The following is a 97,595-nucleotide window of genomic DNA, read 5'->3' on the forward strand; positions in this document are numbered from 1 at the left end:
TTTGCCTTCGGCTTCCTCCAGATTCGCAGTTACCCGCGACACCCTTGCCGTTCGGCTAACTCTTCCCCTTGCCGGGCGAGTAGAGGACTTCCACCTCCAAGTGAGTGCGCCCTGCCGGGCGCACCAAAAAAAAACGCAGTCCTCGCGGGACTGCGTTAAATCCACACCAAAGGAGGAGGGTGGAGGAGACACCGGTTTGGATCACGAAGCTAAATCGATCCGACTGAGTGCCATTATCCAGAGCCGAATCCGACGTGGCAAGCACTTTTTGTGCATCGCACTATAAATGTTTTGATCGACAGATAAGCATTGCTTATTAAATTATAAATAATTGATGCATATCAAGTTCTCCTCCTCCCCCGACATATGCTGCGGATGGCATCTGCCATGTGGAGCTCGCTTTCGCGGACACATTGCTGCAACGCATCAGTAACTCCAGACTGCGCACCGGGCGCGGGCGGCCTTCCGGTAGAATCGCCCTCCGGTCGACCGATGGCGACCCCAATCCAGCCGACAACGGAGTCAATGATGGAATGCACGATCAAATGGGTCGACGGGATGACCTTTCTTGCCGAGACCGGCACCGGTCACGTCGTGGCGATGGACGGCGCACCCGAAGCGGGCGGGCGCAACCTGGCGCCGCGGCCGATGGAGATGATGCTGGCGGGTGCCGGCGGCTGCACGGCGTTCGATGTGGTGCTGATCCTGCAGCGCGGTCGCCACGATGTGCGCAACTGCGAAGTGAAGCTCGTGGCGGAACGGGCCGAGACCGATCCCAAGGTGTTTACGCGCATTACCTTCCACTTCACCGTGACCGGCAAGGGGCTGAAGCGTGAAATCGTGGAACGTGCGGTGCACCTGTCGGCGGAGAAGTATTGCTCCGCGTCGATCATGCTCGCCAAGACGGCGGAGATGGTCCACGAAGTGAGGATCGTCGACGTGGAATAAGCGCCTCGGGGGATGCGCCGGACAGGGGGGGGCCGGCCGCCCCCTGCCTTTGTCGGGTCAGACGCGGTACGCGGTGGTCGTCATGACCCGCGACATGAGCTTCATCGCGGCCTTGATGGGCGCAGGCAGTTCGTGGGCGCCCAGACCGATGGCGGTGTCGGCGTGGCGCGCTTCGTCGGTCTTCATCTGCGCGATGATTTCGCGGGACTTCTGATCTTCGGCGGGCAGGCGCTCGAGGTGCCCGCTCAGGTGCGCTTCGACCTGGCGCTCGGTTTCCGCGAGGAAGCCCAGGTTCCAGCGGTCTCCCAGTTTCCCCGCCAGCAGGCCGAGCGCGAAGGATCCGCCGTACCAGAGGGGATTCAGCAGACTCTTGCGCCCGCCCAGTTCGGCGATGCGCTGCTCGGTCCAGGCGAGATGTTCGGTTTCTTCGTTGGAGGCCTGCTGGAGTTCGCGCCGCACGCTGGCGTCCTGCGACATGATCGCCTGCCCCTGGTACAGGGCCTGGGCACAGATCTCGCCGCAGTGATTGACCCGCATCAGGCCTGCGACGTGTTCGCGCTGGCTGTCGCTCAGCGGGGCATCGGGCAGGTCGCCGCCGGGCACCGGCCGGACGGAACGTGCCGGGGCGAAGATCGTGCGCAGGGCCTTGTCGAATTCGACGATGAGCTGATCCATGGTGGTTTCCTCGGTCGCCTGGCTTATTTGCCCGATTTCATGAAGGTGCTGGCTTCGCCGCGCAGGCGCCGCAGGACTTCGTCGCGATCGCGCGGGGGCACGGGGCCGTCGCAGAAATGGTCTTCGGAGAGCGCCGCGCGGGGACGATTGTAGGTGTTGTCGACGATCGGCTTCCAGTCAGCGTCGCGCGCCGGCGACCAGTCGCCGCCGGAACGGCCGGTCGCGTACAGGCGCCAGGTGCCGCCAGCGCAGCGGATGCCCTCGTGTGTCACGTTCTTCGCGCCGCCCGGCGTGCGGATCACGAGCGTGTAGCGGACGACGCCGTCCTCGCCGACGACGATGCTGTCCTCGTCGATGAAGAAGTGGTTGGGCGACGCGCTGCTGACGAAGAATTCGCGCAAGGCGCCGTCGCGCGGGGCCGCCGGGAGCGTGTGGCCGCCCTCCTTCCAGTCCGGATCGGCATCGGTAAACAGGCCGGCAAACGCCGGGGCGGAAAAACACACGAGGGCCAGGAGGCCCCCGCGCAGGATGGGTTGCAGCGGCGTCAAGCTCGCAAGTCTCCACACAAGGATTGCCGGATCGCGTCCGGGACGGGCTCCACAACCGCCGTCATGGCAGGGTGATCGACTCCGATCGCGAGCGCGGCGCCTGCATGGAGGGCGCGGATCGCCGGGGGCGGAAGTTCGAAGCGGAGGAAGTGTACCGCGGACGTCTTTTCGTCATTGTCGCGTTCCAGGTCCTCGTCCGCAATCGCGAAGATCGGCTCGCAGCCCGCGACGCGAACCCAGACGTGCTTCTCGATGCCGATCAGGCGGGTGAGCCAGAGCCGTCGTTCGGCCTCCACCGGGAATTCGAGCATCATCGTCGCCTTCCAGTTGCTGCCGTCGGGCACGAGCGGGCTGTACGCGTCGAGCTCGTCCTGGATGCCCTCCTCCTCGAAGGTGCGTTCGATGCGCAGCATCTCCTGGATCTGGTAGCGGATCGTCAATTCGTCCTCGAACACCAGCATGATGTGCTCGCCCAGATGCAGCGTGCGCTCCTTCTTGTGCGCGATGACACGGCTGCGGAAGGCCGCGCGCTGGCGGGCGTAGGCTTCGAGGCTCAGGAGGCTGTCGCGGGAGATGGCGTTCATCGTGTCTTCACCTCACAGTCCGTATGCCCTGCGCAGCAGGGTCAGGGGATGCGCCTTTTCGGCCTTCAGATCGGTGCCGCCGTCACGGATGCCCTGCTGGATGTGGCGGCCGGCGATGGGGCAGTCGGAGCTGATGAAATCCGGCCCGGCCTGCGCCATCTGGCGGAACACGGGGCGCCCGATCTTCATCGACTGTTCGAAGAATTCCTCCTTGACGCCCCAGGTGCCGTCGTGGCCCGCGCAACGCTCGACCGTGGTGACCTCGGTGCCGGGCACCAGCTGGAGGGTCTCGCGCGTCTTCTGGCCGATGTTCTGGACGCGGCCGTGGCAGGGGATGTGATACGCGACCTTGCCCAGCGCCTGCTTGAAGTCGGTTTTCAGCAGGCCGTCGCGATGGCGCAGCATGAAGTATTCGAAGGGGTCGAACATCGCCTCCGCCACGGCGAGGACGTCCGCATCGTCCGGGAACATGAGGGGCAGCTCCTGCTTGAACATCAGGGCGCAGGATGGCACGGCGGCGAGGAGCGCGTAGCCGTCGCGGGCGAGCTTGGCGAGCGGCGGGATGTTCACGTCCTTCAGGCGGCGCACGCCCTCGAGGTCGCCCAGCTCGAGCTTGGGCATGCCGCAACAGGCTTCCCGGTGCGCGAGGACGACGGGGATCTCGTTGTGCGCGAGCACCGCGACGAGATCGTGGCCGATGCCCGGTTCGTTGTAGTTGATGTAGCAGGTCGAGAAGATCGCGACCTTGCCCGGCGCGCGCTCGCCGTCGCGCACCGGCCAGTCGGCGCGGGCGTCGGCCGAGCCGCGGAATTTGGCCGGGGCGTAGGGCGGGAGTTCGCGCCGCTTGTCGACGCCGAGCACGGACTGCAGCACGGTTCGGGCTGCGGGGTTGCGATTCGCGGCGTTGACGGTCTGGGCGACGACGGGAATCGCGGCTAGCTTGCCGAGCGCGTCCGTGCTCGTCAGCACCTTGTCACGCAGGCGCACCTCCCCCTTGCGGAACTTGACGGCCTTGGCGCGCAGCATCAGGTGCGGAAAGTCGACGTTCCACGGGTGGGGCGGCACATAGGGACACTTCGTCATGAAGCACAGGTCGCACAGGTAGCACTGGTCGACGACCTTGACGAAATCTTTCCTGGCGACGCCGTCGAGCTCGCCCGTGCTGCCTTCGTCGACGAGATCGAACAGCGTCGGGAAGGCGTTGCACAGGTTCACGCAGCGCCGGCAGCCGTGACAGATGTCGAAGACGCGTTCGAGTTCGTGCTCGAGCGCCGCTTCGTCATAGTAATCGGCCTTCTGCCACGCGATCGGGTGACGCGTGGGGGCTTCGAGGCTGCCTTCACGCTTGGACATGCGACCTCCCGTTTCGCGCGCACCAGCCGGCGCGCGCGATACCCAGTGCAGCGTTCCGGGCGGCCGCTACGGCCGCCCACGGCCGAGAGAGGCGAAGCCCGTTCAGTCCTGCAGGGCGTCCAGGGCCTTCTGGAAGCGATTGGCGTGCGAGCGCTCGGCCTTCGCGAGCGTCTGGAACCAGTCGGCGATTTCGTCGAAACCTTCTTCGCGCGCGACTTTCGACATCCCCGGGTACATGTCGGTGTACTCGTGCGTCTCACCGGCGATGGCGGCGCCGAGGTTGGCCCGCGTGGCACCGAACGGCAGGCCGGTGGCGGGGTCGCCACAGGCTTCGAGATATTCCAGGTGGCCGTGCGCGTGGCCGGTTTCGCCTTCCGCAGTCGAGCGGAACACGGCGGCGACGTCGTTCTGCCCTTCCACGTCGGCCTTCGCGGCGAAGTAGAGATAACGGCGGTTGGCTTGCGATTCGCCGGCAAATGCGGCTTTCAGGTTCGCTTCGGTCTTGGATCCTTTCAGTTCCATTGTCGTCTCCTCGTTCAGGGTGGCGAAGATACGCCCCGGTCGTCAGCCGGGGATGTCCTAAGCCTAGAAGCCGCGGACAGCGAGCGAAAATTGAATGCGCCTATGTTTTCGATCGCCCCCGGCTATCGGCTGGCGCGGCGCTTCACGCGGCGATCGCGGCTTCGATCTCGGCGAAGGTGCGTGCGATCTCGGTGGTCATCGGCTGCGGCTCGCCGAGCTGGCGCGCAATCTGCGAGGCGGAGAAGATGCCCCGGATCAGGCCGCGCCCGCCCTCCTCGCGCTCCAGCACCAGCGCATGCTGCCGGCCGGAACGGCGCAGTGTCGCGACGATATGGCCGACATCCGCGCGCATCACTTCGCCCAACTCCACGGCCTCGGTCTTGTCGAGCGGCGTCATGACGTTGTCGACAACCAGTTCACCGAGGGGCACGCCACGTTCGCGCGCGGTATGCACCGGGCGCTCACCAAGCAGGTCGGCGACGCTGAGGACGCCGCGCACGAGGTGGCGTGCATCCGTCACCAGGAGCAGCCGGACCCCGCGCAGCAACATCGCGCGATTCGCGTCGGCGAGCAGTGTTTCGCCGGAAATCGTCGCCGCCGGCACACGGGTGAAATCCGTCATGACCTCGACGGCCGGTGAGGCCGGCGACACCCTGCGGCTCTCGTCGGTTCTGGCGACTTCGCAATGCAGGCCGGCGAGCCGGGCTTGCGGGAGCGGTTCGAATTCCCGGTTCATGGGCACCTCCCAGTGGAGACAATCGCGTGGAGGGGCGCGTGTCCGGCTTGCGGACTTCGCGTCGGCACCCGTGCCGCGCCCCGCATGCGGCGCAGTCGTGCACCGCAGCCGGCCTATAGCCGGCATAGGGCTTTTGACCTCCTGCCCTGGCAGCGGTTCAGTGGCCACCGCGAGTCCGATTCGACGTGCACAAAAAAACACCGCCGCAACGTAGCCGAACTTTGCGGATACGTTGCGGCGGCGTCGGTGCCACGGTCAGGATTCGCGCTCCTGCGCCGCGGCCCGGTAGGCTTCGGGCAGGTCGCCGGGGCGGACCCGGAACAGATTTTTCGACAGCTCCAGCAGTGCCTGCTGATACACCTGCCGCTTGAACTCTATGACAGCGTCCAGCGGCACCCAATACTCACTCCAGCGCCAGGCATCGAACTCCGGATGATTGCTGGCTCGCAGGCAGACGTCGGAATCACGCCCCACCAGCCGCAGGAGAAACCAGATCTGTTTCTGACCGCGATAGGTGTTGCGCCATTCCCTCCTTATCCAGTGTTTCGGAACGTCATACCTCAACCAGCCGCGCGTGCGGCCAAGAATCTTCACATGCTCGGGGCGCAGACCCACCTCTTCGAAGAGTTCCCGGAACATCGCCTGCTCGGGGGATTCCCCGTGCTTGATGCCCCCCTGCGGAAACTGCCAGGAATGTTCGCGAATCCGTTTGCCCCAGAACACCTCGTTGCGCGCGTTGACCAGAACGATGCCGACGTTCGGGCGATAGCCTTCACGGTCGAGCATGATCAAACCTTCAATAATTCATGAGAGTTGTCACGATTTTTTCACACTTACCCTGCATTGGAAAGGAGCGGCCTGTGCCATGTTCCCGCACCGGCGGCGCTTTTTTCCGCGTTGACGCCCGGGAATGCACGGGTACTGCAGCGACCGCAAGGCGAATACCCGACCGGCACGCGACCGGATAGAATTTGTGGTTTGCCCAACCGACCATCCCGGACTCAAGAATGCGTGCCAGCCAGTATTTCATCTCCACCCTGAAGGAAGCCCCCTCGGACGCCGAAATCGTCAGCCAGAAGCTGATGCTGCGCGCCGGCTTCATCCGCAAGGTCGCCGCCGGCATCTACAGCTACCTGCCGATCGGCCTGCGGGTGATCCGCAAGGTCGAGAACATCGTGCGCGAGGAAATGAACCGCGCCGGCGCGCTCGAGCTGACGATGCCGATGGTGCAGCCCGCCGAGCTGTGGGCCGAAACCGGCCGCTGGGAGAAGATGGGCGAGGAGATGCTGCGCTTCAAGGATCGCCACGAGCGCGACTTTGCGCTGCAGCCGACCTCGGAAGAAGTCGTCACCGACATCGCGCGCCAGGAGCTGAAGAGCTACCGCCAGCTGCCGAAGAACTTCTACCAGATCCAGACCAAGTTCCGCGACGAGCGCCGGCCGCGCTTCGGCGTGATGCGCGGGCGCGAGTTCACGATGAAGGACGCGTATTCCTTCGACCGTGACGTCGACGCCGCCGGCCGCAGCTACGACGCGATGTACGCCGCCTACTGCCGCATCTTCGACCGCCTGGGCCTGACCTACCGCGCGGTGGCCGCGGACACCGGCGCGATCGGCGGCGACCGCTCGCACGAGTTCCAGGTGATCGCCGACACCGGCGAGGACGCGATCGTGTATTGCCCGGATTCCGATTACGCCGCGAACATCGAACTCGCCGAGGCGCTGCCGCTGCTCGCGTCGCGCGCGGCACCCACCAAGGCGCTCGAAAAGACCTCGACGCCGGGCAAGGAGACCTGCAAGGCCGTCGCCGAACTGCTCGGCGTGCCGCTCGAGACGAACGTCAAGTCGCTGGTGCTTGCGACTGATGACGTCGATGAAAAGGGCCAGCCCGCAGGTGTCACCGTGTGGCTGCTGCTCGTGCGCGCCGATCACGAACTGAACGAAGTGAAGGCGAGCAAGATCGACGGCCTGAAGGCGGGCTTCCGCTTCGCGACCGAAGCCGAGATCGACGAGCATTTCGGCTGCAAGCCGGGCTACCTCGGCCCGATCGGCCTGAAGAAGCCGGTGAAGATCATCGCGGACCGCACCGTCGCCAATATGGCGGACTTCATCTGCGGCGCGAACGAAGAGGATTATCACTTCACCGGCGCGAACTGGGGCCGTGACCTGCCCGAGCCGGATCTCGTCGCGGACCTGCGCAACGTCATCGAAGGCGATGCGAGCCCGGACGGCAAGGGGCGGCTCGCAATCCAGCGCGGCATCGAGGTCGGCCACGTGTTCTACCTCGGCACGAAGTACTCGAAGTCGATGAACGCGACCTTCCTCGATGTCGATGGCAAGCCCAAGCACTTCGAGATGGGCTGCTACGGCATCGGCGTGACCCGCATCCTCGGCGCCGCGATCGAGCAGAACAACGACGCGCGCGGCATCATCTGGCCGGATGCGCTCGCGCCCTTCCGCATCGTCGTGTGCCCGGTGGGCTGGGGCAAGTCGGAGGCAGTGCGCAACGAGGCGCTGAAGCTCTACGAGGGCCTGATCGCCGCCGGCGTCGATACGATCCTCGACGACCGCGACGAGCGCCCCGGCGTGATGCTCGCCGACTGGGAGCTGATCGGCGTGCCGCATCGCGTCGTGATCGGCGACCGCGGCCTGAAGGAAGGCGTGGCCGAATACCAGGGCCGGCGCGACGCCGAGGCGACGAAGGTCGCGATCGCCGATCTCGCCGGTTTCGTTGCCGCGAAGATGCGGGGCGAATGACTTTCAGCTATAACGTGCGCATGGAGCGCACGCGCCTTTCATTGCTTTTCGCCGCCCTGATGGCCATGTCGGCCTTCGGCGGCGAGGCATTGGCCGGCAATCAGATCTATGAGCCGATGGCAGCGAGCGTGCGCGCGGCCCTGCATGCGGCGGTCAGCGACGCGGGAGCGCCCGAGGTGCTGATCGCCGACGTGGAGGAACGCCACCGCTGGCTGCAGGAGATGTCGCGCCGCCTCGAGAAACGGATTCCGGATCGCGCCTACCGCGAGGATCTGCTGACCTCCGTGCATTACGAGGCGACGCGGGCAGGACTGGACGCGCAGCTCGTGCTCGGGCTGATCCAGGTCGAGAGCGGCTTCCGCAAGTACGCGGTGTCGGGCGCCGGCGCGCGCGGCTACATGCAGGTGATGCCGTTCTGGGTCAGGACGATCGGCGGCCCCGAGGACAACCTCTTCCATCTGCGCACGAACCTGCGCTACGGCTGCACGATCCTGCGCCATTACCTGGACGTCGAGAAGGGCGACCTGTTCCGCGCCTTGGGGCGTTACAACGGCAGCCTCGGCCGCCCGGAATATCCGAACATGGTACGCGCGGCCTGGGAGCGGCACTGGAGCTATCAGCCGCTGAAACTGGCCGTGTCGGACGCGCGCGGCCAGACCAACTGAGCAGCCTGCCTTTCGGGCTCTGGAGCCGACATGGAACATCGCCTGTTTCGCCGCCGATCGATCTCGATCTCGTTTCGCGTGCATGACGCGGAAACGGGCAAATTCATCGGGCGCATCGGCGATATCAGCAAGGCCGGCCTGCTGGTGTACGGCCCGAGCAAGATGTTGCCGGGCCTCATGTACCGCCTGCGGATCGACCTGCCCGACGACCACGGCAAGCCGCGCAGCGTGGTGCTGCCGGCCAAGGCGATGTGGTCGGGCCACGACACCAATCCGGCGTTCTGCAGCACGGGCTTTCGCCTGTTCGAACTCGACCGGCCGGAAAACCAGGCCGCACTGAACGCCATGCTGTCGCGCTTTACCGTCGGCTTCGAGGACGAAGACGCGGATGCCTGAAACGGCAAGGCCGGCAGCCGCCTCCCGCTGAGGCTGAAGCCGGCTCCCGGCCTGCGAAGGTCGGTCAGGCGGCGGCGCCGGCGACCTTCACGTTACTGGATTCATCACGGCCGACGGCGCGCACCGGCTCCCGGCCCGCATCCTTCGCCGTCGCGAGCGATTGCACGTCGCCGGAGATCTCGCCCCCTTCCTCGATCAGGATCTTGCCGTAGCGGATCTTGCCGCTGACACGGCCGGTCGCGTGGATGATCAGCTGGCTGCGCGCGGTGAGTTCGCCCTCGAAGCGGCCGCGCACCTCGGCGACGTCGATGCCGACAGTGCCCGAGAAGGAGCCGTTCTCGGCGATGCGGATGACGCGGCTGTCCATCGTGGCTTCGACACGGCCTTCGACGACCAGGGTATCGCAGTCGAGGATCTCGGCGCCCTTGAGCTTGACGTCGGGTCCGACGATCAGGCGGCTGCCGGTTTCCTGCACGCTGTCTTCGCCCGGGGTGGCCGCGATGTTCGCCGCTGCCGTCGCTTTCTCGTCAGCGGCCGGAGAGGAGTCGCTGGTCGAGGCCGGCAGTTCGGACGCACTGCGCGACAGGCTCGCGGAAGAAGACGCCGCCCCCGCGGTCAGACTGCCCGGTGCCGGCCGCGACGTGCCGTTGGTGCGCGATGCCGGGGAGTCTGGCGCTTTGGGGAACATGGCGGGTTTGTTGAACATGGTCTCTCCTTGAATCCGTAAACGTTTCCGGGCCGACGGTCATCGCCCCCGTGCGCATAAGCATTTGCCATGCCAAACCATCAAGCATTTGAATTTTAAGTATTTATTCAGCTTACACGCCGGAACGCGGCATTTCGGACCCGAAAACCGTCGCCATTCGGCGACACCTGAATCGCTCGTTGGCGTCATACCCCTGTTTTTATTCGATTTTTCACTGTCGCCTGGAAGCGACGGCAAACGCATTCTGAAACACGGCCTTGCACTTCCTTACGACGCGGTCCGCTGAACGCCACCTACACTTCCGCGCTGGTTTACGAAGATCCTCCAGCCATGTCGCGCCTTTCATTCAGCTATTCGCTGCTTGCCAGCTTTCTGCTCATTGCGGCGATCCTGGGTGCCACGGCGCTGGGGGGGCTGATCACGCTCGAGGAATTTGCGAGCCGGCACCGCGAAAGCGTCGATGACGCGCTGAAGTATTCGACGGCGGTGCAGCAGCTGGGGGAGCGCAGCGTCGATATGGAGCGCAGCGCACGCCAGTTCCTCGTGCTGAAGGATCCGCTCCTGCGCGAACGCTTCGAGCAGGCGCGCGGCGAGTCGCTCGCGGCCTTGGGCACGATTTCCGCATTGCGTGCGCCGAGCGTGACCCTTCTCGTGGACGAGTGGCGCATGGCGGCCGAGGCTGCGGGCGCGGCCCTGACCGGGAACGGCGGGGCGGAACCGGCGACGGCCGCGCTGGGCCGCGTGCCGCCGCTGAACGAGCGGCTCGCGGGCGAAGTGCGGGCGCAGCTCGATCGCCAGAGCCACGTGCTGTTCGCGGAACTGGACGCCAACCGCGGCCGCCTCGCGTGGCACGTGCTCGCCGCGATCATCGCCGCCTGCACCTTCGCGGCACTGACCGGCTGGTGGCTGCTGCGGCCGATCAACCGGCTGGAGGCGGCGATCGAGGCGCTGGGCGAGAGCCGCTTCGACGAACCGGTCGCGATTCCCGGCCCCGCGGACCTGCGCCGCGTCGGCCGCCGCCTCGACTGGCTGCGTCTGCGGCTCGCAGACCTCGAAGCGAACCGCAACCGGGTGCTGCGCCACGTGTCGCACGAGCTGAAGACGCCGCTCGCTTCGCTGCGCGAAGGCATCGCGCTGCTGGAAGACGGGGTGGTCGGCGAGCTCTCCGGGGAGCAACGCGAGGTGGTCGCGATCCTGCAGCACAACACCTACGCGCTGCAGGGGCGCATCGAGGACCTGCTGGGCTACAACGCGGCGGTATTCCACGCGCGCAACCTGCGTCGTCGCCCGGTGCTGCTGCGCGCACTCGCGGAGTCGGTCATCGCCGAACAGCAGCTGCCGATCCAGACGCGCAACCTGAAGGTGGCCTTGCGCGGCGATCCACCCGCGTTCAGCGCGGATCCCGACAAGCTGCGCATCGTGCTGGCGAATCTGCTGGCGAACGCCGTGTCGTTCAGTCCGCGCGACGGCGAGATCCGCCTCACGCTGAGCAACGAGCCCGGCTGGGTCCGCATCGATTGCATCGACCAGGGGCCGGGGGCCGCGGCCGAGGAAGCCGAGCGCATCTTCGACCCCTTCTTCCAGGGCAGCCGGCAGCCGGAAGAGCCGCGTCACGGCAGCGGACTCGGCCTTTCCATCGTCCGCGAGTTCATCGTCGCCCATGGCGGGCGCGTCGGGCTCCAGCCTTCGGCAAAAGGCGCCTATTTCAGGATCGAACTTCCCAATGAGATCTGACTTTCAACACGAACTGCGCCTCGCGGCCCGCGACGCCCTCGGGCACCGCGGCGCGGCCGCCCTGCTCTGCGTGCTGGCACTCGCCGGGAGCCTCGCGGGCTGCGCCAGCGTGCGCAGCGCAAGCGCCGAGTTGCCGGCGCTGCCGCCCATCCCGCCGATGCCGCAGATCCTCACCAACCGCAGCACTCCGCTCCAGACGGCGCTGGCCTACCACGAGACGCTTCGCGGCATGAATGCATCGGAACTCGCACGCGAACGCTCGGCGCAGTCCGGTGCGGGCAATGCGCCGCTGGCGCAGATCAAGCAGGCGATGCTCCTGAGCCATCCGCCGCAGGGGGCGACCAGTCTACAGCGCGCACAGTCCTTGCTAGAAGCGCTGAATGCGTCCGAGAAGGCCGATGCGGTGGCGCTGCAGCCGCTCGCCCGCGTGCTGGCCGAGCAGGTGCAGGAGCGCCTGCGGCTCGAGAGCACCGCGGAACGGCTGACCCAGCAGCTCGAGCGGACGGGGCAGCAGCTCAAGGACGCGCAGAAACAGGGCGAAGAGCTTCAGGCGAAGCTCGACGCCTTGACCGAAATCGAACGCACCCTGCCGGCCAGGCCGTCCGCATCGACGCCGACGCAATCGACGCCACGGGAAAGGAGAACCGAGAAATGAGGACGAGCCAGACCGCCGCCGGCGAGGCCATGACGACGCAGGGCGGTGCCCACCTGTTGCTCGTTGACGACGACGCCGATCTGCTGCGGCTGCTGTCGATGCGACTGGGCGCGAGCGGCTATCGCGTCAGTACCGCGGAAAGCGCTGAAGCCGCGCTGGCCTGCCTGGCGGTGGAGCGCTTCGGGCTGGTGGTCAGCGACGTGCGCCTGCCCGACCGCGACGGGCTGCAGCTCTTCGAGGAGATCCGCCAGATCTGGCCGGCGCTGCCAGTGATCCTGCTGACCGCGCACGGCACCATCCCGGATGCGGCGGAGGCGACCTCGCGCGGGGTGTTCGGCTATCTGACCAAACCGTTCGACAGCAAGGCCTTGCTCGACAAGATCGCGCAGGCGCTGCAGATCGCCGGCACCGCCCATGCCTGCGAGGAGCGCGTGGCCGCCGGCTGGCGCGACAACATCATCAGCCACAGCGCCCGCATGGCGACGGTGCTGGACGAGGCGCTGCTCGTGGCCGCCTCCGACGCCAGCATCCTGATCCGCGGCGACAGCGGCACCGGCAAGGAGCTGCTCGCACACGCCATCCACAACGCCAGCCCGCGCGCCGACAAGCCCTTCATCGCGATCAACTGCGGCGCGATTCCGGAGCAGCTGCTCGAGTCCGAGCTCTTCGGCCACATGAAGGGCGCGTTCACGGGGGCCGCGACATCGCACACGGGCCTGTTCCAGGCCGCGGACGGCGGCACGATCTTCCTCGACGAGATCGGCGACATGCCGCTCGCGCTGCAGGTGAAGCTGCTGCGGGTGCTGCAGGAGCGCGCGGTGCGGCCGGTCGGCGCGAGCCGCGCGCTGGAGATCGACGTGCGCATCCTGTCCGCGACGCACCGGGATCTCGAATCGGCCCTGACGGAAGGAGCGTTCCGCGAGGATCTCTTCTACCGCCTCAACGTCGTCAGCCTGACCCTGCCGACGCTGGACGAGCGGCGCGAGGACATCCCGCTGCTGGCGAATCATTTCCTGCACGGCCTGGCGCGCAAATATCAGAAGCGCCTGCGCGGCTTCGCGCCGGACGCGCTGGAGGCGCTGACGACCGCCGCCTGGCCGGGCAACATCCGTCAGCTGCAGAACGTGGTGGAACAGGCGTGCGCGCTGGCGACGACGCCGCTCATCCCCGTGACGCTGGTCGAGCGCGCCCTGCGCGGCCCCAGCATCGAGGCCCTGAGCTACGCCGAGGCGAAACTGCGCTTCGAGCGCAACTACCTGATCCAGCTGCTCAAGCTCACCGACGGCAACGTCTCCGACGCTGCGCGCCTTGCGGACCGCAACCGCACCGAGTTCTACCGCCTGCTGCAGCGGCATTCGCTCACGCCCAGCCTGTTTCGGGCCGAGACGGCCGACGTCGCCCGTGAGCGACAGCAGGAATACCACTAAATCAGCGACTTACCACAGAACCGAAAGGAGTGTCGGGATAACACGACACTTTCGCGTCGAAGTGAGCCTGGGGCGAGGGGGCATCGAGAGGACGCCCCGCCACAACGCACCGCAATACCGCGGTTTACATGCGCCGGATCACACCTGGCACGCCATCTGCTGAACGAGGGTCACGGCACGGACGCCCGGCGCCCGCGCACAAAATCAACAACCCGCAGAAGGTACCCCCGACATGATCACGCGCAAGAACATCGTCTCCGTCCTCACCACCAGCGCCCTCGCCTTCGGCATCAGCGTTCCGGCCCGCGCGGAAGGCCTGCTGGCCGTCGCGCAGGGCAACCGCGGCTGTGGCGCGCGACGAACACGATCACAACCTGCAGCGCGAGATCAAGTCGGCAATCGGCGCCGATCCGGAGCTGCGCGCGACGCACATCGCGGTATCGGCGCATGCGGGTCGCGTGACCCTGGCCGGTGTCGTCGTCAATGACGAGCAGCGCACCCGCGCCCAGCGCACCGTGCAGGGCGTGCGCGGCGTGCGGACCGTCGAGAACGTGCTGGAAGTGGCGGAACGCTGAGCGGTCGGCGCGCCGCCTGTGCCGGAGCCCCCCCGATCCGGTCAGGCGGTGCCGCCGACGGTCAGCCCGTCGAGCCGCAGCGTGGGCTGGCCGACGCCGACCGGCACGCTCTGGCCGTCCTTGCCGCAGGTGCCAACGCCCGGGTCGAGCGCCATGTCGTTGCCGATCATCGACACGCGCGTGAGCGCGTCCGGACCGTTGCCGATCAGCGTCGCCCCCTTCACCGGTCGGGTGACCTTGCCGTTCTCGATGAGATAGGCCTCGGCGGTCGAGAACACGAACTTGCCCGAAGTGATGTCGACCTGCCCGCCGCCGAAGTTCACCGCGTACAGGCCCTTCTTCACCGACTTGATGATCTCTTCGGGTGCCTTGTCGCCGTTCAGCATGTAGGTGTTGGTCATGCGCGGCAGCGGCAGGTGGGCGAAGGATTCGCGCCGGCCGTTGCCGGTGGGCTTCACGCCCATGAGCCGCGCGTTCATCGTGTCCTGCATGTAGCCGGTGAGGATGCCGTCCTCGATCAGCACGGTGCGCTCGGTCGGATTGCCCTCGTCGTCGATCGTCAGCGAGCCGCGGCGGTCGGGCAGCGTGCCGTCATCGACGACGGTGACGCCCTTCGCCGCGACCTGCTGGCCCATGCGGCCGGAGAAGGCGGAACTGCCCTTGCGGTTGAAATCGCCTTCGAGGCCGTGGCCGATCGCCTCGTGCAGCAGGATGCCGGGCCAGCCGGGACCGAGCACGACGCTCATCGTGCCGGCCGGCGCGGGGCCGGCGGCGAGATTCGTGCGCGCCTGATGGACGGCCGCACGCGCATATTCCTGCAGGCGCTCGTCGTCGAAGTAGCCGTAGTCGAAGCGTCCGCCGCCGCCCGCGCTGCCCTGCTCGCGGTGCCCCTTGTCTTCCATGATCACGGTGACGGACACGCGCACGAGCGGGCGCACGTCGGCCGCCATGTGGCCGTCGCTGCGCGCGACGAGCACCACTTCCCACGAGCCGGCGATGTGCGCCATGACCTGCGTGACGCGCGGGTCCTCGCCGCGCGCGAAGCCTTCGAGGCGTTCGAGGAGCTTCACCTTGGCGGTGTCGTCGAGCGAGGCGAGCGGGTCTTCGCCGCGGTACAGGCGCGACTTGCCGCCGTGCGGCGCGATCGCGACGGTGCGCCGCCCGCCCGCCTCGGCGATCGCGCGCGTGGCTTCGGCGGCCGACGTCAGGGCCGGCAGGGAAATGTCGTCCGAATAGGCGAAGGCGGTCTTCTCGCCGCTGATGGCGCGCACGCCGACGCCCTGCTCGATGTTGAAGCTGCCCGACTTGACGATGCCTTCCTCGAGGCTCCAGCCCTCGGAGCGGTGGTACTGGAAGTACAGGTCGGCGTAGTCGAGGCGATGGCGCATCAGCTTGCGGAACACCTTCTCGAGTTCCGCCTCGCCCAGATCGTAGGGGTTGAGGAGGTAACGGTCGGCGACCTTGAGGGGGTTCTGTGCTCGGCTCATTGTTCGTCCAGGTTGGGGCGGTCTGTCCGTTTCGACACGGACAAGGCGAATAAGGTCAAAAGGGCTGACGCAGGCGTCAGGCTTCGGCGATGCCGAGGCAGCGGTGGCGCAGGGCGGGCAGGCTTTCGCGCACGGCCGCGATGCGCGCGGGGTCGACATCGGCCCACACGACGCCCGGCCCTTCGTCGCGGCACGCGAGGACTTCGCCCCACGGATCGGCGATCAGCGTGTGCCCCCAGGTGACGCGCCCGCTCGGGTGGCGTCCGCCCTGCGCCGGCGCCATCACGTAGCACTGGTTCTCGATCGCACGGGCGCGCAGCAGCACTTCCCAGTGGTCGCGGCCGGTAGTGTAGGTGAAGGCCGCGGGCAGGACGATGAGATCGACCGCACCCATCGCACGGAAGAGTTCGGGAAAGCGCAGGTCGTAGCACACCGACAGACCCACGCGGCCGCAGGGGGCGTCGAAGGCGACCACCTCGCGACCCGCCTCGATCGTGGCGGCCTCGTCGTAGCGCTCGGCGCCCTTCTGGAAGCCGAAGAGGTGGATCTTGTCGTAGCGCGCGACGCGCTCGCCGCGGTCATCGAACACCAGCGTCGAATTGCGCACCCTGGCGTCCGACTCGGCCACCAGCGGGATCGTGCCGCCGACGAGCCACACGCCGTGGCGTGCGGCGGTCTCGCGCATGAAGTTCTGGATCGGACCGCGGCCGTCCGCTTCGCGGATCGCGACCTTCACGGTCTCGTCGGCGGTGATGAGCGGGAAGTACTCGGGCAGGGCGACGAGCTTCGCCCCCGCGGCGGCGGCTTCGGCGACCAGTTCCCCGGCAATGCGGAGATTGTCGCCGACGTCGGGGCCGGAAACGGTCTGGATCGCGGCGATGCGCACGGGGGAACGGTTCAAGCTCTTCACTCCTGCTTCGATGAAGCCGCCGTGCCGGGCGCGGCGGTGAGTTTCTCGACTTTCGGATCGGCCCAGTTGCCGGTGACCGCGTAGCTGAACGCGAACATCTTCTCGATCGGATCGCTCAGCGCCTTCTGCGCGACGTAGGCCACCACCCCCGCGACCGGATTGATGAGCCCGGCCGCCGTGCCGATCGCCACCGATTCGGACAGCGTCGGCTGCACCGTCACGCGCAGGTCCTGCGTCTCGTCCTCGATATCGACCGACCCGCTCATCCGCACCCTTGCCGCCGGTCCGCGGATGCGCAGGTCGTCGGTGCGCAGCTGGCCTGCCGCTGCCTTGATGCTACCGGAAATGCTGTCGAAGGCGAATCCTTCGCTGAACACGTCGCGGAAGTCGAGCGTGAGGCGCCGCGGCAGCGCCTGCAGGCTGAGCACACCGAGCAGGCGCCCCACTCCGGGGTCGAGCCTGCGGAACTGCCCGTTCTCGGCCTCGATCGTCATCGTGCCGGTCAGCGAGGGATAGTGGATGCGCGTCGGCGCCCCACGCCAGGCGACTTTGCCGGTCAGCACCGCCTTGCCGCCGCGCACGGCCTCGCCATACCCGAGCCGCTTCGCCAGCAGCCCGATGTCGCGCGCCTCGAGGCGGAAATCGAGATCGGTCTGCGGTCGCACGCCCGGACGCCACAAGCCGGAGCCGCCCAGCCTGCCGTCGGCGTTCGCCAGCGACACCGCATCGAGATGCCACATCCCGCCCTGATTCTGCGCCTGCAGTTCGAGGCGGCCGAACTCCATGCCGCGCAGCGAAAAGCGATCGACGACGACGTCGAGCGCAGGCAGGCGCCGCGGCGCTTCATCCGTTTCCGCCGCAGCGTCGGCGCTCGCGGCGGCCTCGGTGGCAGCATCGTGGCTGCCGCCGAGCACGAGGCGTTTCAGGCGCGCACGCAGGGTGCCGTCGCCGCTGTCCCGCCACTCGAAATCCCCTTCCACCTCACGGCTCTCGATCCGCCCTCGCCAGCCCCCGTCGTCCGCGCGCGCGCTCAGGTGGGCATCGGCGAGCTCGTGGCCGAACCCGCTCAGGCGCTGCGCGCGCAGGTCGACCGCCGCAACCGCGATCGGCCCGCGCCGGTCCGCCCCCCCACTGCTCTTCGCGGCGTCGAACACCTTGCGCCAGGCATCCACGTCGAGCTCGTCGAGTTTCGCCGCGATCGCCACGCCGGCATCGGAGTTCGGCGCAGCAGCCTGCAAGCCCATGCCGCCGCGCGCCGCCCCCCAGCCGTCGCCGGCACGCCGGCGCTCCAGCTGCAGCTCGCCCCGACCGTCGAGCGCGACACGTACGCTCTCGGACTTTCCGCCGGCGGGGAAATCCAGCGTCACGCGCAGCGGCCAGGTCGCCGTGGCGCTCTTGTTCATCGGCTGGGGCAGGCTCGACGCCACGCCGATCAGGTTCGAGTCGACCACCACCCTGGTGCCCTGCGCACGCGTGTCGATGTTCGCCTTCCACTCCGCCCCGCCCGAAAGGTGGTCCAGCCCCGGCAGATCGTGGGCCTCCCGCAGGGCCTGCACTTTCATGCCGCCGGAGGCGTCGAACACGACGCCGCCGTCCTTCGCCGTGCTCGCCACCAGCTGCATCGGCTCGCCGTACAGGCGGGCACGCGCTTCCGGGATCGCCAGATCGTTCTCGGTGAAGCGCACGACGCCGCTCGCCTCGGTCAGCGGCGGCAGGCCATCGACCACGTTCACGCGATTCGCGGTGAAGCGGTACTCGCCCTTCACGGTGCTGGTGTCCATCCGGCGCAGCGGCAGCACCAGCTTCAGGTCGAGCGCGCCCGTGCCTTCCGCACGCATCGCGTCGGTGAAGCCGTTGATGCGGCGCGACACCGGGCTTTCCGACACGAAGCGCAGGAAATCGGCCGTCGGCCCCGCCGCCCGGCCGTGGATGCTCATGATCTCGCCGCCCGGAGCGTCGAGATCCGGCACGTCGGCCACGACGTTCGCGAGCGCGACCCCGAAAATGCGCGCGCGATCGGCCGTGATGCGCATCCCCGGCCCTTCGAAGCGCACTTCGCCGTCGATGTTCGTGATCGACGGCCAGCCTTCCGCGTAATCCAGGCGCGCACCGAAGACGCGGGTCGTCACGAGGAACTGGCCCGACTTGCCGTTGCGGAACGGGAAGTCGTCGAGCTTGCCCTTCAGGCGCAGGCGCGCGTCGGGCACCCGGCCGCCGACGATGCCGTGCCGCAGCCACGTGCGCGTGTCGTCATTCACGACATGGGGCAGATAGCGCCACACGGCACCGCTTTCGGCGCGCGTCAGGCGCGCGCTGAGGTCGATCTCCCCGGCGCTGCCCGCGGCTGGCCAGTAACGCCCGGACGCGGTCCCGGCCGCATCCGGGTTGTCGAAGTTCGCACTGTCGAGCGCGATCTCGAGCCGGCCATCGGCGCCATGCGTCCAGCGCCCGTCGGCACGCAGATTCGAGAAACCGATCCGTGACTCGGGGAAGACCGCGGGCAGCTCCAGCGCGGCGTCCTGTCCGGCGATACGGAAGCGGCCGGCGCGCTCGTCGCCTTCGATTTCGCCCGACATGCCCGCGAGGCCCGGCACGGCGCCCTGCGGATTGAGTCCGATGCCGGCGAAGCGCGTGCGGATCTTCCACGCCTCCAGCTTGTCAAGGGCGCCGCGCCATTCGAGGCGCAGCTCATCGAGCGTGCCCTGCGGCGCGAACGCGCCGATGCGTTGCCGCACCGCGGGGTCGAAAGGCAGGTGGGCGGCAAGGCTGCTCAAGACCCTGAAATCGAGTCGGCCGCTCGTAAACTTTCCCGCGTCCGGCGGACCGCCGTCGGCACCGTGCAAGCTCAGGTCCAGGTCCGTCGGCGCGATCGCGAGGCCGTCCATCGTTGCGAGTTCGAGCCCGCGGGCGGAAAACGCCATGCCCTCGGCCGTGCGCCGCCCCACGAGCCGGCCACGCACGCTCGCGAGCTCGAGCACCGGCAGATCGTCGCCCAGGCGCGCGTTCACGTCCGCCAACGCGAGATTGACCGCCAGCGAATCGAGGCGCCCCTCGTCCAGTCCCATCCACGCCCGCACACCGCCCCGCCCCGCCAGCGCCACCGGATAATCGATCCAGGTCCGCCAGCCGCCCAGGCTCGCCTCGTCCGCGGCGACATACACCTGCCCCATCCACGACGACGGATCGGCCGGCGCACGGCTCGCAAGGTCGCCGCGCACTTCGATCATCGGCGCCAGCTCCGCTGGCGCCTGCGCCCGGAACGCGAAGCGATAGCGCGGACCGCTGCGCAGCAGGCGGAACTGCACGCCGGCAAGATTCAGTTCCGGCGCGCCGCGCATCGCATCGGTCCAGCCCAGGCTCGCGTCGCGGATGACGATCTCGCGTTGCGCGAACAGCCAGTCGGCAAAACTGCGGTCGGCGGTCTGCTCCGGATCGATGCGGATGCCGGCGATGTAGATCGCGCCGTCCACGTCGCGCCGCAGGGCCAGGACGGGGCTCTTCACCTCGATGCGATGGAAATGCGGCTCGGCACGCAGCAGCGACCACCACGACAGCGTCGCATCGATGCTGTCCAGGTGCAGGGCCGGGCGTCCCTCGCGGTCCTTCAGCTCGAAGCCGGCCAGATGCAGGCGCGGACGCAGCCCCCGCAGGTCGGCCGACAAGCCCTCGATCGATACCGGCAGGCCCGCCGCCACCGAGATCGCATCGGCCAGCTCCTGGCGGAACTCCCCGACACGCGGCACCAGCACTTCGCGCACGAGCAGGAAACCCGTGCCGAGGACGAACCATGCCGCCAGCAAGGCGACCGACAGCACGCGCCACACCCGCCCGCGGCGCGCGGAGGAGATCATGACAGCGAGGTCGGGAAGGGGGGTGTGAGGGGCGTTCATCGGCAATAAGGCGGAAGCTGCGCTGCGACCCGACTGAATGCGGACCGGCTTCGATACAATCCAGTGTGCATCCTGAGCGTCGGCACCAGCTCATGCGTCCGGGGAACCGCGCATTCTATCAATGATCCCGAGTCCGTCTCCCATGTCAGACACACCCGAACAGCCCTCCGAAGCAATTTGTTACGCGGCGACGCTGTCGCGCTACCTCCAGCGCATGCTCGACAGCCGCGCCTGGCTCGCCGAACGGCTCGCCGCCTCGCTCGACCGCCCGCTCGACGCCGACGCGATGCAGGCCTTCATGGCCGGCTCCGGGCTCGACGAAGCACGCCTGCGCGGCACGCTGCGCAATCTGCGCACCTGGGTCATGTGCCACCTCATCGTGCGCGACCTCAACGGCATCGCCGACCTCACCGAAGTCACCGAAACGATGACCGTGCTCGCCGAGGTCACGATCCGCGCCGCCCACGACGTGCTGCGCGAGGCCCTCGTGCAACGCTACGGCGCCCCGGTCTCGCAGAGCGGCTGGGAGCAGGAGCTGCTCGTCATCGGCATGGGCAAGCTCGGCGGGCGAGAGCTCAACGTTTCTTCAGACATCGACTTGATCTTTATCTATCCCGAAGACGGCGACACGGGCGGCGCGAAGGTCATCAGCAACTTCGAGTTCTTCGAGCGCCTCGGCAAGCAGCTGATCCAGGCGCTCGCCGACATCACCGAGCACGGGCAGGTCTTCCGCGTCGACATGCGGCTGCGGCCGAACGGCGACTCCGGCCCGCTGGTGTGCTCCTTCGACATGCTGGAGAACTACTTCATCACGCAGGGGCGCGAATGGGAGCGCTACGCGTGGATCAAGGCACGCGTGCTCGCGGGCGAGCGTTTCGAGGAACTGGAAAAGATCGCCCGCCCCTTCATCTTCCGCAAATACCTCGATTTCGGCGCCATCAACGCGATGCGCGACCTGCACGCGCAGATCCGCCGCGAAGTCGCGCGCCGCGACCGCGCCAACAACATCAAGCTGGGCCCGGGCGGCATCCGCGAGATCGAGTTCATCGCCCAGGTGTTCCAGATCATCCGCGGCGGACGCGAGACGCAGTTGCAGATCCGCCCGACGCTGAAAGTGCTCGCGCGCCTCGCCGAACGCGGCTTCCTCGCGCCCGAGGCGGTCGCCGAGCTCAGCGAGGCCTACGAATTCCTGCGCCGCCTCGAGCATCGCCTGCAATACCTCGACGACGCGCAGACGCACGACCTGCCCGGCAACGACGAGGACCGTGCGCGCATTGCCCGCGGCATGGGCTTCCCCGACTTCGCCGCCTTGCTCGAAGTCATCGACCGCCACCGTGCCGCGGTGAGCCGCCACTTCGAGCATGTGTTCGGCGACCCGGCCGAAGAAGGCCACACCCTCGACAGCATGTGGGCCGCCGCCGGCGACAGCAGCCAGGCCGAAGGCACACTCGCCAGGCTCGGCTACCGCGATCCGCCCTCCGCGGCACGCCGCCTCGCCGCGATCCGCACCGGCAACCGCTACCAGCAGCTTCCCAACCACATCCGCAGCCGCCTCGACGCGCTGATCCCGCGCGTCGTCGAAGCCGCGGCCAGCACGCCGGACGCCGACGAGACGCTCGGGCGCTGTCTCGACCTCCTCGAATCCATCAGCCGCCGCGGCGCCTACCTCGCACTGCTGCAGCAATACCCGCAGGCGCTGCGTCGCGTGGCCGACCTGATGAGCGCATCGCGCTGGGCGGCGCAGTTCCTCATCCGCCACCCCATCCTGCTCGACGAACTGCTCGATGCGCGCGTGCTGCAGACGGCCCCGGACTGGCCCGCCCTGCGCGAGCAGATCGCCGGCGCGCTGGACCTTGCGGAACCCGACATGGAGCGGCAGATGGACATGATGCGCGAACAGCATCACGCGCTCGTGTTCCGACTGCTGATGCAGGACATCGCCGGCATGCTCACGGTCGAAAAGCTCGCCGACCACCTCTCGGCGCTGGCCGACATGATGCTCGACCTCAGCCTCCCGACGATCTGGCGCAAGATCAAGATCCGCCACCGCGACGAACCCAAGTTCGCCGTGATCGCCTACGGCAAGCTTGGCGGCAAGGAGCTCGGCTACGCCAGCGATCTCGACCTCGTGTACCTGCACGACGACGACGCGCCGGAAGCGCCCGAGGTGTACACCCGTCTCGGCCAGCGCCTCAATTCATGGCTTTCCAGCCAGACCGCCGCCGGCATCATGTTTGAGACCGACCTGCGCCTGCGCCCGAACGGCGAGGCGGGCATGCTCGTGTGCTCGCTCGACTCCTTCCGCCAGTACCAGCTCGAATCGGCGTGGGTGTGGGAACACCAGGCACTGACGCGTGCGCGCTTCGCCGCCGGCGATGCCGCGCTCGGCGAAGCCTTCGAACGCATCCGCTGCGAAGTCCTGCGCCAGCCGCGCGACCTCGAGAAGCTGCGCGCGGACGTGCTCGAGATGCGCCACAAGATGCGCGACGCCCACGCGGGCAAGAGCGAGCTCTTCGACCTCAAGCACGACCACGGCGGCCTCATCGACGTCGAGTTCCTCGTCCAGTACCTTGTGCTCGGCCACGCCCACCAGTACCCCGAACTCACCGGCAACCTCGGCAACATCGCCCTGCTGCGCATCGCCGGCGATCTCGGCCTCATCCCGGCGGGCCACGCCGGCCGCTGCGGCGACAGCTACCGCATGTTCCGCCACCTGCAGCACCGCCAGCGCCTCAACGACCTGCCCTCGCGCGTCCAGCCGCTGGAAGTGGCGTTCGCGCGGGAATCGGTGCGCCGGCTGTGGCAACTGGTGTTCGGTGAGGACTGACGCAGGTCGCCGCCAGGCGGGGCGACATGGTCCGCTGAAATATTTCAGTTCATCTTTCCGCGCATGACGCAAACGTAATACGCGACTAGAATCAGAACCTGATCAACGGGCGATCGCGCTTCATGGGCCAGGAAATCGAACTCAAACTCACCCTGCCCCCCAAGGCCCTCCCGGCACTGCGGCGCCACCCGCTGGTGGCCGGCGCCGCCCGCCAGGGCAGGACGGCAACGCTCGACAACACCTATTTCGACACGCCCGACCTGCAGCTCGCGGCGCGCCGCATCGGGCTGCGCATCCGCAGGAAGGGCCGCGTCGAACTGCAGACGGTGAAGTGCGCGGCGGAATCGACCGCCGGACTCAGCGCCCGCCCCGAGTGGGAACACCCCTACGCCGGCAGCTTCGACTTCACGCCGGTCGACGACGCCAAGGTGCGCAAGCTCCTCACCCGCCGCGCGCCCGGGTTCGTCCCCGTGTTCACGACCCGCTTCCGGCGCGAAACCCGCCTGTATGCCCCCGACGACACGGTGCGCATCCTGATGATGATCGACCACGGCGAAGTCATTGCCGGCGAGCAGCGCGCCCCGATCAGCGAACTGGAGCTGGAACTCGTCGCCGGCGAACCGCTCGACCTGCTCGTGCTCGCCTGCCGCCTCGCCGGGGACATTCCGCTGATGCCCAGCGATCTCAGCAAGGCCGAACGCGGCTACGCCCTCCACCTCGGCACGCGGCTCGCGCCGGCACGCGCCGAACCGTCGGCCATCACGGCCGACGCCTGCCCGCTCGACGCCTTCCGCAGCCTCGCCGGTTCCTGCCTGCGCCAGTGGCAAGCCAACGCGGTCGGTGCCGCCGAAGACGGCGCCCCCGAATTCATCCACCAGCTGCGGGTCGCGCTGCGGCGCCTGCGCACGCTGCTGAGCCTCTTCGCACCGGTGCTGCCGCCCGAATTCGTCGGGGACTGGCGGGCGCGCCTCGGCGACAACGCGCGCACCTTCGCCGCGGCGCGCGACCTCGACGTCCTCCACGCAGAGATCCTCGCTCCCGTCGCCACGGACGAAGCGGATCACAGCGGCAGCGAAGCCGACGCGGTCGTCGCGCTCGCCGCCCGCGTCGGAGCGGAACGGGAGCGCGCGCGCCGCGACGCCCTGAACGGCCTCGATCCCGCCGCCCAGGGCCGCCTGATGATCGGCCTCACCGCCGCCCTGCACGCCCTGCCGCCCGACGGCGCCCACGCGGACGCAACGCTCACGGACTTCGCGCACCGTCAGCTCGACCGCCTGCGCAAGAAAGTCCGGCGCCGCCATGCCGCGGCCACGGATGGCAGCCGCGCCCACCTCCACGCACTGCGCATCGCGCTCAAGCGTCTGCGCTACGCGCTCGAATTCTTCACCCCCCTGCTGCCGGCAAAGCGGACACGCAAGTACCTCGCGGCCATCGTCCGCACCCAGAACACGCTCGGTTTCGTGCACGACGTCGACGTGGCCCGCCTCCGCCTTGCGCACTTTGCCGGCGATGACGCGCAACTGCGCGCCGCGGCGGCCTTCGTCTGCGGCTGGCACGGCCCCGCCTACGCCCGCGCCGGCCGCCGCGCCCTGCGCGATGTCGCCCGGCTGCTCGGCGACGAGGCGCCCTGGGCCGGGGCGCGCCGATGAGCCCGTCATTGCGTGGCAACAATCCCCCCATAGGCTGTCGCACCTTGGACGAGGAGGACACGATGGACCTGTTGCTGTGGCGCCACGCGGAAGCCGTCGACGGCAGCCCCGACCACACCCGCGAACTCACCGAGCGCGGCCTGCGCCAGGCACAGCGGGTCGCCGCCTGGCTCGAGGAACGCCGTCCCAAGCGGCTGCGCGTGCTCGTCAGCCCGACCGTGCGCACCCGCCAGACCGCCACCGCGTTCACCGATCGCTTCGAGATCGTCCCGGCGCTGGCGCCCGAAGGCGGCGTCGCCGACCTGCTGGCGGCCACCGGCTGGCCCGATTCCGCGGGCCCCTGCCTCGTCATCGGCCATCAGCCCGCACTCGGCCGCCTGGCCGCCCTGCTGCTCTCGGGCGCCGAATCCGACTGGACGATCAAGAAAGGCGCGCTGTGGTGGTTCACCAACCGCGTGCGCGACGGGGAAACCCAGACCGTGCTGCGCGCCGTGGTGCCGCCGGATCTCGCCTGACGCCGCCTGGTCCGCCCCGCCCGCCGCAGCGGACTTTTCGCGGTGGAAAAAATTGTCTGTGCCCGACATCGTGCCAGCACGCTTGCCGTAAGATTCGCCCTGCGACCAGGGCACGGCCCGCCCGCGCCTTCCGCTCAACCCGACCGGGCATTCCAGAGATGAATACTTCCATCACTGCCAACGGCACCAAGCGCACGATCGACGGCGTGGAACGCGTGTTCTACGACGGCTACTGGATCAAGGCCTACGAACCGCCGGCCGACTCCCTGCGCATGAAGCGACAGCTCATCGAAGGCCTCACGCGGCGCCTCTTCAACCACGTCGAGCACGGCATCAACATCCCCGGCAAACGCCTCGCCGAGACGCGCGCCTCCTACAACGCCGAGCCGGATCCGGACCGCAAGCGCGTCAAGGGCGCGATGCTCGCCGGCGCGCTGTTCAACCGCGCGACGGACATCTTCACGAAACTGATGGAGATGCAGGAACTCGGCATCGAGATCCAGACCGACAACGCGCTGATGCGCGAGTGCGGCTTCTGTCTGCAGGAAGCCCTCAACCTCGGCAAGCTCGTGCGCCACCGCAGCGGCGAGGAAGGCATCGACGAGCTGTGGGGCGAGCCCTTCCGCGCGTTCTCGATCCCGATCGAAGCCTTCTACGACAGCCGCTACATCAAGATCTCCCAGACCCTGCGCGACATCGACCGCATCAGCGGCGTGATGGTCGAGACCTTCGCCGGATCGCGTTTCTTCCAAGGCATCGAGGATCCGACGCTGCGCTTCGCCGAAGCCGCCAAGGTGAAATGCGAGACGCTGCGCACCGATCCCGCGATCTTCGACGTGTGGTCCGACTTCGCCGTCGCCGCCGAGCGGCTCGCGAGCGTCTCGCCGCGGCTCGCCGGCGCCACCACGCCCGAAGACCTGCAACTCGCCGTCGATGGCGTGAATCTGATCGTGCAGGGGCGCGATCTCGTCAGCTACATCACGCGTGCGCGCGTGACGATGCCCAAGAGCACGCGCGAATACATCGAACGCTGCGAGCACTGGCGCCGCGGCCTCTGCCTGCGCCTGCACCCCTCGCCGGTCGCCCCCTGAGCGCCCCGTCCCTCACCACGCCGCAAAATTGACCTGCTATGAAGAAGACCGACCTCGAGAAACTCAACGGCCTCAAGATCCGCGGCCGCATGAAGAACAGCGACACCCCCGACCGCTTCGCGAAAGCGTCGAGCGGAGCGCATGCCGACGCCGCGGTCAATCCGCTGGTCGCGAAGCTCCTGAAGAAGGGCCTCGCCGGCAAGCAGTCGTAAACGACGACGCCCGGCCGGCACACACCGCCGGCCGGGCGTCCGAACTGCCCGCGCTCAGACGATCACGCCGCCGCCCAGGCACACCTTCGATTCATACACGACCACGCTCTGGCCCGGCGTCAGCGCCCACTGCGGCTGGGCGAACGCGATCTCGGCACGGCCGTCGGCCAGCGCATCGATCTCGCACGGCATGTCGGGCGTGCGGTAGCGCGGCTTGGCCGTATACACCCAGTGCGTGTGCGGCTCACGCCCCGCGATCCAGTTGAGCTCGGCCGCCGTCAGGCTGCCCTTCAGCAGCGCGGGATGGTCGTGGCCCTGCACGACGTAGAGCACGTTCGCCTTCACGTCCTTCGCGGCGACATACCAGGCGTCATGTTCGCCGGCCTCGTCCTGCTTGCCCTTGATGCCGCCGATGTGCAGGCCCTTGCGCTGGCCGATCGTGTGGTACATCAGGCCCTGGTGCTCGCCGAGCACGCGGCCGTCGTCGAGGTTGCAGATCTCGCCCGGCTTGGTCGGCAGGTAGCGCATCAGGAACTCGCGGAACGGCCGCTCGCCGATGAAGCAGATGCCCGTCGAATCCTTCTTCTCCGCCACGTGCAGGCCCGCCTCGGCGGCGATCCGGCGCACCTCGCGCTTGTACAGCCCGCCCAGCGGGAACAGCGTCTTCGCGAGCTGCGCCTGCGTCAGGCGATAGAGGAAGTAGCTCTGGTCCTTCGTGCCGTCCTCGGCCTTCAGCAGCTGGAATTCGGTACGCCCGTCGTTCACCCACTCGCGCACGCCCGCGTAATGCCCGGTCGCGATCTTGTCCGCGCCGAGCTGCATCGCGTGGTCGAGGAAGCAGCGGAACTTGATCTCCGAATTGCACAGGATGTCGGGGTTCGGCGTGCGCCCGGCCTCGTACTCGCGCAGGAAATCGGCGAACACGCGGTCCTTGTACTCCGCCGAGAAATTCACGACCTCGAGGTCGATGCCGATCACATCGCACACCGACGCGACGTCGACCAGATCCTGACGCGTCGAGCAGTACTCGTCGTCGTCATCGTCCTCCCAGTTCTTCATGAACAGGCCGGTCACCTGGTAGCCCTGCTGCTTCAGCAACAGCGCGGTCACCGAGGAATCCACGCCGCCGGACATGCCGACGACCACCTTCATCCCGTTCGGATCCTTCTTACTGGACATTCGGTCCTTCTCCATTCAGCCAATCCGCCAGCGGCAGCACCACCGCAGGCTCGCCATGATCCACGAACCAGCTGTCGACCGCAAAGCGCGCGCCGGGATTCTGCGACACTTCGCGTTCCGGCTCCAGCCTGGCGGGCACGACCGGCGCGACATCCGCGAGCACTTCGCCGCAATCGCACAGCGCCAGCATCGGCGCGACGTAGTCGGGCACCACCACGGCGGGCGCGGCGGCGACGGGCGCCCGGAGAGGCGGAGCATCCGTTTCCTCGATCACGGCGGAGAAATGCTGCAGCACCAGCCAGGGCGCCCGCCGCTCGGCCGGCAGCACGCGGTGAAACCGCAGCCAGCCGCGCGCCGCCATGAGTTCGAGAAAGTGCGTCGTCGTCGTCGAGTGATCGATGCAGTCCATCCGCCCCGCGACGTCGTCATCGAGAAAGTTGCCGCCACGATCCGCCGCGATCGGCGTCTCGCGGGCGGCCAGACGCTGCATCATGCCCACCGCGCGGGCGATCGCCCCGCGCTCGGCCTCGGCGTCGGCCGCCGCTGCCAGCACGGCGGCCACCCCGGCGAGGCCGTCGTCGGCCAGCTCGACCTGCACCCGGCTGGCACAGCCGTAGTTGAAGCACACCTCGACGGCTTCGGCCGCATGTGCGCCCGGCAGAGCGCACAACAGGCAGGCGATCAGCGCAGCGCGCATCGCCGCACGACTCAACCCGGATAATGCCGGATCAGGTCGAGCGCATGGCGGCGCCCTGCGATCCAGTCGTCCACACACTGCAGCACCAGCGGATTGCGATGGCGCTCGCGGCAGTCGAGCAGTTCATCGCGCGTCAGCCACAGCGCGCGCACGATGCCCGCGTCGAGCGCGCGGCCCGCCTCCTCGGCACCGACCGTGCCGCCGAACGCGAAGCGCAGGTAGGTGATGCCGCCCTTCGGCACCGGCCACTGGTAGATGCCGATGAGGTACTCGGGGACGAAGCGGTGCGCCGTCTCCTCCAGCGTCTCGCGCGCGGCGGCGTCGACCAGGGACTCCCCCGCCTCCAGGTGACCGGCCGGCTGGTTGAACCGCAGACCATCGGCCGTCTCCTCCTCCACCATGAGAAAACGCCCCTGACGCTCGATCACCGATGCCACCGTCACGTTCGGTTTCCAGACTCGTTCCATCGCCATCGTCATGCAAAAACGAGCATTTTACCCTGTGCGCCCTGATCTTCCCGGATCGGACTCGTAAGCGACCGTATCCCCCATGACACCCGCAGAGCAGGGATACGCATTATCATTCACCGTCCCGCGACGTCAGACCAAGAAGACATGACACCCACGCTCGTCGGCATTCCCGTCGACTTCATCCTCTTCGCGCTGACGCTGCTCGGCGTCGCGCTGCTGCACCACTACACGTTGTACGTCGCGCTGACCGGCTTCGCCGTCATCAGCCTCTACAAGATCGTCTTCACCGGCTTCGCGGCCGGCCCCGGCGTGGCGGGCTGGATCGGCCACCTCGGCCACGAATGGGTCACGTTCGCCAACCTGTTCTGCCTACTGATGGGCTTTGCGATCCTCGCGCGGCACTTCGAGAAGAGCCATGTCCCGGTGATCCTGCCGAAGTTCCTGCCGAAGGACTGGAAAGGCCCCTTCGCGCTGCTCGTGATGATCTTCTTCATCTCGTCCATCCTCGACAACATCGCCGCCGCCCTCATCGGTGGCGCGATGGCGCACCAGCTGTTCCGCGCGAGGGTGCATATCGGCTATCTTGCGGCCATCGTCGCGGCCTCCAACGCCGGCGGCGCCGGTTCCGTCGTCGGCGACACCACGACGACGATGATGTGGATCGCCGGCATCTCGCCGCTCGCCGTGCTCAAAGCCGCCCTCGGCGCCGGCATCGCGCTGTGCATCTTCGGCACGATCGCCGCGAAGCAGCAGCACGCCTGGTCGCCAATCAACAAGCACACCCACGAGCACACGCACATCGACTGGGGCCGGCTCTTCATCGTCATGCTCATGCTGGGCCTCGCGATCGGCACCAACATCACCGTGAACATCGCCGCCCCGAGCGTCGCCAGCGCCTTCCCCTTCATCGGCGTCGCCGTGTGGGTGGCGATCCTGCTCACCGCGCAACTGCGCCGCCACGACTGGGAAATCCTGCCGGAAACCGCCAGGGGCTCGGTCTTCCTGCTCTCGCTGGTCGCCTGCGCGTCGATGATGCCGGTGAACGAACTGCCGCCCGCGTCATGGACCAGCGCGCTCGTGCTGGGCTTCGTCTCCGCGGTGTTCGACAACATCCCGCTCACGGCGCTGGCGATCCGCCAAGGCGGCTACGACTGGGGCTTCCTCGCGTATGCGGTCGGTTTCGGCGGCTCGATGCTGTGGTTCGGCTCCTCGGCCGGCGTCGCGCTGTCCAGCATGTACCCCGAGGCGCGCTCGGCGGTCCAGTGGCTGCGCAAGGGCTGGCACATCCCCCTTGCCTACGTCGTCGGCTTCGCCGTGATGCTGGCCGTGCTCGGGTGGCACCCGCAGTGAGCCGCTGCCGCGCGCACCCCGCAAAGTCGCCGGGTTTGCGCTAAAATTGCGAATTCGCTCCGCGCTGCGGAGCGCCCCCCTGAACACAATTCCGCTGGAGAATCCCATCATGTCCATGGCTGACCGCGACGGTTTCATCTGGCAGGACGGCAAGCTCGTGCCTTGGCGCGAAGCCACGACCCACGTCCTGACCCACTCCCTGCATTACGGCGTAGCCGTGTTCGAGGGCGTGCGCGCGTACAACACAGCCAAGGGCACCGCGATTTTCCGTCTCGCCGAGCACACCCAGCGCCTGATCAACTCGGCCAAGATCTACCGCATGGAGATCCCCTTCTCCAAGGACGAGCTGATGGAAGCGCAGAAGGAAGTCGTGCGCGCCAACAAGCTCGAATCCTGCTACCTGCGCCCGCTGGCGTTCTACGGCTCGGAGAAGATGGGCATCTCGACGCGCGGGGCGCGCGTCCATGTCGCCATCGCCGCCTGGCCGTGGGGCGCCTACCTCGGCGAGGAAGGCCTCGAGAAAGGCATCCGCATCCGCACCTCGTCCTATGCGCGCCACCACGTGAACGTGACGATGCCGCGCGCGAAGCTGTCGGGCAGCTACGCGAACTCCATCCTCGCCAACCTCGAAGCAACCGACGACGGCTACGACGAAGCGCTGCTGCTCGACACCCAGGGTTTCGTCGCCGAAGGCTCCGGCGAGAACTTCTTCATGATCAAGGACGGCAAGATCTACGAACCCGAGATCGCCTCGGCGCTGACCGGCATCACCCGTGACTCGGTCATCCAGATCGCGCGCGAGCTCGGCTACACGGTCGAATCCCGCCGCCTCACGCGCGACGACATCTACATCGCCGACGAGGCCTTCTTCACCGGTACCGCCGCCGAAGTCACGCCGATCCGCGAGCTCGACAACCGCACCATCGGCGCCGGCAAACGCGGCCCGATCACCGAAAAGCTTCAGGCGCGCTTCTTCGACGTCGTCAATGGCCGCGCCCCCGAATACGAGCGCTGGCTCTCCTACGTCTGAGGAAACGCACACCATGGCCGAAAACCAGGACAAGACCCAAACGATCGCCGTCACCGCCCACGACCTGCCGCTGCATTGCCCGCGGCCGGACGCGCCGCTGTGGGCCCGCCACCCGCGCGTCTTCCTCGACGTGCTGGCCGAAGGCGAAGCAGTCTGCCCGTACTGCAGCACGAAATACGTCTTCACCGGCGAGCGTCCGAAGGGTCATCACTGATCCACGGCGCATGATCGACATGGGGGCAGCAATGCCCCCATGGCATTTCCGGACCAGTTTCTTCGCTTAAAGCCAGCCCAAGTGAACAAACCCGTCTTCACCACGGCCCTCGAGGCCGAGGCCGCCTTCTACGACGCGCTCGCACGCTCCGACCTCGATGCGATGATGCAGGTGTGGTCGGAAGACGACGAAGTCGTATGCATCCATCCCGACGGCGCCCGCCTCGTCGGCCTGCACGCGGTGCGCGAATCGTGGCGCCAGCTGTTCGCCAGCGGCGTCCGCCTCGCGGTCAGCGTCTCGCAACGCGTCGCGTCGGGCAATTCATTGCTCGCAACGCACAACGTCATCGAACACGTCGCGCTCGCCCGCGACGAGCGCGCGCCGCCGCCGATGGTCGCGACCAACGCCTATGCCAGCGGCCCGCATGGCTGGAAGATGATCATGCACCACGCGTCACCGGCGCCCGCATCCCTCCCTGCCGGCACACACGACGGCCCCCGCATCGTACATTGATGCGGCGCTGCAACATGCCCTGATACTTTTCCTGCGCCGGCGACGCGCTTCGCTTACACAACTGCGTTAATCTGCGCCCGTCGGCCGGCCCGACCGCAGCGCAGGCCATCCCGGCCTCCGATCCACTACCCTGGACAAACACGCTTTGAACATGACCCCGACTTCCTACGCCGCACCGGCGGCAGAAATCTTCAAGGCCTATGACATCCGCGGCATCGTCGACCGCAGCCTGACTGTCGACGCCGTGCGCGCCATCGGCCACGCCCTCGGCTCCGAAGCCGTCGCACGCGGCCAGCGCGCCATCGCGGTCGGCCGCGACGGCCGTCTGTCCGGCCCCGAGCTCGCCGGCGCGCTCTCCGACGGCATCCGCGCCGCAGGCGTCGACGTCGTCGACATCGGCTGCGTGCCGACCCCGCTCACCTACTTCGCCGCCTACCAGCTCGGCACCGACTCCTGCGTCAGCGTCACCGGCAGCCACAACCCGCCCGACTACAACGGCCTCAAGATGGTGCTCGGCGGCCAGACGCTGTACGGCCCCCTCATCCAGGACCTGCGCCGCCGCATCGTCGAGAACGACCTCGTGCACGGCGAGGGCAGCCTGCGCAAGGAAGAAGTGGTGGACGCCTACCTCGAGCGCATCGTCTCCGACGTCAAGCTCGCACGCCCGATGAAGATCGTCATCGACTGCGGCAACGGCGTCGCCGGCGCCGTCGCCCCCGCACTCTTCCGCCGCCTCGGCTGCGAGATCGTCGAACTCTTCTGCGAAGTCGACGGCAAGTTCCCGAACCACCACCCCGACCCGTCCAAGCCCGAGAACCTGCAGGACGTGATCCGCGCCCTGAAGGAAACCGACGCCGAACTCGGCCTCGCCTTCGACGGCGACGGCGACCGCCTCGGCGTCGTCACCAAGGACGGCGAGATCATCTTCCCCGACCGCCAGCTGATGCTGTTCGCGGCCGACGTGCTGTCGCGCGTGCCGGGCGGCGAGATCATCTACGACGTCAAATGCACGCGCAACCTCGCCGGCTGGGTGCGCCAGCACGGCGGCAAGCCGACGATGTGGAACACCGGCCACGCGCTCGTGAAGGCCAAGCTCAAGGAAACCGGCGCCCCGCTCGCCGGCGAAATGAGCGGCCACGTGTTCTTCAAGGAGCGCTGGTTCGGCTTCGACGACGGCCTCTACGCCGGCGCACGCCTGCTGGAGATCCTGTCGCGCCACGCCGACCCCAGCGCGGTCCTCAAGGACCTGCCGGACGCCGTCAGCACGCCGGAACTCAACATCAAGATGGCCGAGGGCGAGCCCTTCGAACTCGTGCGCCGCCTGAAGGAAACCGCGCGCTTCGACGGCGCGAGCGAAGTCATCACCCTCGACGGCGTGCGCGTCGAATACGCCGACGGCTTCGGCCTCGCACGTCCTTCCAACACGACGCCCGTGGTCGTGCTACGATTCGAAGCTGACAACGAGGCCGCGATCGCCCGCATCCAGAACGCCTTCCGCGCCGCGATCGAGCAAGTCTGGCCCGGCCTCAAGCTGCCGTTCTAAGATCATCCGATAACAAGAACAACAACAAACACAAGGCCCCGATCCGCAAGGATCGGGGCCTTTTTCTTGCCAACGCCCCAGCACCACGCAAGGCGTCGTCGCCTTCCCCCGCAGGGCTGTCGAGAGCGCCGCCGGCCGGGCCGTTGCGGGGGGAAAACGGCGGCGCATGTCTGAGGGCGCGCAGCGCCCGAGTTTGCGCCGACGCCCCCGCAACGGTCTGGCCGGCGGGAAGCCGAAGGCCGCGAACGCCTGCCCGGAGGGGGAAGGCGACGACGCCGACCACGGAGTCTGGCCCTCCATCAACCCGCCCCCTGAAAGCACAAGAGCCCCGTCAGCCAAAGACCGACGGGGCTCCCGATTTCAACGCGGCCGAAAGAGGCAGCGGCTTACAGCTTCCCGGCCACCCAGTCCGCAACCCCCGCCAGCGCCGCCGGCAGCTTCGACGGCTCGGTGCCGCCCGCCTGCGCCATGTCCGGCCGACCACCGCCCTTGCCGCCCACCTGCTGCGCGACGAAGTTCACCAGCTCGCCGGCCTTCACCTTCGCCGTCTGGTCGGCCGTGACGCCCGCGATCAGGCTCACCTTGCCGTCGGCCGTCGACGCCAGCACGATCGCCGCCGACTTCAGCTTGTCCTTCAACTTGTCCATCGTCTCGCGCAGCGTCGGCACGTCGGCACCATCCAGCATCGCCGCCAGCACCTTCACGCCCTTCACGTCGGCCGCCTGCGCCACCAGATCGTCGCCCTGGCTCGCCGCCAGCTTCGACTTCAGGCGCGCCAGCTCCTTCTCCAGCGCACGCACGTTCTCCAGCATGGCGGCGACGCGTTCCGCAACCTCGTCCGGCTGAGTCTTCAACAGCGCCGCCACACCCTGAACGCGCCGTTCCTGCTCCTGCACGTACTGCAGCGCCAGCTCGCCCGTCACCGCCTCGATCCGGCGCACGCCGGCCGCAACGCCGCCTTCCGACAGGATCTTGAACAGACCGATGTCGCCGGTGCGCGCCACGTGCGTGCCACCGCACAGTTCCCGCGTCGAGCCGATCGACATCACGCGCACCTCGTCGCCGTACTTCTCGCCGAAGAGCATCATCGCGCCCGTCTTCTGCGCCTCCTCGATCGGCATCACGCGCGCATCGGTCGCCGCGTTGGCGAGGATCTCGGCATTGACGATCTCCTCCACCTCGCGGATCTCCTCCGGCGTCATCGGCGCGGTGTGCGCGAAGTCGAAACGCGTCTTGTCCGGATCGACCTGCGAACCCTTCTGCAGCACGTGCGCACCCAATACCTCGCGCAGCGCCTTGTGCATCAGGTGCGTGACCGAATGATTGCGCTGGGTGCGCGCGCGCGCCGCCGCATCGACCTTCGCCGTCACGCCCTGTCCCACCGACAGGCGGCCGGTCTTGACGACGCCGTGGTGGCCGAACACCGTTGCCTGGATCTTCTGCGTGTCCTCGACCGCGAAGATCCCCGCGGCACCGCGCAGCTCGCCGCGGTCGCCGACCTGGCCGCCCGACTCGGCGTAGAAGGGCGTGTTGTCCAGCACCACGACCCCCATTTCGCCTTCGGCCAGCTCGTTGACCGGGGCCCCGTCCTTGTACAGCGCCAGTACGTTGCCGCGCTCCTCCAGCCGCTCGTAGCCGTGGAAGGTCGTCGCCGGCCCCTCGTACTCGAGGTTCGCGGCCATCTTGAACTTGCCGGCCGCGCGCGCCTGCTCCTTCTGGCGCGTCATCGCCGCATCGAACGCAATCGCATCGACGGTCACTTCGCGCTCGCGGCACACGTCTGCCGTCAGGTCGAGCGGGAAGCCGTAGGTGTCGTGCAGCTTGAACGCCGTCTCGCCGTTGAACACGCGGTTGCCGGCCGCGGACATCTCCGCGAGCTCGGCTTCGAGGATCGTCATGCCGTTCTCGATCGTCGCGAAGAAACGGTCCTCTTCCTGCTTCAGGATCTCGACGACACGCGATTGGGCCGCCTTCAGATCGGGATAGGCGTCGCCCATCTCGACGACCAGATCCGCCACCAAGCGATGGAAGAACGCTGCCCGCGCCCCCAGCTTGTAACCGTGGCGGATCGCGCGGCGAATGATCCGGCGCAGCACGTAGCCGCGCCCCTCGTTGCCGGGGATCACGCCGTCGGCGATCAGGAAGGAACAGGCGCGGATGTGGTCGGCGAGCACCTTCAGGCTCGGGCTGTCGAGGTCCGCGGTCTTCGTCTCGCGCGCCGCAGCCCGGATCAGGTTCTGGAACAGGTCGATCTCGTAGTTGCTATGCACATGCTGCAGCACCGCCGAGATGCGCTCGAGGCCCATGCCGGTATCGACGCTGGGCTTGGGCAACGGATGCATCACGCCCGCCTCGTCGCGGTTGAACTGCATGAACACGTTGTTCCAGATCTCGATGTAGCGGTCGCCGTCCTCCTCGGGCGATCCCGGGGGGCCGCCCCAGATCTCGGGGCCGTGATCGTAGAAGATCTCCGTGCACGGGCCGCAGGGGCCGGTGTCGCCCATCATCCAGAAATTGTCGGAGGCGTAGCGCGCGCCCTTGTTGTCGCCGATGCGGATCACGCGCTCGGCGGGCACGCCCACCTCCCTGGTCCAGATGTCGTAGGCCTCGTCGTCCTCGGCATAGACGGTGACCCACAGCTTGTCCTTGGGCAGCTTGAACTCGTCGGTCAGCAGCGCCCACGCATACGTGATCGCGTCGCGCTTGAAGTAGTCGCCGAAGCTGAAGTTGCCCAGCATCTCGAAGAAGGTATGATGCCGCGCGGTGTAGCCGACGTTCTCGAGGTCGTTATGCTTGCCGCCGGCACGCACGCATTTCTGCGAGGTGGTTGCGCGCGAATACGGGCGCTTGTCGAAGCCGAGGAACACGTCCTTGAACTGGTTCATCCCCGCGTTGGTGAACAGCAGGGTGGGATCCTCGTGCGGCACCAGCGAGCTGGAGGAGACGATCTGGTGGCCTTTCGACTCGAAGAACTTGAGGAATTTCTCGCGGATTTCGGCGCTTTTCATGGCAGGAATTCGGTTGTCCGGCGCCCGGTCGGCGCCTCGTCGTTCAGAAACGACAATTCTAACCGAAGCCCACCCGTTTCACCCGCGACGCCTGGCGTCGCGGGGAGTGTAGGGTGTCATGCCAGTTGCGTCGCCACGCTGTGGGATTGAAGGCCGGCCACCGACGCGTTGAGCGTCAGCGGGATTTCGATGAACGCGTAGGTCATCACCAGAAGGAAGGTTCCGGCTACGACCGAAGTGAATTGCTTGAAGAACTCGGTTTGTCGCAACTTCATAAGACTCTCCTTGGGGTCATCGGGGACCGCATTTGTGATTAAAGGCCGGCGCATTCTGTGGTGCGGATGCGACGGATGCGGTAACACGATGAAATCTTTGGTAAGTCAATGAAACAACGGTAACCTTCCCGGTGTCCTCGACCGGGGCGCCCTTCGCCTATAATCAGGTGCTTCCCTGCAAAAAATACGGAAATTCCCGATGGGCCACCGACTCTCGAAGATTTACACACGCACCGGCGATGCCGGCACCACCGGACTGGGCGACGGCAAGCGCGTCTCCAAGAACAGCCTGCGCATCCACGCGCTCGGCGAAGTCGATGAACTCAACGCGGCCGTGGGCGTGCTGCTGTGCGAGGAGCTGCCGGAAGACGTCCGCGAGCTGCTGACCGACGCCCAGCACGATCTCTTCGACCTGGGCGGCGAAGTATGCATCCCGGGCATGAGCATGATCACGGCGAAGCAGGTCGAGAAGCTCGAGCAGGAACTCGACCGCCTCAACGAGCCGCTCGAGCCGCTCAAGGACTTCATCCTGCCCGGCGGCACCCGCCCCGCCGCGCTGGCGCACCACGCGCGCACGGTATGCCGCCGCGCCGAACGCTCGCTCGTCGCGCTGGCGCTCGAGGAGGCCGTCAATGACGGTCCGCGCCAGTACCTGAACCGCCTCTCGGACCTGCTGTTCGTGCTCGGGCGCGTGCTCAACCGCGCCGGCGGCCGCGGCGACGTGCTGTGGCAGAAGCGCAAGAACGCCTGACGGTCTGATCTTTCCGCGCCGTCGCAGCGGCCGGAACGACAGGGACGGCGCCCCGACCGGATCGCTCCGGCGACAGGAAGCGGGGCGCCGCGATCACGCCGCGCGCAATGCGGCCTGCCTTACTCGAGCTCGGCCCCGTGGCTGATCCGGCGCTGCCGCACCGCCTCGGCAAGGATTTCGAGGACCGTCACGCTGTCCTCCCACCCGATGCAGGCATCGGTGATGCTCTTGCCGTATTCGAGCTCCTTGCCCGGCACGAGGTCCTGACGCCCTTCCTTGAGGTGCGACTCGACCATCACGCCAACGATGCGGTCCTCGCCCGCCGCCATCTGTGCCCCCACGTCGCGCGCGACATCGATCTGCAGGCGGTGCTGCTTGCGGCTGTTGGCGTGCGAGAAGTCGATCATGACCTTGCCCGGCACGCCCGAAGCGGCCAGTTCCGTGCAGGCCGCATCGACGCTCGCGGCGTCGTAGTTCGGCGTCTTGCCGCCGCGCAGGATCGCGTGGCAGTCCTCGTTGCCGAGCGTCGACACGATGGCCGAATGACCGGCCTTCGTCACCGACAGGAAATGGTGCGGCGACTGCGCCGCCTTGATCGCGTCGACGGCAATCCTGACGTTGCCGTCGGTGCCGTTCTTGAAACCGACCGGGCACGACAGCCCCGACGCCAGCTCGCGATGCACCTGACTTTCCGTCGTGCGCGCGCCGATCGCCCCCCACGAGATCAGGTCGCCGATGTACTGCGGCGTGATCATGTCGAGGAACTCGGTGCCCGCGGGCAGCCCCAGCTCGTTGATCTCCCACAGCAGCTTGCGCGCGAGCCGCACGCCCTCGTTGATGCGGAAGCTGTTGTCGAGGTAAGGGTCGTTGATCAGGCCCTTCCAGCCGACGGTCGTGCGCGGCTTCTCGAAATACACGCGCATCACGACGAGGAGTTCGTCCTTGAAGCGGGCCGCCTCGGCCTTCAGCTTACGTCCATATTCGAGCGCCGCGTCGATGTCGTGGATCGAACAGGGCCCGATCACGACCAGCAGACGGTCGTCGGCACCGTACAGGATGCGGTGGATCGCCTGCCTCGCCTCAAACGCGACTTCCGCGGCCTTGGGCGTCGCCGGAAACTCGCGCAGCACGTGAACGGGCGGCACGAGCTCCTTGATCTCCTTGATGCGGACGTCATCGATATGGATCTTGACTGAAGCAGGCATGGCTAAAACTCTGTCGGGTGGCATTGGCGAACGTTCGATTCTAGCCCAAGATCGGCGCCGGGCGCTGTGCCTCGGCGCCGACACGCCGCACAAGGCATGGCTGTGGCAGTATCGCCATCACCGCACCCCGGATGGAATAAACGGGACACCCCGGATGTTCATGACGTAACGAACACGCAAGGAGCGCCTGGCATGAGCACGCGACACCGCCCGAATCCCGCCTGCCCGGCTCCGGGCACACGTCCGGAACCGGCCTGACGCAGGCGCCGCAGCATGTTCTCCGACGACGCACTGCTCGCCGAGATCCCGCGCCTGCGCCGCTATGCACGCGGCCTGACGGGTGACGCCACGCGCGCCGACGACCTGGTGCAGGACACGCTGGAACGCGCGCTGCTCAAGGGACGCCTGTGGCGCCCCGGCAACCTGCGCGCCTGGCTGCTGACGATGATGCACAACGTATTCGTAAATCAGTACCGCGCCTCGGGCACCATGGACTTTCGCCCCCCCGAAGACCTGCCCGAGGTCGCCGTACGACCGCAGCAGACGGATGCCATCGAACTGCGCGAACTGGAACGCGCATTGCAGCAACTGTCGCCCGAGCAGCGCGAAGTGCTGCTGCTGGTGACACTGGAAGACATGAGTTACGAGGACACGGCCCACATTCTCGGCATCCCCATCGGCACCGTGATGTCGCGCCTGTCGCGCGCACGGGATCGCCTGCGCCAGGTGCTCGCCGGGCAATCCGCGGCACCCGACTACCTGAAGGTTGTGAAATAGCCATGCGACACCCTATCTGCGAAGACGATCTCCACGCCTGGGTCGACGGACGACTGGGTGCCGCCCGCCGCGGCGAGGTCAACACCTGGCTCGCCGAGGATCCGTCGCGCATCGAACGCGTCGAGGCATGGCGCTCGAACGCCGAAGCGCTGCGCAGTGGCTATGCTGCGCTCCTCGAGGAACCGATCCCGGCACGCCTGCGCGCCGCCGTCGTACGCCGCAAGCCCCTGCCCGCCCTGAGATTTGCCGCCATGGTCGCATGGACCACGCTCGGGACGCTCACCGGCGCCGGCCTGGGCTACCACTTGGGCCAGTCCGGCTCGTCCGACGTCGATACCCTCGCCTCCCTGCCGCATCGCGCCGCCGTCGCGCACGCCGTCTATGCGCCGGAGATCCGCCACCCCGTCGAGGTCAGCGCCGACCAGGAGCAGCACCTCGTCGCCTGGCTGACCAAGCGCCTCGGCGCGCCGGTGAAGCTGCCCGACCTGCACGACCAGGGGTTCGCGCTGCTCGGCGGGCGCCTGCTGCCCACCCCCGACGGCCCCGGCGCACAGTTCATGTACGAGAACGACGGCGGGCGCCGCCTCACGCTGTATCTCAGCGTGCGCGACGACGGCGCCGCGACGACCGCCTTCCGCTACGCGCAGCAGGGCGACGTCGGCGTGTTCTACTGGGTGGACGGCCGCTTCGCCTACGCGCTCTCGGGCCAGTTCGGACGTGACACGCTGCTGCCGCTCGCAAACAGCGTCTATCACCAGATTTCGCCGTAGCACGCGCGCCCGGGCAAACGGGTGAAATTCCCCGCTCACACGGAACTTCGGCATCATGCGGGTGCCGAATCAGCAGCTTTCACTCCTTGCAACGACGCGATGCAGATCCTCAAGCCCAGCGACATTCCGCCGTCCGAAATCACCCCGCGCGCCCTGTTCGAAGACCGCCGGCGCTTTCTCGGCGCTGCCGGCGCGACCCTCGCCGCGGGCGCGGCACTGTGGGCCGGCCTCCTCCCCGACGCGCGCGCGGCGGCTGCGAAGCTCGGCCCGCTGGCACGCTCGCCGCTCAGCACCGACGATACCCAGACCGGCTACAAGTCGGTCACGACCTACAACAACTTCTACGAATTCGGCACCAACAAGGAGGATCCGGCGGCGAATGCCGGGAGCCTGGTGGTCCGCCCGTGGACCGTGCGCGTCGAAGGTCTCGCCGGCAAGCCCCGCACGTTCGACATCGACGATCTGCTCAAGCTCGCCCCGCTGGAGGAACGGATCTACCGCCTGCGCTGCGTCGAGGGCTGGTCGATGGTCATCCCGTGGGCCGGTTTTCCGCTATCGGCCCTGCTCAGGCAGGTCGAACCGCAGGGCAGCGCGAAGTATGTCGAGTTCGTGACCCAGTACGACCCTAAAATCATGATGCGCCGCCCGGTGCTCGACTGGCCCTACACCGAGGGCCTGCGTCTGGACGAGGCGCTGCATCCGCTGACGCTGCTCACGCTCGGGCTGTACGGCGAAGTGCTGCCGAACCAGAACGGCGCACCGGTGCGCATCGTGGTGCCGTGGAAATACGGCTTCAAGAGCGCGAAATCCATCGTCGCGATCCGCCTCGTCGAGAAGGAGCCCCGTACCGCATGGAACAAGGCCGCCCCGAACGAGTACGGCTTCTATTCGAACGTGAACCCCACGGTCGACCATCCCCGCTGGAGCCAGGCCACCGAGCGCCGCCTCGGCGAATTCCGCAAGCGCCCGACGCTGATGTTCAACGGCTATGCCGAACAGGTCGCGAGCCTGTACCAGGGCATGGACCTGCGCAGGTTCTTCTGACCTTCCTCCGACCTTCCTTCCCGCGCCCATGACCAAGACCCCGACCGCCGCTCAGCTCGCCGCGATCAAGGCCGCCCTCTTCGCACTGTGCCTCGTGCCGCTGGCGCTCAACCTGCAGCGCTGGTTCGCCGACGCACTCGGCGCCAACCCCATCGAAGCGATCACGCACGCGAGCGGCGACTGGACGCTGCGCTTCCTGCTGATCACGCTCGCGGTGACGCCGCTGCGCAAGCTCACCGGACTCAACTGGCTGCTGCGCCTGCGCCGCATGCTGGGCCTGTTCGCGTTCTTCTACGCCAGCCTGCACTTCACGACGTATTTCTGGCTCGACCAGTTCTTCGACCTGAACTCGATCGCGCACGACATCATGAAGCGCCCCTTCATCACCGTCGGCTTCGCCGCCTTCGTGCTGCTGACCCCGCTCGCCGTCACGTCGAACAACTACGCCATCCGGCGCCTCGGCGGACGCCGCTGGCAATCGCTGCACCGCTCGGTGTACGGGATCGGCATCCTCGCGATCGTGCATTACTGGTGGCTGGTGAAGGCCGACATCCTCGAACCGATGATCTACGGCCTGATCCTCGCGACCCTGCTGGGCATGCGCGGGTGGTGGCGCGAACTCGAACGCCGCCGCCAGATCGCCGCGAACATGCCGCGGCCGATGCCAGGCGGGAAAGTCATCCCGCTCGTCGTCAAGTCACCGCAGTAGTGAATCGACGGGGGCGCCACCGCAACGCAGCCCCCGTCGCGGCGTGTTTCGTGCTGAGGCGTCCGCCACGCGCCAACGAAGCGCGGAACATGCCGCGGCGGGGGCGGTTCGAAGCCGAGGGCGTCCGCGAGCAGCTCAGCCCAGCTTCGGCCGGATCGCGTGTTTCGGCCGGAAAGCCTTGATCACGGCCTCGTCGGTCTCGACGTAAGGCCCGCCGATCAGGTCGATGCAGTAGGGAATCGCGGCGAAGATGCCGACATGCGCGACCGACCCGTCCGGGGCGCGCAGCCCTTCGAGCGTCTCGCGGATCGACTTCGGCTGCCCCGGCAGGTTCACGATCAGCGACTTGCCGCGGATCACCGCCACCTGGCGCGACAGGATCGCGGTCGGCACGAAGTTCAGGCTGATGCGGCGCATCTCCTCGCCGAAGCCCGGCATCTCCTTCTCGCCCACCGCCAGCGTCGCCTCGGGTGTCACGTCGCGCACCGCCGGCCCCGTGCCGCCGGTCGTGAGGATCAGCGAGCAGCCGACCGTGTCGGCGAGATCGGTCAGCGTGCGCTCGATCATCGGCCGCTCGTCCGGGATCAGCCGCGTCTCGACGCGCCACGGCGAAGTCAGCGCCTTCGACAGCCACTCCTTCAGCGCCGGAATGCCCTGGTCCTCGTAGGTGCCGTCGGAAGCCCGGTCGCTGATCGAGACCAGGCCGATGGTGATTTCGTCGCTCATGATGCCTCCCATTGTGCGTCTTCCCCCGCTCATTCTTCGGCCGCGTCGTCGGCCGCCGGGGTCTCGCCTTCGCCCGCCGCCCCCGCATCGAGGTCGCGCAGGATGCGGAAAATCTCGCGGAACGCCCGCGGCGGCTTGTTCTGCTCGCGCTCCTTGAGCGCATTGCGGCGCAGCGTGCGCAGTTGCTGGAAATCGGCCTCAGGCCACAGCTCGGCGATCGCGTGCAGCGTCTTCTCGTCCTCCAGCAGGTCCGCACGCAGGCGCTCGAGGCGGTGCTGGCGCGCGATCTCCGCCTTCGAGATGCCATTGAACACGTCGAGCTGCGCCTGGATCGGCGCCGGATCGACGTTGCGCATCAGCTTGCCGACATACTGCATCTGGCGCCGGCGCCCCTCGTGGCTCGTGATGCGCTTGGCCTCGCGCACGGCATCCGCGAGCGAATCCGGCATCGGCACCTTCTTCAGCTGATCCAGCGACAAGGCCACCAGCTGCTCGCCCAGATCCTGCAACGCGTGCATGTCGCGCTTGCGCTGGCTCTTGCTCGGCCGCTCCGCAAACCCCGAATCGTCGTCCGGCAGCATTTCGTCGTGGTGGGCGTGGCTCATGAAAAGTACAGTCGGTGGGAACGGGGTAAGATTATAGCCTTTGCTCAACGGTCTCCCGCCCATGTCCGATCAAGGCTTCTCCTTCACCTCCGACCGCCTGCAGGAAATCGCCAGCGACATCCTCAAGTTCGCCAGGAAGCGCGGTGCGTCGGCCTGCGAAACCGATGTCTCGGAAGGCTTCGGCCAGTCCGCGACGGTGCGCAAGGGCGAAGTCGACACGATCGAGTACAACCGCGACAAGGGCATCGGCGTCACGGTCTATCTCGGGCAGCAGCGCGGCCACGCGAGCACGTCGGATTTCTCGAAGGCGGCGTTGAAGGCGACCGTTGACGCAGCGGTGTCGATCGCGCGCTTCACCGCCCCCGACCCCTGCGCCGGGCTCGCCGACGCGTCCCTCATGGCGAAGGACTGCCCCGATCTCGACCTGCACCACCCGTGGCGCCCCGGCGTCGACGACGCGATCGCCGCCGCGCGCCGCTGCGAGGATGCCGCCTTCGCCGCCAGCCCGAAGATCACCAACTCGGAAGGCGCGAGCGTCTCGACGCAGGAGTCGCACTTCATCTCCGCCAACAGCAACGGCTTCATGGGCGGCTACGCCAGCTCGCGCCACAGCGTCTCGTGCTCGGTCATCGCCGGCGAAGGCGACGGCATGCAGCGCGAATACTGGTACGACACGCGCCGCGACGCCGCGGAGCTGATGTCGGCCGAATCGGTCGGCCAGCGCGCCGCCGAACGCGCGCTGGCCCGCCTCGGCGCGAAGAAGATCAAAACCTGCGAAGTGCCGGTGCTGTTCGAATCGTCGCTCGCCGTCGCGCTGATCGGCAACTTCGTCTACGCGGTGAGCGGCGGCTCGCTGTACCGCAAGTCCTCCTTCCTGCTCGACAGCCTCGGCCAGCCGGTCTTCTCGCCGCTCGTGAATATCTCCGAACGCCCGCACCTGCCCAAGGCCTTCGGCTCCAGCCCCTTCGACAGCGACGGCGTCGTCACGCGCGACCGCGAAGTCGTCACCGACGGCGTGCTGCAAGGCTACTTCCTGTCGACCTATTCCGCGCGCAAGCTCGGGCTGCAGACCACCGGCAACGCCGGCGGCTCGCACAACCTCATCGTCAAGCCGGGCGACATGGACTTCGCCGCGCTGGTCAAGCACATGGACCGCGGCCTCGTCGTCACCGAGCTCCTCGGCCAGGGTGTCAATTACGTCACCGGCGACTACTCGCGCGGCGCCGCCGGCTTCTGGGTCGAGAAGGGCAAGATCAAGCACGCCGTCGAAGAGATCACCATCGCCGGCAACCTGCGCGACATGTTCCGCAGCATCGTCGCCATCGGCAACGACGCCCTGCCGCGCGGAGCGAAACTCTGCGGCTCGGTCCTCATCGAGCGCATGAAGATTGCCGGCAGTTGAGCGGACCCCGCGGGCGGCGGATACGCGCACCAGGCATCCCTGCGCTTCACCCAGGAACATCGGACAATGAAAACTCGCCTCTGCCTCGTCAGGCACGGAGAAACCTCCTGGAATGCCGAACAGCGGCTTCAGGGACATCTCGACATCCCCCTGAATCCCGTCGGCGAGGCACAGGCCGCGGCCACCGCCGCCAGCCTCGCGACCGTGCATTTCGCCGCCGTCTACAGCAGCGACCTGCAACGGGCGCGCCAGACCGCGACCGCCATCACGCGCAACCGCGCCGCCGCCGTCGAATTCCACGATCGCCTGCGCGAGCGCAACTACGGCGCCTTCCAGGGTCTGACCTACTCCGAAGCCGAAACGCGTTTTCCCGACGACTATCGCCGCTTCAAGCAGCGCGACCCGCTCTTCACCTTTCCCGGGGGCGGCGAGAGCCTCGCCGAGTTCTCCGCCCGGGTCGCTGAAGCCCTCACCGAACTCGCGAACAACCACGCTGGCGAACAGGTGCTCGTCGTCACGCATGGCGGCGTGCTCGACATCGTGCATCGCCTTGCCGCCGGCAAGGCACTCGACGCCCCGCGCGACTTCACCATCCCGAACGCCGCCCTCAACTGGATCGAATACGACGGCGACACCTGGCACCTCGTGTCATGGGCCGAGCGCGGGCACCTCGAGGGCACCCGGGACGAACTTCCGAACGCCTGACGCAGCACACCTGATCCGCGCCTGCACTGTTTGCGCGTGCTAATATTTCTTTTTAATCACCCCCTCGAGACCGTTTCATGTTCTCTGCGCAAGACACTCTCGCCAAGGTCGATTCCGAACTGTGGGCGGCCATTCAGGCCGAAAACCGTCGCCAGGAAGACCACATCGAACTCATCGCCTCGGAAAACTATGTTTCCCATGCCGTGATGGAAGCGCAGGGTTCCCAGCTCACGAACAAGTACGCCGAAGGCTATCCGGGCAAGCGCTACTACGGCGGCTGCGAGCACGTCGACGTCGTCGAGCAGGTCGCCATCGACCGCCTCAAGAAACTCTTCGGCGCCGATGCCGCGAACGTCCAGCCGAACTCCGGCTCGCAGGCCAACCAAGCGGTGCTGATGGCCTTCGCCAAGCCCGGCGACACCATCATGGGCATGAGCCTCGCCGAAGGCGGCCACCTCACCCACGGCATGCCGCTGAACATGTCGGGCAAGTGGTTCAACGTCGTCGCCTACGGCCTGAACGACAAGGAAGAGATCGACTACGATCAGATGGAGCGTCTGGCGCGCGAGCACAAGCCGCGCATCATCATCGCCGGCGCCTCCGCCTACTCGCTGCGCATCGACTTCGAACGCTTCGCGAAGATCGCGAAGGAGATCGGCGCGATCTTCTGGGTCGACATGGCCCACTACGCCGGCCTGATCGCCGCGGGCTACTACCCCAACCCGGTTCCGCACGCCGACGTCGTCACCTCGACCACGCACAAGACGCTGCGCGGCCCGCGCGGCGGCATCATCCTGATGAAGGCCGAGCATGAAAAGGCCATCAACTCCGCGATCTTCCCCGGCCTGCAGGGCGGCCCGCTCATGCACGTCATCGCCGGCAAGGCGGTCGCCTTCAAGGAAGCGCTGGGCCCGCAGTTCCGCAACTACCAGGAACAGGTCATCGCCAACGCCCGCGTCATGGCGCGCGTGCTCGGCGAGGAGCGCGGCCTGCGCATCGTCTCGGGCCGCACCGAAAGCCACGTATTCCTCGTCGACCTGCGCGCCAAGAACATCACCGGCAAGGCCGCCGAGGCCGCGCTGGGTGCCGCGCACATCACCGTGAACAAGAACGCGATCCCGAAGGACCCGGAAAAGCCCTTCGTCACCTCGGGCATCCGCATCGGTTCGCCGGCGATGACCACCCGCGGCTTCACCGAGATCGAAGCCGAGCAGATCGCGCACCTGATCGCCGACGTCCTCGACGCCCCGCAAGACGAAGCGGTCCTCACGCGCGTTCGCGGCAAGGTCGCGGAACTGTGCGCCAGGCACCCGGTGTATGGGAAGTAATCCGCGGGCAGACAGGCCTGCGTGAACAATCGGGGTGTGCCGTCCGCGAGCGGCACGCCCCGTTTTTTTGTGTGAGTTGAAAAAGGGCCGACACACACCATGAAGTGTCCGTTCTGTGGCGACCCGAACACCCAGGTCACCGACACGCGCGAGAACGAGGACGGCGAGGTCGTCCGCCGCCGGCGCCGCTGTGCGCACTGCGACAAGCGCTTCACGACCTATGAGCGCATCGACCTCAAGATGCCGCACATCATCAAGCGCAACGGCATGCGCACGGAGTTCGACCACGACAAGCTCACGAGCAGCCTGAAGCTCGCGCTGCGCAAGCGCCCCGTCACCCTCGATGCGCTCGAGGCCTCGGTCGACCGCATCGAGGCGAAGCTGCTGTCGATGGGCGAGACCGAAGTCCCCAGCGAGAAGATCGGCGAACTCGTGATGAAGGAGCTCAAGAAGCTCGACAAGGTCGCCTACATCCGCTTCGCATCGGTCTATCGCAATTTCGCCGACGTCGATGAGTTTTCCGAAGTGATCCGCGAGGTGCAGGCGCGCCCCAAGCGCGGACGCAAGGCCAACCCGGACGACACCGAGAATGACCTTTTCGGCAACTGATCACCGCGCGATGGCGCGTGCGCTGCAGCTCGCGGCACGCGGACTGGAAACCACCACGCCCAACCCGCGCGTCGGCTGCGTGCTGCTGCGCGAGGGAGAAATCGTCGGCGAAGGCTGGCACCGTCGCGCCGGCGAAGCGCATGCCGAAATCGAGGCATTGAAGATGGCCGGCGATGCCGCCCGCGGCGCGACCGCCTACGTGACGCTGGAACCCTGCGCCCATCACGGCCGCACCCCGCCCTGCGCCGAAGCGCTGATCCGCGCCGGCATCGCGCGCGTGGTCGCGGCCATGGAGGACCCCAACCCGCTCGTCGCCGGCCGCGGCATGGCGCTGCTGCGCGAAGCCGGCATCCCGGCGGCAAGCGGGCTGATGGCCGCCGAAGCGCACGAACTCAACATCGGCTTCGTCTCGCGCATGACGCGCGGCCGGCCGTGGCTGCGCCTGAAGGCGGCGAGCACCCTCGATGGCAAGACCGCGCTGAACAACGGCGTGAGCCAGTGGATCACCGGCGAAGCGGCACGCCGCGACGGCCACCGCTGGCGCGCGCGCGCCTGCGCGGTGCTCACCGGCATCGGCACCGTGCGCGCCGACGACCCGCAACTCAACGTGCGGGCCGTACCCTGCGAACGCCAGCCGCAACGCATCCTCATCGACGCGCAGCTCGACGTATCCCTCTCGGCGAAGATATTGCAGGACGGGAAATGCCTCGTCGCCGCGGCGGTCGCCGACGAAGCGAAGGTGGCAGCCCTGGCCGCGCGCGGCGTCGAGGTCGTGGTGCTGCCCGACGCCGCCGGCAAGGTCGACCTGCCGGCGCTGATGCGCGAACTCGGGCGCCGCGGTTTCAACGAGATCCACGCCGAAGCCGGCTTCAGGCTCAACGGCGCGCTGCTGCGCGAAGGCTGCGTCGACGAGATCGTGCTCTACATGGCGCCGATGCTGACCGGGGATGCCGCGCAGGGCCTCTTCAACCTCCCCGAACTGAGCGCCCTCGACAAGGCCATACGCCTCGACCTGCGCGACGTGCAGCGCATCGGCGGCGACCTGCGGCTGATCGCGCGCCCCCTGCCGGCCTGAGCGGCTGGGCTCAGGCTTCGCCCCGACTGCCGCACACCTCGCAGCCCGGATCGCGCCCGAGCGAGACGCTGCGCCATTCCATGCTCAGCCCGTCGAGCAGCAGCAGACGCCCGTCCAGCGTCGTTCCGCAGCCGACCAGCAGCTTCAGGGCTTCGGCCGCCTGCGTTGCACCGATGATGCCGGTCAGCGGCGCGAACACCCCCATCACCGCGCAGCGGATCTCCTCGATCTCCTGCCCTTCGGGGAACAGGCAGTGGTAGCACGGGCTTTCCGCCTGACGCAGATCGAAAACCGACACCTGGCCATCAAAACGGATCGCGGCACCGGACACCAGCGGCTTGCGATACCGCGCGCAAGCGCGGTTGATCGCGTGGCGAGTGGCAAAATTGTCGGAGCAGTCGAGCACCACGTCCGCCGCCGCCACCTGCGCATCGAGCGCCTCGCCCTCGAGCCGCCGGGCGAGCGTCTCCACGCGCGCAAACGGGTTCAGGCGCAACAGCGTGTCGCGACCCGATTCGACCTTCAGGCGCCCGACGCCTTCCGCGCTGTGCAGGATCTGGCGCTGCAGGTTGGTGAGATCGACGGTGTCGTTGTCGCACAGGACCAGCGTGCCGACTCCCGCTGCGGCGAGGTACATCGCCGCGGGCGACCCCAGCCCGCCGGCGCCGACGACCAGAACACGCGCCGCCAGGATCGCCTCCTGGCCTTCGACGCCGATTTCGGGCAGCAGGATATGGCGGCTGTAGCGGAGCAGCTGATCGTCGTTCATCGGCACAAAGATCCACACGATGCCGGGAACGGCGCCGGCATTTCACCGCCCGGTCGAACCGGGCTTACCTGTATTCACGGAATTCCGGCGGCGTGTCGTCGTGGTCGCCGTGGAGGTGGTACTCATACACCTTCACGTAGACCTCGTTCGACTGCTTGATCAGCCGCTCGGGCGACGCCACGTTGTGGCGCTGCGTTTCCTCGCAGAAGTAGACGACGGCGCGCACGAGCCTGGCGTACAGCGAGTTCTCGAGGTGGAAACCGGCGTCACGCAGCGCGTCTTCCAGCACCTCGAGCGAGAATTCGAGCACCGAATAGGAAACGACGATGGAATGTTCGCGCTCGCCATGCGGTGCCGCAGTCAGCCCCTTCAGCAGGCGCAGCGATTGCAGCGCCTGCTGGACCTGTCGGGGGGGATACCCGGCGAAGCGGATTTCCCGCTCCTTGAGGAGACCCGCCGCCGCCACGGGGTGCTCATGATGGCGGCCGGCCAGTTTGTACGCGGTTTCACGGCGCATCCCGGCCACCTCCCGTTTCTGTATTATCGACTCATTATTTTTTATTCTGGACGATCTGCAGGCCCTTGAGAAGATTCAGCGCCTGGCCAAGCTGGTAGTCGTCCTTGCCGGCGAATTCGAAACGATGGGGCGACGCGGCCTCGTCGTCGCCGGCCGGCGCCTTGCTGCCTTCGCCCGCGGGTTGCTGCTGGGTCGCCGCCTTGGTCTTGCGCTCGGCATCCGGATCCTTGTCGTTGCCCAGATGCCCGTCGAGGTCGGCCTCGCGCAGGCGACGCGAGGAACCGTTCGCGCTCTCCTCTACGACGATATCCGGCTCGATGCCCTTGGCCTGGATCGAACGACCGCTCGGCGTGTAGTAACGCGCCGTCGTCAGCTTGATGGCGGTGTTGCTGTTGAGCGGCAGGATGGTCTGGACCGAGCCCTTGCCAAAGGTCTGCGTCCCCATCACCACCGCACGCTTGTGATCCTGCAGCGCACCGGCAACGATCTCGGAGGCCGACGCGGAACCGCCATTGACCAGCACCACCATCGGCAGCGTGCGAGCCCCCCCCGGCAGCGCCTTGAGGAAATCATCGCGCGTGCCGCGCAGGTAATCCTCGGGGCTGGCGCGGTATTCGCGCTTCGCGTCCTCGGTACGGCCGTCCGTCGACACCACCAGCGTATTGGACGGCAGGAAGGCCGCCGCCACGCCGACGGCACCATGCAGCAGGCCGCCCGGGTCGTTGCGCAGGTCGAGCACGAGGCCCTTGAGGCTGTTGCCCTTGGCCATCTTGCCGAGGTGCTCGACCACCGCCTGCGCGGTGTTCTCCTGGAACTGTGCGACGCGCACGTAGCCATAGCCCGGCTCGACGACCTTCGACTTGACGCTCTGCACCTTGATCACTTCGCGGGTGAGCTTCAGCACGATGGGCTTCTGCTCGCCCTTGCGCGCGATGGTCAGCGTGATGTCGGTCTTCGGCTTGCCGCGCATGCGCTTGACCGCGTCATTGAGGTTCATGCCCTTGACCGGCGTGTCGTCGAGCTTGACGATGAGGTCGCCCGCCTTGACGCCGGCACGATAGGCCGGCGTGTCCTCGATCGGCGAGATCACCTTGACGAAGCCGTCTTCCATGCCGACCTCGATGCCCAGCCCGCCGAACTCGCCGTGCGTGCCGACCTGCAGTTCCTTGTACGCTTCCGCGTCGAGATAGGCGGAGTGCGGATCGAGGCCGCTCAGCATGCCGCTGATGGCGTGATTGATGAGCTTCTTGTCCTCGACGGGTTCGACGTAACCCTGCTTGATCGCGTTGAAGACGTCGGCAAATGCACGCAGCTCTTCCACCGGCAGCGGTGCCTGCGCGGCCTTGTCGGCACTGGCGGAGAAATTGAGGCTGATCAGCACGCCGGCGACCACGCCGGTCATCACCAATCCTGCTTTCTGAAGCTTGTTGCGCATGAGCACTCCATCGAGGAAACATCGCCCGGCTCACGCCGGAACATCTAATTGACCTGCACCCACTTCAGCGGATCGAGCGGCTGACCCCGGTGTCGGATTTCAAAGTATAAACCCGAATCACTGCCGCCTCCGCTGGTGCCCACGCTGGCGATCGCGTCGCCGCCGGCGATGTTGTCGCCGAGCTGCTTCAACAGCGCATCGTTGTTGCCGTAGATGGTCAGGTAGTCGCCACCGTGGTCCACGATGATGAGGTTGCCATACCCGCGCAGCCAGTCCGAAAAGACCACCTCCCCCGCTGCCACGGCGCGCACCTGTGTCCCTCCCGCCGCCCGGATGAAGACGCCGCGCCACGTCGTCCCGCCTTCCGCCCTTGGAGCGCCAAAGCGGCCGAGGAGTTCTCCGCGCACGGGAAATCTCATCTTCCCGCGCAGCTGCGCGAAGCTGACGCCCGTCGGAGTCGGCCCGGCGGACTGCCGGATCTCGCCGACGACGGGCTCGGAGCGGGCCTGGGCCGTCCGTGCCGGTTTGGCTTCGGCCGCGACAGCGGGAGAAACCGTGGTGTCGGCGCCCCCCGCCCCGCTCGCGCCGGGCACGCCGGGATCCCGCGCAGCACGCTCGCTCGCGGCCTGCTCCCGGGCCGCCTTTGCCCGCGCGGCCAGCTCGCGCGCCGCCTGCTCACGCGCAGCCTTCGCTGCCGCCGCAGCACGCGCCGCTTCGCGCTCGGCCGCACGACGGGCGAGCACCGCGACGAGGCGCCCGAGGCGCTCCTGGTCCTGGCGCAAGGTCCGCTCCTCCTTGCGCTGGCTGCGCAGCTGTTCCGCGAGCCCGGCCACGGCCTCCTTGCGCCGCACCTGCACCGCCTCCAGCTCCTTGCGCCGTACCTGCTGCTCCGCCTCGAGCGCGACAAGCCGGTCGCGCCGCGCCGCGATCGACTCGCCCAGGCGCTTCTTTTCCTTGAGATCGGCGCGCAAAGTCTCGATCAGCTCGAGGCGCGCCTTGCCGAGGTATTCCAGATAATAAGCATCGCGTGCCAGCTGGTTCGGGTCGCGCGTCGACAGGAAGGGCGCAACACCGCCCGCCGCGCAATGCACGTAATGCTGCCTCAGCCACTCCGCCAGCTCCGACTGCCGGCTGCCGATGCGTTCCTCGACCGCCTGCCGCTCGGCCTCCAGCACGGCGAGGTTCTTCTCGGCCGCTGTCCGGTTGCCGGCGAGCTGCTGCAATTCGCGCTGGACGCGGGAAACCGCGCGCTCGGCCTCGGCGAGTTCCTCCGACGCACTCGACCGCGACTCCTCGGTATCGGCGATTTCCTTCTGCAGATCGCGAATGCGTTGCCTGACCTCTTCAAGGTCGGAGCGCTTCTGCTCGACATCGCCGTTGTCCGCCGCCTGCGCAGCGAAGCCCGTCAGCAGAACGAGTGCGGCCAAGGCGTGACGCAGGCAGCGCGGGCGCGGGATCTTCTTCATCACGACCGCGACCGTCAGACCTTCGCCCGGCCCTGCCCGGCCACGGCAGCCTGGGCCGCGCGGATCGTGCCTTCGTCGGCGAGGTAGTAGCGCTTGATCGGACGCAGACTGGCGTCCAGCTCATACACCAGTGGCTGCCCGGTCGGGATGTCGAGGCCGACGACCTCCTCGTCCGGGATGCCGTCGAGGTACTTGACCAGGGCGCGCAGGCTGTTGCCGTGCGCCACGATCAGGATGCGGCGGCCCGCCAGGATCTGCGGCACGATCACCGTCTCCCAGTACGGCACGAAGCGCGCCATGGTGTCCTTGAGGGATTCGGTGCGGGGAAACTGCGCGCGCGGCAAGCTTGCATAGCGCGGATCGTTCAGCGTGAGGCGCTCGTCGCCCTCGGCGAGCGCAGGCGGCGGGACGTCGTACGAACGGCGCCACGCGAGCACCTGCGCCTCGCCGAACTTCGCCGCCGTCTCGGCCTTGTCGAGCCCCTGCAGCGCACCATAGCTGCGCTCGTTCAGGCGCCACGAATGCTCCACCGGCAACCACAGCGCATCGAGCTCCTCGAGGACGATGTTGAGCGTCTTGCTGGCGCGCTTGAGCACCGAGGTGAAGGCGAGATCGAAAACCTGCCCCTCGCGCCTGAGCAGGCGACCGGCCTCGCGGGCTTCCTCGACGCCCTTCCCGGTCAGATCCACATCGGCCCAGCCGGTAAAACGGTTCTCCTTGTTCCAGGTCGACTCGCCGTGACGAAGCAGAACGATTTTGTACATGAACGCTCAGAGGGTTTGATGAGTTGCACGAGGACCCACGGCCCCCTGACCGGCAACGTACGGACGCCCGGATCGGGCCTGCGGCGCACAAAGGCACCGATGGCACGCTTTTGCGGGCCGCGGTATTTTATACTACCTGCCTGATCCGTACTTCCCGCCATCGTGGATACCAAGACCATCATCGACCTGATCGACAAGCACGAGCACATTGAAACCGCCGCGCGCGCGCTCAAGGCGATCGCTCATCCGTTGCGCCTGAAGATCCTGTGCGTGCTCGGCGAGAACGAGGTCTGTGTCCAGGACATCGTCGAAGCGGTCGGCACCTCGCAAAGCAACATTTCCCAGCATCTCGCCATCCTGCGCGACAAGGCCGTACTGCAGACCCGCAAGGACGCCAACCGCGTGTACTACCGCATCTGCGACCAGCGGACCCTGCAGCTCATCGCGCTGATGCGCGAAGTGTTCTGCAACGACACGCCCGGCCGGAACTGATCGCCGGACAAGCGGCACCTCACCCTCCCCGGACAAGAAAAGCAATCGGAGCAAGACTACGTGGAATTCCTGCAGCAAAACTGGTACTGGGCCGCGCTCGCGGCGGCGAGCGGCGCATGGCTGCTCTTTGACTTCGCGCGCAGCCAGGGCGACAAATCGCAGCTGTCGCCCGTCGAGGCGACCCTCCTGATCAACCGCGAGGACGCGCAGGTGCTCGACATCCGCGAGCAGGGCGAGTTCGCCGGCGGCCACATCCCGAACGCGCGCCACATTCCGCTCGGCGAGCTCGAACGGCGCAGCGGCGACCTGGAGAAATTCAAGGACCGCCCGATCATCCTGTGCTGCGCGACGGGCAACCGCTCCGCCACCGCCCTCGCCACCCTCAGGAAAGCAGGCTTCGAAAAGGTCTTCAACCTGCGCGGCGGCATCGCCGAATGGGAGAAGGCGGGCCAACCACTCAGCCGCAAGAGGAAATGACGATGCAGCCCAAGATCCGCATGTACGCGACGGCGGTGTGTCCCTACTGTGTCCGTGCCGAGCAGCTGTTGCGGCGCAAGGGCGTGCAGGACATCGAGAAGATCCGCGTCGACCAGGATCCCGTGCGCCGCGACGAGATGATCAGCATCACCGGCCGGCGCACCGTCCCGCAGATCTTCATCGGCGAAACGCACGTCGGCGGCTGCGACGACCTCTACGACCTCGAACACCAGGGCAAGCTCGACGCACTGCTGCAACAGGCCTGAGCGATCCTTCCTCATCTTTTCATCCCGTTTCAATATTCCAGGCACTCACATGTCCGATAACACCCAGAACGCCGAAAATCCCGTCTTCTCGATCGAAAAACTCTATGTGAAGGATCTGTCGCTGGAAGTGCCCAACGCCCCGCGCATCTTCCTCGACCGCGAGAATCCGCAGATCAACGTGCAGCTGCGCACCGAAGCCGCCAGCGTCGACGAAGGCATCTATGAAGTCACCCTGACGGTCACCGTCTCGGCCAAGCTCGCAGAGGATCGCACGGTGTTCCTCGTCGAAGTCGCGCAGGCAGGCATCTTCCAGATCCGCAACATCCCCGAGGGCGACCTGGAGCCGGTGACGATGATCGGCTGCCCGAACATCCTCTTCCCCTACGCCCGCGAGGCCATCTCCGACGCCGTCACGCGCGCGGGCTTCCAGCCCGTGGTCCTCGCCCCGGTCAACTTCGAGGCCCTGTACCAGGCGCAGCAGCAACAGTCCGAGTCCCGCGAGCCGGGCGAACTGCCGATCCAGTAAGCAGCGATGCGCACCCAGCTCCACGTCGTCGCGCTCGCGGCCGCGCTCGCCCTGCCCGCAGCGGGCGCGCATGCGATCGACTACCGCTCGGTTTCCGAGCCGGCCATCCTGTTCGACTCGCCGTCCGACAAGGGCAAGCGCCTGTTCATCGTCGCTGCCGGCACTCCGCTGGAAGTGGTCGTCAGCCTCGACAAGTGGGTCAAGGTCCGTGATGCCGGCGGTTCGATCAACTGGATCGAGCGCCGCGTCCTCACGGACAAGCGCACCGTGATGGTCACCAGCGCGCGCGCCGTCGTGCGCCAGCGCCCTGCGGCCGACGCGCCGGTCGCCTTCGAGACGTCGAAGGACGTGGTCCTCGAAGTCACCGGCAGCGCCAGCGAGGGCTGGCTGCCCGTGCGCCACAAGGATGGCGCAAACGGTTATGTGCGCGTGACCGAGGTCTGGGGGCTTTGAGCCGGAAGCGCATTGCCGTATTCGGCGCCGGCGCATGGGGCACCGCGCTGGCGCTGGCCTTTGCGGCGCGCCACCGCGTGATCCTGTGGGGACGCGACGCCACCCACGTCGAGACGCTGGCGGCAACGCGGCAGAACGCGCGCTACCTCCCGGATGTACCGCTGCCGGCCTCGCTGGAACTGACGGCCGATTTCGAAACGGCCGCCCGCGGTGCCGACCTGCATCTCGTTGTCACGCCGCTCGCGGGGCTGCGCGACACGGCCGGCAAGCTGAACCGGCTGCAGCCGGGTACCCCGCTGATCTGGGCCTGCAAGGGCCTCGAGGCCGGCACTGGCCGCCTGCCGCATGAAATCATCCGCGAGGAACTGGGGCCGGACGCGCCCTGCGGCGTCCTCACGGGCCCGAGCTTCGCCGCCGAGGTCGCGCGCGGCATGCCGACCGCCGTCACGCTGGCCGCGTCGGATCTCGACTTCGCGCAGGAGTGGGTGCGCAACCTGCATCAACCGCACCTGCGGATCTACGCGAACACCGACGTCGTCGGCGCGGAGATCGGCGGTGCGATCAAGAACGTCCTGGCGATCGCCGCCGGCGTCTCCGACGGCATGGGCTTCGGCCTCAATGCGCGCGCGGCGCTGATCACGCGCGGGCTCGCCGAGATCGCGCGCCTGGCGACCGCTGTGGGCGGGCGCGCCGACACGCTGATGGGGCTCGCGGGGATGGGCGACCTGATCCTGACCTGCACCGGCGACCTGTCGCGCAACCGTCGCGTCGGCCTGGCGCTCGCGCAGGGCAAGACGCTCGCGGACATCCTGGCGGAACTGGGGCACGTCGCCGAAGGCGTCTCCACCGCGCGCGCGGTGGCAAGCCTCGCCGCCCGGCACGGCGTCGAGATGCCCCTGTGCGCGGCGGTCGACACGCTGCTCCACGACAACCGCCTCGGACCGCGCGAAGTGGTCGAACAGCTCCTGTCGCGCGAACCGCGCCAGGAATAGGTCCTCACCCCCCGGGCCCGCACACCCCGCCGTCGCTCGCGGCCGGCGGCGTTCCCTAGCGCGCCGCGCCGGCAAACCCCAGCTGCCGCCACGCCTCGAACACCACGACCGCCACGGCGTTCGACAGGTTCACGCTGCGATTCGACGGGCACATCGGAATGCGCAGCGTGTTGCCTTCGGGCAGCGAGGCCAGCACGTCGGCCGGCAGGCCGCTCGTTTCGCGCCCGAACAGCAGCACATCGCCCTCGCGGTATTCGACACGATCGTAGCGCTGCGCGCCCTTCGTGCTCAGCGCGAACATGCGCCGCCCCGCCAGCGCTCGCCGGCAGGCCTCCCAGTCGTCATGGACGCTGACACGCGCGAGGTCATGGTAATCGAGCCCCGCCCGCGCCAGCTGCCGGTCGGAGAGATCGAAGCCGAGCGGGCGGACGAGATGCAGATGGGCACCGGTATTGGCGGCCAATCGGATGGAGTTGCCCGTATTGGGCGGAATTTCGGGCTGGTACAGGACGATATCGAGCATTTCAGGCAGGCAAGGGAGTACGCGCAACGACCCGGTTCACGACGCGGGCCGCACCGCGCGATTTTAACGTGCGCGCCAGCTCGTCGAGCGTTGCCCCGGTGGTCATCACGTCATCGACCACGACGACCGTCCTGCCCGCGAATTCGCCCCGGCAGCGAAACGCACCGCGCAGGTTGAGCCGGCGCTCGAGCCACGGCAAGGACGCCTGCGGCGGCGTATCGCGGACCCGCTCGACCGCGGCGGCGTCGAACCGAAGCCCCCACGCGCGCGCTAGCGGGCGCGCGATCTCGGCCGCCTGATTGAAGCCGCGTTCGCGCAGCCGGCGGGAATGGAGGGGCATCGGCACCACGATCGCGTCCTCGTCCGGCGGCGCGAAAGCCTCCAGCAGGCTCGCCAGGAAGGGCGCCAACGCGAGCCGGTTCCCGTACTTCAGGGCCTGCACGAGCCGGTCGGCCGGAAACACATACGGCAGGGCCGCGACCGTCGCGTCGAAGGCGGGCGTCGTGCGCTGGCAGCTACCGCAGACCAGCCCGTCCTGCACCGGGATCGCGCACACCGGACACGCTTCCGAAACTTGCGGCAAGTCCGCCCGGCAAGGCCCGCAAAGCAGCGCGGGGCCTGCATCCTGCCCGCACACGAAGCAGTCGTTCGGCATGAGCCGTGCCGCCAGCAGGCGCGACAGCGTCCCCATACGGTAAGGTACGTTTGACAAGTTTTTCCCGAATGGACGAATATGGGAGGCTTCGCATTACATCCCGGAACCGCTTTCATGACAATGACTTCTGCGTGCCGCAACCTCGACACCCAGCCCGCCGCCCACGCCGCCGATCGCAGGAAATGGACCGTCGCCGAGGCCGAAGCATTGTTCGAACTGCCGTTCATGGACCTTGTCTTCCGCGCCCAGCAGGTGCACCGCGAGCACTTCGACCCCAACGCGGTGCAGCGCTCGACGCTGCTGTCGATCAAGACCGGCGGCTGCTCCGAGGACTGCAGCTATTGCTCGCAGTCGGCCCGCTACCGGACCGGACTGGACCGCCAGCAGCTGATGGCCGTGGCCGAAGTGGTCGAGAAGGCAAAGGCCGCCAAGGCCAAGGGCGCCAGCCGCTTCTGCATGGGCGCCGCATGGAAGGGCCCCAAGGAGCGCGAGATGGAAACCGTCCTCGCGATGGTGCGCGAGGTCAAGGCGCTCGGCATGGAGACCTGCGTGACCCTGGGCATGCTCAAGGGTGAGCAGGCGCAGCAGCTCAAGGACGCGGGCCTCGACTACTACAACCACAACGTCGACACGGCGCCCGAGTACTACGACAAGGTCATCACGACGCACACCCTCGCCGACCGCCTCGACACCCTCGACCAGGTACGCAATGCCGGCATCAACGTCTGTTCCGGCGGCATCATCGGCATGGGCGAAGGCCGTAGCGGCCGCGCCGGCCTGCTCGTGCAGTTGGCGAACATGGATCGTCCGCCGGAGTCGGTGCCGATCAACAACCTCGTCGCGATCCCCGGCACGCCGCTGGCAGATGCCGAGAAGCTCGATCCCTTCGAGTTCGTGCGCACGATCGCCGCTGCGCGCATCATGATGCCGGGCAGCTTCGTGCGCCTGTCCGCCGGTCGCGAGCAGATGAGCGACGAGATGCAGGCGCTGTGCTTCATGGCCGGCGCGAACTCGATCTTCTACGGCGACCGCCTGCTCACGACGGACAACCCGGAAGCCGACCGCGACGAAACCCTGTTCGCCCGCCTCGGCCTGCGTCCGATCTGAGCGGTCCGCAAGGGATGGCCGGCGAAGCCGACTTCGCGCTCGACCGCAAACTCCTGATCCGGCGCTTCGGGCGCGCGGCGGCAAGTTGCGACGAGGTTGCCGTGCTCGCGCGCGAAGTCGCACGGCGCATGGACGAGCGGCTCGAATACATCCGCATCGACCCCAGGCGCATTCTCGACCTCGGCTGCGGCACCGGGGCGGATTTCGACGCACTCGGACGGCGCTTTCCCTCGGCGCAGCGCGTCGGCGCGGACTTCGCGCTGCCGATGCTAGCACGCGCACGCGGTTCGCGCAGCCTGCTCGGCCGCCTGCGCACACTCGGGCGCCCACAAGGGCCGTCGCTCGCCTGCGCCGATGCCGCGGCCCTGCCCTTCGCGCGCGGCAGCATGTCGCTGGTGTGGTCCAACCTGATGCTCAACTGGCTCGCCGATCCCCTCCCCGCGCTGCGCGAGATGCACCGCGTGCTGGAGGTCGACGGCATGCTGATGTTCTCGTCGCTGGGCCCGGACACACTGCGCGAGCTGCGCGCAGCGCTGCCTGCCTCGCAGGGCGAGCGTGTGCACCGCTTCATCGACATGCACGACCTCGGCGACGCGCTGGTGCAGGCCGGCTTCTCCGACCCGGTCATGGACATGGAAGTGCTGACCCTGACCTACGCCGACCTCGACGAGCTGCTGCGCGACCTGCGCCTGTCGGGCTGCGCGAATGCAAGCACCGCACGGCCGCGCGGCCTGTCGGGCAAGGGCGGCTGGGAAGCCGCCCGGCAGGCGCTGGAAGCCATGCGCGCCGACGGCCGCCTGCCCGCGACCTTCGAGATCGTGCAGGGGCACGCGTGGAAAGCCCAACCGAAGACGACGGAAGACGGCCGCTCGGTCATCCGCTTCCAGCCGCGACCGGGAAAGTCCTGACCGGCAGGTGAACCATTCCGCGACCGGGCCGGTGTGGCTCTTCGACCTCGACAACACGCTGCACAACGCCAGCGCGCACATCTTCCCGCACATCAACGTCAGCATGACCGCCTACGTCGCGCGGCACCTGGCGCTCAGCGACGAGGACGCCAACGCCCTGCGCGTGCGCTACTGGCGGCGCTACGGCGCCACGCTGACGGGGCTCATGCGCCACCACGGCGTCGATCCGCATCATTTCCTCAGGGAAACGCATCGGTTCGAGCGCCTGCACGAGATGATGGTCTTCGACCGCGCCCTCGGCGCGCTGCTGCGCCGCCTGCCGGGGCGCAAGATCGTGTTCTCCAACGGCCCGCAAGGCTATGCCGGGGCCGTGCTGGACGCGATGGGGATCCGCAGGCATTTCAGCGACGTGTATGGCATCGAGCAGATGCGCTTCCACCCCAAGCCGCAGACGCACGCCTTCCGCCACCTGCTGCACGACCTCCAGCTGCTGCCGCAGCGCTGCATCCTGGTCGAGGATTCGGCGGAGAACCTGCGCACCGCCCGCCGGCTGGGCATGAGGACGGTGCTGGTCGGGCGGGGCGTGAAAAAGCCGGCCTACGTGGACGTGCGGATCGCCTCGATTCTCGATCTGCGCCGCGCGGCCGGCCGGTTGCTGCCCCGGTGAGCTCACCGGGGCGGGTTCACGGCCCTCAGTTGCCCGCCTTCAGCCAGCGCGCCGCATCGAGCGCGAAATAGGTCAGGATGCCGTCGGCGCCGGCACGCTTGAACGACAGCAGCGCCTCCATCACGCACGCCTCCTCCGCCAGCCAGCCGTTGGCGATCGCCGCCTTCAGCATCGCGTACTCGCCGCTCACCTGGTAGGCGTAGGTCGGCACCTGCAGCTCGGTCTTCACGCGGCGCACGATGTCGAGGTAAGGCATGCCGGGCTTGACCATGAACATGTCGGCGCCCTCGGCGATGTCGAGCGCAACCTCGCGGATCGCCTCGTCGGTGTTCGCCGGGTCCATCTGGTAGGTGTACTTGTTGCCCTTGCCGAGGTTGCCGGCCGAACCGACCGCGTCGCGGAACGGCCCGTAGAAGCTCGACGCGTATTTCGCCGAATACGCGAGGATGCGCGTGTAGATGCGGTTGTCGCTGTCGAGCTCGGCGCGGATGCGCGCGATGCGCCCGTCCATCATGTCCGACGGCGCGACCACGTCGGCGCCGGCCTGCGCGTGACACAGGGCCTGTTTCGCCAGCGCCTCGAGCGTCTCGTCGTTGAGCACGTAGCCGCGCGGGTCTTCCGGGTCGATCAGGCCGTCCTGGCCGTGGCTGGTGTAGGGATCGAGCGCCACGTCGGTGATCACGCCGAGCTCGGGGAAGCGCGCCTTCAGCGCCTGCACGACGCGCGGCACGAGGCCGTCCGGGTTCCACGCCTCCTCGGCCCCCTCGGTCTTGCCCGCCGCCTCGATGACGGGAAAGAGCGCCAGCGCGGGGACGCCCAGCGACACGGCCTCTTCGGCAACATGCAACAACTTGTCGAGCGACACGCGCGTCACGCCCGGCATCGACGGCACCGCCTGCGTGACGTTGTTGCCTTCGAGGACGAACACGGGGTAGATCAGGTCGTCGGCCGACAGGCGCGATTCGCGCATCAGGCGGCGGGAGAACTCGTCGCGGCGCATCCGCCGCATGCGGGTCGCGGGAAAGATTCCGGTGGGACGCATGTTCGCTCCAGCTCCAGTTCAGTTAATCGACAAGAAATATAAGGTAACGAATCCGATTGGGAACTTTTCCCATTCGTGTTTACTCTGACAGTTCGGATGGTGACGAGCCGTCCCCCGCTTCACCTCCCTGAGCGGGCGCCTTAATCCCGTTAAGGCATTTGGCCCCGGGCTTTATCCCCTTTAGCCCGGGGTTTTTATTTTCCCGCCGCACCGAGCCGCGCCCCAGTCGGGACTTCCGGCAGATCGTCCGTCGCCAGGTTGAGCCAGCCGGCAACCGTGTGCTCGACCTCCTCCATGCCGACTTTCTTCAGGCTGGAAAAGAGCTGCACCGTCACCTGCGCGCCCAAGCCGGCAAGTTCGCGACGCACCGCCGCGAGCGTCGCCGCCGCCTCGTTGCGCGACAGCTTGTCCGCCTTCGTCAGCAGCACGTGGATCGGACGCCCGCTCGGCACGAACCAGTCGATCATCTGGCGGTCCAGCGGCGTCAGCGGATGGCGCGAATCCATGATCAGCACCAGGCCGACGAGGTTCTCGCGCCGGCGCAGGTAGTTCTCCAGCAGCCCCACCCACTGCCGGCGGATCGCCTCGGGCACCTTCGCATAGCCGTAGCCCGGCAGGTCGACCAGCACCGCGCCGCAATCGAGCCGGAAGAAGTTGATCAGCTGCGTGCGCCCAGGCGTCTTCGACACATATGCCAGACGCGTATGGTCGGCAAGCGTATTGATGGCACTCGACTTGCCGGCATTCGAACGACCCGCGAACGCGATCTCGGGTCCGTCCGGAATCGGCAGATCGCCGGCTTTTGCAATGGAAATCTCGAATTTTGCGTTGCGGAAGAGCGACATCGGGAAGGGGAGGGAAAACGCGGATGGGTTGGCGGGCGGCCCACATTGCATCGCGCAAATCCAGCCACCTGTTATAGAATACCGCGTTTGTGACAACCACTCACGGCTTTCTGAGGACACCATGATCAAGCGTTCCCTGCTGCTCTCGCTGCTGCTGGTTGCGGGCGGCCTTCACGCCCAGGACCAGGCACCCGATCTCGCCAAGGCGAAACAGACTGCGGAGACTCTCTGCGTTGGGTGCCACGGCGCCGACGGCAACAGCCCGGTTCCGGTCAATCCGAACCTCGCAGGCCAGCACGCCGACTACCTCTTCAAGCAGCTGAAGGACTTCAAGGGCTGGAACGGCAAGCCGGCGGTACGCGAAAACCCGATCATGGGCGGCATGGTGGCGGCACTCGAGGAAGCCGACATGAAGGCGCTGGCGATGCATTTCTCGTCGCAGACGCTGCAGCCCGATTCGTCCAAGAACGCCGATCTCGCGAAGCTCGGCCAGAACATCTGGCGTGCCGGCCTCCCCGCCAAGGGCGTTCCCGCCTGTGCCGGCTGCCACGGCCCGGCCGGTGCCGGCCTGCCGGCCCAGTTCCCGCGCATCGGCGGCCAGCACGCCGACTACACCGAGGCGCAGCTGAAGGCCTTCCGCGATGGCGTGCGCAAGAACGACCCGGCCCAGATGATGCAGACCATCGCGCTGAAGATGACCGACCCCGAGATGAAGGCGGTCGCGGATTACGCCGCCGGCCTGCGTTAAGCGCGCGATCCGCTGCAATCCCGAAGGGGTGGCCTCGCCACCCCTTTTCTTTTTGCGGAGCCGTCCGGGTGCGTCGCGCGGCGCCGGGGACGGCCACAGCGTTCGCAAACGCGGCAAGTTCGGACAATAATGCATCTTTCCGTGCGCAACGAGCATACGCCGCATCCAGGAACGAGACCCATGGAACAGAAACCCGGAAGCCCGATCACCAGACGCTCGCCGAACTACACCGCTGCGGAGGCCCGGCAGGCCATCCTCGATCGCCTGGCGCCTATCGGCGGTTGGGAGCGCGTCGACGTCCGCAGCGCGCTGGGGCGCGTGCTGGCCGAGGACGTCATCGCGCCGTGCAACGTGCCGGCACACGACAACTCGGCGATGGACGGCTACGCCGTGCGCTTCGCCGATCTCGCGCCGCAGGGTGAAAGCACGCTGGCGATCGTCGGCACCGCCTTCGCCGGCAAGCCGTTCTCCGGCATGGTTGGCGCCGGGCAGGCCGTGCGCATCATGACCGGTGCGCCGATTCCACAGGGCGCAGACACCATCGTCGTACAGGAAGTGACACGCGCGGCGGACGGCAAGGTCGTCGTGCCGGCCGGCCAGCGCGCCGGCCAGAACCTGCGCCGCGCGGGCGAGGATCTGGCGCTGGGCGGCGTCGCCCTGCCGGCCGGCAAGCGCTGCGGGCCGGCCGAGCTGGGCCTGATCGCCTCGCTGGGCATCGCCGAGGTCGTCGTGCGCCGCCGCCTGCGCGTCGCCTTCTTTTCCACCGGCGACGAGCTGGCGTCCATCGGCAAGCCGCTGGCGCCCGGCGAGGTGTATGACAGCAACCGCTACACGCTCTTCGGTGCGCTTTCACGCCTGGGCTGCGATCTCATCGACATGGGCGTCGTGCGCGACGATCCGCCGGCGCTGGAGGCTGCCTTCCGCGACGCATCGGCGAGCGCCGACGTGATCCTCACCAGCGGCGGCGTCTCGGTCGGCGAAGCGGACTTCATCCGCGAGCTGGTGAACCGCCTCGGCGAAGTCGCGTTCTGGAAGATCGACATCAAGCCCGGACGACCGATGGCCTTCGGCCGCGTCGGCGACGCGTGGCTGTTCGGCCTGCCCGGCAACCCGGTGGCGGTGCTGGTGACCTTCTACCAGTTCGTCCAGGATGCGCTCCAGACCTTGTCCGGTGTGTCGCCCCTGCCGGAGCCGGCGCTGATCCACGTCGAATGCGCCGAGACGATCCGCAAGCAGCCGGGGCGGCGGGAGTTCGTGCGCGGACGCCTGCACCTCGTCGACGGCCGCCAGACTGTACGGCTCGCCGGCGCCCAGGGGTCGGGGATCCTGCGCTCGATGTCGGAAGCCAACTGCTTCATCGTGCTGCCGGAAGACCGCGGCGACGTGCAGGCCGGGGAATCGGTCCAGGTGCAGATCTTTGACGGACTCGTGTAACACAGCAGGGACTTACGACAGGACGATGCAATGAATCAGGACGAACTGAAGAAGGCGGCGGCGCGGGCCGCGCTGGATTACGTCGAGGACGGCATGATCGTCGGCGTCGGCACCGGCTCGACGGTGAATCACTTCATCGACGGCCTCGGCGAGATGCGCGGGCGCATCGCCGGCGCCGTTTCGAGCTCGGAAGCGAGCGCGCGCCGGCTGGAGGCGTACGGCATCCCGCTGGTCGAGCTGAACGACGTCACCAGCTTGCAACTCTATGTCGACGGGGCGGACGAAATCGACGGGGGCTTTGCGATGATCAAGGGCGGCGGTGGCGCGCTGACGCGCGAGAAGATTGTCGCTGCGGTCGCGGACCGTTTCATCTGCATCTGCGACCAGTCGAAGCTCGTGAGCTGCCTGGGCGCGTTCCCGCTGCCCGTGGAAGTGATCCCGATGGCGCGCGCCTATGTCGAGCGCCGCCTCGCACGGATCGGCGGGCGTCCGGTGCTGCGCGAGGGCTTCGTCACCGACAACGGCAACGTGATTCTCGACGTGCATGGGCTGCGCATCGCGGAGCCGCAACGCCTGGAAGCGGAGATCAACCAGATCACCGGCGTCGTCACCAACGGCCTGTTCGCGCTGCGCGGCGCCGACCTGCTGCTGCTCGCAACACCATCGGGGGTCGAACGCCGGGCCGCTGCGCGGCCCTGAGCCGCGGCCGTTGCTGCAACATTGCCGTCACATTCAACTGCTAGCCTCGCGGATCCACGGGACCGGAACATGACGATGAACAAGCACACCTACACGCAGTTCGACAATGAACTGGAATCCATCCGCAAGCGCCTGCTGGAGATGGGCGGACTGGTCGCCCAGCAGCTCACGCGCGCGATCGAGGGTCTCGGCACCAGCAACCTGGAACTGCTGGAGCAGGTCATCGCCGACGACCGCAAGGTCAATGACGAGGAAGTCGCGCTCGACGACGCCTGCATCCACGTGATCGCCCGGCACGCCCCGGCCGCCGGCGACCTGCGCATGGTCATGACCATCATCCAGATGATCACCGACCTCGAGCGCATCGGCGACGAGGCCAAGAAGATCGCCAAGGCCGGACGCCAGATCATCGATTCGGATGCTGCCTTCGTCCCCAAGGTGGAACTGCGTCACGTGTCGACGATGGTCGTCGAGATGCTGCAGGGCGCGCTGGACGCGTTTGCCCGCATGGATCCGACCGCCTCGCCCGAGATCGTGCGGCGCGACAAGGAAGTCGATGCGATCTTCAAGGGTATCATGCGTCAGCTGATCACCTACATGATGGAAGATCCGCGCGTGATCACGCGTTCGCTCGACGTCCTGTTCATCGCGAAGTCGATCGAACGCATCGGCGACCACGCGAAGAACCTGTCGGAATACGTCGTGTACATCGTCAAGGGCCGCGACGTCCGCCACGAGGGCGTCGAGGCGCTGGAGCGCGCGTCCGGTCCGAACTGAAGAAAAGCCCGCCTCGCCGGGCGGTGAACGGAAAAAGGGATGGCCGCGGCCATCCCTTTTTCCGTTCACCGCCGCCTATTGTCCGGCGGCCGGCACCTTACTGCGAGGGAGGCACGTAGCCGCCGACCTGGTCCGCTCCGCCGCCGAAGAAATGCTTCTCCATCTGCTCGGCGAGGTACTTGCGCGCACGCGCATCCATCAGGTTCAGCCGGTTCTCGTTGATCAGCATGGTCTGGTACTTGACCCACTGCTGCCAGGCTTCCTTCGAGACGCTGTCGAAGATCCGCTTTCCGAGCGCGCCCGGCACCGGGGGCAGGTCCAGCCCTTCCGCCTCGCGTCCCAGCTTGATGCAATTGACCATACGAGCCATCGTTCAATCCTCTCTTCTGCGATCAGGTTCATCGGTTTCGGTGGGCTTCATTCTAGCGGATTCGTCACCGCAGCTTGCAGCCATGGTCCATTGATCGCGGCCGCCGCTCTTCGAGCGGTACATCGCCTGGTCCGCCACGGCGATCAGCTCTTCCGCGGACGAAGCGTGGCGTGGGTAGATCGCGATGCCCAGACTCGCGGTAATGCCGACGCTGCGGCCGCCGAATCCGAAGCGCATGGCGTCGATCAGCTCGACGATGCGTCGCGCCAGTTCGCACAGCTCGCTCTCGCCCGCATCGGGCACGAGCACGCAGAACTCGTCACCGCCGACGCGGCAGAACATCTCGTTGCGCCGGATCGCGTCGCCGACGGTGCGCGACAGCTCGACGAGCACCTCGTCGCCCGCCTGGTGGCCGAATTCGTCGTTGATCGGCTTGAAGCCGTCCAGGTCGATCGCCACCAGACCGACCTCGCCGCCGCGGCGCGCTGCCTCGGCGAGCTCGCGGTCGAGCTCCTCGTGGAAACGCCGCCGGTTGTACAGGCCGGTCAGCGGATCGTGCTCGGCGAGCTCGACCAGCCGCTGGGCCGTGCGGCGCTGCTCGGTGACGTCCTCATAGATCCACACGCGCCCGATCCCGCGCCCCCCCTGCACCGCCTCGACCAGCGCGGCGATGTCGGTGACGATGCGCCCGTCCTTGAAGCGGACCTCGTAGGGCTCGCTCACGACGTGGGTGCGCACGACGGCGTCGACGTGCTCGATGTAGGCCTCGGGCTGTTCGATCAGCTCGGCCACGCGGCTCTGCAGCACCACGTCGCGCGCACCGATCAGGTTCTCGTCGGGCGGGAAGCCCCAGATGTCGAGCATCGCGCGGTTGTAGTAGAGCACGCGGTGGTCGCGATCCATGAACAGGATGCCCAGCCGGATGACGTTGAGCAGCGCCGAAAGACGCTGGCGCTCGTCGTTCGAGCGGGCCAGGTAGCGCTCGCGCAGCGCCTGCGCGCGCCGCAGTTCGGTCACCGTTTCGAGGAGCTTGTACTCGGCTTCCTTGCGTGCCTGGATGTCCTCCGCCGACATCCGCAGGCCGGCCGCTTGTCCGCCCTGCCTGCCCAGCGGACGCCAGTGGCTGGCGACCCAGCAGATGCGGCCGTCCTCGCGCAGCAGGCGCATCTCGAAGTCCTCGCCGGTGCTTCCTTCGGCGACGCGCTGGGCCATGCGCTGGCAATAGCGGCGATCGGATTCATGCACGAGCAGGGCGAGCGCATCGGGGGCATCGAGGCAGGCCGCGGGGCTCCAGCCCGTCAGCCGTTCGATCGACGGGCTGATCCAGGTCAGGCGCCCGCGCATGTCGAACAGGGCTTCGACGCCATGCACGCCATCGGCAATCTCGCGCAGGCGGGACACGCCGACGGCGACCGACTCCAGCCGCCTGGTCGTGTCCGGTTCCGCCGCACGGTCCGCGCCTCCCCCGGACAACCGTACCGCGGCATCCAGCGATTCCAGGTACGAAACGACCGTCTCTTCCCCCGCGCGCCGGCGGCCCTCCGCCCCTGCATGGAGATGCAGGGCGGCGGCCGCCAACACGCCGATCCCGGCCACCACGATTGCCACGACGTACCACGCGCCGGCGGTGCCGAACACCATGCCCGTCGCCACGGCTACGCCCGCCAGCGCGGCACCCGCGCAGCCGGCGAGGAGCAGCACCGCCGGGGAAAGGTGCGCCTGTCGGCTCACGACGTCTCCGCGCGCGCAGAGGACGCGCCGCATCGAGGAGCCCCTGCGCACCGGGTCGTCATAGCTGCTTCACGAAGACCTTGGAACGCCGCTGGTAGTTGTAAAGCTCGCGCTTCTTCTGCGGCAGCGCCTCGGGGCCGATCTCGCTGAAACCGCGCTCGCGGAACCAGTGGGCGGTGCGCGTCGTCAGCACGAAGAGGCGCTCGAACCGCTGGGTCCGTGCACGCTGCTCGATGCGGCGCAGCAACTGGTCGCCGAGGCCCGCACGCCGATACGCGGGCGTCACGGCCAGGCAGGCGAGTTCGGCCGCGCGTTCGTCGGAAAACGGATACAGCGCGGCACAGCCGACCAGCACGCCGTCGTGCTCGACGACGGAGAAGCGGTCGATCTCCTGCTCCAGCAGCTCGCGCCCGCGCCGCACCAGCGTGCCATCGGCCTCCATCGGCGAAATCAGCGCGCCCAGGGCGCCGACGTCCTCGAAGGTGGCGTCGCGCAGGCGAAACAGCGGGTCGCGCGACACGACGGTGCCGACGCCGGCATGGGTGAAGAACTCCAGCAGCAGGCCGCCGTCCTTGTCGTGGTCGATGAGGTGCACGCGCGACACGCCGCCGCGCACCGCGCGGATCGCGCACGGCAGGTAGAGGTCCAGATCCTCCGTGAGCCCCTCCCCGGCGTTGAACATGCGCTCGGCCTCGTCCGCGGTCACGGAATCGATCAGGCGCTGGTCCGCGTCCAGCAGCCCCGGCGCATCGCACAGGTAGATCAGCTTCTCCGCCTTGACGGCGACGGCGACCGCCTCGGCGACCTCCTCCATGCTGAGGTTGAAGATCTCCCCGGCCGGCGAGACGCCCATCGGCGAGATCAGCACGACGTTCTGCTGGTCGAGGTCGGCGTTGATCTCCTCGGCGATGATCTTGCGCACGGCGCCGGTGTATTGGTAGTCGACGCCGTCCACGACGCCGACCGGACGCGCCGTGATGAAGTTGCCCCCGGTCACGCGCATGTAGCTGCCGGCCATCGGCGTGTTCGGAAGCCCCTGCGACAGCAGCGCCTCGACCTCGAGGCGCGTCACCGCCATCGCGGCCTTGACGCATTCGAGCGCTTCGCCGTCGGTGACGCGCAGCCCGTTGTGGTAGCGCGGCTCCAGCCCGCGACGCGCGAGTTCGGCCTCGATCTGCGGGCGGGCGCCGTGCACCAGCACCAGGCGGATGCCCAGGGCGGCCAGGAGATTGCAGTCGTAAGCCAGGCTTTGTGCCCGCGCGCCGGCTGCCACTTCCCCGCCGAAGGCGAGCACGAAGGTCCGGCCGCGAAACGCGTGGATGTACGGCGCAGCGCCGCGCACCCATGCCACGAACCGCTCGGTGGACGCCGTGATATCGGCCGCCGGGGGATTGGGGTTCGAATTGCCGCTCAAGTCATCACCGTCATCAAATCGGAAACCGCGCAGGCACGCGGCACACCGCACGCCATGCGCGGGCCGATTCATTCTAGCGGAATACGCAGCCGGGCGCGGCGCGCCGTCCGCACGGAATCAAGGCAAAACGTTGCAGCCCGCCATCACCTGCGCAGCGCCGACTCCAGGCGCTCGCACAGCGTGCGCAGCACCTTCACGCGCGCGAAGAGCTTGTTGTCGGCCTCGACCAGGGTCCACGGCGACGTCTCGGTGCTGGTGCGGTCGACCATGTCGCACACCGCGCGGGCGTAGTCGTCCCAGCGTTCGCGATTGCGCCAGTCCTCAGGCGTGATCTTGAAGCGTTTGTGCGCTTCGGCCTCGCGGGCGCGGAATCGCTCCAGCTGTTCGTCCTTGCCGATCTGCAGCCAGAACTTGACGACCACGGCACCCGCGTTGGCGAGCTGATCCTCGAAATCGTTGATCTCGGAATAGGCGCGCATCCAGTCCGCCTCGGTGCAGAAGCCCTCGACGCGCTCGACGAGCACACGGCCGTACCACGAGCGATCGAAGATCGCCACCCGCCCCTGGCGCGGCAGATGACGCCAGAAGCGCCACAGGTAGGGTTGGGCGCGCTCCTCCTCGGTCGGCGCCGCCACCGGCACGACACGGTACTGACGCGCGTCCAGCGCCGCGGTCACCCGCCGGATGGTGCCCCCCTTGCCGGCGGCATCGGCCCCCTCGAACACGAGCACGAGCGACCGGCTGCGGAAGGCCTCGTCGCGCGTGAGCAAGGCGAGCCGCCCCTGGTAGCGTTCGAGCAGTTCCTCGTACGCCTTCTTGTCGAGGGGCTGCTGCAGCACGAGGCTGTTGAGGAGGTTGCGCGCGTCCGGCACTGGCGGCAACGGCGGTGCGGTCTGGCGCGCGACCCACGGGTGCGAGCAGGCATCGAGGCGCTTGCGCAGCGCATCGAGCAGGGCGCGGGCGACAAAGAGCTCGCGGAAGCGCGGATCGGAGCCGTCGACGATCATCCACGGCGCCTCGCCCGTGCTGGTGCGGCGCAGCGTGTGCTCGGCGACCTCGCGGTAGCGGTCGTAGCGCTCGAACGCGTGCCAGTCCTGCTCGGTCACGCGCCAGCGCGTGCGCGGATCCTTTTCCAGCGCCTTGAGGCGCTTGCGCTGGCCGTCCTTGGGCAGGTGGAACCACAGCTTGAGGAGCAGGACGCCCTCGCGCACCAGCATCGCCTCGAAACGGTTGATCTCGTCGAGGCGCTGGTCGAGATCGGCCTTCTTCGACACCTTCTCGACGCGCTCGCCGATCGGGTCGGTATACCAGTTGCCGAACAGGATGCCGATCCGCCCGCGCGGCGGCAGCGCACGCCAGAAGCGCCACATGAAGGGACGCTCGGCCTCGTCGGTGGTCGGAGAATCGAAGGCCAGCGTCTGGATGTGGCGCGGGTCCATCCATTCGTTGAGGAGATTGACCGTCTCGCCCTTGCCGGCCCCATCGACCCCGTTGATCAGGACGACGACGGCAAAGGCCTTCAGTTCAAGGAGATCGAACTGCGCATCGAGCAGTTGCGCGCGCAGCTCGGGCTCGGCCGCATCGTATTCCGCCTTGTCGATCCTGTGCCCCAGCTCCGCCGACTCGAACACCGTGCAGACTCCTCAAAAATCGCCCCAGGTCGCCTGCAGGGCGGCAATCGCCGCGATGCCGGCAGTTTCAGTGCGCAGGACACGCGGCCCGAGGGTGACGCCGCCACAGCCGGCGCTGCGGCACGCGGCGAGCTCCTCGTCGGACCATCCCCCTTCGGGACCGATCAGAAGCTGCACTGCGCCCGCCGGCCGTTCGGCATCGAGCAGGCGCGTCGTGGCCGTCGGGTCGAGCACGAGACGCACGCCGTCGTGCGGGCGCGCGAGGAAATCGCGCAGGCCGGTGATCGGCGCGACGGCCGGCACGCGATTGCGCCCGCTCTGCTCGCAGGCCGACACCGCCACCTGCTGCCAGTGCTCGACGCGTTTTGCCGCGCGCTCGCCGGCCAGGCGCAGCACCGAGCGCTCCGCCTGCACCGGCACCAGCGCCGAAACGCCCAGCTCGACCGCCTTCTGCACGATCCAGTCCATCTTGTCGCCGCTCGCGAGCGCCTGCACCAGCACCAGCGGCAGGGGCGACTCGCGCTCGACGTCGCGGCGTTCCGCCAGCGTGGCAAAGCATTGCTTGCCGCGCACATGCAGCACCGCCGGCACTTCGCCCCCGCCGCCGTCGAACAGGATCAGCGGATCGCCGTCGCGCAGCCTGAGCACACGCACGGCATGATGGGCCAGCGCCTCGGGCAGCTGGATCTCGCCGGCACGCGGCAACGGGACGGGGCAAAAGAAGCGCGAAATCATCGTGGTGTATTATAAGGACAGTGCAATCCTGCGAGGCCCTCGTCCGGTCCGGCCATGACTTCCAGCGTTCCCGACAATCCCCCGCCCGGCCTCCCTGCGATCGCCAGCCCCGCGCGCGAAAGCGTGCGCGCCCCCCTTCCATCCGGGGCCTGCTGATGCCGAACGCCTCGCAACGCCTCGCGCAGGCGCGCGCGCTCGAATCGCTGGCACGCGACGTCGCACGCGAGGTGATCCTGCCGCGCTATCTCAAGACGGCCCGCAACCGCAAGGCCGACGGCACGCTGTTCACCGAAGCCGACCTCGAATCGCAACGTCGCTTTTCCGAAGAGCTGCCGCGGCTTGCGCCCGGCCCCGTGCTCGGCGAGGAGATGAGCGCGGCCGAGCAGGCGCATCTGTGGAGCGACGGGCGACGCGGGCTGTGGTGCATCGACCCGATCGACGGCACGACGAACTTCGCCAACGGCATTCCCTTCTTCGCCGTCTCGATCGCCTACCTGGTCAATCACGAGCCGCGCTTCGGCGTCGTGTATAACCCGGTCACCGACGAGTCCTTCTATGCGGCCCAGGGCGCCGGCGCGTTCCTGAACGGCGTGCCCCTTCCGCTGCGGTCGGCGGCGGCGCGGCTTCCGGACGCCGTCGCCGGCATCGACTTCAAACGCATCAGCCACCACCTGGGCGACGAGCTCGCCGTGCGGCCGCCGTATTTCTCGCAACGCAATTTCGGCTCCAGCGCGCTCGAGTGGTGCTTCGTCGCCGCCGGACGCCTCGACGTCTACGTGCATGGCGGGCAGATGCTGTGGGACTACGCTGCGGGCAAACTGATCCTGCAAGAGGCCGGCGGAATGGCCATGGCGCTCGACGGCGGCTCGCTGATCGCGGGGCCCTCGATCAAGCGCGGCGTGATCGCGGCGGCGAGCCCCACGCTGTTCGCCGAGTGGCGCAGCTGGATCAGCGCGCACTCCTGAGCCACCTGCCCCCTTTCGTCCCCGCAACGGCACACACCATGTCGACCAAACATCCCATCATCGCCGTCACCGGCTCCTCGGGCGCCGGCACCACGACGGTCAAGGACACCTTCGAGGCGATCTTCCATCGCGAGAACGTGAATGCGGCGATCGTCGAAGGCGACAGTTTCCACCGCTACACGCGCGACGAGATGACGAAGCTGATCGAGGTCGCCGAACGTGCGGGGCGGCGCGGCATCAGCCATTTCGGCCCCGAGGCGAACCTCGTGGAGGAACTGGAAGCCCTGTTCCGCGCCTATGGCAAGTCGGCGACCGGGCGGCACCGCAGCTACATCCACGACGCCGAACGCGCGGCGCGCACCGGCCTGCCGATGGGCAGCTTTTCGGAGTGGGAAGACCTGCCCGTGGGCACCGACTGCCTGTTCTACGAGGGGCTGCACGGCGCGCTAGTGACGGACAAGGTCGATGTCGCACGCCATGTCGACCTGCTGATCGGCGTCGCGCCGACGATCAACCTCGAGTGGATCCAGAAGCTGCACCGCGACACGCGCGTGCGCGGCTACTCGAAGGAGGCGGTGCAGGACACGATCCTGCGGCGCATGTACGACTACGTCCATTACATCGTCCCACAGTTCTCGCGCACGCACATCAACTTCCAGCGCGTGCCGGTCGTCGACACCTCCAACCCCTTCATCGCGCGCGAAGTGCCGTCGCTCGACGAGTCGATGGTCGTGATCCGCTTCAAGGACCCGCGCGGCGTCGATTTCCCCTACCTGCTGCGCATGATCCACGACGCCTTCATGTCGCGCGCCAACAGCATCGTGATCCCCGGCGGCAAGCTCGACCTCGCGATGCAGCTCATCCTCACGCCGCTGATCTGGAAGCTGATGCAGCGCCGGCGCGAGACCAACTGAGGGCGGCCGGGACCGCAGCCCGCCTGCATTTGGCCTGAGCCAGCAGGCACTTGGCGCTTTTTGCAGCGCACCAAGCGCTACCCAAGCCCCCCGCTTTTCGGCGATAATCCGGCCTTTTCCAAGCCGGCCCCAGGCCCGAGAGATCCATGCAGGCAGCCCGCAACGAGAACCCGCGCAACGTGCGGCCCCCGGTCTTCAACCCCGTCACCGGCGCGATCCGCGCGCTGGCGATGGACGCCGTCCAGCAGGCCAATTCCGGCCACCCGGGCGCGCCGCTGGGCATGGCCGAGATTGCCGAAGTGCTGTGGCGCCGCTACCTGCGCCACAACCCGGCGAATCCGCAGTGGGCCGACCGCGACCGCTTCGTGCTGTCGAACGGCCACGGCTCGATGCTGATCTACGCGCTGCTGCACCTCACCGGCTATGACCTGCCGATCGAGGAGCTCAAGCGCTTCCGCCAGCTGCACAGCAAGACCCCGGGCCACCCCGAATACGGCTACACCCCGGGCGTCGAGACGACCACCGGCCCCCTCGGCCAGGGCATCAGCAACGCGGTCGGCATGGCGCTGGCCGAGAAGATGCTCGCCGCCGAGTTCAACCGCCCCGGCCACGCGATCGTCGACCACCACACCTATGTGTTCCTTGGCGACGGCTGCCTGATGGAAGGCATCTCGCACGAAGTCTGCTCGCTCGCCGGCACGCTCGGCCTGGGCAAGCTGATCGCCTTCTACGACGACAACAACATCTCGATCGACGGCCACGTCGACGGCTGGTTCACCGATAACACGCCGAAGCGCTTCGAAGCCTACGGCTGGCAGGTGATCCCCAACGTGCAGGGCCACGATGCGGCCGAAATCGACGCCGCGATCCGCGCCGCCCAGGCCAACACGACGCAGCCGACGCTGATCTGCTGCAAGACCGTGATCGGCGCCGGCGCCCCGAACAAGCAGGGCTCGCATGACGTTCACGGCGCGCCGCTCGGCGCCGCCGAGATCGCCGCGACGCGCGAGCACATCGGCTGGACCCACGCGCCGTTCGAGATCCCCGCCGACATCTACGCCGAGTGGAATGCGCGCGAAAAGGGCGCAGCGCTCGAAGCCGGCTGGGACGAGCGTTTCGCTGCCTACGCCAAGGCTCACCCGGAACTCGCCGCCGAGTTCAGCCGCCGCGTCAAGGGCGAGCTACCGGCCGACTGGTCTGCCCACGTCGATGCGGTGATCGCGAAGATCGTCGACAAGGCCGAAACCATCGCCACCCGCAAGGCGAGCCAGAACAGCATCGAAGCGTTCGCGCCGAAACTCCCCGAACTCGTCGGCGGCTCGGCCGACCTCGCGGGCTCCAACCTCACGCTGTGGTCGGGAGCGAAGGGCGTGTCGAAGGAAACCGGCGGCAACTACATCTACTACGGCGTGCGCGAGTTCGGCATGGCCGCGATCGCCAACGGCATCAGCCTGCACGGCGGCCTGATCCCCTACACCGCCACCTTCCTGATGTTCAGCGAGTACGCGCGCAACGCGCTGCGCATGGCGGCGCTGATGAAGGTGCGCCAGCTCTTCGTGTTCACGCACGACTCGATCGGCCTCGGCGAAGACGGTCCGACGCACCAGCCGGTCGAGCAGACCGCGACGCTGCGCCTGATCCCGAACATGGACGTGTGGCGTCCGTGCGACACGACCGAATCCGCGGTCGCGTGGGCGCACGCGATCGAGCGCAAGGACGGCCCGTCCTGCCTGCTGTTCTCGCGCCAGAACCTGCCCTTCCAGGCCCGCAGCGCCGACCAGATCGCGGCGATCCGCCGCGGCGGCTACGTGCTGTCGGAAGCCACCGGCGGCAAGCCGCAGGCCGTGATCATCGCCACCGGCTCCGAAGTCGCGCTGGCGATGGCGGCGCAGAAGACGCTGGCGGAAGCCGGCATCGCCGTGCGCGTCGTGTCGATGCCTTCGACCAACGCGTTCGACCGCCAGGATCGCGCCTACCAGGCTGCCGTGCTGCCCGTCGGCGTGCCGCGCGTCGCGGTCGAAGCGGGCGTCACCGACGGCTGGCGCAAGTACGTCGGCCTCGAGGGCGCCGTGGTCGGCCTCGACCGCTTCGGCGAATCGGCCCCCGCCGGCGAGCTCTTCAAGTTCTTCGGCATTACCGCGGACGCCGTGACGGCGGCCGTGAAAGAAATCGTGAACTGACGCGTCGGCGCCCGAGGCTCCCGGCGCGGCCCGCGCCGGTATGCCGGCGCCGGCAGTCCCAAGTTGTGATGTGATTTTCGTTTCAACGCTCCGGGAGATCCCTCGATGACCATCAAACTCGCCATCAACGGTTACGGCCGTATCGGTCGCTGCACGCTGCGCGCCCTCTACGAACTCGGTCTGCGCGACCAGTTCGAAATCGTCGCGATCAACGCCTCCGGCGACCTGGCGACCAACGCCCACCTGACGAAGTACGACACGACCCACGGTCGTTTCGCCTTCCCGGTCGAGACCGAAGGCGACAACGTGATGATCGTCAACGGCGACCGCATCCCCTTCTTCTCGACGAAGGATCCGCTGGGCGTCAATTGGGGCGACCTGGGCGTCGACGTGCTGCTCGAATGCACCGGCGCCTACACCGCGAAGGCCAAGGCCGAAGTGCTGCTGAAGCAGGGCGCGAAGAAGGTGCTGATCTCCGCGCCGGGCGGTGACGACGTCGATGCGACGATCGTCTACGGCGTGAACCACGAGGTGCTGACCTCGGCGATGACCGTCGTGTCGAACGCCTCGTGCACGACCAACTGCCTCGCGCCCGTCGCGAAGGTGCTGCAGGACAACATCGGCATCGAGAAGGGCCTGATGACGACCGTGCACGCCTACACCAACGACCAGGTGCTGGTCGACGTGCGCCACAAGGACCTGCGCCGCGCCCGCGCCGCCGCGCAGAACATCATCCCGACCAAGACCGGCGCCGCAAAGGCCGTCGGCCTGGTGCTGCCCGCGCTGAAGGGCAAGTTCGACGGCTTCGCGCTGCGTGTGCCGACGATGAACGTCTCGCTGGTCGACCTCACCTTCACCGCCAGCCGCGCGACCACGAAGGAAGAGATCAACGCGCTGATGAAGGAAGCCGCCAAGGGCCCGCTGAAGGGCGTGCTGGCCGTCAATGAGGATCCGCTGGTGTCGATGGACTTCAACCACGACGCGCACTCGTCGATCTTCGACGCGACCCAGACCCGCGTGATGGACGGCAACCTCGTCAAGGTGCTCGCCTGGTACGACAACGAGTGGGGCTATTCCTGCCGCATGCTGGACGCCGCCCGCGCGTTCCATAACGCGAAGTAATACGTCCGCCCCATCGCAATCCGACGCCCTGCCCTGCGGGGCGTTTTTCCATCGGAAACGAAACCATGCAAGTCAAGAAACTCGCCGACCTCGCCGTCGCCGGCAAGCGCGTCTTCATCCGCGCCGACCTCAACGTGCCGCAGGATGAGGCCGGCAACATCGTCGAAGACACCCGCATCCGCGCGTCGCTGCCGTCGATCAGGTACTGCCTCGACAACGGCGCCGCGGTGATGGTCACCTCGCACCTCGGCCGCCCGACCGAAGGCGAATGCCGCGCCGAAGACACGCTCGCGCCGATCGCCGTGCGCCTGGGCGAGCTCCTGAGCAAACCGGTGCGCCTGATCCGCGACTGGGTCGACGGCGGCTTCGAAGTGAAGCCGGGCGAAGTTGTGCTGCTCGAGAACTGCCGCTGCAACAAGGGCGAGAAGAAGGATAACGAGGAGCTCGCGAAGAAGATGGCCGCGCTGTGCGACATCTACGTGAACGATGCCTTCGGCACCGCGCATCGCGCCGAAGCCACGACCCACGGCATCGCGCGCTTCGCGCCGGTCGCCTGTGCCGGCATGCTGATGGGCGCCGAGATCGACGCGCTCACCAAGGCCACCGAGACGCCCGCCCGTCCGCTCGTCGCGATCGTCGGCGGCGCCAAGGTGTCGAGCAAGCTCACCATCCTCAAGTCGCTCGCCGACAAGGTCGACCAGCTGATCGTCGGCGGCGGCATCGCCAACACCTTCCTGCTCGCCTCGGGCAAGCGCATCGGCGACTCGCTCGCCGAGCCGGAGCTGGTCAAGGAAGCCCAGACGATCATGGACATGATGAAGGCGCGCGGCGCCGAAGTGCCGCTGCCGGTAGACGTCGTCGTCGCCGACGAAGTGTCGGCGCTCGCGCGCGCGAACCGCATCCCGGTCGATGAAGTTGGTCCGCACGACCGCATCCTCGACGTCGGCCCGAAGACCTCGGCCCAGCTGGCCCAGATCATCGCCCACGCCGGCACCATCGTGTGGAACGGCCCGGTCGGCGTGTTCGAGCACAACCAGTTCGCCGGCGGCACGAAGATGATGGCCTCGGCGATCGCCCACTCCGACGCCTTCTGCATCGCCGGCGGCGGCGACACGCTCGCGGCGATCGCGAAGTTCCACATCGCCCAGGACATCGGCTACATCTCGACCGGCGGCGGCGCCTTCCTCGAATTCCTCGAAGGCAAGACCCTGCCGGCGATCGCCGCGCTGGAAGGACGCTTCACCGACTGAAGCCACGCGCGGCGCCCGCCCGGCCCGGTTCACCCGGGCCGGCAAATGACAACGGCCACCCGCGGGTGGCCGTTGTCATGTCTGAATCGCGCCCCGGCACTCAGCCGCAGCTGCAGCTCCCGCAGCCGCCGCACTTCTGCTTGCGCGTCACGAGATAGGCCTCGATCTGGTCGCGGTCGAACTCGAAGTCGTCGCTGCTCTCGTAGCCGATTCCCGGCAGGAACGTCTCGCCGTCGATCACGATGGTCAGCGCGTGCAGGTTGCTCGCGGGATCGTGCGCGACCGAAAGGTCGTAGCGGCCGCCGCGTGGCAGGGTGTCGAGCAGGGAGCGGGTAACGTCGTCGATCATCGGCACTTCATCCTTCGGGGAATAAATCGTTTGTCGGACGGCAGGGCGTCCGTCGGCGGTGCATTCTCGCGGATCGGCCCCGGGCGGATCTTGTCGGAGGTCAACCGGATGCGTCAGCGGGTGTAATAGCCGACACCGACCAGCATGCCGTCCACGCGCCGGATGAAGGAATGCTTGGTCTCCAGCTTGTCGGTGACCGGGTTGCGCCAGGCGTAGTCGAGTTCGCCCTCGCCCTTGCGGCCGACGATGTTCACCATGTCGGTGACGATCGCCTTGCCCTTGGGATCCCGCACTGCGCGGCCGTCGCTGCCGACCAGCTTGGGCATCGCGCCGTGCGCGAGGAAACGCTGCGACTCGAGGTCGATCGCGAACACGTAGAGGTCGTCCTGCACGAAACCGCCGTCGAGCGCGTTGAAGGATGCGAGCGCGGCCTGCGCCCCCTTCTCCTTTACCGCCGCAACGGCGCGCCCCAGCAGATCCTTCGCCTGCGCCGGCGTGGCGCGTGGCACGTAGTAACCGACCGCGATGATGCGTTCGCCCACCTTGCGGAACAAGGTGACCTTCAGCTCCTCGCGGTTGTCGACACGATTCAGCCAGCGATACTCCACCCGTCCCTCGCCGGCCTTCGCCGCGGTGTCGAGCATTTCGCGGAAGAAGGGTTTGCCGGCCGCATCCTGCATGGTGGCGACATTGCGCCCGACCAGGGCCACCGAGGATCCGCCGCTCGCGAGCATGGTGCCATCCGTGGCGAGCGCGTACACGTAGAGCTCGCGATCCCGGAACCGCGGCGCACGGTTGAATTCGTCGAACGCCGCATCGCCGACCTTGCGGAAGCGCTCCACCGCCTTGTCGAGGAGCTGCACGCTGCGATTCTCGTCGGCACGCAGCACCAGCCCTCCGAGCGGGTTCGCGGGAGCCGGATCGGCCGCAAAAACCGGCTGCGTCAACATGACGAGCGTGCACAACGAAGCGACAGAGGCGAGTTTCATGGCGTTCGCGAGTCCATGGGTTGAATTGATGAAGACAAAATTATAGGAAGCTTCAGCTTCTGTCGAGAGCCCGGCGCACCCGCCGGCAATCGCGGCCTCCGCCGGGGCGTCACCGCAACGCCGCCACAGGCGCGAAGCCCGGCCGCACGCGGGTAGAATCATGTTTCTCGGATGCATATCGACACGGAGACAACATGCCGCGCCACACCAAGATCGTCGCCACCCTGGGCCCCGCCTCGACCGATCCGCAAGTCCTGGAACGCATGGTGCACGCGGGGATCGACGTCGTGCGCATGAACTTCTCGCACGGCAAGGCAGAGGATCACGTCGCCCGCGCGGCGGCGATCCGCGAGGCCGCGGCGCGCGCCGGCCGGTCGGTGGGCATCCTCGCGGACCTGCAGGGACCCAAGATCCGTGTCGGGAAGTTCGACGGCGACCGGGTCCATCTGCACAAGGATGCGGAATTCATCCTCGATTCGCGCTGCGAACTCGGCAACGCGACGCGCGTGGGCCTCGATTACAAAAACCTGCCGAAGGACGTCAGGCCGGGCGACGTCCTGCTGCTGGACGACGGCCGCCTGAAGCTCGTCGTCAATCGTGTGGCCGGTCCCGAGATCCACACCACCGTGCGGGTGGGCGGCGAACTGTCGAACAACAAGGGCATCAACCGCCAGGGCGGTGGCCTGACCGCGCCCGCGCTGACCGCCAAGGACATGGACGACATCAAGACCGCCGCCCTCATCGGCGTCGACTTCGTCGCCGTCTCCTTTCCCAAGAGCGCGGCCGACATGTACATGGCGCGGCAGCTCCTGCGCGCCGCCGGCAGCGAGGCCTTGCTGATCGCGAAGATCGAGCGCACCGAAGCGGTCGCCAACCTCGACGAGATCCTCGACGCCTCCGACGGCATCATGGTCGCCCGCGGCGATCTCGCGGTCGAGGTCGGCGACGCGGCGGTCCCGGCGCTGCAGAAGAAGATGATCCGCGCCGCGCGCGACCGCAACAAGCTCACGATCACCGCGACGCAGATGATGGAATCGATGATCGGCAGCCCGGTGCCGACCCGCGCCGAGGTGTCCGACGTCGCGAATGCCGTGCTCGACGGCACCGACGCGGTGATGCTGTCGGCCGAGACCGCGTCGGGCAAGTACCCGGTGGAGGTCGTCGAGGCGATGAGCCGCGTGTGCCTCGAGGCCGAGAAGTCCGCGGAGGTCACGCTCGACCGCGAGGTGCTCGACCGCGTGTTCACGCGCATCGACCAGTCGATCGCGATGGCCGCGATCTGGACCGCGTGGCACCTGAAGGTGAAGGCGATCGCGTCCCTTACCCAGACCGGCTCGACTGCGTTGTGGATGAGCCGCCTCAACAGCGGCGTGCCGATCTACGCGCTGACGCCGGAAGCGGAATCCCGCAACCAGATGACGCTGTACCGCGAAGTGTTTCCGCTGCTGATGTCGCAGACGCACCAGGACCGCGACCTGCTGCTGTGGGAAGCGGAGCAGATCCTGCTGGATCAGGGCGTCGTCGAGCGCGGCGATCTCATCGTGCTGACGATCGGCGAGCCGATCGGCGCCGCGGGCGGGACGAACACGCTCAAGATCGTGCGCGTGGGCGAACACCCGGCGCCGCACCTGACCGAACAATAAGTCGGCAGGCACGCGCGGCCGGCACTCTGCTAGACTCACGCGCTCTACACCATGCCTTCCGGTGCCCGCAATCCGCGGGAGAATCGGGAATGCGGTGAGGCACCCTTCCGGGGTGCCGATTCCGCGACGTGCCCAACGCTGTGAGGGGGACCGCCGCCGCGAGATGCCACTGACCCCGGGTCGGGAAGGCGCGGCGCGGGACGAACCCGAGTCAGAAGACCGGCCGGGAGGCAGATCCGCGGCGGACTGGTCCGTTCGCCGTCCATTGCTCTTCACAAGGGGAAACGATGAAGACCGCCGCTCCCGGCCACCAAGCCCACCACCACTTCGACGACGCCGAGCGCGCCGCCGTGTATCGCAACATCCTCGCACGGCGCGACGTGCGCGGCCAGTTCCTGCCCGATCCGGTCAGCGACGACCTGCTCGCGCGCATCCTCACCGCCGCGCACTTCGCGCCGTCGGTCGGCTTCATGCAGCCGTGGAGCTTCGTCCTGGTGCGCGAACAGGCCGTGAAGCAACGCGTGCACGATGCCTTCACGCTCGCCAACGCCGAAGCGGCGCAGATGTTCGAGGGCAAGCAGCGCGAGGTCTATTCGGGTCTGCGCCTGCAGGGCATCCTCGAAGCGCCGATCAACCTGTGCATCACCTGCGACCGTGACCGCGCCGGCCCGGTCGTGATCGGACGCACGCACATCAAGGCGATGGACCTCTACAGCTCGGTGTGCGCGGTGCAGAACCTGTGGCTCGCCGCCCGCGCCGAAGGGCTGGGCGTGGGCTGGGTCAGCATCTTCCGCCACTCGGCGATCCGCGAGATTTTGTCGCTGCCCGAACGGGTCATGCCGGTCGCCTACCTGTGCATCGGCCACGTCAGCCACTTCCTCGACCAGCCGGAGCTGCAGACCGCAGGCTGGCGCGAGCGCCTGCCGCTCGACGAGCTCGTGCATTTCGACGGCTGGGGCGGCGACCGCGCGGACGCAGAACCGCTGCGCGAGAAACTGCGCGCGGCCCAGGCGCTCGCATCGCGGGGCCTGCCGCCACTCTGAGCCTGCGGCACGGGTCGGGATTTTCATGCTGTTTCCCTTGCCCGACCCATCGCCGTCCAACAAACGCTAAAATGCGGGCCAATTCGCAACCCGGCACGGTTTCCGTGCCTGCAACTCATACCGGAGAAGCACGATGCCCCTCGTTTCCATGCGCCAGCTGCTCGATCACGCCGCCGAAAACGGCTACGGCCTGCCGGCGTTCAACGTCAATAACCTGGAACAGGTCCAGGCGATCATGGAAGCCGCGGCCGAGGCCGACAGCCCGGTCATCATGCAGGCCTCGGCCGGCGCCCGCAAATACGCCGGCGAAGCCTTCCTGCGCCACCTGATCGACGCCGCCGTCGAGGCTTATCCGCAGATTCCCGTCGTGATGCACCAGGACCACGGCCAGTCGCCGGCGATCTGCATGGGCGCGATCCGCTCGGGCTTCTCCAGCGTGATGATGGACGGCTCGCTGATGGAAGACGGCAAGACGCCTTCCTCGTACGACTACAACGTCGCCGTGAGCCGTGAAGTCGTCAAGTTCTCGCACGCCATCGGTGTCACCGTCGAAGCCGAACTGGGCTGCCTCGGCTCGCTCGAGACCGGCCAGGCCGGCGAGGAGGACGGCGTCGGCGCCGAAGGCACGCTCGACCACTCGATGCTGCTGACCGACCCCGACCAGGCCGCGGACTTCGTCAAGCAGACCGACTGCGACGCGCTCGCGATCGCCATCGGCACGAGCCACGGCGCCTACAAGTTCACGCGCAAGCCCACCGGCGACATCCTCGCGATCGATCGCATCAAGGCGATCCACGCACGCCTGCCGAACACCCACCTCGTGATGCACGGCTCGTCGAGCGTGCCGCAGGAGCTCCTCGAAATCATCCGCCAGTACGGCGGCGACATGAAGGAGACCTACGGCGTGCCGGTCGAGGAGATCCAGACCGCGATCAGGTTCGGCGTGCGCAAGATCAACATCGACACCGACATCCGCCTCGCGATGACCGGCGCGATCCGCAAGTTCCTGTTCGAGAACCCGTCGAAGTTCGATCCGCGCGAATTCCTGAAGCCCGCCCGCGAAGCCGCCAAGCTGGTGTGCAAGGCGCGCTTCGAGGCCTTCGGCTGCGCCGGCCAGGCGAGCCGCATCAAGCCGGTGTCGCTGGAGAAGATCGCCGCGCGCTACAAGACGGGCGAGCTCACCCAGGTCGTGCGCTAAGCCCGCGGTCCGCCCTCGCGCCGCGCGGTCTCCCGCGGCGCGGCGTGCCTGGCGCTTGCCCTGTCGCGGAAGGGCGCCTGCGGCCCCGCGCCGCCTGAATGCCGGACCGCGGCGCCGCGAGAGGCACCGCGTCATCGGCAATGGATTTCCCGGCCTCTTCAGTATGAGCCGGCGTGCCCTTCCCACATTTCCGGGCTGAAGCGCACGACACGGTTGCGGCCGTCCTCTTTCGCGCGATAGAGCGCGACGTCGGCGAACTTCACGGACTGCCAGAAGGTTTCGCTGTCCTCGGGGAACATCGAGAGGCCGATCGAGATCGTCTTCTTCAGCACGGCCCCCCCGATCTGGATCTTCAGGTCCTCGACGGCCGCACGAATGTTCTCCGCGACGCGGATCGCGTTGGCGGCTTCGGTTTCCTGCAGGACGATGAGGAACTCCTCGCCGCCGAAGCGGATAACCATGTCCGACGCCCGCACCGAACTCCTCAGCATGGCGGCGAGCGACTTCAGGACGATGTCGCCGGCATCGTGGCCGTGGGTGTCGTTGACCATCTTGAAGTAGTCGATATCGAGGACCAGGATCGCCAGATCGGTCTTGCGCCGACGCGTCGTCGCGACCAGCGTGTCGACGTATTCCTCGAGGAAGCGGCGGTTGTTCAGGCCGGTCATCGCGTCACGCAGCGAAGATTCGCGCAGCGTCTCGGTCAGGCGTTTGGCCTCGAGCACCGGCGCCATTTCGCGGACGTACACATTCACGTAGGGCACCTGCGCATGGAAGCGCGCCGCTTCGGCCTCAGGCACGACGATCTGGATGATGCTGCCGACCGATCCCGACTGCATGATCGGCACGCAGTAGTGGCGCCGCGGCTCGCCGGTGTTGTCGGGCTGCTTGAATGCGTAGCAGATGCCCGACTGGGTCAGGCCGTCGACGGGGTGACCGGAGCGTTTGGCCCGGCACATGTCGCTGCGCACGAGGATCTGCGGGTCGCACCAGCGGCACGGGCTGTCCTGCGCGCCGTCGACCATGAAGGGCTCGAGCTGCCTCGGGCCGAACGTCTCGTAGATCGAGAATTCGCGCACGCCGAACTGGTCGGTCAGCACGCGGCCGAAGCGGTCGAAGATCTCGCCCTTGGTCTCGTCTTCCTCGATCGCCTGCTTGAAGCTGGAAGCGTCGGCCAGGCCGTTGACCATGTCGATCGCGACCTCGAGCTGGTTGTCGTCCTGCCGCAAGGTGCGCCCGGTGAGTTGCACGACGCGCTGGCTGATGCGCGCGAGGCCGTCGTCGAGGAAGTTGAGCAGGTTGTTGGTCTCGCTCGCGATCTGGCCGATCTCGTCGTCGGTGCGCTTCTCCACGCGCCCCTTGAAGTCGCCCTTCAGCGCACGCTGCACGGCGCGCTCGACCGCCTGTGCCGTCGAGCCCACGGGCAGGATCAGGCGGCGTGCGAAGAAGATCGAGAGCACGGCGAAGGCCGCCATCGTGACGATGATCCACGTCACCGTCGTGAGGGCCTTTTCCTTGAGCTCGGTGAGCGACAGCTCCATCGTGACCGCGCCGAGCACCGTCCCCTCGCTCACCTTGTGGCATTGCAGGCAGTTGGGCGTGCCGCGCGAAGACGCGGCGAACGGGATCGTGCCGCGGAACACCGACTCGCTGCCCTCGTCGCGGATCTCGTAGCGCGGGTTGCCGTCGGCAAGGACGAGCTTCTCGAGCTCGTCGGCATTCATTTCGCGGTTCATCCCCGCGCCGAACTGCTCGTTCACATGCGAGGAGCGCACGACCCGTGCGGAGCGCAGGCCCTGGACCTCCAGCAGGCGGTTGAGGAACTGCTCGCGCTTGGTGATCGTGCCCTGGATCATCGCCTCGGTGAGGTGCACGCGCACCATCTCCGCGGCGGTGCGGACGTGGGCCGTCGATGAGGCGATGGAATAACTGCGGAACGCATACAGGCTGATCAGCACCAGCATCACCAGGGTACCCATGGCGATGCCGCCGAACAGCAGGGTCATCTTTCGATTCAGGTTCATTCGGCTCCGGGGCGGCCTGGCGCAGCCGCCCCGCTCGAGGTTTCTCCGGGACGCAATTATGCCCGGAAATACCTTGAAACATGCGACGAAAGGGGTATTTCATTTTTGCTCATGGCATCATCAGCGAACATCGCGGGCTTGCCCGCTTTCATGACGCCACGGGAGGCCGCCGATGTCCCCCTCCGCCCCGCAGATCGCCGCGCTCGTCGCGGCCTGGGCAGTTTACGGGCTGATCCATTCGCTGCTGGCGTCCTTCGCCGTGAAGCGCATGGTCGCGCGCCGCTGGCCCGGCGCGATGCGCGGCTACCGCCTGGCGTTCAACGCCATCGCGGCCGCCTTGCTCGTGCCGCCGCTGTGGCTCACCTTCGCGCTGCAAGGGCCGCGGCTGTGGGAGTGGTCGGGCGCGTGGGCGTGGTTGGCGAACGGACTGGCACTCGCGGCGCTGGCGGCCTTCCCGTCCACCATCCGCCATTACGACATGGGAAGCTTTTCCGGGCTCACGCAGTGGCGCGCGGCCACGAGCCCGCTCCCGCACGAGGACGGGCCGCTGCATCTCTCGCCGCTCCACCGCGTCGTGCGCCACCCGTGGTATTTCCTCGGCCTGGTGATCCTGTGGACGCGCGACATGGACGCCGCCCGCCTGGTGTCATCGCTGTGCGTCACCGCCTACCTGTGGGTCGGTTCCGTGCTCGAGGAGCGCAAGCTCCTCGCCCAGCACGGCGCCCGCTACGCGCGCTATCGCGCGGCGGTCGGCGGACTGGTGCCGCTCCCCGGCCGCTTCCTGACGCGCGCGCAGGCCGAAGCGCTCCTCGCCGAAGGCGATTCCCCTGACCGTGACAAGGCTTCTCGGAACGAGGGCGGCGGAGTATAGTCCGCAGAAATTTCCTTTTTGTTACGCGTTCTTACAATTTCCGCCAGGCGTCGGCAGGTCCCGGCAGCGACCGCCTGCGCCGCTTGCGCAAGTCCGGGATCACCACACGCAATGACGCCACTCAAGACCATCCGCGGACTCCTGCTGACTGCCGCCGTCATCTTCTCGACCGCGCTCATGGTCGCCACCCATTACGTGGTGTCCAGCCTGCATGAGCGCTCGATCCGCGAGGAGGCCATGCGCGACGCGAACACCTTCGCGGAGATGACCTTCCAGTCGATGTTCCAGCTGATGCGCACGGGCTGGTCGCGCACGCAACTGGAGGAGTTCATCCGCGCGATCGAGCGTTCGGTGGACAACACGCCGCACCAGATCGCGATCTACCGCGCCCCGCGCGTCGCCGAGCTGTTCGGCGACATCCGCCAGCGCGAGATGGATGCCGCGATGCTCGAGGTGATTGCGACCGGGGAAAGTCGCCGGATCGACCAGGGACCGGAAATCCGCTTCATCCACGCCTTGCGGGCCGAGGCCGAATGCCGGCAGTGCCACACCAACGCGAAGGCCGGCGAGGTGCTGGGCATCATCGACGTGCGCCAGAACATCACTCCGCTGCTCGAGACGGGCGATCGGCAGTTCCTGCTCGCCTTCGCGCCCATCGTGCCGGTCGCGATCGTCGCGACGCTGCTGATGGTGATCTACATCCGCCGCCGCATCGACCGCGCGATAGCGGGGTTCGTGACGAACATCCGCTCGGTGAGCCGGCTTGCGGATCTGAAGCAGCTGGAGAAGGCCTCGCTCGATTTCGGTTTCGCCGAGTTCAGCCCGGTCGCGACCGAGGTGCGGCAACTCACCGAGCGCGTGCGCAGCGTGGCGGTCGACAAGGAGATGCTCGAGTTCGAGATCCGCCTGCTGGAGAAATTCATCCTCACGTCGGATGTCGTCAAGGATTGGCGCGAGTACGTGAATCGCCTCCTCATCGACATCGACGACGTGATGCCGGCGTACGCGCTGTTCTCGATCTTCAAGACCGGCGACGACATCTTCGATCTCGAAGTGTTCTGGCGCTACACGCCGTCGACCGAGAGCAAGCAGCTCTTCGAGGCGACGGTGCGCGAATCGCTCACGCGCAACCCCTACTTCGCCGACGGCTACGCCGTGCGCATCGAGCACAACATCGCCGACAGCTCGCGCAATTCGCCGGAACTCGTGCGCAGTGACATCGAGGTGCAGACGAAGTCGCTGCTGGTCGAGGCCCCCAAGATCGGCGGCATCGTCGGCATCGGCATGCAGGCCCAGGCCGGCGCCGACACCACCCGCTGGCTGGTGGTCGAGAGCATCCTGTCGACGCTGCTGAACGTGGTCGGCTCGGTGAAGGCGATCGACAAGTACACGAAGGATCTCGAGTACTACGCGACGCGCGATCCGCTCACGAACCTCTACAACCAGCGCGTGTTCTGGGAGCTGCTCGACAGCGAGGCGACGCGTTCGGGCCGTCACGGCTACCGGTTCGGGCTGCTGATGATCGACGCCGACAACTTCAAGTCGGTGAACGACACCTACGGCCACGGCTTCGGCGACGTGTTCCTGCAGGAGGTCGCGACGGCGGTGCGCTGCGCGATCCGTGAAGACGACCTGCTGGCGCGCTACGGCGGCGACGAGCTGGTCGCGATCCTGCCCGAGACCGACCTCGCCGGCACCATCGAGGTCGCCCAGCGCATCATCGAGACCGTGACCGCGCTGGCGATCGAGACCCCCGACGGTGCGCGCGTCGGTGGCTCGCTGTCGATCGGCATGGCCGTCTATCCGGACCACGCGAGCGAGACGAAGGACCTCTTCCTGTTCGCCGACAGCATGATGTATCGCGCCAAGGCCGAGGGCAAAGGCCGGGTGGCGATCCCCAGCGAGCAGGACGTCGTGGAAGTGTTCCGCTCGCTGTCTGAGAAGAGCATGCTGATCCTCGCCGCGGTCGAGGCGCGCGGCGTGATCCCCTACTACCAGCCGATCATCGATCCGCGGACCGGCAAGGTCGAGGCGCTGGAGGTGCTGGCGCGCATCCGCCTCGAGGACGGCTCCATCCTCGTCGCCGACGCCTTCGTCGCGATCGCCGAGAAGATGGGCCTGATGCACAAGCTCGACTACATCCTGATGGAACGCGCGCTCGAGGCCGCGACGCAGGCGAACTACCAGGGCCTGCTGTTCCTGAACATGTCGCCGCGCGCACTGGTGCTCAACGATTTCGTGCAGGAGACCCGGCGCATCGCCGCCGCGTCGGGCTTCGATCCGTCGCGCATCGTGTTCGAGATCACCGAGCGCGAGACGATCAAGAACATGGCGCTGCTCGAACGCTTCATCAACACGTTGCGCAGCGAGGGTTTCCGCCTCGCGATCGACGACTTCGGCTCGGGGTTCTCGTCCTTCCACTACGTGAAGCGCTTCCCGATCGATTTCCTGAAGATCGAAGGCGATTTCATCCTCGGCATGAAGCACAACGACAAGGACCGTGCCCTCGTGCGCAGCATCGTCGCCCTCGCGCGCGACCTCGGCATCCGCACGGTGGCCGAATATGTCGAGGATGCCGAAGTGCTCGACAAGGTCATCGGCCAGTCCATCGACCTCGCCCAGGGCTATCACATCCAGCGCCCCACCCCGTCCATCGAACAGGCGATGGGCATCGGCACCTGACCCGGGGAATTTACAATTCGTTATGCTTCCCGGAACCCAAGCCGGCCGAACGCGCTCAAAATAGGCCAGTTCAGCCATTTCAACCCCGGAGGCAATAATGAGAAAAACATTGATCGTCACGGCCCTGTCCCTCCTGACGGTCGCAGGTTGTGCGCAGAATCCCTTTTACGGCGAGAACGCCCAGACCGCACGCGGAGCCGCGATCGGGGCGGGTGCGGGTGCGGTGCTCGGCAACGTGGTCGCCGGTTCGGGCAACCGCACGAAGGGCGGCCTGATCGGCGCCGCGATCGGCGCGACCGTCGGCGGCCTGGTCGGGCGGCAGATGGACAAGCAGGAAGCGGAGCTGCGCCAGCAGATGGCCGGCACCGGCGTGCAGGTGCAGCGCCAGGGCGACACGATCCGCCTGCAGGCGCCGGAGAACATCACCTTCGATACCGGCCGCGCCGACGTGAAGCCGCAGTTCCAGCCGGTGCTGACGCGCGTCGCGCAGAGCATCCAGCAGTACCCCGACACCCTCGTGCAGATCGAAGGCCATACCGACTCGACCGGCTCGGCGAGCTTCAACCAGACGCTGTCGGAAAACCGTGCCGACTCCGTGCGCAGCTACATGAGCCAGCGCGGGGTGGACGCGACCCGGATGGCCGCCATCGGCTACGGCGCATCGCGCCCGGTCGCGGACAACAGCACGCCGGCGGGACGCGCACAGAACCGCCGCGTGGAAGTGCTGATCGTGCCGGCGCAGGCCCAGGCACAGCAGCCGGGCGGGATGCAGCCGGCCCCGGGCCCGCGCTACTGATCGCCGCCAGCCCCCTCACCGCGCCCTGCCCGCAGCCGCACAGGCTCAGGCTCGGGCGGGCGCGGCTTTCGCAATCCGTCGGCGGTCGCTACGCTAGCGCGTCCATCGTTTCCCTTGCCGTGCCATGCCCCTGTTCGACGAACACCCGCTGCGCCAGAAACTGAACGACGAAGTCCACGCGCGACCACCGGTCACGCTGGAGACGCCGGAGTTCGTCACCTACCTCGCCTTCCTGCACGTCGACGGCAGTGCCGAACGGGAGGGGCCGCACCTGCGCCAGCTCGCCGAGCAACTCGACCTGCCGCTTCCGGACACCTCGTCCGGTCACGTGTTCCTCGACGCCGGCGGCTTCCGGCTGAAGTGGGAACGCCATAACGAATTCACCAGCTACACCTTCGTCCGCCGCATCGACCTCAGCGGGTTCAGCGAGGAAAACCCGCTGCTCGACGTGCCGGCGGCGTGGCGCTGCGAGATCCCCGGCCAGCTGCTGGTGGCCACGCACGTGGAGCTGCGCAGCGTCGACGAAGTCGCCCCCGAGACCGTGCTCGCGCAGCTGTCGCCGACCGGCACCACCGCGGTCGCATCGCAGATCGCCGACGGCGCGGGCTGGGTGTTCACCGACTTCCAGATCGCCGACGGCTTCTCGCGCTTCCTCGTGCTGAACGCGTCGATGACACCGCGGCAGGCCGGCCGCAGCGTGCAGCGGCTGCTGGAGATCGAGACCTACCGCATCATGGCGCTGCTCGCCTTCCCGGTCGCGAAGGACGTCGGACGGCTGCTCGCGCTCGCCGAGGACGAGCTGGCCGACCTGACGGACAACATGGGCGCGGCGGCGGCCCCCGAGGACGAACGCAACGTGCTCGGCCGCCTGACCCGGCTCGCGGCGCACGTCGAGCGCTCGGTGGCGCGCACCACCTTCCGCTTCGGCGCCGCCGCCGCCTACTACCGGCTGGTGCGCCAGCGCATCGACGACCTGCGCGAAGTGCGCGTCAGCGGCTACCCGCCGATCCGCGAATTCATGGAGCGGCGCCTGGCACCGGCCATCGACACCTGTGCGACCGTGGCGCGCCGCCAGGAAGACCTGTCGAGCCGCATCGCGCGCAACTCGCAGCTGCTGCGCACGCGCGTCGACGTCGAGCTCGAACGCCAGAACCAGGAACTGCTCGCCCAGATGAACCGCCGGGCGAAGCTGCAGCTGCGCCTGCAGGAAACGGTCGAGGGCCTGTCGGTGGTCGCGATCACCTATTACGGCTCGCAGCTGGTGCAGTACCTCGCCAAGGGGGCGAAGGATTTCATCGTGCCGGCGACGCCGGAGATCGTCACGGCGGGATCCATCCCGGTGATCGCCGGCCTCGTCGCGCTCGGCCTGCGCCGCATGCGCCGCCAGCTCGCGGCCGAGGACGGCGGCCATTGAGGGGCGGCGGGCGGGCAAGCTGTCCTATAATCGCGTTTTGCCCTGAAAGAGCTTCCATCGTGGCCACTCCCCTGTTCGAATCTTCCATCAAGAGCCTGCAGCTGCTGGGCCGCGGCAAGGTGCGCGACATCTACGCCGTCGATGCCGACAAGCTGCTGATCGTCACCAGCGACCGGCTGTCCGCCTTCGACGTGATCCTGCCGAACCCGATTCCGGACAAGGGCCGCGTGCTGACGGCGATGGCGAACTTCTGGTTCTCGCGCCTCGCGCACATCGTGCCGAACCAGCTCACCGGCATCGACCCGGAATCGGTCGTCGCCGCGGACGAGCGCGAGCAGGTGCGCGGCCGCGCGCTGGTCGTGAAGCGCCTGAAGCCGCTGCCGATCGAGGCGGTGGTGCGCGGCTACGTGATCGGTTCGGGCTGGAAGGATTACCAGGACACCGGCGCGATCTGCGGCATCCGGCTGCCGGCGGGCCTCAGTCAGGCGGCCAAACTGCCCGCGCCGATCTTCACGCCGGCCTCGAAGGCCGACGTCGGCGACCATGACGAGAACATCTCGTTCGAACAGGCCCAGACGCGCTGCGCCGCCGCGCTCGTGAACGAGCTGGCGGGCACGGGCCGGAACGGCGCGCAGCTGGCGAGCCAGGCGCGCGACGCGGCGATCGCGCTGTACACGGAGGCCTCCAACTACGCGGCCGGGCGCGGCATCATCATCGCCGACACGAAGTTCGAGTTCGGCATCGATGCGGCCGGCACGCTGCATCTCATCGACGAGGCCCTGACGCCGGATTCGTCGCGCTTCTGGCCCGCCGACAGCTACCGCGAAGGCATCAGCCCGCCGAGCTACGACAAGCAGTATGTGCGCGACTATCTCGAGACCCTGACCTGGAACAAGAAGGCACCGGGGCCGTCGCTGCCCGCGGAAGTGATCGCGCGCACCGCCGCGAAGTATCGCGAAGCCTACGAGCGCCTGACCGGCCTGACGCTCGCCTGATTCCGGCTGCCGCCTTCCCGGCCCGCCCTGCCCGGCATTCCGCCGGGGACGGCGGGCCTTGTCTTGTCCGGCATCCATCGACGCGCGCGCGGGGCGCGCGGCGGCGTCGCGGACAGTGCGAACTTGCCCGCTTCCGGCGGCTCTAAAGCTCCACCCGGGGGCTACCCCCATCGCGGCCGCGCTGGACGGCTCCGCCCTCAGGTACTTCCAACCCCAAGGAGGCTGCCATGGACAAGTCCTATCACACCCTCGACCACCATTTCACCCTGCCGCGCGTCAGGCAGGTGGAAGCGTCGAGACCGCTGCAATGGCTGCGCATGGGCTGGGACGACATGCGCGCGAACCTGGCGGCGAGCCTGACCTACGGACTGACCTTCTCGGTCATCGGCTATCTGATCCTGCACTACGCGACGCAGATGCCGTACCTGTTCACGGCAGCCATCTCCGGCTTCTTCCTCGTCGGGCCGATGGCTGCGGCGGGCCTGTACGAGCTTTCGCGCCGCCACGGGCGCGGCGAAACCGAGGACTTCATCGGCTCCTGGAAGGGGCTGAAGGAGCACAGCGACCAGCTGCTCTATTACGGCGCCCTCCTCGCCTTCACCCTGATCGGCTGGGAGCGCCTGTCGGCGATCCTGTTCGCGCTGTTCTACCATGACGTCACGCCGGACCTCTCGCACTTCTTCCGCGACGTGTTCCTGTCGGGCCACTACGTGTATTTCGTCGTGTCCTACCTGGTCGTCGGCGGTGCGCTGGCGGGGCTCGTATTCGCGCTTTCCGTCGTATCCGTGCCGATGGTGCTGGACCGCGGCACCGACGTCATCACCGCGATGATGACCAGCGCGCGGGCGGTGGGCGTCAACCTCGGCGCGGCGGCCGTGTGGGCGGCGCTGATCGTCGTGCTGATCGGGCTGGGCTTTGCGACGATGATGATCGGCATGGTGGTGCTGCTGCCGCTCGTCGGACACGCGACCTGGCACGCGTACAAGGATCTCGTCGAATAAACCGTCCATATGCCTCCGGCGTGCGACGGGCGGCATCCCCGCCCGCGCGCACGCTTCCGGGCGCGGCCCTGCGGTTAGAATGAACGGCCGGGGCTGCGCCGGGGTACTCCCCAGCGTTCCTTTCCTGCCCCATCCAGAACAATCAACGCGCCAGCGGAGAAACGCATGTCCAATCCCCTGCTCGATTTCACCAGCCTGCCGCGCTTCGACGAGATCCGTCCGGAACATGTCGCGCCGGCGATCCGCCAGCTCATCGAGGAAGACCGAGCGCTGATCACGGCACTCGTCGCCGACCCGGCCCCGCCGACCTGGGCCAACTTCGTGACGCCGCTCACCGAGGAGGGCGAACGCCTCGGCCGTGCCTGGGGCGTCGTCGGCCACCTGCACAGCGTGATGGACGTGCCCGCGTGGCGCGAGGCCTACAACGCGCTGCTGCCGGAGGTGTCGAGCTTCTATGCCGAGGTCGGCCAGAACCTGGAGCTGTTCGAGAAGTACCGCCAGCTCTTCAACAGCGCCGAGTACGACCAGCTGCCGCCGGTGCGCCAGCGCATCATCGACCACGAGCTGCGCGACTTCCGCCTGTCCGGGGCGGAGCTGCCCGACGCCGACAAGCCGCGCTTCAAGGCGATCCAGGAGGAGATGTCGGCGCTCGCGGCGAAGTTCTCCGAGAACCTGCTCGACGCGACCAACGCACATGCCGAGTGGATCACCGACGAGGCCGGGCTGTCCGGGCTGCCCGCCGACGCGATCGACGCCGCGCGCGCCGCCGCCGAGCGGGACGGCAAGCCGGGCTGGAAATTCACGCTGCAGATGCCGTCCTACCTGCCGGTGATGCAGTACGCCGACAGCCAGGCGCTGCGCGAGCGCATGTACCGCGCCTACGCGACGCGCGCATCCGAGCAGGGCAAGGCGGAGCTCGACAACGGCCCGCTGATCGGCCGCATCCTCGCGCTGCGCGCCGAGGAGGCGAAGATGCTGGGCTACGCGAACTACGCCGAGGTGTCGCTGGTCGCGAAGATGGCCGAGTCGCCGGCGCAGGTGCTGGGGTTCCTGCGCGAGCTCGCGGCGAAGGCCAAGCCTTTCGCGGAAAAGGATCTCGCCGCGCTGAAGGCGTTCGCGCGCACCGAGCTGGGCCTCGATCCGCTCGAGCCCTGGGACGTCGCCTACGCGTCGGAGAAGCTGCGCCAGGCGCGCTATGCGTTCTCCGAGCAGGAGGTGAAGCAGTACTTCCCCGAGCCGAAGGTGCTGGAGGGCCTGTTCGGCGTGATCCGCAGCCTGTACGGCGTCGATATCGTCGCCGAGGAGGCGCCGAAGTGGGACCCCGCGGCGCATTTCTTCCGCATCGAGAAGGCGGGCGAGACGGTCGGCCACTTCTACCTCGACCTGCATGCGCGCGAGACCAAGCGCGGCGGGGCGTGGATGGATTCGGCGCGCAGCCGCTATTCGAACATGCGCGGCGTGCAGACGCCGGTTGCCTACCTGGTGTGCAACTTCCCCGGCCCGGTCGGCGGCAAGCCGGCGACCTTCACGCACGACGACGTGCTGACGCTGTTCCACGAATGCGGCCACGGCCTGCACCACCTGCTGACGCGCGTCGATGACCTGGCGGTGTCGGGCATCCACGGCGTGGAGTGGGACGCGGTCGAGCTGCCGAGCCAGTTCATGGAGAACTTCTGCTGGGAGTGGGACGTGCTGTCGGGCATGACGGCGCACGTCGATACCGGCGCGCCGCTGCCGCGCGCGCTGTTCGACAAGATGATCGCGGCGAAGAACTTCCAGAGCGGCATGCAGATGGTGCGTCAGCTGGAGTTCTCGATGTTCGACCTGCGCCTGCACAGCGAACTCGACGCCGCCGCCGGCCCGGTGGCGGTCGAGCAGGTGATGGCGCTGCTCGACTCAGTGCGGCGCGAGGTCGCAGTGATGATCCCGCCGGCGTGGCACCGCTTCCCGCACAGCTTCTCGCACATCTTCGCGGGCGGCTATGCGGCGGGCTATTACAGCTACAAGTGGGCGGAGGTGCTGTCGGCCGACGCGTTCGAGGCCTTCGAGGAAGCGGGCGCGGGCAAGGGAACGCTGCTCGACCGCGCGACGGGCGAACGCTTCTGGCGCGAGATCCTCGCGGTGGGAGGCAGCCGTCCGGCGCTGGATTCGTTCAAGGCGTTCCGCGGGCGCGAACCGCGCGTCGACGCGCTGCTGCGCCACAACGGCATGGTCGCGGCGTAAGCGATCGCCCGGGGCACGGCGCGGCCGTGCCCCCTGTTCACGCCCGACCGGGCGCTGCGCTCAGTGAACGGCCGCGTAGGCGTCCAGCACGCGGCCCTGCACGTGAACCGGCACGCCGTGTTCGGTCATGTTCATCTGCGCATTCGCGGAATCCCCGCCGAGGACGAGGTACTGAATGATCGTCTCGACGTACTGGCGCATCACCCAATCGGTGCGCTGTTCCGGACCTCGGTAATCCATCATCGAAGCCTCCTGCCGTGTGCATGAACCAGGGGCCGCCTGTGCGCCCCCTTTTGTGATTATTTAGCACGATCCGCGCCATCTGGCGCAGGCACAAGTCACACAAAGCATTACGCCCGAACGTGGGGCCGGCCGCGAGAACACTGTAAAGGCGGCCGACACGGCTGCGTTCCGTGGCGGCACCCCGGCCATCATCCTGCCGCGACGCGCTTGTCGCGCCTCTGGTTGTCACCGCTCACGCGCGCGCGTCCCCCCAGCGCAGTTCGGTGCGGTCGTCGCCGACGTAGAGGGTTTCGCCCGAGCGGTCCACGCAGTACTGCGGCGAGAGGATCTTCTCGCTGAAGCGCTGCCCCTCCCCGACCCGCGTGTATTCGAACAGGATGCTGCGTTCGACCCGCGAGCCGGCGCGCAGGTGGCTGCCGTGGCCGATCCAGGTGGGGCCGATGACCGAGACGCCGGGGTCGATGCGCACGCCCGAGCCGATATACACGGGGCCGACGACCTGCACGCTGTCCCATTCGATCGAGGTGTTGAGGCCGACCCACACGCCGGGACGGATCTCGGTGCCGGGCATCTCCATCTGCGCGACCTCGCCGCGCATCACGCGCTGCAGCACCGCCCAGTAGTCGGTCAGGCGGCCGATGTCGATCCAGTTGAAGAAGCGGTTCTGGGCGTAGAAGGGGCGCTCCTCGGCGACCAGCAGCGGGAAGAGTTCGCTGCCGATGTCGAACTCGCGCCCCGGCGGGATGAGGTCGATGACCTCCGGTTCGAAGATATAGATGCCGGTGCTGGCGAGCGTGGATTTCGCCTCGGCGGGCCGGGGCTTCTCCTGGAAGGACTTCACGCGGCCGGCGGCGTCGGTGACGACGACGCCGTAGTTCTGCACCTGGTTGCGCGGCACCTCGAGCGTGACGACGCTCGCGAGGGCCTTCTTCTGGCGGTGCTCGTCGAGCGCGGCGCGGATGTCGAGGTCGATCAGCGCGTCGCCGCAGATCACCAGCGTGGTCTCGTCGAAGAAGCCGCCGAAGTCCTGGATGCGGCGCATGCCGCCGGCCGAGCCGAGCGCCTTGGGCACGATCTCGCCGTGGTCGCGCACGCCCTCGTAGGAGTAGCCGATCTCGACGCCCCAGCAGTGGCCGTCGCCGAAGTAGTCCTCGATCTTGTGGTGGTTGAAGGCGACGTTGATCATGATCTCGCGCACGCCGTAGCGCGCGAGGTGCTCGATCAGGTATTCCAGCACCGGCTTGCCGAGGATGGGCACCATCGGCTTGGGCACGTTCTTAGTCAATGGGCGCACGCGCGTGCCCTGCCCCGCGGCCAGAATCATTGCTTTTGCCATCGCGAACCTCTCTTTTGGATGAAATCGGGTGAATGCAGGCCCCGCGGCAGGCGGGGCGGGGGCCTGTC

General features: G+C 67.7%; 94 protein-coding genes and 1 riboswitch. Of the genes, 56 read left to right on the forward strand and 38 right to left on the reverse strand.

Translation table 11 applies throughout. The features are described 5' to 3' along the window. Positions 1–528: 528 nt before the first annotated feature. Positions 529–948, forward strand: coding sequence for an OsmC family protein (locus GPA22_RS12055; protein ID WP_169256319.1), 420 nt, complete (start codon positions 529–531; stop codon positions 946–948). A 57-nt stretch (positions 949–1,005) separates the two neighbouring features. Here the strand turns inward: GPA22_RS12055 and coq7 are convergent, their stop codons facing one another. From coq7 to GPA22_RS12090, 7 genes are all read right to left on the reverse strand, one after another. Further along, positions 1,006–1,623 carry a 2-polyprenyl-3-methyl-6-methoxy-1,4-benzoquinone monooxygenase gene (gene coq7 / locus GPA22_RS12060; RefSeq protein WP_169256320.1) on the reverse strand — a complete coding sequence of 206 codons (618 nt, stop codon included), beginning with the start codon at positions 1,621–1,623 and terminating at the stop codon, positions 1,006–1,008. A gap of 23 nt (positions 1,624–1,646) precedes the next feature. Then, positions 1,647–2,171 carry a CNP1-like family protein gene (locus tag GPA22_RS12065; RefSeq protein ID WP_169256321.1) on the reverse strand — a complete coding sequence of 175 codons (525 nt, stop codon included), beginning with the start codon at positions 2,169–2,171 and terminating at the stop codon, positions 1,647–1,649. Beyond that, a complete protein-coding gene (locus GPA22_RS12070) occupies positions 2,168–2,755 on the reverse strand; it encodes a DUF3501 family protein (protein WP_169256322.1) in 588 nt (195 codons plus the stop codon). The genes GPA22_RS12065 and GPA22_RS12070 overlap by 4 nt, the downstream gene beginning before the upstream one ends. A gap of 12 nt (positions 2,756–2,767) precedes the next feature. Then, on the reverse strand, positions 2,768–4,108 hold the full coding sequence (locus GPA22_RS12075) for a heterodisulfide reductase-related iron-sulfur binding cluster (protein ID WP_169256323.1): 1,341 nt from the start codon (positions 4,106–4,108) through the stop codon (positions 2,768–2,770). Positions 4,109–4,210: 102 nt separating this feature from the next. Continuing rightward, a complete protein-coding gene (locus GPA22_RS12080; protein WP_169256324.1) occupies positions 4,211–4,630 on the reverse strand; it encodes a rubrerythrin family protein in 420 nt (139 codons plus the stop codon). A 142-nt stretch (positions 4,631–4,772) separates the two neighbouring features. Beyond that, positions 4,773–5,366, reverse strand: a complete 594-nt coding sequence (locus GPA22_RS12085) for a CBS domain-containing protein (protein WP_169256325.1) — start codon at positions 5,364–5,366, stop codon at positions 4,773–4,775. Positions 5,367–5,621: 255 nt separating this feature from the next. Continuing rightward, entirely contained in the window at positions 5,622–6,152 is a 531-nt protein-coding gene (locus GPA22_RS12090; protein ID WP_121430747.1) for an RNA pyrophosphohydrolase, read from the reverse strand. 221 nt (positions 6,153–6,373) lie between these two features. Here GPA22_RS12090 and GPA22_RS12095 point away from each other — a divergent pair, with 221 nt between their 5' ends. From GPA22_RS12095 to GPA22_RS12105, 3 genes are read left to right on the forward strand one after another with little or no spacing between them, the layout of a single operon-like run. Next, a complete protein-coding gene (locus tag GPA22_RS12095) occupies positions 6,374–8,122 on the forward strand; it encodes a proline--tRNA ligase (RefSeq protein WP_169256326.1) in 1,749 nt (582 codons plus the stop codon). 59 nt (positions 8,123–8,181) lie between these two features. Next, complete coding sequence (locus GPA22_RS12100) at positions 8,182–8,787, forward strand: lytic transglycosylase domain-containing protein (RefSeq protein WP_246264302.1); 606 nt, start codon at positions 8,182–8,184, stop codon at positions 8,785–8,787. 30 nt (positions 8,788–8,817) lie between these two features. Next, on the forward strand, positions 8,818–9,183 hold the full coding sequence (locus tag GPA22_RS12105; RefSeq protein WP_169256327.1) for a PilZ domain-containing protein: 366 nt from the start codon (positions 8,818–8,820) through the stop codon (positions 9,181–9,183). A gap of 64 nt (positions 9,184–9,247) precedes the next feature. Here the strand turns inward: GPA22_RS12105 and GPA22_RS12110 are convergent, their stop codons facing one another. After that, positions 9,248–9,889, reverse strand: coding sequence for a bactofilin family protein (locus GPA22_RS12110; RefSeq protein ID WP_169256328.1), 642 nt, complete (start codon positions 9,887–9,889; stop codon positions 9,248–9,250). A gap of 330 nt (positions 9,890–10,219) precedes the next feature. On the opposite strand from GPA22_RS12110, the gene GPA22_RS12115 reads away from it, so the two are divergent. The 4 genes from GPA22_RS12115 to GPA22_RS12130 all read left to right on the forward strand — a co-directional run bounded on the left by GPA22_RS12115 (position 10,220) and on the right by GPA22_RS12130 (position 14,280). Next, the gene (locus GPA22_RS12115) at positions 10,220–11,623 is read left to right on the forward strand and encodes a sensor histidine kinase (RefSeq protein ID WP_169256329.1); all 1,404 of its coding nucleotides are present in this window, start codon (positions 10,220–10,222) and stop codon (positions 11,621–11,623) included. Beyond that, positions 11,613–12,278 (forward strand): hypothetical protein, encoded by a 666-nt coding sequence (locus GPA22_RS12120; protein ID WP_169256330.1) that lies wholly within the window; start codon positions 11,613–11,615, stop codon positions 12,276–12,278. Before GPA22_RS12115 ends, GPA22_RS12120 begins: the two co-directional genes overlap by 11 nt. Further along, positions 12,275–13,705, forward strand: a complete 1,431-nt coding sequence (locus GPA22_RS12125) for a sigma 54-interacting transcriptional regulator (protein WP_246264296.1) — start codon at positions 12,275–12,277, stop codon at positions 13,703–13,705. The genes GPA22_RS12120 and GPA22_RS12125 overlap by 4 nt, the downstream gene beginning before the upstream one ends. Before the next feature lie 347 nt (positions 13,706–14,052). Then, positions 14,053–14,280, forward strand: a complete 228-nt coding sequence (locus GPA22_RS12130; protein ID WP_211169092.1) for a BON domain-containing protein — start codon at positions 14,053–14,055, stop codon at positions 14,278–14,280. A gap of 41 nt (positions 14,281–14,321) precedes the next feature. On the opposite strand, the gene tldD is transcribed toward GPA22_RS12130, so the two are convergent. The 3 genes from tldD to GPA22_RS12145 all read right to left on the reverse strand — a co-directional run bounded on the left by tldD (position 14,322) and on the right by GPA22_RS12145 (position 20,528). After that, complete coding sequence (tldD, locus tag GPA22_RS12135) at positions 14,322–15,767, reverse strand: metalloprotease TldD (RefSeq protein WP_169256331.1); 1,446 nt, start codon at positions 15,765–15,767, stop codon at positions 14,322–14,324. Between the two features lie 76 nt (positions 15,768–15,843). Next, positions 15,844–16,677, reverse strand: a complete 834-nt coding sequence (locus tag GPA22_RS12140; RefSeq protein WP_425483959.1) for a carbon-nitrogen hydrolase family protein — start codon at positions 16,675–16,677, stop codon at positions 15,844–15,846. Continuing rightward, complete coding sequence (locus GPA22_RS12145) at positions 16,674–20,528, reverse strand: YhdP family protein (RefSeq protein ID WP_169256332.1); 3,855 nt, start codon at positions 20,526–20,528, stop codon at positions 16,674–16,676. The genes GPA22_RS12140 and GPA22_RS12145 overlap by 4 nt, the downstream gene beginning before the upstream one ends. A 181-nt stretch (positions 20,529–20,709) precedes the next feature. Between GPA22_RS12145 and glnE the strand changes: the two genes are divergently transcribed. The 5 genes from glnE to GPA22_RS12170 all read left to right on the forward strand — a co-directional run bounded on the left by glnE (position 20,710) and on the right by GPA22_RS12170 (position 26,861). Then, positions 20,710–23,394 carry a bifunctional [glutamate--ammonia ligase]-adenylyl-L-tyrosine phosphorylase/[glutamate--ammonia-ligase] adenylyltransferase gene (glnE, locus tag GPA22_RS12150; protein WP_169256333.1) on the forward strand — a complete coding sequence of 895 codons (2,685 nt, stop codon included), beginning with the start codon at positions 20,710–20,712 and terminating at the stop codon, positions 23,392–23,394. A 122-nt stretch (positions 23,395–23,516) separates the two neighbouring features. Beyond that, positions 23,517–25,043, forward strand: a complete 1,527-nt coding sequence (locus GPA22_RS12155; RefSeq protein WP_169256334.1) for a CYTH and CHAD domain-containing protein — start codon at positions 23,517–23,519, stop codon at positions 25,041–25,043. A 62-nt stretch (positions 25,044–25,105) separates the two neighbouring features. Further along, entirely contained in the window at positions 25,106–25,558 is a 453-nt protein-coding gene (locus GPA22_RS12160) for a SixA phosphatase family protein (RefSeq protein WP_169256335.1), read from the forward strand. A gap of 158 nt (positions 25,559–25,716) precedes the next feature. After that, positions 25,717–26,649 carry a hypothetical protein gene (locus tag GPA22_RS12165; RefSeq protein ID WP_169256336.1) on the forward strand — a complete coding sequence of 311 codons (933 nt, stop codon included), beginning with the start codon at positions 25,717–25,719 and terminating at the stop codon, positions 26,647–26,649. A gap of 38 nt (positions 26,650–26,687) precedes the next feature. Next, positions 26,688–26,861: a hypothetical protein gene (locus tag GPA22_RS12170; RefSeq protein ID WP_169256337.1), complete on the forward strand. Its 174-nt coding sequence runs from the start codon at positions 26,688–26,690 to the stop codon at positions 26,859–26,861. A 54-nt stretch (positions 26,862–26,915) separates the two neighbouring features. On the opposite strand, the gene mnmA is transcribed toward GPA22_RS12170, so the two are convergent. From mnmA to GPA22_RS12185, 3 genes are read right to left on the reverse strand one after another with little or no spacing between them, the layout of a single operon-like run. Continuing rightward, positions 26,916–28,013 carry a tRNA 2-thiouridine(34) synthase MnmA gene (gene mnmA / locus GPA22_RS12175; protein WP_169256404.1) on the reverse strand — a complete coding sequence of 366 codons (1,098 nt, stop codon included), beginning with the start codon at positions 28,011–28,013 and terminating at the stop codon, positions 26,916–26,918. 16 nt (positions 28,014–28,029) lie between these two features. Then, on the reverse strand, positions 28,030–28,737 hold the full coding sequence (locus GPA22_RS12180; protein WP_246264298.1) for a hypothetical protein: 708 nt from the start codon (positions 28,735–28,737) through the stop codon (positions 28,030–28,032). Positions 28,738–28,748: 11 nt separating this feature from the next. Further along, complete coding sequence (locus GPA22_RS12185) at positions 28,749–29,204, reverse strand: NUDIX hydrolase (RefSeq protein WP_169256339.1); 456 nt, start codon at positions 29,202–29,204, stop codon at positions 28,749–28,751. A gap of 147 nt (positions 29,205–29,351) precedes the next feature. Here GPA22_RS12185 and GPA22_RS12190 point away from each other — a divergent pair, with 147 nt between their 5' ends. From GPA22_RS12190 to GPA22_RS12210, 5 genes are all read left to right on the forward strand, one after another. Beyond that, entirely contained in the window at positions 29,352–30,557 is a 1,206-nt protein-coding gene (locus GPA22_RS12190; protein ID WP_169256340.1) for a citrate transporter, read from the forward strand. Positions 30,558–30,666: 109 nt separating this feature from the next. After that, complete coding sequence (locus GPA22_RS12195; RefSeq protein WP_169256341.1) at positions 30,667–31,587, forward strand: branched-chain amino acid transaminase; 921 nt, start codon at positions 30,667–30,669, stop codon at positions 31,585–31,587. A 13-nt stretch (positions 31,588–31,600) separates the two neighbouring features. Beyond that, positions 31,601–31,801 (forward strand): zinc-finger domain-containing protein, encoded by a 201-nt coding sequence (locus tag GPA22_RS12200; protein WP_169256342.1) that lies wholly within the window; start codon positions 31,601–31,603, stop codon positions 31,799–31,801. A gap of 81 nt (positions 31,802–31,882) precedes the next feature. After that, on the forward strand, positions 31,883–32,314 hold the full coding sequence (locus GPA22_RS12205; protein WP_169256343.1) for a nuclear transport factor 2 family protein: 432 nt from the start codon (positions 31,883–31,885) through the stop codon (positions 32,312–32,314). Positions 32,315–32,465: 151 nt separating this feature from the next. Continuing rightward, positions 32,466–33,857, forward strand: a complete 1,392-nt coding sequence (locus tag GPA22_RS12210) for a phosphomannomutase/phosphoglucomutase (RefSeq protein WP_169256344.1) — start codon at positions 32,466–32,468, stop codon at positions 33,855–33,857. 386 nt (positions 33,858–34,243) lie between these two features. Here GPA22_RS12210 and alaS read toward each other — a convergent pair whose 3' ends face one another. Both alaS and GPA22_RS12220 read right to left on the reverse strand, forming a co-directional pair. Next, positions 34,244–36,865 carry an alanine--tRNA ligase gene (gene alaS / locus GPA22_RS12215; protein WP_169256345.1) on the reverse strand — a complete coding sequence of 874 codons (2,622 nt, stop codon included), beginning with the start codon at positions 36,863–36,865 and terminating at the stop codon, positions 34,244–34,246. A 116-nt stretch (positions 36,866–36,981) separates the two neighbouring features. Next, the gene (locus tag GPA22_RS12220; protein ID WP_169256346.1) at positions 36,982–37,140 is read right to left on the reverse strand and encodes a hypothetical protein; all 159 of its coding nucleotides are present in this window, start codon (positions 37,138–37,140) and stop codon (positions 36,982–36,984) included. 199 nt (positions 37,141–37,339) lie between these two features. Here GPA22_RS12220 and GPA22_RS12225 point away from each other — a divergent pair, with 199 nt between their 5' ends. Next, positions 37,340–37,891: a cob(I)yrinic acid a,c-diamide adenosyltransferase gene (locus tag GPA22_RS12225; RefSeq protein ID WP_169256347.1), complete on the forward strand. Its 552-nt coding sequence runs from the start codon at positions 37,340–37,342 to the stop codon at positions 37,889–37,891. A 119-nt stretch (positions 37,892–38,010) separates the two neighbouring features. On the opposite strand, the gene aroG is transcribed toward GPA22_RS12225, so the two are convergent. Continuing rightward, complete coding sequence (gene aroG, locus GPA22_RS12230; protein ID WP_169256348.1) at positions 38,011–39,096, reverse strand: 3-deoxy-7-phosphoheptulonate synthase AroG; 1,086 nt, start codon at positions 39,094–39,096, stop codon at positions 38,011–38,013. Between the two features lie 273 nt (positions 39,097–39,369). Here aroG and GPA22_RS12235 point away from each other — a divergent pair, with 273 nt between their 5' ends. The 4 genes from GPA22_RS12235 to GPA22_RS12250 all read left to right on the forward strand — a co-directional run bounded on the left by GPA22_RS12235 (position 39,370) and on the right by GPA22_RS12250 (position 42,396). Continuing rightward, entirely contained in the window at positions 39,370–39,873 is a 504-nt protein-coding gene (locus GPA22_RS12235) for a sigma-70 family RNA polymerase sigma factor (RefSeq protein WP_169256349.1), read from the forward strand. A gap of 2 nt (positions 39,874–39,875) precedes the next feature. Continuing rightward, positions 39,876–40,643 carry an anti-sigma factor family protein gene (locus GPA22_RS12240; protein ID WP_169256350.1) on the forward strand — a complete coding sequence of 256 codons (768 nt, stop codon included), beginning with the start codon at positions 39,876–39,878 and terminating at the stop codon, positions 40,641–40,643. A gap of 99 nt (positions 40,644–40,742) precedes the next feature. Next, the gene (gene msrP, locus GPA22_RS12245) at positions 40,743–41,687 is read left to right on the forward strand and encodes a protein-methionine-sulfoxide reductase catalytic subunit MsrP (RefSeq protein WP_169256351.1); all 945 of its coding nucleotides are present in this window, start codon (positions 40,743–40,745) and stop codon (positions 41,685–41,687) included. A gap of 28 nt (positions 41,688–41,715) precedes the next feature. Next, complete coding sequence (locus GPA22_RS12250) at positions 41,716–42,396, forward strand: protein-methionine-sulfoxide reductase heme-binding subunit MsrQ (protein WP_169256352.1); 681 nt, start codon at positions 41,716–41,718, stop codon at positions 42,394–42,396. A gap of 135 nt (positions 42,397–42,531) precedes the next feature. On the opposite strand, the gene mog is transcribed toward GPA22_RS12250, so the two are convergent. Together mog and yjgA are read right to left on the reverse strand one after the other, a co-directional pair. Beyond that, a complete protein-coding gene (gene mog, locus GPA22_RS12255; RefSeq protein ID WP_169256353.1) occupies positions 42,532–43,122 on the reverse strand; it encodes a molybdopterin adenylyltransferase in 591 nt (196 codons plus the stop codon). A 29-nt stretch (positions 43,123–43,151) separates the two neighbouring features. Next, positions 43,152–43,727, reverse strand: a complete 576-nt coding sequence (gene yjgA / locus GPA22_RS12260) for a ribosome biogenesis factor YjgA (RefSeq protein WP_169256354.1) — start codon at positions 43,725–43,727, stop codon at positions 43,152–43,154. A gap of 61 nt (positions 43,728–43,788) precedes the next feature. Between yjgA and pmbA the strand changes: the two genes are divergently transcribed. From pmbA to ribD, 5 genes are all read left to right on the forward strand, one after another. Beyond that, on the forward strand, positions 43,789–45,129 hold the full coding sequence (gene pmbA / locus GPA22_RS12265; protein ID WP_169256355.1) for a metalloprotease PmbA: 1,341 nt from the start codon (positions 43,789–43,791) through the stop codon (positions 45,127–45,129). A 66-nt stretch (positions 45,130–45,195) separates the two neighbouring features. Further along, a complete protein-coding gene (locus GPA22_RS12270) occupies positions 45,196–45,834 on the forward strand; it encodes a histidine phosphatase family protein (RefSeq protein WP_169256356.1) in 639 nt (212 codons plus the stop codon). Between the two features lie 77 nt (positions 45,835–45,911). Continuing rightward, entirely contained in the window at positions 45,912–47,162 is a 1,251-nt protein-coding gene (gene glyA / locus GPA22_RS12275; RefSeq protein WP_169256357.1) for a serine hydroxymethyltransferase, read from the forward strand. 99 nt (positions 47,163–47,261) lie between these two features. After that, a complete protein-coding gene (gene nrdR, locus GPA22_RS12280; protein ID WP_169256358.1) occupies positions 47,262–47,771 on the forward strand; it encodes a transcriptional regulator NrdR in 510 nt (169 codons plus the stop codon). Next, positions 47,752–48,846, forward strand: a complete 1,095-nt coding sequence (ribD, locus tag GPA22_RS12285; protein ID WP_169256359.1) for a bifunctional diaminohydroxyphosphoribosylaminopyrimidine deaminase/5-amino-6-(5-phosphoribosylamino)uracil reductase RibD — start codon at positions 47,752–47,754, stop codon at positions 48,844–48,846. Before nrdR ends, ribD begins: the two co-directional genes overlap by 20 nt. A gap of 10 nt (positions 48,847–48,856) precedes the next feature. On the opposite strand, the gene GPA22_RS12290 is transcribed toward ribD, so the two are convergent. The 5 genes from GPA22_RS12290 to gpmA form a co-directional block, all read right to left on the reverse strand. Further along, complete coding sequence (locus GPA22_RS12290) at positions 48,857–49,615, reverse strand: HesA/MoeB/ThiF family protein (protein ID WP_169256360.1); 759 nt, start codon at positions 49,613–49,615, stop codon at positions 48,857–48,859. 64 nt (positions 49,616–49,679) lie between these two features. Next, a complete protein-coding gene (locus GPA22_RS12295) occupies positions 49,680–50,132 on the reverse strand; it encodes a hypothetical protein (protein ID WP_169256361.1) in 453 nt (150 codons plus the stop codon). A gap of 34 nt (positions 50,133–50,166) precedes the next feature. Continuing rightward, positions 50,167–51,567 (reverse strand): S41 family peptidase, encoded by a 1,401-nt coding sequence (locus tag GPA22_RS12300; RefSeq protein WP_169256362.1) that lies wholly within the window; start codon positions 51,565–51,567, stop codon positions 50,167–50,169. Positions 51,568–51,611: 44 nt separating this feature from the next. Further along, positions 51,612–53,033 (reverse strand): murein hydrolase activator EnvC family protein, encoded by a 1,422-nt coding sequence (locus tag GPA22_RS12305; protein ID WP_169256363.1) that lies wholly within the window; start codon positions 53,031–53,033, stop codon positions 51,612–51,614. Positions 53,034–53,047: 14 nt separating this feature from the next. Further along, entirely contained in the window at positions 53,048–53,797 is a 750-nt protein-coding gene (gene gpmA / locus GPA22_RS12310) for a 2,3-diphosphoglycerate-dependent phosphoglycerate mutase (protein ID WP_169256364.1), read from the reverse strand. 162 nt (positions 53,798–53,959) lie between these two features. Here gpmA and GPA22_RS12315 point away from each other — a divergent pair, with 162 nt between their 5' ends. The 6 genes from GPA22_RS12315 to GPA22_RS12340 are packed head-to-tail and all read left to right on the forward strand — an operon-like array spanning position 53,960 to position 57,003. Further along, positions 53,960–54,289, forward strand: a complete 330-nt coding sequence (locus GPA22_RS12315; RefSeq protein WP_121427662.1) for an ArsR/SmtB family transcription factor — start codon at positions 53,960–53,962, stop codon at positions 54,287–54,289. Positions 54,290–54,349: 60 nt separating this feature from the next. Beyond that, positions 54,350–54,766, forward strand: coding sequence for a rhodanese-like domain-containing protein (locus GPA22_RS12320; protein ID WP_169256365.1), 417 nt, complete (start codon positions 54,350–54,352; stop codon positions 54,764–54,766). A gap of 2 nt (positions 54,767–54,768) precedes the next feature. Beyond that, entirely contained in the window at positions 54,769–55,032 is a 264-nt protein-coding gene (gene grxC / locus GPA22_RS12325) for a glutaredoxin 3 (RefSeq protein ID WP_169256366.1), read from the forward strand. A gap of 49 nt (positions 55,033–55,081) precedes the next feature. Beyond that, positions 55,082–55,558 (forward strand): protein-export chaperone SecB, encoded by a 477-nt coding sequence (secB, locus tag GPA22_RS12330; protein ID WP_169256367.1) that lies wholly within the window; start codon positions 55,082–55,084, stop codon positions 55,556–55,558. 6 nt (positions 55,559–55,564) lie between these two features. After that, positions 55,565–56,011, forward strand: a complete 447-nt coding sequence (locus tag GPA22_RS12335) for an SH3 domain-containing protein (protein WP_169256368.1) — start codon at positions 55,565–55,567, stop codon at positions 56,009–56,011. Beyond that, positions 56,008–57,003 (forward strand): NAD(P)H-dependent glycerol-3-phosphate dehydrogenase, encoded by a 996-nt coding sequence (locus tag GPA22_RS12340; RefSeq protein WP_169256369.1) that lies wholly within the window; start codon positions 56,008–56,010, stop codon positions 57,001–57,003. The genes GPA22_RS12335 and GPA22_RS12340 overlap by 4 nt, the downstream gene beginning before the upstream one ends. Positions 57,004–57,058: 55 nt before the next feature. On the opposite strand, the gene GPA22_RS12345 is transcribed toward GPA22_RS12340, so the two are convergent. Together GPA22_RS12345 and GPA22_RS12350 are read right to left on the reverse strand one after the other, a co-directional pair. Continuing rightward, a complete protein-coding gene (locus GPA22_RS12345) occupies positions 57,059–57,526 on the reverse strand; it encodes a tRNA (cytidine(34)-2'-O)-methyltransferase (protein ID WP_169256370.1) in 468 nt (155 codons plus the stop codon). A 1-nt stretch (position 57,527) separates the two neighbouring features. Further along, the gene (locus tag GPA22_RS12350; RefSeq protein WP_169256371.1) at positions 57,528–58,217 is read right to left on the reverse strand and encodes a ComF family protein; all 690 of its coding nucleotides are present in this window, start codon (positions 58,215–58,217) and stop codon (positions 57,528–57,530) included. 78 nt (positions 58,218–58,295) lie between these two features. Here GPA22_RS12350 and bioB point away from each other — a divergent pair, with 78 nt between their 5' ends. Genes bioB through GPA22_RS12365 form a run of 3 tightly spaced genes read left to right on the forward strand, consistent with a single transcriptional unit; the run spans position 58,296 to position 60,863 of the window. Next, entirely contained in the window at positions 58,296–59,288 is a 993-nt protein-coding gene (bioB, locus tag GPA22_RS12355) for a biotin synthase BioB (RefSeq protein ID WP_169256372.1), read from the forward strand. Between the two features lie 14 nt (positions 59,289–59,302). Beyond that, on the forward strand, positions 59,303–60,196 hold the full coding sequence (locus tag GPA22_RS12360; RefSeq protein ID WP_169256373.1) for a methyltransferase domain-containing protein: 894 nt from the start codon (positions 59,303–59,305) through the stop codon (positions 60,194–60,196). 7 nt (positions 60,197–60,203) lie between these two features. Next, complete coding sequence (locus GPA22_RS12365) at positions 60,204–60,863, forward strand: pyrimidine 5'-nucleotidase (protein WP_169256374.1); 660 nt, start codon at positions 60,204–60,206, stop codon at positions 60,861–60,863. A 25-nt stretch (positions 60,864–60,888) separates the two neighbouring features. Here GPA22_RS12365 and hemB read toward each other — a convergent pair whose 3' ends face one another. Further along, the gene (hemB, locus tag GPA22_RS12370) at positions 60,889–61,905 is read right to left on the reverse strand and encodes a porphobilinogen synthase (protein WP_169256375.1); all 1,017 of its coding nucleotides are present in this window, start codon (positions 61,903–61,905) and stop codon (positions 60,889–60,891) included. A 194-nt stretch (positions 61,906–62,099) separates the two neighbouring features. Next, on the reverse strand, positions 62,100–62,750 hold the full coding sequence (gene yihA, locus GPA22_RS12375; RefSeq protein WP_169256405.1) for a ribosome biogenesis GTP-binding protein YihA/YsxC: 651 nt from the start codon (positions 62,748–62,750) through the stop codon (positions 62,100–62,102). A 121-nt stretch (positions 62,751–62,871) separates the two neighbouring features. Between yihA and GPA22_RS12380 the strand changes: the two genes are divergently transcribed. The 4 genes from GPA22_RS12380 to phoU all read left to right on the forward strand — a co-directional run bounded on the left by GPA22_RS12380 (position 62,872) and on the right by phoU (position 66,408). Then, complete coding sequence (locus GPA22_RS12380) at positions 62,872–63,498, forward strand: c-type cytochrome (RefSeq protein ID WP_169256376.1); 627 nt, start codon at positions 62,872–62,874, stop codon at positions 63,496–63,498. Positions 63,499–63,678: 180 nt separating this feature from the next. Further along, positions 63,679–64,932: a molybdopterin molybdotransferase MoeA gene (gene moeA, locus GPA22_RS12385; RefSeq protein WP_169256377.1), complete on the forward strand. Its 1,254-nt coding sequence runs from the start codon at positions 63,679–63,681 to the stop codon at positions 64,930–64,932. 30 nt (positions 64,933–64,962) lie between these two features. Then, a complete protein-coding gene (gene rpiA / locus GPA22_RS12390) occupies positions 64,963–65,631 on the forward strand; it encodes a ribose-5-phosphate isomerase RpiA (RefSeq protein WP_169256378.1) in 669 nt (222 codons plus the stop codon). Positions 65,632–65,706: 75 nt separating this feature from the next. Next, positions 65,707–66,408, forward strand: coding sequence for a phosphate signaling complex protein PhoU (gene phoU / locus GPA22_RS12395; protein WP_169256406.1), 702 nt, complete (start codon positions 65,707–65,709; stop codon positions 66,406–66,408). Between the two features lie 97 nt (positions 66,409–66,505). Here the strand turns inward: phoU and GPA22_RS12400 are convergent, their stop codons facing one another. The 5 genes from GPA22_RS12400 to GPA22_RS12420 form a co-directional block, all read right to left on the reverse strand. Further along, a complete protein-coding gene (locus tag GPA22_RS12400; protein WP_121427646.1) occupies positions 66,506–66,778 on the reverse strand; it encodes an oxidative damage protection protein in 273 nt (90 codons plus the stop codon). A gap of 3 nt (positions 66,779–66,781) precedes the next feature. Beyond that, positions 66,782–68,419, reverse strand: coding sequence for a sensor domain-containing diguanylate cyclase (locus tag GPA22_RS12405; RefSeq protein ID WP_246264306.1), 1,638 nt, complete (start codon positions 68,417–68,419; stop codon positions 66,782–66,784). A gap of 148 nt (positions 68,420–68,567) precedes the next feature. Beyond that, positions 68,568–69,884 (reverse strand): amino-acid N-acetyltransferase, encoded by a 1,317-nt coding sequence (argA, locus tag GPA22_RS12410; protein WP_169256407.1) that lies wholly within the window; start codon positions 69,882–69,884, stop codon positions 68,568–68,570. Between the two features lie 182 nt (positions 69,885–70,066). Beyond that, a complete protein-coding gene (gene pap / locus GPA22_RS12415) occupies positions 70,067–71,554 on the reverse strand; it encodes a polyphosphate:AMP phosphotransferase (RefSeq protein ID WP_169256380.1) in 1,488 nt (495 codons plus the stop codon). A gap of 12 nt (positions 71,555–71,566) precedes the next feature. After that, positions 71,567–72,289, reverse strand: coding sequence for a 16S rRNA (uracil(1498)-N(3))-methyltransferase (locus GPA22_RS12420; RefSeq protein WP_169256381.1), 723 nt, complete (start codon positions 72,287–72,289; stop codon positions 71,567–71,569). A 155-nt stretch (positions 72,290–72,444) separates the two neighbouring features. On the opposite strand from GPA22_RS12420, the gene GPA22_RS12425 reads away from it, so the two are divergent. The 5 genes from GPA22_RS12425 (at position 72,445) to GPA22_RS12445 (ending at position 78,720) form a co-directional block, all read left to right on the forward strand. Further along, positions 72,445–73,254 (forward strand): inositol monophosphatase family protein, encoded by an 810-nt coding sequence (locus GPA22_RS12425; RefSeq protein WP_169256382.1) that lies wholly within the window; start codon positions 72,445–72,447, stop codon positions 73,252–73,254. 38 nt (positions 73,255–73,292) lie between these two features. Further along, positions 73,293–74,168, forward strand: coding sequence for a phosphoribulokinase (locus GPA22_RS12430; protein WP_169256383.1), 876 nt, complete (start codon positions 73,293–73,295; stop codon positions 74,166–74,168). A 146-nt stretch (positions 74,169–74,314) separates the two neighbouring features. Next, on the forward strand, positions 74,315–76,348 hold the full coding sequence (gene tkt / locus GPA22_RS12435) for a transketolase (RefSeq protein ID WP_169256384.1): 2,034 nt from the start codon (positions 74,315–74,317) through the stop codon (positions 76,346–76,348). Between the two features lie 105 nt (positions 76,349–76,453). Continuing rightward, the gene (gene gap / locus GPA22_RS12440; RefSeq protein WP_169256385.1) at positions 76,454–77,470 is read left to right on the forward strand and encodes a type I glyceraldehyde-3-phosphate dehydrogenase; all 1,017 of its coding nucleotides are present in this window, start codon (positions 76,454–76,456) and stop codon (positions 77,468–77,470) included. A 65-nt stretch (positions 77,471–77,535) separates the two neighbouring features. Then, complete coding sequence (locus tag GPA22_RS12445; protein WP_169256386.1) at positions 77,536–78,720, forward strand: phosphoglycerate kinase; 1,185 nt, start codon at positions 77,536–77,538, stop codon at positions 78,718–78,720. A 100-nt stretch (positions 78,721–78,820) separates the two neighbouring features. Here the strand turns inward: GPA22_RS12445 and GPA22_RS12450 are convergent, their stop codons facing one another. Both GPA22_RS12450 and GPA22_RS12455 read right to left on the reverse strand, forming a co-directional pair. Continuing rightward, positions 78,821–79,069: a hypothetical protein gene (locus tag GPA22_RS12450; protein ID WP_169256387.1), complete on the reverse strand. Its 249-nt coding sequence runs from the start codon at positions 79,067–79,069 to the stop codon at positions 78,821–78,823. Positions 79,070–79,182: 113 nt separating this feature from the next. After that, positions 79,183–80,058, reverse strand: a complete 876-nt coding sequence (locus GPA22_RS12455) for a cache domain-containing protein (protein ID WP_169256388.1) — start codon at positions 80,056–80,058, stop codon at positions 79,183–79,185. Positions 80,059–80,252: 194 nt separating this feature from the next. On the opposite strand from GPA22_RS12455, the gene pyk reads away from it, so the two are divergent. From pyk to fba, 3 genes are all read left to right on the forward strand, one after another. Continuing rightward, on the forward strand, positions 80,253–81,701 hold the full coding sequence (pyk, locus tag GPA22_RS12460) for a pyruvate kinase (protein WP_169256389.1): 1,449 nt from the start codon (positions 80,253–80,255) through the stop codon (positions 81,699–81,701). Positions 81,702–81,743: 42 nt separating this feature from the next. Beyond that, positions 81,744–81,943: riboswitch (cobalamin riboswitch) on the forward strand. Between the two features lie 45 nt (positions 81,944–81,988). Continuing rightward, on the forward strand, positions 81,989–82,744 hold the full coding sequence (gene bluB, locus GPA22_RS12465) for a 5,6-dimethylbenzimidazole synthase (protein WP_169256390.1): 756 nt from the start codon (positions 81,989–81,991) through the stop codon (positions 82,742–82,744). Between the two features lie 133 nt (positions 82,745–82,877). Continuing rightward, positions 82,878–83,942, forward strand: a complete 1,065-nt coding sequence (gene fba / locus GPA22_RS12470) for a class II fructose-bisphosphate aldolase (RefSeq protein ID WP_169256391.1) — start codon at positions 82,878–82,880, stop codon at positions 83,940–83,942. A gap of 158 nt (positions 83,943–84,100) precedes the next feature. On the opposite strand, the gene GPA22_RS12475 is transcribed toward fba, so the two are convergent. Then, on the reverse strand, positions 84,101–85,966 hold the full coding sequence (locus GPA22_RS12475; protein ID WP_169256392.1) for a GGDEF domain-containing protein: 1,866 nt from the start codon (positions 85,964–85,966) through the stop codon (positions 84,101–84,103). Between the two features lie 172 nt (positions 85,967–86,138). On the opposite strand from GPA22_RS12475, the gene GPA22_RS12480 reads away from it, so the two are divergent. The 7 genes from GPA22_RS12480 (at position 86,139) to GPA22_RS12510 (ending at position 95,948) form a co-directional block, all read left to right on the forward strand. Next, positions 86,139–86,837, forward strand: coding sequence for a methyltransferase family protein (locus GPA22_RS12480; protein WP_169256393.1), 699 nt, complete (start codon positions 86,139–86,141; stop codon positions 86,835–86,837). Positions 86,838–86,948: 111 nt separating this feature from the next. Then, positions 86,949–89,519 (forward strand): putative bifunctional diguanylate cyclase/phosphodiesterase, encoded by a 2,571-nt coding sequence (locus GPA22_RS12485; RefSeq protein ID WP_169256394.1) that lies wholly within the window; start codon positions 86,949–86,951, stop codon positions 89,517–89,519. Between the two features lie 97 nt (positions 89,520–89,616). Then, complete coding sequence (locus tag GPA22_RS12490; protein ID WP_169256395.1) at positions 89,617–90,315, forward strand: YiaD family glycine zipper/OmpA-like lipoprotein; 699 nt, start codon at positions 89,617–89,619, stop codon at positions 90,313–90,315. Between the two features lie 124 nt (positions 90,316–90,439). Further along, entirely contained in the window at positions 90,440–91,729 is a 1,290-nt protein-coding gene (locus GPA22_RS12495; protein ID WP_169256396.1) for a DUF3422 family protein, read from the forward strand. 59 nt (positions 91,730–91,788) lie between these two features. Beyond that, positions 91,789–92,724, forward strand: coding sequence for a phosphoribosylaminoimidazolesuccinocarboxamide synthase (locus GPA22_RS12500; protein WP_169256397.1), 936 nt, complete (start codon positions 91,789–91,791; stop codon positions 92,722–92,724). A gap of 227 nt (positions 92,725–92,951) precedes the next feature. Next, positions 92,952–93,725 (forward strand): DUF2189 domain-containing protein, encoded by a 774-nt coding sequence (locus tag GPA22_RS12505; protein WP_169256398.1) that lies wholly within the window; start codon positions 92,952–92,954, stop codon positions 93,723–93,725. Between the two features lie 165 nt (positions 93,726–93,890). Further along, positions 93,891–95,948 carry a M3 family metallopeptidase gene (locus GPA22_RS12510; protein WP_169256399.1) on the forward strand — a complete coding sequence of 686 codons (2,058 nt, stop codon included), beginning with the start codon at positions 93,891–93,893 and terminating at the stop codon, positions 95,946–95,948. A 60-nt stretch (positions 95,949–96,008) separates the two neighbouring features. Here the strand turns inward: GPA22_RS12510 and GPA22_RS12515 are convergent, their stop codons facing one another. After that, a complete protein-coding gene (locus tag GPA22_RS12515; RefSeq protein ID WP_246264300.1) occupies positions 96,009–96,191 on the reverse strand; it encodes a hypothetical protein in 183 nt (60 codons plus the stop codon). A gap of 232 nt (positions 96,192–96,423) precedes the next feature. Next, complete coding sequence (locus GPA22_RS12520) at positions 96,424–97,527, reverse strand: nucleotidyltransferase family protein (RefSeq protein WP_169256400.1); 1,104 nt, start codon at positions 97,525–97,527, stop codon at positions 96,424–96,426. Positions 97,528–97,595 lie beyond the last annotated feature (68 nt).

The organism is Aromatoleum toluvorans (assembly GCF_012910905.1).
Taxonomy (GTDB): Bacteria; Pseudomonadota; Gammaproteobacteria; order Burkholderiales; family Rhodocyclaceae; genus Aromatoleum; species Aromatoleum toluvorans.

Bases quoted from the DNA above. Each gene is read 5' to 3' on its own strand.
- GPA22_RS12055 (WP_169256319.1), top strand. From the start codon at position 529: ATGGAATGCACGATCAAATGGGTCGACGGGATGACCTTTCTTGCCGAG.
- coq7 (WP_169256320.1), bottom strand. From the start codon at position 1,623: ATGGATCAGCTCATCGTCGAATTCGACAAGGCCCTGCGCACGATCTTC.
- GPA22_RS12070 (WP_169256322.1), bottom strand. From the start codon at position 2,755: ATGAACGCCATCTCCCGCGACAGCCTCCTGAGCCTCGAAGCCTACGCC.
- GPA22_RS12075 (WP_169256323.1), bottom strand. From the start codon at position 4,108: ATGTCCAAGCGTGAAGGCAGCCTCGAAGCCCCCACGCGTCACCCGATC.
- GPA22_RS12080 (WP_169256324.1), bottom strand. From the start codon at position 4,630: ATGGAACTGAAAGGATCCAAGACCGAAGCGAACCTGAAAGCCGCATTT.
- GPA22_RS12085 (WP_169256325.1), bottom strand. From the start codon at position 5,366: ATGAACCGGGAATTCGAACCGCTCCCGCAAGCCCGGCTCGCCGGCCTG.
- GPA22_RS12090 (WP_121430747.1), bottom strand. From the start codon at position 6,152: ATGCTCGACCGTGAAGGCTATCGCCCGAACGTCGGCATCGTTCTGGTC.
- GPA22_RS12095 (WP_169256326.1), top strand. From the start codon at position 6,374: ATGCGTGCCAGCCAGTATTTCATCTCCACCCTGAAGGAAGCCCCCTCG.
- GPA22_RS12100 (WP_246264302.1), top strand. From the start codon at position 8,182: ATGGCCATGTCGGCCTTCGGCGGCGAGGCATTGGCCGGCAATCAGATC.
- GPA22_RS12105 (WP_169256327.1), top strand. From the start codon at position 8,818: ATGGAACATCGCCTGTTTCGCCGCCGATCGATCTCGATCTCGTTTCGC.
- GPA22_RS12110 (WP_169256328.1), bottom strand. From the start codon at position 9,889: ATGTTCAACAAACCCGCCATGTTCCCCAAAGCGCCAGACTCCCCGGCA.
- GPA22_RS12115 (WP_169256329.1), top strand. From the start codon at position 10,220: ATGTCGCGCCTTTCATTCAGCTATTCGCTGCTTGCCAGCTTTCTGCTC.
- GPA22_RS12120 (WP_169256330.1), top strand. From the start codon at position 11,613: ATGAGATCTGACTTTCAACACGAACTGCGCCTCGCGGCCCGCGACGCC.
- GPA22_RS12125 (WP_246264296.1), top strand. From the start codon at position 12,275: ATGAGGACGAGCCAGACCGCCGCCGGCGAGGCCATGACGACGCAGGGC.
- tldD (WP_169256331.1), bottom strand. From the start codon at position 15,767: ATGAGCCGAGCACAGAACCCCCTCAAGGTCGCCGACCGTTACCTCCTC.
- GPA22_RS12145 (WP_169256332.1), bottom strand. From the start codon at position 20,528: ATGATCTCCTCCGCGCGCCGCGGGCGGGTGTGGCGCGTGCTGTCGGTC.
- glnE (WP_169256333.1), top strand. From the start codon at position 20,710: ATGTCAGACACACCCGAACAGCCCTCCGAAGCAATTTGTTACGCGGCG.
- GPA22_RS12155 (WP_169256334.1), top strand. From the start codon at position 23,517: ATGGGCCAGGAAATCGAACTCAAACTCACCCTGCCCCCCAAGGCCCTC.
- GPA22_RS12160 (WP_169256335.1), top strand. From the start codon at position 25,106: ATGGACCTGTTGCTGTGGCGCCACGCGGAAGCCGTCGACGGCAGCCCC.
- GPA22_RS12165 (WP_169256336.1), top strand. From the start codon at position 25,717: ATGAATACTTCCATCACTGCCAACGGCACCAAGCGCACGATCGACGGC.
- GPA22_RS12170 (WP_169256337.1), top strand. From the start codon at position 26,688: ATGAAGAAGACCGACCTCGAGAAACTCAACGGCCTCAAGATCCGCGGC.
- mnmA (WP_169256404.1), bottom strand. From the start codon at position 28,013: ATGAAGGTGGTCGTCGGCATGTCCGGCGGCGTGGATTCCTCGGTGACC.
- GPA22_RS12180 (WP_246264298.1), bottom strand. From the start codon at position 28,737: ATGCGCGCTGCGCTGATCGCCTGCCTGTTGTGCGCTCTGCCGGGCGCA.
- GPA22_RS12185 (WP_169256339.1), bottom strand. From the start codon at position 29,204: ATGGAACGAGTCTGGAAACCGAACGTGACGGTGGCATCGGTGATCGAG.
- GPA22_RS12190 (WP_169256340.1), top strand. From the start codon at position 29,352: ATGACACCCACGCTCGTCGGCATTCCCGTCGACTTCATCCTCTTCGCG.
- GPA22_RS12195 (WP_169256341.1), top strand. From the start codon at position 30,667: ATGTCCATGGCTGACCGCGACGGTTTCATCTGGCAGGACGGCAAGCTC.
- GPA22_RS12200 (WP_169256342.1), top strand. From the start codon at position 31,601: ATGGCCGAAAACCAGGACAAGACCCAAACGATCGCCGTCACCGCCCAC.
- GPA22_RS12210 (WP_169256344.1), top strand. From the start codon at position 32,466: ATGACCCCGACTTCCTACGCCGCACCGGCGGCAGAAATCTTCAAGGCC.
- alaS (WP_169256345.1), bottom strand. From the start codon at position 36,865: ATGAAAAGCGCCGAAATCCGCGAGAAATTCCTCAAGTTCTTCGAGTCG.
- GPA22_RS12220 (WP_169256346.1), bottom strand. From the start codon at position 37,140: ATGAAGTTGCGACAAACCGAGTTCTTCAAGCAATTCACTTCGGTCGTA.
- GPA22_RS12225 (WP_169256347.1), top strand. From the start codon at position 37,340: ATGGGCCACCGACTCTCGAAGATTTACACACGCACCGGCGATGCCGGC.
- aroG (WP_169256348.1), bottom strand. From the start codon at position 39,096: ATGCCTGCTTCAGTCAAGATCCATATCGATGACGTCCGCATCAAGGAG.
- GPA22_RS12235 (WP_169256349.1), top strand. From the start codon at position 39,370: ATGTTCTCCGACGACGCACTGCTCGCCGAGATCCCGCGCCTGCGCCGC.
- GPA22_RS12240 (WP_169256350.1), top strand. From the start codon at position 39,876: ATGCGACACCCTATCTGCGAAGACGATCTCCACGCCTGGGTCGACGGA.
- msrP (WP_169256351.1), top strand. From the start codon at position 40,743: ATGCAGATCCTCAAGCCCAGCGACATTCCGCCGTCCGAAATCACCCCG.
- GPA22_RS12250 (WP_169256352.1), top strand. From the start codon at position 41,716: ATGACCAAGACCCCGACCGCCGCTCAGCTCGCCGCGATCAAGGCCGCC.
- mog (WP_169256353.1), bottom strand. From the start codon at position 43,122: ATGAGCGACGAAATCACCATCGGCCTGGTCTCGATCAGCGACCGGGCT.
- yjgA (WP_169256354.1), bottom strand. From the start codon at position 43,727: ATGAGCCACGCCCACCACGACGAAATGCTGCCGGACGACGATTCGGGG.
- pmbA (WP_169256355.1), top strand. From the start codon at position 43,789: ATGTCCGATCAAGGCTTCTCCTTCACCTCCGACCGCCTGCAGGAAATC.
- GPA22_RS12270 (WP_169256356.1), top strand. From the start codon at position 45,196: ATGAAAACTCGCCTCTGCCTCGTCAGGCACGGAGAAACCTCCTGGAAT.
- glyA (WP_169256357.1), top strand. From the start codon at position 45,912: ATGTTCTCTGCGCAAGACACTCTCGCCAAGGTCGATTCCGAACTGTGG.
- nrdR (WP_169256358.1), top strand. From the start codon at position 47,262: ATGAAGTGTCCGTTCTGTGGCGACCCGAACACCCAGGTCACCGACACG.
- ribD (WP_169256359.1), top strand. From the start codon at position 47,752: ATGACCTTTTCGGCAACTGATCACCGCGCGATGGCGCGTGCGCTGCAG.
- GPA22_RS12290 (WP_169256360.1), bottom strand. From the start codon at position 49,615: ATGAACGACGATCAGCTGCTCCGCTACAGCCGCCATATCCTGCTGCCC.
- GPA22_RS12295 (WP_169256361.1), bottom strand. From the start codon at position 50,132: ATGCGCCGTGAAACCGCGTACAAACTGGCCGGCCGCCATCATGAGCAC.
- GPA22_RS12300 (WP_169256362.1), bottom strand. From the start codon at position 51,567: ATGCGCAACAAGCTTCAGAAAGCAGGATTGGTGATGACCGGCGTGGTC.
- GPA22_RS12305 (WP_169256363.1), bottom strand. From the start codon at position 53,033: ATGAAGAAGATCCCGCGCCCGCGCTGCCTGCGTCACGCCTTGGCCGCA.
- gpmA (WP_169256364.1), bottom strand. From the start codon at position 53,797: ATGTACAAAATCGTTCTGCTTCGTCACGGCGAGTCGACCTGGAACAAG.
- grxC (WP_169256366.1), top strand. From the start codon at position 54,769: ATGCAGCCCAAGATCCGCATGTACGCGACGGCGGTGTGTCCCTACTGT.
- secB (WP_169256367.1), top strand. From the start codon at position 55,082: ATGTCCGATAACACCCAGAACGCCGAAAATCCCGTCTTCTCGATCGAA.
- GPA22_RS12335 (WP_169256368.1), top strand. From the start codon at position 55,565: ATGCGCACCCAGCTCCACGTCGTCGCGCTCGCGGCCGCGCTCGCCCTG.
- GPA22_RS12345 (WP_169256370.1), bottom strand. From the start codon at position 57,526: ATGCTCGATATCGTCCTGTACCAGCCCGAAATTCCGCCCAATACGGGC.
- GPA22_RS12350 (WP_169256371.1), bottom strand. From the start codon at position 58,217: ATGGGGACGCTGTCGCGCCTGCTGGCGGCACGGCTCATGCCGAACGAC.
- bioB (WP_169256372.1), top strand. From the start codon at position 58,296: ATGACAATGACTTCTGCGTGCCGCAACCTCGACACCCAGCCCGCCGCC.
- GPA22_RS12360 (WP_169256373.1), top strand. From the start codon at position 59,303: ATGGCCGGCGAAGCCGACTTCGCGCTCGACCGCAAACTCCTGATCCGG.
- hemB (WP_169256375.1), bottom strand. From the start codon at position 61,905: ATGCGTCCCACCGGAATCTTTCCCGCGACCCGCATGCGGCGGATGCGC.
- yihA (WP_169256405.1), bottom strand. From the start codon at position 62,750: ATGTCGCTCTTCCGCAACGCAAAATTCGAGATTTCCATTGCAAAAGCC.
- GPA22_RS12380 (WP_169256376.1), top strand. From the start codon at position 62,872: ATGATCAAGCGTTCCCTGCTGCTCTCGCTGCTGCTGGTTGCGGGCGGC.
- moeA (WP_169256377.1), top strand. From the start codon at position 63,679: ATGGAACAGAAACCCGGAAGCCCGATCACCAGACGCTCGCCGAACTAC.
- rpiA (WP_169256378.1), top strand. From the start codon at position 64,963: ATGAATCAGGACGAACTGAAGAAGGCGGCGGCGCGGGCCGCGCTGGAT.
- phoU (WP_169256406.1), top strand. From the start codon at position 65,707: ATGAACAAGCACACCTACACGCAGTTCGACAATGAACTGGAATCCATC.
- GPA22_RS12400 (WP_121427646.1), bottom strand. From the start codon at position 66,778: ATGGCTCGTATGGTCAATTGCATCAAGCTGGGACGCGAGGCGGAAGGG.
- GPA22_RS12405 (WP_246264306.1), bottom strand. From the start codon at position 68,419: ATGGTGTTCGGCACCGCCGGCGCGTGGTACGTCGTGGCAATCGTGGTG.
- GPA22_RS12420 (WP_169256381.1), bottom strand. From the start codon at position 72,289: ATGATTTCGCGCTTCTTTTGCCCCGTCCCGTTGCCGCGTGCCGGCGAG.
- GPA22_RS12425 (WP_169256382.1), top strand. From the start codon at position 72,445: ATGCCGAACGCCTCGCAACGCCTCGCGCAGGCGCGCGCGCTCGAATCG.
- GPA22_RS12430 (WP_169256383.1), top strand. From the start codon at position 73,293: ATGTCGACCAAACATCCCATCATCGCCGTCACCGGCTCCTCGGGCGCC.
- tkt (WP_169256384.1), top strand. From the start codon at position 74,315: ATGCAGGCAGCCCGCAACGAGAACCCGCGCAACGTGCGGCCCCCGGTC.
- gap (WP_169256385.1), top strand. From the start codon at position 76,454: ATGACCATCAAACTCGCCATCAACGGTTACGGCCGTATCGGTCGCTGC.
- GPA22_RS12445 (WP_169256386.1), top strand. From the start codon at position 77,536: ATGCAAGTCAAGAAACTCGCCGACCTCGCCGTCGCCGGCAAGCGCGTC.
- GPA22_RS12450 (WP_169256387.1), bottom strand. From the start codon at position 79,069: ATGATCGACGACGTTACCCGCTCCCTGCTCGACACCCTGCCACGCGGC.
- GPA22_RS12455 (WP_169256388.1), bottom strand. From the start codon at position 80,058: ATGAAACTCGCCTCTGTCGCTTCGTTGTGCACGCTCGTCATGTTGACG.
- pyk (WP_169256389.1), top strand. From the start codon at position 80,253: ATGCCGCGCCACACCAAGATCGTCGCCACCCTGGGCCCCGCCTCGACC.
- bluB (WP_169256390.1), top strand. From the start codon at position 81,989: ATGAAGACCGCCGCTCCCGGCCACCAAGCCCACCACCACTTCGACGAC.
- fba (WP_169256391.1), top strand. From the start codon at position 82,878: ATGCCCCTCGTTTCCATGCGCCAGCTGCTCGATCACGCCGCCGAAAAC.
- GPA22_RS12475 (WP_169256392.1), bottom strand. From the start codon at position 85,966: ATGAACCTGAATCGAAAGATGACCCTGCTGTTCGGCGGCATCGCCATG.
- GPA22_RS12480 (WP_169256393.1), top strand. From the start codon at position 86,139: ATGTCCCCCTCCGCCCCGCAGATCGCCGCGCTCGTCGCGGCCTGGGCA.
- GPA22_RS12485 (WP_169256394.1), top strand. From the start codon at position 86,949: ATGACGCCACTCAAGACCATCCGCGGACTCCTGCTGACTGCCGCCGTC.
- GPA22_RS12490 (WP_169256395.1), top strand. From the start codon at position 89,617: ATGAGAAAAACATTGATCGTCACGGCCCTGTCCCTCCTGACGGTCGCA.
- GPA22_RS12495 (WP_169256396.1), top strand. From the start codon at position 90,440: ATGCCCCTGTTCGACGAACACCCGCTGCGCCAGAAACTGAACGACGAA.
- GPA22_RS12505 (WP_169256398.1), top strand. From the start codon at position 92,952: ATGGACAAGTCCTATCACACCCTCGACCACCATTTCACCCTGCCGCGC.
- GPA22_RS12510 (WP_169256399.1), top strand. From the start codon at position 93,891: ATGTCCAATCCCCTGCTCGATTTCACCAGCCTGCCGCGCTTCGACGAG.
- GPA22_RS12515 (WP_246264300.1), bottom strand. From the start codon at position 96,191: ATGATGGATTACCGAGGTCCGGAACAGCGCACCGATTGGGTGATGCGC.
- GPA22_RS12520 (WP_169256400.1), bottom strand. From the start codon at position 97,527: ATGGCAAAAGCAATGATTCTGGCCGCGGGGCAGGGCACGCGCGTGCGC.